General features: G+C 59.5%; 106 protein-coding genes, 2 pseudogenes and 1 riboswitch (2 of these 109 only partly in view). Of the genes and pseudogenes, 53 read left to right on the forward strand and 55 right to left on the reverse strand.

Annotation, left to right across the window (positions count from 1 at the left end):
- Positions 1-863 carry the 3' portion of an AraC family transcriptional regulator gene (locus ACYZT1_RS15255; protein ID WP_462015538.1) on the forward strand. Its footprint begins 37 nt before the window's first position, so only the last 863 of its 900 coding nucleotides appear in the window; the start codon falls outside the window, past its left edge; it ends in the stop codon at positions 861-863.
- Between the two features lie 117 nt (positions 864-980).
- Here the strand turns inward: ACYZT1_RS15255 and ACYZT1_RS15260 are convergent, their stop codons facing one another.
- A complete protein-coding gene (locus ACYZT1_RS15260) occupies positions 981-1,718 on the reverse strand; it encodes an SDR family oxidoreductase (protein WP_462015539.1) in 738 nt (245 codons plus the stop codon).
- 324 nt (positions 1,719-2,042) lie between these two features.
- Between ACYZT1_RS15260 and msrA the strand changes: the two genes are divergently transcribed.
- The gene (gene msrA / locus ACYZT1_RS15265; RefSeq protein ID WP_462015540.1) at positions 2,043-2,549 is read left to right on the forward strand and encodes a peptide-methionine (S)-S-oxide reductase MsrA; all 507 of its coding nucleotides are present in this window, start codon (positions 2,043-2,045) and stop codon (positions 2,547-2,549) included.
- Positions 2,550-2,632: 83 nt separating this feature from the next.
- On the opposite strand, the gene ACYZT1_RS15270 is transcribed toward msrA, so the two are convergent.
- The 4 genes from ACYZT1_RS15270 to ACYZT1_RS15285 form a co-directional block, all read right to left on the reverse strand.
- Positions 2,633-3,091 carry a metallophosphoesterase family protein gene (locus ACYZT1_RS15270; RefSeq protein WP_462015541.1) on the reverse strand — a complete coding sequence of 153 codons (459 nt, stop codon included), beginning with the start codon at positions 3,089-3,091 and terminating at the stop codon, positions 2,633-2,635.
- A gap of 49 nt (positions 3,092-3,140) precedes the next feature.
- On the reverse strand, positions 3,141-4,232 hold the full coding sequence (locus ACYZT1_RS15275; protein ID WP_462015542.1) for a DUF3616 domain-containing protein: 1,092 nt from the start codon (positions 4,230-4,232) through the stop codon (positions 3,141-3,143).
- A gap of 162 nt (positions 4,233-4,394) precedes the next feature.
- Complete coding sequence (locus ACYZT1_RS15280; RefSeq protein WP_462015543.1) at positions 4,395-4,955, reverse strand: lipid-binding SYLF domain-containing protein; 561 nt, start codon at positions 4,953-4,955, stop codon at positions 4,395-4,397.
- Between the two features lie 245 nt (positions 4,956-5,200).
- Positions 5,201-5,932: a haloacid dehalogenase type II gene (locus tag ACYZT1_RS15285; protein WP_462015544.1), complete on the reverse strand. Its 732-nt coding sequence runs from the start codon at positions 5,930-5,932 to the stop codon at positions 5,201-5,203.
- Between the two features lie 244 nt (positions 5,933-6,176).
- On the opposite strand from ACYZT1_RS15285, the gene ACYZT1_RS15290 reads away from it, so the two are divergent.
- The 8 genes from ACYZT1_RS15290 to ACYZT1_RS15325 all read left to right on the forward strand — a co-directional run bounded on the left by ACYZT1_RS15290 (position 6,177) and on the right by ACYZT1_RS15325 (position 13,018).
- Complete coding sequence (locus tag ACYZT1_RS15290) at positions 6,177-6,767, forward strand: amino acid synthesis family protein (RefSeq protein WP_462015545.1); 591 nt, start codon at positions 6,177-6,179, stop codon at positions 6,765-6,767.
- 42 nt (positions 6,768-6,809) lie between these two features.
- Positions 6,810-7,643 (forward strand): alpha/beta fold hydrolase, encoded by an 834-nt coding sequence (locus tag ACYZT1_RS15295; RefSeq protein ID WP_462015546.1) that lies wholly within the window; start codon positions 6,810-6,812, stop codon positions 7,641-7,643.
- Positions 7,640-9,121 carry an aldehyde dehydrogenase gene (locus tag ACYZT1_RS15300; RefSeq protein ID WP_462015547.1) on the forward strand — a complete coding sequence of 494 codons (1,482 nt, stop codon included), beginning with the start codon at positions 7,640-7,642 and terminating at the stop codon, positions 9,119-9,121. The genes ACYZT1_RS15295 and ACYZT1_RS15300 overlap by 4 nt, the downstream gene beginning before the upstream one ends.
- Positions 9,122-9,133: 12 nt before the next feature.
- Positions 9,134-9,619, forward strand: a complete 486-nt coding sequence (locus ACYZT1_RS15305; protein ID WP_462015548.1) for a flavin reductase family protein — start codon at positions 9,134-9,136, stop codon at positions 9,617-9,619.
- 132 nt (positions 9,620-9,751) lie between these two features.
- Complete coding sequence (locus ACYZT1_RS15310; RefSeq protein ID WP_462015549.1) at positions 9,752-11,227, forward strand: NAD-dependent succinate-semialdehyde dehydrogenase; 1,476 nt, start codon at positions 9,752-9,754, stop codon at positions 11,225-11,227.
- Positions 11,224-11,613 (forward strand): carboxymuconolactone decarboxylase family protein, encoded by a 390-nt coding sequence (locus ACYZT1_RS15315; protein ID WP_462015550.1) that lies wholly within the window; start codon positions 11,224-11,226, stop codon positions 11,611-11,613. Before ACYZT1_RS15310 ends, ACYZT1_RS15315 begins: the two co-directional genes overlap by 4 nt.
- Positions 11,614-11,699: 86 nt before the next feature.
- A complete protein-coding gene (locus ACYZT1_RS15320; protein ID WP_462015551.1) occupies positions 11,700-12,452 on the forward strand; it encodes a GntR family transcriptional regulator in 753 nt (250 codons plus the stop codon).
- Positions 12,453-12,454: 2 nt separating this feature from the next.
- Positions 12,455-13,018, forward strand: coding sequence for an NUDIX hydrolase (locus ACYZT1_RS15325; protein WP_462015552.1), 564 nt, complete (start codon positions 12,455-12,457; stop codon positions 13,016-13,018).
- Between the two features lie 114 nt (positions 13,019-13,132).
- On the opposite strand, the gene ACYZT1_RS15330 is transcribed toward ACYZT1_RS15325, so the two are convergent.
- Complete coding sequence (locus ACYZT1_RS15330; RefSeq protein ID WP_462015553.1) at positions 13,133-13,429, reverse strand: DUF1330 domain-containing protein; 297 nt, start codon at positions 13,427-13,429, stop codon at positions 13,133-13,135.
- 71 nt (positions 13,430-13,500) lie between these two features.
- On the opposite strand from ACYZT1_RS15330, the gene ribBA reads away from it, so the two are divergent.
- The 5 genes from ribBA (at position 13,501) to ACYZT1_RS15355 (ending at position 18,739) form a co-directional block, all read left to right on the forward strand.
- Positions 13,501-14,610: a bifunctional 3,4-dihydroxy-2-butanone-4-phosphate synthase/GTP cyclohydrolase II gene (gene ribBA / locus ACYZT1_RS15335; RefSeq protein ID WP_462015554.1), complete on the forward strand. Its 1,110-nt coding sequence runs from the start codon at positions 13,501-13,503 to the stop codon at positions 14,608-14,610.
- A 175-nt stretch (positions 14,611-14,785) separates the two neighbouring features.
- Positions 14,786-15,811, forward strand: coding sequence for an ABC transporter substrate-binding protein (locus tag ACYZT1_RS15340; RefSeq protein ID WP_462015555.1), 1,026 nt, complete (start codon positions 14,786-14,788; stop codon positions 15,809-15,811).
- Positions 15,808-16,752 carry an ABC transporter permease gene (locus tag ACYZT1_RS15345; protein WP_462019258.1) on the forward strand — a complete coding sequence of 315 codons (945 nt, stop codon included), beginning with the start codon at positions 15,808-15,810 and terminating at the stop codon, positions 16,750-16,752. Before ACYZT1_RS15340 ends, ACYZT1_RS15345 begins: the two co-directional genes overlap by 4 nt.
- 6 nt (positions 16,753-16,758) lie before the next feature.
- On the forward strand, positions 16,759-17,568 hold the full coding sequence (locus ACYZT1_RS15350; RefSeq protein ID WP_462015556.1) for an ABC transporter permease: 810 nt from the start codon (positions 16,759-16,761) through the stop codon (positions 17,566-17,568).
- Between the two features lie 16 nt (positions 17,569-17,584).
- The gene (locus ACYZT1_RS15355; RefSeq protein ID WP_462015557.1) at positions 17,585-18,739 is read left to right on the forward strand and encodes an ABC transporter ATP-binding protein; all 1,155 of its coding nucleotides are present in this window, start codon (positions 17,585-17,587) and stop codon (positions 18,737-18,739) included.
- Positions 18,740-19,039: 300 nt separating this feature from the next.
- Here ACYZT1_RS15355 and ACYZT1_RS15360 read toward each other — a convergent pair whose 3' ends face one another.
- Positions 19,040-20,446, reverse strand: coding sequence for a purine-cytosine permease family protein (locus ACYZT1_RS15360; RefSeq protein WP_462015558.1), 1,407 nt, complete (start codon positions 20,444-20,446; stop codon positions 19,040-19,042).
- A gap of 319 nt (positions 20,447-20,765) precedes the next feature.
- On the opposite strand from ACYZT1_RS15360, the gene ACYZT1_RS15365 reads away from it, so the two are divergent.
- From ACYZT1_RS15365 to ACYZT1_RS15390, 6 genes are all read left to right on the forward strand, one after another.
- A complete protein-coding gene (locus ACYZT1_RS15365; protein ID WP_462015559.1) occupies positions 20,766-21,251 on the forward strand; it encodes a flavin reductase family protein in 486 nt (161 codons plus the stop codon).
- Positions 21,252-21,355: 104 nt separating this feature from the next.
- The gene (locus ACYZT1_RS15370) at positions 21,356-22,399 is read left to right on the forward strand and encodes an LLM class flavin-dependent oxidoreductase (protein ID WP_462015560.1); all 1,044 of its coding nucleotides are present in this window, start codon (positions 21,356-21,358) and stop codon (positions 22,397-22,399) included.
- Between the two features lie 177 nt (positions 22,400-22,576).
- Complete coding sequence (locus ACYZT1_RS15375) at positions 22,577-22,861, forward strand: hypothetical protein (protein ID WP_462015561.1); 285 nt, start codon at positions 22,577-22,579, stop codon at positions 22,859-22,861.
- Between the two features lie 264 nt (positions 22,862-23,125).
- Positions 23,126-23,638 carry an RNA polymerase sigma factor gene (locus tag ACYZT1_RS15380; RefSeq protein WP_462015562.1) on the forward strand — a complete coding sequence of 171 codons (513 nt, stop codon included), beginning with the start codon at positions 23,126-23,128 and terminating at the stop codon, positions 23,636-23,638.
- Positions 23,635-24,558, forward strand: coding sequence for a FecR family protein (locus ACYZT1_RS15385; protein WP_462015563.1), 924 nt, complete (start codon positions 23,635-23,637; stop codon positions 24,556-24,558). Before ACYZT1_RS15380 ends, ACYZT1_RS15385 begins: the two co-directional genes overlap by 4 nt.
- A gap of 90 nt (positions 24,559-24,648) precedes the next feature.
- On the forward strand, positions 24,649-27,099 hold the full coding sequence (locus tag ACYZT1_RS15390) for a TonB-dependent siderophore receptor (protein WP_462015564.1): 2,451 nt from the start codon (positions 24,649-24,651) through the stop codon (positions 27,097-27,099).
- A gap of 174 nt (positions 27,100-27,273) precedes the next feature.
- On the opposite strand, the gene ACYZT1_RS15395 is transcribed toward ACYZT1_RS15390, so the two are convergent.
- Positions 27,274-28,575, reverse strand: a complete 1,302-nt coding sequence (locus ACYZT1_RS15395; RefSeq protein ID WP_462015565.1) for an Nramp family divalent metal transporter — start codon at positions 28,573-28,575, stop codon at positions 27,274-27,276.
- Between the two features lie 256 nt (positions 28,576-28,831).
- On the opposite strand from ACYZT1_RS15395, the gene ACYZT1_RS15400 reads away from it, so the two are divergent.
- Positions 28,832-30,175, forward strand: coding sequence for an MFS transporter (locus ACYZT1_RS15400; protein ID WP_462015566.1), 1,344 nt, complete (start codon positions 28,832-28,834; stop codon positions 30,173-30,175).
- Between the two features lie 55 nt (positions 30,176-30,230).
- On the opposite strand, the gene map is transcribed toward ACYZT1_RS15400, so the two are convergent.
- Both map and ACYZT1_RS15410 read right to left on the reverse strand, forming a co-directional pair.
- Complete coding sequence (gene map / locus ACYZT1_RS15405) at positions 30,231-31,037, reverse strand: type I methionyl aminopeptidase (protein WP_462015567.1); 807 nt, start codon at positions 31,035-31,037, stop codon at positions 30,231-30,233.
- On the reverse strand, positions 31,034-31,300 hold the full coding sequence (locus tag ACYZT1_RS15410; RefSeq protein ID WP_462015568.1) for a ParD-like family protein: 267 nt from the start codon (positions 31,298-31,300) through the stop codon (positions 31,034-31,036). The genes map and ACYZT1_RS15410 overlap by 4 nt, the downstream gene beginning before the upstream one ends.
- A 131-nt stretch (positions 31,301-31,431) precedes the next feature.
- On the opposite strand from ACYZT1_RS15410, the gene ACYZT1_RS15415 reads away from it, so the two are divergent.
- On the forward strand, positions 31,432-31,968 hold the full coding sequence (locus ACYZT1_RS15415; RefSeq protein WP_462015569.1) for a sterol desaturase family protein: 537 nt from the start codon (positions 31,432-31,434) through the stop codon (positions 31,966-31,968).
- On the opposite strand, the gene ACYZT1_RS15420 is transcribed toward ACYZT1_RS15415, so the two are convergent.
- From ACYZT1_RS15420 to fni, 5 genes are read right to left on the reverse strand one after another with little or no spacing between them, the layout of a single operon-like run.
- Positions 31,850-32,839: a phytoene/squalene synthase family protein gene (locus tag ACYZT1_RS15420; RefSeq protein WP_462015570.1), complete on the reverse strand. Its 990-nt coding sequence runs from the start codon at positions 32,837-32,839 to the stop codon at positions 31,850-31,852. The genes ACYZT1_RS15415 and ACYZT1_RS15420 overlap by 119 nt on opposite strands.
- A complete protein-coding gene (locus ACYZT1_RS15425; RefSeq protein ID WP_462015571.1) occupies positions 32,836-34,326 on the reverse strand; it encodes a phytoene desaturase in 1,491 nt (496 codons plus the stop codon). Before ACYZT1_RS15425 ends, ACYZT1_RS15420 begins: the two co-directional genes overlap by 4 nt.
- Complete coding sequence (gene crtY / locus ACYZT1_RS15430) at positions 34,323-35,501, reverse strand: lycopene beta-cyclase CrtY (RefSeq protein WP_462015572.1); 1,179 nt, start codon at positions 35,499-35,501, stop codon at positions 34,323-34,325. Before crtY ends, ACYZT1_RS15425 begins: the two co-directional genes overlap by 4 nt.
- Positions 35,498-36,772, reverse strand: coding sequence for a glycosyltransferase (locus ACYZT1_RS15435; RefSeq protein ID WP_462015573.1), 1,275 nt, complete (start codon positions 36,770-36,772; stop codon positions 35,498-35,500). The genes crtY and ACYZT1_RS15435 overlap by 4 nt, the downstream gene beginning before the upstream one ends.
- Positions 36,769-37,824: a type 2 isopentenyl-diphosphate Delta-isomerase gene (fni, locus tag ACYZT1_RS15440; protein ID WP_462015574.1), complete on the reverse strand. Its 1,056-nt coding sequence runs from the start codon at positions 37,822-37,824 to the stop codon at positions 36,769-36,771. Before fni ends, ACYZT1_RS15435 begins: the two co-directional genes overlap by 4 nt.
- A 206-nt stretch (positions 37,825-38,030) precedes the next feature.
- Between fni and ACYZT1_RS15445 the strand changes: the two genes are divergently transcribed.
- Positions 38,031-38,936 carry a polyprenyl synthetase family protein gene (locus tag ACYZT1_RS15445; RefSeq protein WP_462015575.1) on the forward strand — a complete coding sequence of 302 codons (906 nt, stop codon included), beginning with the start codon at positions 38,031-38,033 and terminating at the stop codon, positions 38,934-38,936.
- Positions 38,937-38,942: 6 nt separating this feature from the next.
- Here the strand turns inward: ACYZT1_RS15445 and ACYZT1_RS15450 are convergent, their stop codons facing one another.
- The 3 genes from ACYZT1_RS15450 to ACYZT1_RS15460 all read right to left on the reverse strand — a co-directional run bounded on the left by ACYZT1_RS15450 (position 38,943) and on the right by ACYZT1_RS15460 (position 40,426).
- The gene (locus tag ACYZT1_RS15450) at positions 38,943-39,404 is read right to left on the reverse strand and encodes a hypothetical protein (RefSeq protein ID WP_462015576.1); all 462 of its coding nucleotides are present in this window, start codon (positions 39,402-39,404) and stop codon (positions 38,943-38,945) included.
- Positions 39,405-39,476: 72 nt separating this feature from the next.
- Positions 39,477-39,956 carry a VOC family protein gene (locus ACYZT1_RS15455; protein ID WP_462015577.1) on the reverse strand — a complete coding sequence of 160 codons (480 nt, stop codon included), beginning with the start codon at positions 39,954-39,956 and terminating at the stop codon, positions 39,477-39,479.
- A gap of 77 nt (positions 39,957-40,033) precedes the next feature.
- Positions 40,034-40,426: a GFA family protein gene (locus ACYZT1_RS15460; protein ID WP_462015578.1), complete on the reverse strand. Its 393-nt coding sequence runs from the start codon at positions 40,424-40,426 to the stop codon at positions 40,034-40,036.
- A gap of 154 nt (positions 40,427-40,580) precedes the next feature.
- Between ACYZT1_RS15460 and ACYZT1_RS15465 the strand changes: the two genes are divergently transcribed.
- Positions 40,581-40,985: an antitoxin Xre-like helix-turn-helix domain-containing protein gene (locus ACYZT1_RS15465; RefSeq protein WP_462015579.1), complete on the forward strand. Its 405-nt coding sequence runs from the start codon at positions 40,581-40,583 to the stop codon at positions 40,983-40,985.
- Positions 40,979-41,671: an RES family NAD+ phosphorylase gene (locus tag ACYZT1_RS15470; protein ID WP_462015580.1), complete on the forward strand. Its 693-nt coding sequence runs from the start codon at positions 40,979-40,981 to the stop codon at positions 41,669-41,671. Before ACYZT1_RS15465 ends, ACYZT1_RS15470 begins: the two co-directional genes overlap by 7 nt.
- Before the next feature lie 13 nt (positions 41,672-41,684).
- Here the strand turns inward: ACYZT1_RS15470 and ACYZT1_RS15475 are convergent, their stop codons facing one another.
- Both ACYZT1_RS15475 and ACYZT1_RS15480 read right to left on the reverse strand, forming a co-directional pair.
- Positions 41,685-42,335 carry a DUF2931 family protein gene (locus tag ACYZT1_RS15475; protein WP_462015581.1) on the reverse strand — a complete coding sequence of 217 codons (651 nt, stop codon included), beginning with the start codon at positions 42,333-42,335 and terminating at the stop codon, positions 41,685-41,687.
- Positions 42,335-43,882: a DUF2235 domain-containing protein gene (locus ACYZT1_RS15480; RefSeq protein WP_462015582.1), complete on the reverse strand. Its 1,548-nt coding sequence runs from the start codon at positions 43,880-43,882 to the stop codon at positions 42,335-42,337. The genes ACYZT1_RS15475 and ACYZT1_RS15480 overlap by 1 nt, the downstream gene beginning before the upstream one ends.
- A gap of 211 nt (positions 43,883-44,093) precedes the next feature.
- Here ACYZT1_RS15480 and ACYZT1_RS15485 point away from each other — a divergent pair.
- Positions 44,094-44,369 (forward strand): annotated as a pseudogene (locus tag ACYZT1_RS15485) (hypothetical protein); the annotation flags it as partial.
- Positions 44,370-44,551: 182 nt separating this feature from the next.
- A complete protein-coding gene (locus ACYZT1_RS15490; protein WP_462015583.1) occupies positions 44,552-44,719 on the forward strand; it encodes a hypothetical protein in 168 nt (55 codons plus the stop codon).
- A 6-nt stretch (positions 44,720-44,725) separates the two neighbouring features.
- Here the strand turns inward: ACYZT1_RS15490 and ACYZT1_RS15495 are convergent, their stop codons facing one another.
- Genes ACYZT1_RS15495 through ACYZT1_RS15510 form a run of 4 tightly spaced genes read right to left on the reverse strand, consistent with a single transcriptional unit; the run spans position 44,726 to position 49,994 of the window.
- Positions 44,726-46,495, reverse strand: coding sequence for an ABC transporter ATP-binding protein (locus ACYZT1_RS15495; RefSeq protein WP_462015584.1), 1,770 nt, complete (start codon positions 46,493-46,495; stop codon positions 44,726-44,728).
- Positions 46,485-47,624 carry a glycoside hydrolase family 1 protein gene (locus tag ACYZT1_RS15500; RefSeq protein ID WP_462015585.1) on the reverse strand — a complete coding sequence of 380 codons (1,140 nt, stop codon included), beginning with the start codon at positions 47,622-47,624 and terminating at the stop codon, positions 46,485-46,487. Before ACYZT1_RS15500 ends, ACYZT1_RS15495 begins: the two co-directional genes overlap by 11 nt.
- 25 nt (positions 47,625-47,649) lie before the next feature.
- The gene (glf, locus tag ACYZT1_RS15505) at positions 47,650-48,831 is read right to left on the reverse strand and encodes a UDP-galactopyranose mutase (protein ID WP_462015586.1); all 1,182 of its coding nucleotides are present in this window, start codon (positions 48,829-48,831) and stop codon (positions 47,650-47,652) included.
- Entirely contained in the window at positions 48,819-49,994 is a 1,176-nt protein-coding gene (locus ACYZT1_RS15510) for a glycosyltransferase family 1 protein (protein WP_462015587.1), read from the reverse strand. The genes glf and ACYZT1_RS15510 overlap by 13 nt, the downstream gene beginning before the upstream one ends.
- A 284-nt stretch (positions 49,995-50,278) precedes the next feature.
- Between ACYZT1_RS15510 and galE the strand changes: the two genes are divergently transcribed.
- On the forward strand, positions 50,279-51,307 hold the full coding sequence (galE, locus tag ACYZT1_RS15515) for a UDP-glucose 4-epimerase GalE (protein ID WP_462015588.1): 1,029 nt from the start codon (positions 50,279-50,281) through the stop codon (positions 51,305-51,307).
- 151 nt (positions 51,308-51,458) lie between these two features.
- On the opposite strand, the gene ACYZT1_RS15520 is transcribed toward galE, so the two are convergent.
- The 4 genes from ACYZT1_RS15520 to ACYZT1_RS15535 all read right to left on the reverse strand — a co-directional run bounded on the left by ACYZT1_RS15520 (position 51,459) and on the right by ACYZT1_RS15535 (position 54,363).
- A complete protein-coding gene (locus tag ACYZT1_RS15520; protein WP_462015589.1) occupies positions 51,459-51,677 on the reverse strand; it encodes a KGG domain-containing protein in 219 nt (72 codons plus the stop codon).
- Positions 51,678-51,800: 123 nt separating this feature from the next.
- Positions 51,801-52,679, reverse strand: coding sequence for a ZIP family metal transporter (locus ACYZT1_RS15525; RefSeq protein ID WP_462019259.1), 879 nt, complete (start codon positions 52,677-52,679; stop codon positions 51,801-51,803).
- 290 nt (positions 52,680-52,969) lie between these two features.
- Positions 52,970-53,854 carry a manganese catalase family protein gene (locus ACYZT1_RS15530; protein ID WP_462015590.1) on the reverse strand — a complete coding sequence of 295 codons (885 nt, stop codon included), beginning with the start codon at positions 53,852-53,854 and terminating at the stop codon, positions 52,970-52,972.
- Positions 53,855-54,138: 284 nt separating this feature from the next.
- Positions 54,139-54,363, reverse strand: a complete 225-nt coding sequence (locus ACYZT1_RS15535) for a DUF2188 domain-containing protein (RefSeq protein WP_462015591.1) — start codon at positions 54,361-54,363, stop codon at positions 54,139-54,141.
- A 229-nt stretch (positions 54,364-54,592) separates the two neighbouring features.
- Between ACYZT1_RS15535 and ACYZT1_RS15540 the strand changes: the two genes are divergently transcribed.
- Positions 54,593-56,302, forward strand: coding sequence for an amidase (locus ACYZT1_RS15540; protein ID WP_462015592.1), 1,710 nt, complete (start codon positions 54,593-54,595; stop codon positions 56,300-56,302).
- A gap of 41 nt (positions 56,303-56,343) precedes the next feature.
- On the opposite strand, the gene ACYZT1_RS15545 is transcribed toward ACYZT1_RS15540, so the two are convergent.
- Positions 56,344-57,327, reverse strand: coding sequence for a GlxA family transcriptional regulator (locus ACYZT1_RS15545; RefSeq protein ID WP_462015593.1), 984 nt, complete (start codon positions 57,325-57,327; stop codon positions 56,344-56,346).
- Between the two features lie 138 nt (positions 57,328-57,465).
- Here ACYZT1_RS15545 and ACYZT1_RS15550 point away from each other — a divergent pair.
- The 4 genes and pseudogenes from ACYZT1_RS15550 to ACYZT1_RS15565 all read left to right on the forward strand — a co-directional run.
- Positions 57,466-57,585 (forward strand): annotated as a pseudogene (locus ACYZT1_RS15550) (chorismate mutase); the annotation flags it as partial.
- Between the two features lie 63 nt (positions 57,586-57,648).
- A riboswitch (cobalamin riboswitch) is annotated at positions 57,649-57,842 on the forward strand.
- A 119-nt stretch (positions 57,843-57,961) separates the two neighbouring features.
- Positions 57,962-58,978 (forward strand): ABC transporter substrate-binding protein, encoded by a 1,017-nt coding sequence (locus tag ACYZT1_RS15555; RefSeq protein WP_462015594.1) that lies wholly within the window; start codon positions 57,962-57,964, stop codon positions 58,976-58,978.
- A complete protein-coding gene (locus ACYZT1_RS15560) occupies positions 58,975-59,991 on the forward strand; it encodes a FecCD family ABC transporter permease (protein WP_462015595.1) in 1,017 nt (338 codons plus the stop codon). The genes ACYZT1_RS15555 and ACYZT1_RS15560 overlap by 4 nt, the downstream gene beginning before the upstream one ends.
- Positions 59,988-60,791, forward strand: coding sequence for an ABC transporter ATP-binding protein (locus ACYZT1_RS15565; RefSeq protein WP_462015596.1), 804 nt, complete (start codon positions 59,988-59,990; stop codon positions 60,789-60,791). Before ACYZT1_RS15560 ends, ACYZT1_RS15565 begins: the two co-directional genes overlap by 4 nt.
- A gap of 43 nt (positions 60,792-60,834) precedes the next feature.
- Here ACYZT1_RS15565 and ACYZT1_RS15570 read toward each other — a convergent pair whose 3' ends face one another.
- The 4 genes from ACYZT1_RS15570 to ACYZT1_RS15585 form a co-directional block, all read right to left on the reverse strand.
- A complete protein-coding gene (locus ACYZT1_RS15570; RefSeq protein ID WP_462015597.1) occupies positions 60,835-62,511 on the reverse strand; it encodes an MFS transporter in 1,677 nt (558 codons plus the stop codon).
- A gap of 313 nt (positions 62,512-62,824) precedes the next feature.
- Positions 62,825-64,057 (reverse strand): nucleoside permease, encoded by a 1,233-nt coding sequence (locus tag ACYZT1_RS15575; protein WP_462015598.1) that lies wholly within the window; start codon positions 64,055-64,057, stop codon positions 62,825-62,827.
- A gap of 55 nt (positions 64,058-64,112) precedes the next feature.
- Positions 64,113-65,132: a sugar phosphate isomerase/epimerase family protein gene (locus ACYZT1_RS15580; RefSeq protein WP_462019260.1), complete on the reverse strand. Its 1,020-nt coding sequence runs from the start codon at positions 65,130-65,132 to the stop codon at positions 64,113-64,115.
- A 53-nt stretch (positions 65,133-65,185) separates the two neighbouring features.
- Positions 65,186-66,373: a Gfo/Idh/MocA family protein gene (locus tag ACYZT1_RS15585; protein ID WP_462015599.1), complete on the reverse strand. Its 1,188-nt coding sequence runs from the start codon at positions 66,371-66,373 to the stop codon at positions 65,186-65,188.
- Positions 66,374-66,563: 190 nt separating this feature from the next.
- Between ACYZT1_RS15585 and ACYZT1_RS15590 the strand changes: the two genes are divergently transcribed.
- Positions 66,564-67,577 (forward strand): LacI family DNA-binding transcriptional regulator, encoded by a 1,014-nt coding sequence (locus tag ACYZT1_RS15590; protein ID WP_462015600.1) that lies wholly within the window; start codon positions 66,564-66,566, stop codon positions 67,575-67,577.
- Here ACYZT1_RS15590 and ACYZT1_RS15595 read toward each other — a convergent pair.
- Positions 67,555-68,481: a LysR family transcriptional regulator gene (locus ACYZT1_RS15595; RefSeq protein WP_462015601.1), complete on the reverse strand. Its 927-nt coding sequence runs from the start codon at positions 68,479-68,481 to the stop codon at positions 67,555-67,557. The two genes, ACYZT1_RS15590 and ACYZT1_RS15595, sit on opposite strands and share 23 nt — an antisense overlap.
- Positions 68,482-68,595: 114 nt before the next feature.
- Between ACYZT1_RS15595 and ACYZT1_RS15600 the strand changes: the two genes are divergently transcribed.
- Positions 68,596-68,994 (forward strand): RidA family protein, encoded by a 399-nt coding sequence (locus tag ACYZT1_RS15600; protein WP_462015602.1) that lies wholly within the window; start codon positions 68,596-68,598, stop codon positions 68,992-68,994.
- Positions 68,995-69,421: 427 nt separating this feature from the next.
- Here the strand turns inward: ACYZT1_RS15600 and ACYZT1_RS15605 are convergent, their stop codons facing one another.
- The gene (locus ACYZT1_RS15605) at positions 69,422-69,856 is read right to left on the reverse strand and encodes a c-type cytochrome (RefSeq protein ID WP_462015603.1); all 435 of its coding nucleotides are present in this window, start codon (positions 69,854-69,856) and stop codon (positions 69,422-69,424) included.
- A gap of 282 nt (positions 69,857-70,138) precedes the next feature.
- Between ACYZT1_RS15605 and ACYZT1_RS15610 the strand changes: the two genes are divergently transcribed.
- Entirely contained in the window at positions 70,139-71,833 is a 1,695-nt protein-coding gene (locus ACYZT1_RS15610) for a sensor domain-containing diguanylate cyclase (protein ID WP_462015604.1), read from the forward strand.
- A gap of 202 nt (positions 71,834-72,035) precedes the next feature.
- Complete coding sequence (locus tag ACYZT1_RS15615) at positions 72,036-72,992, forward strand: alpha/beta hydrolase (RefSeq protein WP_462015605.1); 957 nt, start codon at positions 72,036-72,038, stop codon at positions 72,990-72,992.
- Between the two features lie 26 nt (positions 72,993-73,018).
- Here the strand turns inward: ACYZT1_RS15615 and ACYZT1_RS15620 are convergent, their stop codons facing one another.
- From ACYZT1_RS15620 to ACYZT1_RS15635, 4 genes are all read right to left on the reverse strand, one after another.
- A complete protein-coding gene (locus ACYZT1_RS15620) occupies positions 73,019-73,750 on the reverse strand; it encodes a tRNA (adenine(22)-N(1))-methyltransferase (protein ID WP_462015606.1) in 732 nt (243 codons plus the stop codon).
- 48 nt (positions 73,751-73,798) lie between these two features.
- Positions 73,799-76,696: a bifunctional diguanylate cyclase/phosphodiesterase gene (locus tag ACYZT1_RS15625; RefSeq protein ID WP_462015607.1), complete on the reverse strand. Its 2,898-nt coding sequence runs from the start codon at positions 76,694-76,696 to the stop codon at positions 73,799-73,801.
- A 133-nt stretch (positions 76,697-76,829) separates the two neighbouring features.
- Positions 76,830-77,756: a Gfo/Idh/MocA family protein gene (locus tag ACYZT1_RS15630; RefSeq protein WP_462015608.1), complete on the reverse strand. Its 927-nt coding sequence runs from the start codon at positions 77,754-77,756 to the stop codon at positions 76,830-76,832.
- Between the two features lie 98 nt (positions 77,757-77,854).
- On the reverse strand, positions 77,855-78,091 hold the full coding sequence (locus tag ACYZT1_RS15635) for a hypothetical protein (protein ID WP_462015609.1): 237 nt from the start codon (positions 78,089-78,091) through the stop codon (positions 77,855-77,857).
- A gap of 254 nt (positions 78,092-78,345) precedes the next feature.
- Here ACYZT1_RS15635 and ACYZT1_RS15640 point away from each other — a divergent pair, with 254 nt between their 5' ends.
- From ACYZT1_RS15640 to ACYZT1_RS15650, 3 genes are all read left to right on the forward strand, one after another.
- Entirely contained in the window at positions 78,346-79,299 is a 954-nt protein-coding gene (locus tag ACYZT1_RS15640; protein WP_462015610.1) for a TAXI family TRAP transporter solute-binding subunit, read from the forward strand.
- 80 nt (positions 79,300-79,379) lie between these two features.
- Positions 79,380-81,407: a TRAP transporter permease gene (locus tag ACYZT1_RS15645; protein ID WP_462015611.1), complete on the forward strand. Its 2,028-nt coding sequence runs from the start codon at positions 79,380-79,382 to the stop codon at positions 81,405-81,407.
- Positions 81,404-81,799 (forward strand): DUF1850 domain-containing protein, encoded by a 396-nt coding sequence (locus ACYZT1_RS15650; protein ID WP_462015612.1) that lies wholly within the window; start codon positions 81,404-81,406, stop codon positions 81,797-81,799. The genes ACYZT1_RS15645 and ACYZT1_RS15650 overlap by 4 nt, the downstream gene beginning before the upstream one ends.
- A gap of 17 nt (positions 81,800-81,816) precedes the next feature.
- Here the strand turns inward: ACYZT1_RS15650 and tspO are convergent, their stop codons facing one another.
- Together tspO and ACYZT1_RS15660 are read right to left on the reverse strand one after the other, a co-directional pair.
- The gene (gene tspO / locus ACYZT1_RS15655; RefSeq protein WP_462015613.1) at positions 81,817-82,257 is read right to left on the reverse strand and encodes a tryptophan-rich sensory protein TspO; all 441 of its coding nucleotides are present in this window, start codon (positions 82,255-82,257) and stop codon (positions 81,817-81,819) included.
- Between the two features lie 163 nt (positions 82,258-82,420).
- Positions 82,421-82,861, reverse strand: a complete 441-nt coding sequence (locus tag ACYZT1_RS15660) for an Rrf2 family transcriptional regulator (RefSeq protein ID WP_462015614.1) — start codon at positions 82,859-82,861, stop codon at positions 82,421-82,423.
- A gap of 142 nt (positions 82,862-83,003) precedes the next feature.
- Between ACYZT1_RS15660 and ACYZT1_RS15665 the strand changes: the two genes are divergently transcribed.
- The 11 genes from ACYZT1_RS15665 to ACYZT1_RS15715 all read left to right on the forward strand — a co-directional run bounded on the left by ACYZT1_RS15665 (position 83,004) and on the right by ACYZT1_RS15715 (position 96,312).
- Positions 83,004-83,888, forward strand: coding sequence for an NAD(P)/FAD-dependent oxidoreductase (locus tag ACYZT1_RS15665; protein WP_462015615.1), 885 nt, complete (start codon positions 83,004-83,006; stop codon positions 83,886-83,888).
- Positions 83,889-83,965: 77 nt separating this feature from the next.
- Positions 83,966-85,027 (forward strand): SDR family oxidoreductase, encoded by a 1,062-nt coding sequence (locus ACYZT1_RS15670; RefSeq protein ID WP_462015616.1) that lies wholly within the window; start codon positions 83,966-83,968, stop codon positions 85,025-85,027.
- 321 nt (positions 85,028-85,348) lie between these two features.
- On the forward strand, positions 85,349-86,716 hold the full coding sequence (locus ACYZT1_RS15675; RefSeq protein WP_462015617.1) for an MFS transporter: 1,368 nt from the start codon (positions 85,349-85,351) through the stop codon (positions 86,714-86,716).
- A 42-nt stretch (positions 86,717-86,758) separates the two neighbouring features.
- A complete protein-coding gene (gudD, locus tag ACYZT1_RS15680) occupies positions 86,759-88,111 on the forward strand; it encodes a glucarate dehydratase (RefSeq protein ID WP_462015618.1) in 1,353 nt (450 codons plus the stop codon).
- A gap of 163 nt (positions 88,112-88,274) precedes the next feature.
- A complete protein-coding gene (locus ACYZT1_RS15685; protein WP_462015619.1) occupies positions 88,275-88,706 on the forward strand; it encodes a hypothetical protein in 432 nt (143 codons plus the stop codon).
- Positions 88,703-90,154 carry an ATPase domain-containing protein gene (locus ACYZT1_RS15690; RefSeq protein WP_462015620.1) on the forward strand — a complete coding sequence of 484 codons (1,452 nt, stop codon included), beginning with the start codon at positions 88,703-88,705 and terminating at the stop codon, positions 90,152-90,154. The genes ACYZT1_RS15685 and ACYZT1_RS15690 overlap by 4 nt, the downstream gene beginning before the upstream one ends.
- A 258-nt stretch (positions 90,155-90,412) precedes the next feature.
- Positions 90,413-92,590: a TonB-dependent siderophore receptor gene (locus ACYZT1_RS15695; RefSeq protein ID WP_462015621.1), complete on the forward strand. Its 2,178-nt coding sequence runs from the start codon at positions 90,413-90,415 to the stop codon at positions 92,588-92,590.
- Positions 92,591-92,697: 107 nt separating this feature from the next.
- A complete protein-coding gene (locus tag ACYZT1_RS15700) occupies positions 92,698-92,859 on the forward strand; it encodes a DUF2986 domain-containing protein (RefSeq protein WP_462015622.1) in 162 nt (53 codons plus the stop codon).
- A gap of 226 nt (positions 92,860-93,085) precedes the next feature.
- The gene (locus ACYZT1_RS15705; protein WP_462015623.1) at positions 93,086-93,967 is read left to right on the forward strand and encodes a manganese catalase family protein; all 882 of its coding nucleotides are present in this window, start codon (positions 93,086-93,088) and stop codon (positions 93,965-93,967) included.
- 493 nt (positions 93,968-94,460) lie between these two features.
- Positions 94,461-95,135, forward strand: a complete 675-nt coding sequence (locus ACYZT1_RS15710; RefSeq protein ID WP_462015624.1) for an HAD family hydrolase — start codon at positions 94,461-94,463, stop codon at positions 95,133-95,135.
- Between the two features lie 508 nt (positions 95,136-95,643).
- Positions 95,644-96,312, forward strand: a complete 669-nt coding sequence (locus ACYZT1_RS15715; RefSeq protein WP_462015625.1) for a polysaccharide lyase family 7 protein — start codon at positions 95,644-95,646, stop codon at positions 96,310-96,312.
- A 57-nt stretch (positions 96,313-96,369) separates the two neighbouring features.
- Here the strand turns inward: ACYZT1_RS15715 and ACYZT1_RS15720 are convergent, their stop codons facing one another.
- Both ACYZT1_RS15720 and ACYZT1_RS15725 read right to left on the reverse strand, forming a co-directional pair.
- Positions 96,370-98,058, reverse strand: coding sequence for a Na/Pi cotransporter family protein (locus tag ACYZT1_RS15720; RefSeq protein ID WP_462015626.1), 1,689 nt, complete (start codon positions 98,056-98,058; stop codon positions 96,370-96,372).
- A gap of 205 nt (positions 98,059-98,263) precedes the next feature.
- A complete protein-coding gene (locus ACYZT1_RS15725; RefSeq protein WP_462015627.1) occupies positions 98,264-100,387 on the reverse strand; it encodes a TonB-dependent siderophore receptor in 2,124 nt (707 codons plus the stop codon).
- A 257-nt stretch (positions 100,388-100,644) separates the two neighbouring features.
- Here ACYZT1_RS15725 and yghU point away from each other — a divergent pair, with 257 nt between their 5' ends.
- Positions 100,645-101,475, forward strand: coding sequence for a glutathione-dependent disulfide-bond oxidoreductase (gene yghU / locus ACYZT1_RS15730; RefSeq protein WP_462015628.1), 831 nt, complete (start codon positions 100,645-100,647; stop codon positions 101,473-101,475).
- Here yghU and ACYZT1_RS15735 read toward each other — a convergent pair.
- From ACYZT1_RS15735 to gspE, 12 genes are all read right to left on the reverse strand, one after another.
- On the reverse strand, positions 101,463-102,794 hold the full coding sequence (locus ACYZT1_RS15735) for an APC family permease (protein ID WP_462015629.1): 1,332 nt from the start codon (positions 102,792-102,794) through the stop codon (positions 101,463-101,465). The two genes, yghU and ACYZT1_RS15735, sit on opposite strands and share 13 nt — an antisense overlap.
- Positions 102,795-102,958: 164 nt before the next feature.
- Positions 102,959-105,235, reverse strand: a complete 2,277-nt coding sequence (gspD, locus tag ACYZT1_RS15740; protein WP_462015630.1) for a type II secretion system secretin GspD — start codon at positions 105,233-105,235, stop codon at positions 102,959-102,961.
- Positions 105,232-105,750, reverse strand: coding sequence for a hypothetical protein (locus ACYZT1_RS15745; protein WP_462015631.1), 519 nt, complete (start codon positions 105,748-105,750; stop codon positions 105,232-105,234). The genes gspD and ACYZT1_RS15745 overlap by 4 nt, the downstream gene beginning before the upstream one ends.
- Entirely contained in the window at positions 105,747-106,358 is a 612-nt protein-coding gene (gspM, locus tag ACYZT1_RS15750; protein WP_462015632.1) for a type II secretion system protein GspM, read from the reverse strand. Before gspM ends, ACYZT1_RS15745 begins: the two co-directional genes overlap by 4 nt.
- Entirely contained in the window at positions 106,348-107,379 is a 1,032-nt protein-coding gene (locus tag ACYZT1_RS15755) for a type II secretion system protein GspL (RefSeq protein WP_462019261.1), read from the reverse strand. Before ACYZT1_RS15755 ends, gspM begins: the two co-directional genes overlap by 11 nt.
- A gap of 8 nt (positions 107,380-107,387) precedes the next feature.
- Positions 107,388-108,110, reverse strand: coding sequence for a type II secretion system minor pseudopilin GspK (locus ACYZT1_RS15760; protein WP_462015633.1), 723 nt, complete (start codon positions 108,108-108,110; stop codon positions 107,388-107,390).
- Positions 108,107-108,715 (reverse strand): prepilin-type N-terminal cleavage/methylation domain-containing protein, encoded by a 609-nt coding sequence (locus tag ACYZT1_RS15765; protein WP_462015634.1) that lies wholly within the window; start codon positions 108,713-108,715, stop codon positions 108,107-108,109. Before ACYZT1_RS15765 ends, ACYZT1_RS15760 begins: the two co-directional genes overlap by 4 nt.
- Positions 108,712-109,080: a type II secretion system protein gene (locus tag ACYZT1_RS15770; protein WP_462015635.1), complete on the reverse strand. Its 369-nt coding sequence runs from the start codon at positions 109,078-109,080 to the stop codon at positions 108,712-108,714. Before ACYZT1_RS15770 ends, ACYZT1_RS15765 begins: the two co-directional genes overlap by 4 nt.
- Positions 109,077-109,514, reverse strand: coding sequence for a prepilin-type N-terminal cleavage/methylation domain-containing protein (locus ACYZT1_RS15775; RefSeq protein WP_462015636.1), 438 nt, complete (start codon positions 109,512-109,514; stop codon positions 109,077-109,079). Before ACYZT1_RS15775 ends, ACYZT1_RS15770 begins: the two co-directional genes overlap by 4 nt.
- 2 nt (positions 109,515-109,516) lie before the next feature.
- Complete coding sequence (gene gspG, locus ACYZT1_RS15780; RefSeq protein ID WP_462015637.1) at positions 109,517-109,939, reverse strand: type II secretion system major pseudopilin GspG; 423 nt, start codon at positions 109,937-109,939, stop codon at positions 109,517-109,519.
- Between the two features lie 10 nt (positions 109,940-109,949).
- Positions 109,950-111,152, reverse strand: a complete 1,203-nt coding sequence (gene gspF / locus ACYZT1_RS15785) for a type II secretion system inner membrane protein GspF (RefSeq protein ID WP_462015638.1) — start codon at positions 111,150-111,152, stop codon at positions 109,950-109,952.
- A gap of 2 nt (positions 111,153-111,154) precedes the next feature.
- A protein-coding gene (gspE, locus tag ACYZT1_RS15790) for a type II secretion system ATPase GspE (protein WP_462015639.1) crosses the window boundary here: on the reverse strand, positions 111,155-112,701 show its 3' portion. Its footprint extends 145 nt past the window's final position; 1,547 of the gene's 1,692 nt are visible here — the last part of the coding sequence; its start codon lies off the right edge, out of view — the gene reads right to left on this strand; its stop codon occupies positions 111,155-111,157.

The raw sequence follows: 112,701 nt of genomic DNA on the forward strand, positions 1-112,701 counted from the left end.
GTCACGTCCAGAATGACGGCATACACAGCACCGCGATTCCAGGAGTCAGCCTGATTCGCTCGGGCACGCCTACGATGCCTATGCCCGCGGTGTACGAACCAACGCTCTGCCTGGTCGCTCAGGGACGCAAACAAGCGATGCTGGGTACTACCGCCTATGTTTACGATCCAGCCAAGTACCTGATTGCATCTGTAGATCTTCCGGTGATGGGCTCGGTCATCGAGGCGAGTGAGGCCGTTCCTTATCTGTGCCTGGTGCTCGATCTCGATACGACTGAGTTGAGTGACCTTGTGCTGCGCCATCCCCTGCCGGAAGAGAACGGCAGTGAGCCTCCCGCGGGCATCGCGTTGAACGACACGACTCCAGAACTGCTGGATGCAGTGGTTCGGCTGGCCGGGCTGCTCGACAGGCCAAGTGATATCGAAGTGCTCGCTCCGCTCGTGATTCGCGAGATCCTTTATCGCCTCCTTACCGGGAACGGCAACAGCATTATCAGGCAGATGGCACAAGCAGACAGCCGCCTGAACCAGATTGCCAAGGCCATTACCTGGCTACGCAACCACTACCACGCAACATGCCGGATCGATGACCTCGTCGATATCGCCGGCATGAGCCGTTCCTCTTTCCATACGCATTTCAAGGCGGTCACGTCGATGAGCCCGCTGGAATTTCGTAACCAGTTGAGGCTACAGGAAGCTCGCCGGCTGATGGTCACAGAAGCGATTGATGCAGCAGATGCGGGATATCGAGTCGGCTACGAAAGTCCCTCGCAGTTCAGTCGAGACTATGCCCGTATGTTCGGTATGCCACCGGCGAAGGATGCCTGGCGGCTGCGCAGGGCAGTCGAGGTGTCGACCGGATGACGGGCCAGGGCCTCCTCACCGGAAGTCGGCCTGGATGACACGTCGCACCATTTGTCGCAACCCACATGATCAGCGGATTTTTTGACCGTCATTTTCTTTTCCTCCAGCCTCGCCAAATTAATATGGGCTGGCGGTTGGGCGGACAATCAGTTCACTGATATCCACGTCGTCAGGTTGCTCGACGGCATAAGCGATAGCACGGGCGATGGCCGAAGCGGGGATCGCGATCTTACGAAATTCACGCATCTCGGCCCGTCCGCCTTCGTCCGACATGCTCTCGGCCAATTCCGATTCAGTTACCCCAGGCGAAATAACCGTGACACGAATGTCCCCACCGACTTCCTGACGCAGTCCTTCTGAAATAGCCCGCACCGCATACTTCGTGGCGCAGTAAACAGAGGCTGTCGGGCTGACCGTGTATGCACCGATAGACGCAATATTGATGAACTGACCCGATTTCTGCTTCTGCATCAGAGGCAAACCTGCCGCAATACCATGCAGCACTCCGCGAATGTTGACATCGATCATCTGATCCCATTCAGACACCTTCAGCGCCTCAAGCTTCGACAGTGGCATCACCCCTGCGTTGTTGACGATCACATCGACCCGACCATGATGCCGGACCGCAAAATCCACAAACGCTTGCACATCGGGCCGGCTGGTGACATCAACCGCTTTGAATTGGGCACTTCCCCCAGAGGCATTTATCTCGTTGCAGAGGACTTCAAGGCGATCCGTGCGACGCGCACCCAGCACGACGTGTGCCCCCTCGCTAGCTAAAAGACGCGCGGTCGCCTCGCCGATACCGCTGCTGGCGCCAGTGATCACAACTATTTTCTTTGATACGTTCGACATGATCCTGATCCTTTACTGAATGCTTGATGACAAGAGAGGTGTCTCGCTACGAGTCCAGATTAGGGATAAAGGAATACAACGAGTGAGTCCGATCCTCCTGACAATTTGCCTGATCCTGTGGGAGGTGAAGCGTCGCGACTGATGCATTTGTGTCCCGCGTCCGCAACCTATCTGCGAAAGTCATTAGGCAAAGCGGTTTCCAATCTCTTATATGAACTGCAAGATTGAAGGAGCCGGCTCGAATCACGCGATCTGACTTGGAATCCACCAACCCGCCTCCATAACACTACCTCCACCCAACGTCCCCGAGAGGAAGCACTCACCATGACCAGTCAAACCGAAACTGCCATTCTCGCTGGTGGCTGCTTCTGGGGCATGCAGGACCTGCTGCGGCGCTATCCCGGTGTGCTGCATACGCGCGTCGGCTACACCGGCGACGATTTGCCGAACGCCACGTACCGCAATCATGGCAACCATGCCGAAGCCATCGAGATCGTCTTCGACCCGGCCGTGATCAGCTACCGACAGATTCTTGAGTTCTTCTTCCAGATACACGACCCCAGCACACCCAATCGTCAGGGCAACGACCGCGGCGCCAGCTATCGTTCGGCGATCTATTACCTGAGTGAACAGCAACGCGACATTGCCGAGGACACTGCCGCCGACGTCGACGCTTCAGGCCTGTGGCCCGGTCGAGTGGTGACAGAAATCGAACCGGCGGGAGCGTTCTGGGAAGCGGAGCCGGAGCACCAGGATTATCTGGAGCGTATTCCGAACGGCTACACTTGCCACTTCATTCGTCCGGACTGGAAATTGCCGAAGCGCGCCTGAGCACTGGCAGCTCGGGCAATTCACCGCCCTCTTTCCCAAAGCGCTCCAGATTCACGCTGATCGAGTTCTACAAATGTATTCATTCAATCCAGAAGGTAGACCAATCGCGGTTCAATAGAAGTTGTACTTACTTCAAGTATTGCCAACGTCACCGGAAGTTTGAAGCGCCGTCGGCCCGCGCTGCCAGGATTGAGATAAAGCATCTCACCGCGCCACTCCATGCGCGGCTTGTGGGAGTGACCGGTGATGACGAGCTTGATACCTGCGTCGAGTTCGCAGGGCACATCGGCAATGTCGTGCACCAGCAATGCCTGCCAACCATTAATGTCGACCTGGAGCACATCTGGCAGGTTTTCTGCCCAGGTACTCTGTTGGTCGTTGTTGCCGCGTACAACATGCAAAGGAGCAATGATCGCGAGTTGCTCAAGAATTGTCGGGCTACCAATGTCACCCGCGTGAACGAGCAACTCACAACCCTCTAACGCCGCGAGCGCTTCGGGGCGGAGCAGGCCGTGGGTATCGGATATCACGCCGACTTTCATGTCATCTCCGTAAGGTGGCCTCATCTCGTTGAATTGCCGAGGTGCGTGGCTAATCCAGCAAGAACATATCCCCTTCCACTTCCGTTTCGCCGTGTTTACGACTCTTCGCCGCGGAGTCGTAGAGGATCAGCAGAACCTCCCCAGGCTGCTCGGCCGACTTGAACAGACACATGGCTTCAGCGTGATCGTTGCCTTGTCCGAAAGGTACCTCCATTACTTTCTCCAATTGATCCGAAAAGACCACGCTGTCGGTGTCGGACGCGAAACCGCCTCGCCAGCGGAAAACGGTTACCGGACCATCCAGGTCCATGGACGGACCCGCCAGCATCAGCAGGTCGTCACCGCTGGTGCACAGGTCGCGCAAGCCCAGGCCATTGAGCGCGAAGAAATGCTTGCGGTAGCGGCGCCCATCCGGACCGATCTTCTTCAGCACCAGCGTGTCAGTCGAGTCGGCTTTCGGCTCCGGTTCAATCTCCAGCAGCACTGCCCAGCCGCGAAGCACCGGTCCACGCAGCCCCAGCAGAAGGCGCGAGCCGATCACCGCCAACCCTTCAATATCGAAGCCGTTGTCTTTACCCGGGATACGCAGAAAATCACGTAGCTGAGGGTCTTCAGCAATCGCCGCGGTCAGGTCGTTACCAACGTCGTTGCCGTGTAGCTGCGCCGCCGTACGCCCATCGACGTCCACTTTTCTGGCGAGTACATGGCTGTCGTTCTGATGCACCACGGGGATGCGGGCCAGCAGAAAGCGATTGCCGTCTGGCTCTACCGTCGACAGGCGCTTGATATTCTTCTGTACAGAATTGCCGGCCTCGGCCTTCTTTCGCTTCAGGCTGTGGGAGCCCACGAGCCAGAGATAACCACTTTCATGGACATAGGCCAACCCCTCGATATCGACCTCGGCGTCTTGCTTCGGCAGGGGCAGGTCCAGATACTCCAGAAGCTGAAACGATTGGTGCTCATCGCACCGGACGACGTCGCCAGGCGAAGCCTCCTGGATTTTCAGACGTTCCAGGCTCGTGGTTTCGTCGTTGGCCACCCAGAGTGTGTCGTCAATCTGCTGAGCGACCGAAAGGCCATCGCGCAACGACGCGAACGCCGGATCAAATCTCAACAGCGCAAAATTGCTTCGGTCGCTCATGAGCAGTCTCCTGTCTTTATGGCGCGGCGCGCGGGTATTGAGGTTCCCAGTGTGACTTGGGAGATGGAGAATGAGCGGCGGAAGGCCACCACGCGCTAACGCAAAAACGTGCCCCCGGGTGCGTGTCCGCTCCCTCTTGAAACCCCGCCGGTCAGTCAGCCGTTAACGCTTGATCAGTGAAATCTTCGTACCTTCAATGCTGACCCCAGCCATCAACCCTTGCTGGTCGACGATAAACGCGTACGCGTCATCTTTGAGCGTCGAGCTGGAGAGGTTCTTCGCGATGCCTTCATCGACTATCACAACCGTGGGGCCGACACCGATTTCCCAACCCCTGGTATCTTTTATATATTTCACGGCTTTGTCAGTCATTAGAAAAACCACATAGCCATACGACTGCGCACCCGCCTGAAGCCCCCACGAACCGCCGACAGAGTTGTAATAATCTTCGACCTTATTGCCCTTCATCAAAACACCTTCGCCATAGCTGCCGCCGAACACAAGCCCTGCCTTGATGATTTTCGGAAAGACAAGCACAGCTTTGGCTTGGTGCGAGATGGTTTCGGCGAATGGGGTAGCCTTATTCAGAATCTGCAAGGTTTGCCGGGAATCGGCATCGAGATCCTCGGCGGTCGCCGCAGCTGCCGGGTTGAGCAAGCCGGCCGATGCCAATGTTGCACCCGCAAGAAAAATCGATAGGAAGAACCGCAATGGTCGAGTCATTTTCCGTACTCCAAAAGAGGGAGCGTTGGATGAGAGCAGCGGTCAGCGCCTGCGTTGGCGGTACCGAGCTCACTGAACGTTATCCGGCGCACCCATAAGTGGGGAAATCCCAAGCTTCGCCCTTGAGCACTACAGACGGTCAATCGCGATGCCATCAATAGTTGTGACTACTGTGCAAAAGAACGGTTCGTCATCAACCGCCACTTTTCACTGATTTCTACATGCGCATGCGCAGGGAATCGGCTTCACCGTTCTTGACAACCCAGCGCCTCTGCCGCCTCGGTGAGGGAGTCGACGATCACGTCCCAATCCTGTTCAGCCTTCAGGTCAGATGTCTGGCCTGGACCGTGTTCGGCAGGACGCCGAACGAACACCGTCTTGAGTCCAATGGCACGGGCAGCGGCCAGATCGGAATTGTGGGCGGCGACCATCGCGACCAATTCCGGGACCAGCCCCACCGCCTTCGCAGACTTCAAGTAGGTTTGCGGCTGAGGTTTATAGGCACCGGCGATTTCCGCGCCGACGATCACGTCCCATGGTAGTGCGCCAAATTTTGCGAGATTGAGCATGCCGGCGATGTGCCCATTCGACAGAGCGCCGATCGAGAATTGGCGCTTCAGTCGCGTCAGCCCAGTGACGGAGTCGGGCCATGGATCCAGCCTCTCCCAAGCCTTGTTGAGCTCCACGAGTTCGGCATCAGTGATGCGGCCAAAATCAACGTCATGCCTGGACAGCACGGTTTCGAGATTCTCCCGGTTCAGCACATCGAGCGTAACGAACGGGCGCTCGCCTGAGCGCACGCGTTGCATGGAGGGTTGATAGAGCCCTCGCCATTGATCGGCAAAGTCGAGGGGATCAACCTTCAGCCCATGACGCTGCAGAAATGGAACCGCGGCACGGGCGACACCGTTTCGCCAATCCACGACGGTACCGAACACGTCGAATCCGAGAAAACCTACCTCGTTCAGCATGGCCATGCGGTGCTCCCACTTACGTTATGTGATTTTTGGGTCAATGCACCGGAAAAATCCTCGCCCAATCGGGCGTGCAATGCATCGAAACCGGAGTAAGCCACAACGACAACCGTTTTGTACTGACCTCGGGGTACGAGATCTCATTTCATCGGCCGCCCATTAGAAACTCATTTTAGGGACTTGTGCTTCACGTATTATGGTATACCATCATACGCACAGACACATTTCACCTGATACGGAGCAGCTCATGAGTTTCGAAATTCGCAAGATCGTCAGCTATGTCGAAGAAACCTTCATCGAAGGCGGCAAAGCCACCGATAAGCCGGTGACCATGGTCGGCCTCGCCGTTGTCATGAAAAACCCTTGGGTCGGCAACGGGTTCGTCGAAGACCTCAAGCCACAGATCAAGGCGAACTGTTCCGATCTCGGCGCGATGATGGTCGAGCGTCTGGTGAGCATCATTGGCGGCGCCGAAAAAATCGAAGCGTATGGCAAAGCCGCAGTTGTTGGCGCAGACGGCGAAATCGAACACGCCTCTGCCGTGATTCACACCTTGCGTTTCGGCAATCACTACCGTGAAGCGGTCAAGGCCAAGAGCTACCTGAGTTTCACCAACAAACGCGGTGGGCCGGGCAGCTCGATTCAGATTCCGATGATGCACAAGGACGACGAAGGTTTGCGTTCGCACTACATCACGCTGGAAATGAAGATCGAAGATGCGCCCCGCGCCGACGAAATTGTCGTGGTATTGGGTTGCGCCGATGGCGGTCGCCTGCATCCACGCATCGGTAACCGCTACATCGATCTGGAAGAACTGGCGGCTGAAAAAGCCCGGTAATTCCGCTGAGTACTACAACAAAAAGGCATGCAGGAGCGCTCCATGATTCGGCTCACCGCTGAACGCACCCCGGCTGGCACCAGTTACCTGGCGACCGGCCAAGGCCAGCCCGTGGTCTTGATCCACGGCGTGGGCCTGAACAAAGAAATGTGGGGCGGCCAAATCGTTGGCCTGGCTACCCAATACCATGTGATTGCTTACGACATGCTCGGCCACGGCGCCAGCCCGCGCCCGGAAAGCGGTACGCCGCTGCTGGGTTATGCCGACCAGTTGCTGGAGTTGCTCGACCACCTGCAATTGCCTCAAGCGACGGTGATCGGCTTCTCCATGGGCGGTTTGGTAGCGCGGGCGTTTGCGTTGCACTACCCGCAACGCCTGCAAGGCCTGGTGGTACTCAACAGCGTGTTCAACCGCAGTCCCGAACAGCGCGCCGGAGTCATTGCCCGCACCGCTCAAGCGGCCGAACATGGCCCGGATGCGAATGCGGAAGCGGCGCTCTCTCGCTGGTTCAGCCGCGAGTATCAGGCCGCCAACCCGGCGCAGATTGCCGCGTTGCGCCAGACGCTGGCAGACAACGACCCGCAAGGCTATCTGACCACCTACGAACTGTTCGCCACACAGGACATGTACCGCGCCGAGGATCTGGGCAGTATTCAGGCGCCCACCCTTGTCGCCACTGGCGAGCTGGACCCCGGCTCGACGCCGCAGATGGCCAGGCAACTGGCCGCGCAAATTCCGGGTGCCACCGTTGCCGTGCTCGCCGAGCAACGGCATATGATGCCCGTAGAATCGCCGCGCCTGGTTAACCAGCTGCTGCTGGAGTTTCTCGACACTGCGCACGCCCGACAAAACCAGATAAAGGGGATCGTTGCATGACGCTCGCACGCTTCCAGATGTGCATTGGCGGTGAATGGGTTGACGCCCTCTCCGGCAAGACTTTCGACAGCCTCAACCCGGCGCTGGCTGAACCGTGGGCGCAATTGCCCGATGCCGACGAAGCCGATGTCGAGCGCGCCGTACAGGCTGCGCAGACGGCTTTCGACAGCCCGGCCTGGCGCGGACTGACGGCCACCGCACGCGGCAAGCTGCTGCGCCGCCTCGGCGACCTGATTGCCGAAAACAAGGAACAACTGGCGCAGCTGGAAAGCCGCGACAACGGCAAGCTCATTCGCGAAACCCGCGGTCAGGTCAGCTATCTTCCGGAATTTTTCCATTACACCGCGGGGCTCGCCGACAAGCTCGAAGGCGGCACTCTGCCGTTGGACAAGCCGGATCTGTTCGCCTACACCGTGCACGAAGCCATGGGCGTGGTCGCTGCGATCATTCCCTGGAACAGTCCGCTGTACTTGACCGCAATCAAGTTGGCCCCGGCCCTGGCCGCTGGCAATACCATCGTGATCAAACCTTCTGAGCACGCTTCGGCAACGATTCTTGAGCTGGCGCGTCTGGCACTTGAAGCCGGCATTCCACCGGGCGTCGTCAACGTCGTCACGGGTTACGGGCCGAGCACTGGCGCCGCCCTCACCCGCCACCCGCTGGTGCGCAAAATCGCCTTCACCGGCGGCGCGGCAACCGCGCGACATGTCGTGCGCAGCAGCGCCGAAAACTTCGCCAGGCTGTCGCTGGAACTGGGTGGCAAGTCACCGAATATTATTTTCGCCGACGCCGACCTCGACAGTGCAATCAACGGAGCGATTGCCGGCATCTACGCCGCTTCCGGCCAGAGTTGTGTGTCGGGCTCACGCCTGCTGGTTCAAGATGAAATCTACGACGAGTTCGTCGAACGCCTGGTCGAACGAGCCAAACGCATCCGCATCGGTAACCCGCAGGAAGACAGCAGCGAAATGGGCCCCATGGCCACTGCGCAACAACTGGCAGTCGTTGAAGGTCTGGTCGCTGATGCCATCGCCGAAGGCGCGCGCTTGCGACTGGGCGGCAAGCGCCCGCAAGGTTTGGGCGAAGGCTGGTTCTACGAACCAACGCTGTTCGAATGCGACCGCAATTCGATGAAAATCATGCAGGAAGAAGTTTTTGGGCCGGTCGCCTCAGTCATCCGCTTCAAAGATGAAGCCCAAGCGCTGGCGATTGCCAACGACTCACAATTTGGCCTCGCTGCCGGCATCTGGACCCGCGACCTGGGTCGCGCTCACCGCCTCGCCCGGGATGTGCGCTCGGGAATCATCTGGGTTAACACTTACCGCGCGGTCTCGGCCATGGCACCGATCGGCGGCTTCAAGAACAGCGGCTATGGACGCGAGAGCGGCATCGATTCGGTGCTGGCCTACACCGAGCTGAAAACGGTGTGGATCAACCTTTCCCAGGCGCCAATGCCTGACCCGTTTGTGATGCGTTAGGAGAGTAGCGAAATGATCGAACCCGGCATTTACAAAGACGTCATGAGCTCCTTTCCGTCAGGGGTAACGGTAGTCACCACACTGGACCCGGAAGGCGGCATCGTCGGCATCACCGCCAGCGCCTTCAGTGCGCTGTCGATTGACCCGGCGCTGGTGTTGTTCTGCCCCAACTACGCCTCGGACACCTATCCGGTTTTGCGCGACAGCAAGCAATTTGCGATTCACCTGCTGTCCGCTGACCAGACAGCCGAAGCCTATGCCTTCGCCAGTAAAGGCAAGGACAAGGCAAAGGCCATCGAGTGGCACCTCAGCGCGTTAGGCAACCCGTTGCTGGCCAAGGCGACGGCGATCATCGAGTGCGAACTGTGGCGCGAATACGATGGCGGTGATCACGCGATCATTGTCGGCGCAGTGAAAAACCTGATCCTGCCCGAGCAGCCGATGACGCCGATGATCTATCACAAAGGCAAGCTGGGCGCCCTGCCCGTCCTGACCTGACCAACCCAAAAACTGTAGGAGCGAGCCTGCTCGCGATGCGGTGCACCCGTCATGATTGATGCTGAATGTACCCCAGCCATCGCGAGCAGGCTCGCTCCCACAGGTGATCTACCTATATTTCCAGGAGCCAGCATGAGTCCAGCAGCCTCACCACTATTCCGCCAACAGGCTTACATCGACGGCCAGTGGCTCGATGCGGCCGATGGCGCCTGTCAGGAAATCTTCAATCCGGCGAGCGGCGAAGTCATCGGACGGGTGCCTGACCTTGGCGCGAGCGAAGCAAGACAAGCCATCGCGGCCGCCGACAAAGCATGGCCGGCGTGGCGTGCGCTGACCGCCAGGGAGCGCAGTCAGATGCTCAAACGCTGGCATGCGCTGATGCTCGAGAATGCCGACGCGCTGGCAGAAATCCTCACCCTCGAACAAGGCAAGCCGCTGGCGGAAGCCAAGGGCGAAATTCTCTACGCCGCGAGCTTCATCGAGTGGTTCGCCGAAGAGGCGAAGCGCATCTACGGCGACACTATCCCGAGCCACAAGGGCGATGCGCGCATTGTGGTGAGTAAAGAGCCTATTGGCGTTGTCGCGGCCATTACACCGTGGAATTTCCCGGCGGCTATGATCACCCGCAAGGCCGGTCCGGCATTGGCCGCTGGCTGCCCCTGTATCGTCAAACCGGCTCCGGAAACGCCGTTTTCAGCGTTGGCCATGGCGGCTCTGGCCGAACAGGCCGGTATCCCGCCGGGTATTTTCAACGTCATCACCGGCGACGCTATCGCCATCGGCGCCGAGCTGACGTCAAGTGCGCAGGTGCGCAAGCTGTCGTTCACCGGCTCCACGGCCATCGGCAAATTGCTCATGGCGCAGTGCGCACCGACGCTGAAAAAAGTCTCACTGGAACTCGGCGGCAATGCACCGTTTATCGTCTTTGACGACGCCAATCTGGAGCGGGCCGTCGAAGGTGCGCTGATCGCCAAGTTTCGCAACGCCGGGCAGACCTGCGTATGCGTCAATCGCTTTCTGGTGCAGGCTGGCATCCATGACGCCTTTGTAGCGCGGCTGGCTGAACGTGTGGCCGAACTGAAGGTTGGCAGCGGCTTTGAGCAAGGCATCAATCAAGGCCCCTTGATCAACGAGCGCGCCGTGGCAAAAGTGGAAGATCACGTCCAGGACGCCCTGGCCCAGGGCGCGCAATTGCTCTGCGGCGGCGAGCGCCACGCGTTGGGCCACGGTTTCTTCCAGCCGACCGTCCTGGCCGGCGTGACCCTGGCGATGAAAGTCGCGCGGGACGAAACCTTCGGCCCGCTGGCCGCCGTGTTCCGCTTCGATTCCGAAGCCGAGGCAGTGCACATGGCCAACGACACCGAATTCGGACTCGCCGCCTACTGCTACACCCGCGATCTTGGTCGCGCCTGGCGCATGAGCGAGGCGCTCGAATACGGCATGGTTGGAATCAATGAAGGGTTGATTTCCACTGAAGTTGCACCGTTTGGCGGGATCAAATCTTCGGGTCTGGGCCGTGAAGGCTCCAAATACGGCATCGAAGATTACCTGGAACTGAAATACACCCTGATGGGTGGGCTCGACGACTTCGGGAGCACGCCGCTATGAGCAACGATAAATACGAAAAAGGCTTGCAGATCCGCACTCAGGTGCTGGGCGAAGCCTACGTGAAACGCTCCATCGAGAACGCCGACGACTTCACCCGCCCACTGCAGGAAATGGTCACCGAATACTGCTGGGGCCACGTCTGGGGCCGTGAGGGTTTGTCGCTTAAGGAGCGCAGCATGATAAACTTGGCCATGATTTCGGCCCTCAATCGGCCGCACGAACTCAAGCTGCATGTACGTGGTGCCTTGCGTAACGGGCTGAGTCGTGAACAAATACGCGAAATTCTGCTTCAGGTCGGTATTTATTGCGGCGTTCCCGCGGCCGTGGACAGTTTCCGGCTCGCCCGTGAAGCGTTCGCCGAAGCCGATGCCGAGGCCTCCAGTTAACCCTTGGCTGTTTCATTGACTGAGCACGATGATCCACGGATCGAAGTGCTCTTTTTGCATGGACAGCCACATTCAGAGCGGACCCCATGAAACGCCTGCCACTCGACGACAGCTTCAAGGTCAATCGCAACCCCGTCACCCTGCGCGAAATCGTGCTGGACAAGCTGCGTACCGCCATCATGAATTTCCAGCTTTTGCCGGGCGACCGTTTGGTCGAACGCGATCTGTGCGATCGTCTTGGCGTCAGTCGCACGTCGGTTCGCGAAGCCTTGCGCCATCTGGAATCCGAAGGCCTGGTGGAGTTCGCCGATGCCAAGGGCCCGCGCGTGGCGATCATCACCCTCGCCGATGCCGTCGACATTTACGAGCTGCGGTGCGTCCTTGAAGGATTGATCGTTCAGCTGTTCACCTTGCGTGCCAAGGCCAAAGACATCAAGGCCCTGGAAAAAGCCCTCGAAGAAAACCGCAAGGCACTCAAGGAAGGTGAACTGCAACAGGTGATCGATTCGGTACAGGGCTTTTACGACGTACTGCTCGAAGGCTCGGGCAACCATGTTGCGGCCACCCAATTGCGTCAGTTGCAGGCACGCATCAGCTATTTGCGTGCGACGTCGGTGTCCCAGGAAAATCGCCGCGGCGCCAGTAATCAGGAAATGGAACGCATGGTTGAAGCGATCAAGGGCGGTGATCCTCTGGCCGCGCACCAGGCGTGCGTCGATCACGTGCGGGCCGCCGCCGCCGTCGCTCTCGATTACCTCAAGCGCAAGCAGGAAGAGACCGGCGAACTCCCGCTGATCACCCTGCCCATCGCTCTCAAAGAACCACGCATAGGTCGCTAATCATGTTCAGCCCGAGCTTTTGTCCAAAGTGTGGCGGCGCTGACCTCAATCAGCAGCTGCCACCGGGCGATACGCACGAGCGACTGATGTGTCGAGGCTGTGGCTACATCCATTACATCAACCCGAAAATCATTGCCGGCTGCATCATCGAGCAGGACGGCAAGTACCTGCTCTGCCAACGCGCGATCCCACCGCGTCCCGGCACCTGGACGTTGCCGGCAGGCTTCATGGAAGGCGGTGAAACCACCGAGCAGGCGGCATTGCGCGAGGTCTGGGAAGAAAGCGGCGTGCGCGCGGAGATTGTTTCGCCCTACTCGATTTTCAGCGTGCCGAAGATCAGCGAGGTGTACATCATCTTTCGCGCAATCGCGCTGGATATCACCGGGCAGTACGGGCCCGAGACGCTCGACTACAAGTTTTTCGCGCCTGAAGATATTCCGTGGGAAAGCATTTACTACCCGGCGATTCGGCAGATTCTCGAGCGGTATATCGAGGAGCGTCAGGCCGGCGTCTACGGGATCTATATCGGCAACGACGATACCGGGAAGATTCACTTTATCCGCTGACAGCGACGCAATCTTCCCGCAGGAGCTGCCGCAGGCTGCGATCTTTTGCTCTTGAGCTCCAGCAGCCTTGAGTACGTCAAAGATCAAAAGATCGCAGCCTGCGGCAGCTCAGGGTTATGCCGGGGCAATTGCTTCGACAATGATCACCTCGGCCCGCGCTACACCCTCGCGATACCCCCGCGCCTCCTGATATTCCTCCGACTGGTAGCAGGCCAGCGCCTGTTCGTACGAGTCGAACTCGATGACCACGCTGCGTTGCGGCGTCGGCCGGCCTTCCAGCGCCTCGCTCCGCCCGCCCCGGGCCAACATCCGTCCGCCATACAACGCGAAGGCCGCCGGCGCCCGCTGGGTGTATTGGCTGTATTGATCGGCATCCGTGACATCGACATGAGCAATCCAGTACGCCTTCATAGTGACCTCTCAGCTATTTTTGTATTATGGTATACCATGAAATTATCCCGACAAACACTGAGAATCCTCACATGGCCTTCAACAGTATCGAAGAAATAATCGAAGATTATCGTCAAGGCAAAATGGTCCTGCTGGTCGACGATGAAGATCGCGAAAACGAGGGCGATCTGCTGCTGGCTGCCGACTGTTGCACGGCGCAAGCTATCAGTTTCATGGCCCGCGAGGCGCGCGGCCTGATCTGCCTGACCCTGACCGACGAACATTGCCAACGCCTGGGCCTGGAACAAATGGTGCCGAGCAATGGCAGCGTGTTCAGCACCGCGTTCACCGTGTCGATCGAAGCCGCCGTCGGGGTCACCACCGGCATTTCTGCAGCCGATCGTGCGCGCACGGTGGCGGCCGCTGTTGCCACCGGCGCCGGTCCTGCGGATATCGTGCAACCGGGCCACATCTTTCCTCTGCGGGCCAAGGAAGGGGGCGTGTTGACGCGCGCCGGGCACACCGAAGCCGGCTGTGATCTGGCACGACTGGCGGGCTTCACCCCCGCTTCGGTGATCGTCGAGGTGATGAATGACGATGGCACCATGGCCCGTCGCCCCGACCTGGAAATTTTCGCGCGCAAGCATGGCATCAAGATCGGCACCATTGCCGATCTGATCCACTATCGCCTGAGCACTGAACATACCGTGGCACGCATCGGCGAGCGCGAATTGCCCACGGTGCATGGCACGTTCCGTCTGGTGACCTTTGAAGATCGCATCGAAGGCGGCGTGCACATGGCAATGGTAATGGGTGAGCTGCGTCGCGATGACCCGACACTGGTGCGCGTGCATGTCATTGACCCGCTGCGCGATCTGGTGGGTGCCGAATACAGCGGGCCGTCGAACTGGACGCTGTGGGCCGCACTCCAGCGGGTAGCTGAAGAAGGCCGCGGCGTGGTGGTGGTCCTCGCCAATCATGAATCTTCCCAGGCGTTGCTGGAGCGGATACCACAACTGACCCAACCACCGCGTCATTTCAGTCGTTCGCAGTCAAGGATCTATTCTGAAGTGGGCACCGGTGCGCAAATCCTGCAGGACCTGGGCGTGGGCAAGCTGCGTCATCTGGGTCCTGCGCTGAAATACGCAGGCCTGACCGGTTACGACCTGGAAGTGGTGGAGAGCATTCCGTTCACTCAGTGAGGCAAGGAAACTCATTCGGCAGATAGCCGGTAAGGTGAAACGCTTGCACAAAGTTTGGAATACCATAATATGATATTCCATAGACCGGACGACCCTGAGGGTCAACCGGACCTACTGCTCCCGATAGGCGGGCACTCAAAGCCCCGCTCATAAACACAACAATGAGGGCGTAAAAATGGTGTTCAACAAACGTGCGACCGCAATTCTTTTCGCGGGACTGCTGAGCGTGACCAGCCAGGCGTTGATGGCGGCCGAAAGCGTGAACTTCGTCAGCTGGGGCGGCAGCACCCAGGATGCGCAGAAGCAGGCCTGGGCCGACCCGTTCAGCAAGGCCAGCGGCATCACTGTGGTTCAGGACGGCCCTACCGACTACGGCAAACTCAAAGCCATGGTCGAGAGCGGTAACGTGCAGTGGGACGTGGTCGATGTCGAAGCCGACTTCGCCTTGCGCGCCGCCGCTGAAGGCTTGCTTGAACCGCTCGATTTCTCGGTGATCCAGCGCGACAAGATCGACCCGCGATTTGTCACCGACCATGGCGTGGGCTCGTTCTTCTTCTCCTTCGTTCTGGGCTACAACGAGGGCAAGCTCGGCACCAAAAAACCTGAAGACTGGTCCGCGCTGTTCGATACCAAAACCTACCCCGGCAAACGCGCCCTGTACAAATGGCCAAGCCCCGGCGTGCTGGAACTGGCGCTGCTGGCCGATGGCGTGGCCGCCGACAAGCTCTATCCGCTGGATCTGGATCGCGCCTTCAAAAAACTCGACACCATCAAGAAAGACATTGTCTGGTGGGGCGGCGGCGCGCAGTCACAGCAGTTGCTTGCCTCGGGCGAAGTCAGCATGGGCCAGTTCTGGAACGGCCGGATTCACGCCCTGCAGGAAGACGGTGCACCCGTGGGCGTGAGCTGGAAACAGAACCTGGTCATGGCCGACATTCTGGTCATTCCCAAAGGCTCGAAAAACAAAGCGGCGGCGATGAAGTTTCTGGCCAACGCAAGCGGCGCCAAAGGACAAGCCGATTTCTCCAACCTGACCGCTTACGCCCCGGTCAACGTCGACAGTGTCGCCCGGCTCGATTCCGTGCTGGCGCCTAACCTGCCGACGGCTTACGTCAAGGATCAAATCACTCTCGACTTCGCGTACTGGGCCAAAAACGGTCCGACCATCGCGACACGGTGGAACGAATGGCTGGTCAAATGAAAGTGACGGCAACCACGCCCCGTCAATCAACACCGACCGGGAGCGCCGCGAGCGCTGCCGGGGCGGTTCCTGGTCTGGTGAAAGTCGCCTCGCAAGCGCCTTCTTTGACTCAGCGCTGGCGTGGTGCAAGTAACCTGATCCCCGCCCTGCTGTTCCTCGGCCTGTTCTTTCTCGCGCCGCTGATCGGCTTGTTGCTGCGTGGCGTACTCGAACCGGTGCCGGGGCTTGGCAACTACGAGCAACTGTTCGCCAACTCGGCGTACGCGCGGGTTCTGCTCAACACGTTTTCGGTGGCCGGACTGGTCACGCTGTTCAGTCTCTTGCTCGGCTTTCCGCTGGCCTGGGCGATCACATTGGTACCGCGCGGCTGGGGCCGCTGGATTCTCAGCATCGTGCTGTTGTCGATGTGGACCAGCCTCCTCGCCCGCACCTATTCCTGGCTGGTGCTGCTGCAAGCCTCCGGGGTCATCAACAAGGCCTTGATGGCGATGGGCATCATCGATCAACCGCTGGAGATGGTGCACAACCTGACCGGCGTGGTCATCGGCATGAGCTACATCATGATTCCGTTCATCGTGCTGCCCTTGCAGGCGACCATGCAGGCGATCGATCCGATGATCCTGCAGGCAGGCTCGATTTGCGGCGCCAGCCCCTGGACCAATTTCTTTCGGGTGTTTCTGCCGCTGTGCCGGCCAGGGCTGTTCTCCGGTGGATTGATGGTGTTCGTGATGTCGCTCGGTTACTACGTCACCCCAGCCCTGCTCGGTGGTGCGCAGAACATGATGCTGCCCGAGTTCATCATTCAGCAGGTGCAGTCGTTCCTCAACTGGGGCCTGGCGAGCGCCGGCGCTGCGTTGCTGATCGTCATCACGCTGGTGTTGTTCTACTTCTACCTGAAGCTTCAGCCGGAATCCCCGGTTGGCGCCAGCAACGCGAGGTAAGCCGTCATGCTTCTGACCCCTAATGCCATGAGCCGCCGGATGCGTTTCGGCCTGTATTTCACCACGGGTCTGATCGCACTGTTTCTGTTGTTGCCGATCGTCTTTATTGTGCTGCTCTCGTTCGGTTCCTCGCAGTGGCTGGTTTTTCCGCCACCGGGCTGGACGCTGAAATGGTATGGCCAGTTCTTTTCCAATCCGGACTGGATGAACGCTGCAATGGCCAGCCTCAAGGTTGCCGTGCTGACCACGTTCTTCGCTGTGGCACTGGGCCTGCCCACCGCGTTTGCCCTGGTACGCGGCCGCTTTCCCGGACGGGAAATGCTGTACGGCCTGTTCACCCTGCCGATGATTGTGCCGCTGGTGATTATCGCTGTGGCGGTGTACGCGCTGTTTCTGAAACTGGGCTACACCGGAACGATGTTCGCGTTTGTGGTCAGCCACGTGATTGTCGCGCTGCCGTTCACCATCATCTCGATCATCAACTCGCTGAAGCTGTTCGATCAGTCGATCGAGGATGCGGCGGTGATCTGCGGTGCCTCGCGCCTGCAGGCAGTGTTCAAGGTGACATTCCCGGCAATTCGCCCCGGCATGGTCGCCGGTGCGCTGTTTGCGTTTCTGGTTTCGTGGGACGAGGTAGTGCTGAGCGTGATGATGGCCAGCCCTACCCTGCAAACACTCCCCGTAAAAATGTGGACCACTCTGCGCCAGGACCTGACGCCCGTGATCGCCGTCGCTTCGACGCTGCTGATCGGTCTCTCGGTATTGGTCATGGTCATCGCCGCCGCCGTTCGCCGGCGCAACCCAATCAGCGCTTGAGCGCCAGGAGTACGACATGAGTGCCGTCATCAAAGATCCCGCGCAGCGAACCGACAAACCCCTGGTGAGCCTGCGCAACCTGAACAAGTACTACGGCGATTTCGCGGCCGTGGACGACATTTCGCTGGACATCAAGGACGGTGAATTCCTGACCTTCCTCGGCTCCAGCGGCTCGGGCAAAAGCACCACGCTGTCGATGCTCGCCGGGTTCGAAACCCCCAGCAGCGGCGAGATTCTGGTCAACGGCCAGTCGCTGGTCAACGTGCCGCCGCACAAGCGCGACATCGGCATGGTGTTCCAGCGCTACTCGCTGTTCCCGCACCTGTCGGTGCGCGACAACATCGCGTTCCCGCTGGCGATTCGCAAACTGGCCAGCGCCGAGCGCGAACGTCGGGTCGATGCGATGCTCAAGCTGGTGCAGCTCGAACAATTTGCCCATCGCCGCCCTTCGCAACTGTCCGGCGGGCAGCAACAGCGCGTCGCCATCGCGCGAGCGCTGGTTTACGAACCACGCATTCTGTTGATGGACGAACCGCTCGGCGCGCTGGATAAAAAGCTGCGTGAAGACTTGCAGGATGAACTCCGTCAGCTGCATCGACGTCTTGGTATCACCATTGTTTACGTAACCCACGATCAGGAAGAAGCCATGCGTTTGTCGCAACGCATCGCGATTTTCAGCCACGGCAAGATCGTCGGCCTGGGCAGTGGCTTTGACCTGTACCAGAATCCGCCGAATGCGTTTGTCGCGTCCTTCCTCGGCAACTCGAATTTCCTCAAGCTCAAGGCGCAAGCCAATGCCGTCGCGACCTTCGAGAACCAGTCGCTGTCGATTCGCCTCACCTGCGGGTTGCACACCGGTCAGGATGTTTTGCTGATGGTGCGCCCGGAAAAAGCCCTGGCGCTGAGTGTTGACCAGGCCGCCCAGGAGCCGCTGGCAGCCGGCTGGAACGAAGTCTCGGCCATCGTGGGTGAAGTGTTGTTCCTCGGTGAAAGCCAGACTTGCACCGTAATGACCTCGGGCGGCACCTCGATGACGGTGAAGGCGCTGTCCGCGGCCGGCATGCCGTTGAAGACCGGCGACCCGGTGCGCGTTCGCTGGGCCACGGCAGATGCGTGCGTGTACACCGAGTGGGCCGAGAGCGATCTGAACAAGGCGGCCGGGGCGCACTGATTTTATGCCATGAGGCTTGCTGCCTGAAGAGAGTCACCCTCTGGGTCTGCGCAACGTCGGGTTGCGCAGACCCTTTTTTTGCGAGCTCAAAAGGTGTGCGGCAGCTGCCCTTGCCGGCCCCACACGGTAGGAGCTGTCGAGTGAAACGAGGCTGCGATCTCTTGATCTTGCCCTGCTTCGGCGCTTGCGCTCGATCTGACTGCCCATTGCTCCATGCATAATCAGACCCCGAATCCCGCCTCCACTCCTCAAAAAAATGCCCGGCGAAAACCGGGCATTACGGGAGAATTTAAACCTCGCTCAATCGCTATACCCCAACCGTGCCGCCCTGCCCTCCAGCGTCTGTTCGCGCGTCGCCAGGCAGTAATACAACGGGCAGGTCACTACCAGTCCCACCAGCCATGACAAGTCTGCACCTTCAATCAAATTGGCATACGGCCCGACATACAACGAGGTATTGGCAAACGGCAATTGCACAATGATCCCGATGAAATAAGCCACAATCGCGTGCAGATTGAACCGTCCGTACATTCCGCCATCCGCACGGAAGATCGAAGCGATGTCGTAGCAACCGCGTTTGATCAGGTAGAAGTCGATCAGGTTGATCGACGCCCACGGCACCAGCACCAGCAACAGCGCGAGAATCAAACCGATGAATTGCGCTATGAAATCCGTCGACGCGCCCAGCGCGACCAGGCAGCAACCCGTCAGCACCACACTCGATAGCAGCACACGCACCTTGACGCTCGGTGTCCACTGACTGGCGAATGTCTGGATCGAAGTAATGATCGACAGCACTGCGCCATACAGATTCAAGGCGTTGTGGCTGATGATATTGAGCAGGAACAACACCATCAGAATCGGTCCCAGCCAGCCGGTAGACTGCTTCACCGCGTCCATTGCTTCGGTGCCTTCGGGCGTGGCCAATACGGCGACCGCACCGAAAGCAAAGGACAGGATCGTGCCCAGCGTCGCTCCCAGGTAGGTTGCCCAGAACGGCTTGGCAATGCCGATATCCGCTGGCAGGTAACGCGAATAGTCAGACACGTAAGGCGAAAAGCTGATCTGCCAGATGATCCCCAGAGACACGGTCGCGAGCCAGCCAGAAAGGTTGAATTCGCCACGCGTGAAAAAATCGGCCGGCAGTTCATGGACGAAAATATAGATGAAGCCCGCAAGCAATGCGCTGCCCATTACCCAGGTACCGATTCGGTTGAGCGTGTGAATGAAGCGGTAGCCGATAACCCCGATAGCAGTGGCGCTCAGCGCACCGATGATGATGCTCAACGGGACGGGCACCGACGGCGCAAGGCCGACAATCGATTGGCCTGCCAAAACAATATTGGAAATGAAGAAACCGACGTAGATCAACGCGGCGAAAAACACGATCAGCAGAGCACCGTAGCGACCGAACTGACCTCGACTCTGGACCATTTGCGGAATGCCCATTTGCGGCCCTTGAGCCGATGCCAGAGCAATGACCAGGCCGCCGATCATGTGTCCAAGTGCAATCGCCAACAGGCCCCAAAACAGATCCAGATGAAACACCTGAACCACCATGGCACCGGTCACGATGGGCAGTGGCGCGATGTTGGTGCTGAACCACAGGGTGAAAAGATCGCGGGCCTTCCCGTGGCGCTCAGCGAGTGGAACGTAATCGACCGTGTGATTCTCGATCAACGGATCTTGCCGGGTCATCTGGGACATATGCATGAACTCGAGTTTGTCTGATCTTATATTTGTATGAAGCCAAACCGGGGGAGCATCTCTGGCCGCCCCTCAGATGCACGCCATATTATGGTATTCCAATATTTTCACAAGGCTGACACGGTCTTTATGCGATCAATTGAACTGTGATGAGCCCCAGTAATCCTCATAATCCGTTATGAAAAACCCCGTAAATACTGGGTCAAAACCCGATAGCACCACGTTTATCGGCTAAAACAAGAAGCTCTTGCAAAAGACGTATTACGGTATACCATCAGACCTATAAATCCATAAAATACGCCATTCCGAGGACAGTCCAATGATCGATGCCGCCCTTTACAAACAAGTCATGGGCTCGTTCCCGTCAGGCGTGACCGTCATTACCACGCTGGATGACGACGGCCAGATCGTCGGACTCACTGCCAGCGCTTTCAGCTCTTTGTCTATCGATCCGGCACTGGTGCTGTTCTGCCCCAACTACAGCTCCGATTCCTACCCGGTGCTGATCAAAAACAAACGATTTGCCATCCACGTGTTGTCGGGCGGCCAGCAAAGTGAAGCCTATGCTTTTGCCCGCAAGGGTAAGGACAAGGCGCAAGGCATCGAATGGACGTTGAGCGAGTTGGGCAATCCGATTCTGGCTAACGCCACCGCCGTCATCGAATGCGAATTGTGGCGTGAATACGAAGGCGGCGATCACGCCATCATGGTGGGCGCGGTCAAGAACCTGATCGTGCCCCGGCAGGATGCAGGGCCTCTGGTGTACTGCCACGGCAAAATGGGCGCACTGCCAGTGTTGGCTTGAGAGATCGACACTTAAAGATTTTGCGCATTTCTCGTATTATGGTATACCAGTTTTCAACAGGCCTTCAGTCGATCGGCCGCCAACAAAAGTTCAGAGGTAGCGTCATGAAATTTTCCCTGTTCGTGCACATGGAACGCTGGGACGAAAGTATCAGCCATCGCCAGTTGTTCGAGGACTTGACCGAACTGACGTTGATGGCCGAGGCCGGCGGTTTCAGTACCGTGTGGATCGGCGAGCATCACGCCATGGAATACACCATTTCGCCGAGCCCAATGCCTTTGCTGGCCTACCTTGCTGCCAAAACCACCACCATTCACCTGGGCGCCGGCACTATCATCGCGCCGTTCTGGCATCCGCTGCGCGTGGCCGGCGAATGCGCGCTGCTGGACGTCATCAGCAATGGCCGGATGGAAGTCGGACTGGCACGCGGCGCCTATCAGGTTGAATTCGACCGTATGGCCGGCGGGATGCCTGCCTCTTCCGGCGGTCAGGCGCTGCGGGAAATGGTTCCGGTGGTACGGGCACTGTGGAAAGGCGATTACGCCCACGACGGCGACATCTGGAAATTCCCGACCTCCACCAGCGTACCCAAGCCGATCCAGCAACCCAATCCGCCGATGTGGATCGCCGCACGCGACCCCGATTCACACAACTTTGCGGTGGCCAACGGCTGCAATGTGATGGTCACGCCGCTGATGAAAGGCGATGAAGAAGTGCTGGATCTGAAAAACAAGTTTCAAGCAGCTCTGGACAACAATCCGGACGTGCCGCGTCCGCAGCTGATGGTGCTGCGTCACACCCACGTGCACAGCGTGGACGATTCTGAAGGCTGGAAAGTCGGCGCCAAGGCAATCTCAAGGTTCTATCGCACTTTTGATGCCTGGTTCGGCAACAAAACCACGCCGGTCAACGGTTTTCTGGAGCCAAGCCCCGAAGAGAAATTCGCCGGGCGTGCGGAGTTCACCCTCGACAGCCTGCACAAGACCGCCATGATCGGCACCCCGGAAGAAATCATTCCGCGCATCAAGTACTACCAGGAACTGGGCGTCGACGAATTCAGCTTCTGGTGTGATAACAGTCTGCCCCATGCGGAAAAGAAAAAATCCCTGGAGCTGTTCATCAAGCACGTAGTCCCGGCGTTCCGTTAAGTACGCCCACCAGCCCTCCGAGCGCCAGGCCGGGGGGCTGGGTTACTCCGGCAGACGTTCTCATCCCTTCACATCGCTGACGTTGATAATCACCATCAAGCCAATGCAGTTCTCAAAAAAACCGAGCGACGTAACACTAGGCCCATACCCACTTACAACGCTTCGGAGTACACCAACATGAAAAGCCAACTCCTGCTCAGCATTGCTTTATCGGTATTGGCCGCCAACGCTTCCGCCGCTGCCTCCCCAAGCGCTATCGCCGAAGGCGGTGCTGATCGACTGATCGAGAGCCGCATTGCCGCTGACGGTGCCGACCGCCTGAAAGCCAACCAGATCGCAGAAGGTGGTTCCGATCGTCTGCAACAGAATCGTGTTGCACTGAGCCCGGCGAATGCAGAGATCGACGGTGCGCTGGTCGCGGATGTCCGTGCAGAGTTCGGTTCGAAGTATCAACGTTACTGATCAGCCGCAGCGAATCGGCCCCCCTCAAAAGCCCGGCTCACCCGGGCTTTTTGCCGTCTGCCTGTTTACGACCGACTTTCGCGGACGTGGCCACTCTCGCGGGTAATGTCGGGCGACCATCGCGAATAATAACTCTTCCCATTTGCACTAACTACGCAAAGCTTTTATCCTTGCGACCCAGCGGCGCGGTCCTCCGACAACTGCGTCGCAGGCTGACACCTGTTGCCGACAGGTCAGCGGCGGCTGGCGGCAGGACTGAAAAAGATGAACTGGAACGGTATCAATCTCAGGTGGGCCTACACGGATCTGCTGCTCAGCCTGAGCCGGCAAACCCGTTGCGTGCACGTTGCCTACGATGTCCTTCACGATGCGTTCATCCGCTACATGCTGGCCAGCCAACGGATCACCATTGATCAACCGAACGCTTATCTGCGCCGCGTCGCGCACTCGGTGTTGATCGACCATTACCGCCACGCCGCGCGTTACGTCGCCTTGACTGATGAGGCCGGCGCAAGCCTTCAACAAGACCACCGGAGCGACGACTTCGCCCCTTCTGCCGAACATCTGGCCGACCTGCAGCAGCGCCTTGAAGCGTTGCAGCGCATTCTCGATTGCCTGCCTGCGCGTTGCCGCGAAGTGTTCTGGCTGGCGCGAATTGAAGGGCATCGGCAGGCTCATATCGCGACCATGCTGGGGATCAGCCTCAGCATGGTCGAGCGGCATTTGATGCGCGCGCTGCTGGATTTGCGCGAGGCCCGCGAAGCGCTCTGCCCGTGAACTCACCGCGCGAAGAGGCCGCCGCCTGGTTCATCCGCTTGCTGGATGTCGACGACGATCATGAGGACCATGCCCGGTTCAACCTCTGGTTACGCGCCGACCCGCGGCATCAGGCCGAGTACCAGGCGTTTTCCGAGCTGTGGGGAGACTTCGCGTCCACCCGCAAAACCGAAGCGCTGGCGCAGCAGATGGAAATAGCCAACGGACGGCGGCGTTTCCTGCGCAATGGCATGTTGGGGATGGCCGGGCTGCTGGTCGGCGGCTTGTCATGGCGTCATTGGACGACAAGCGGCGTTTACGATGAGTATTTTCAGACAGCCAAAGGTCAACGCCAGCGTCATCGTTTACCGGATGGCTCGCACCTTTCTCTGGGGGCAGACACGCGCATGCTGGTGCGATTCAACGGCCAGCAACGTCTGCTCTTGTTATTGCAGGGCGAAGTGATTTTCGATGTTGCCCGCGACGTCGAGCGACCTTTTGTGATCGACGCCGGACTGGCGCGAGTGACGGCGCTGGGCACGCGCTTCGTGGTCAATCGCTTGCACGACAGGCTTCGGATCAGCCTCGAACGTGGCCAGGTGCAAGTCGACAGCGACGCCACCCGCTTGCAAATGAACCCGGGCGATGTGGCGCAGGTCATTCGCGGTGAGCCTCTGAAGCGTTTGCCTTTGCCGGCAGACAACGCCTTCGCCTTCGAACGCGGGCGACTGGTCTTTGCCCAGGCCGATCTCGCAGAAATTGCAGACAGCCTCTCGCGCTATCGAGAACGCCCGGTGATCACATTGCCGGGGAAGAAGTCGCCGTTGATTACCGCCGTCGTGCAGCTCGCCGACATCGACAGCTTCCTGGCCGCGTTGCCGGCCGTGGCGCCGGTTGAGGTCACACAGCTTGATGGCAGCACTCAGTTGCGGGCGCGTTGATCGCGCCACTGAAAATTATTCACGCGACGACATCAGGGTTTTGCGAGCTACCGCGTCATCAGGTATCGCCTTCCTGAAACGAGAAATCCCATGCATCGTCACTCCTTGAAATCACTGGTGGTCGCCCTGTCACTGACGCTGAACGGGCACGTATTGGCGGCACCGATTGCTTTTGATTTACCCTCGCAGTCGTTGGCGACTTCGCTGCGACAACTGGGTGAACGCGCCGGGCTGACGATTGCAGTGGATGACGGCATCGTTGCGCAGCGCAGCGCGCCCGCCCTCAAAGGCACGCTTGAACCCCTTGACGCGCTGCAACGCTTGCTCGACGGCAGCGGCCTGAGCTACCAGCAGCAAGGCTCGACGCTGGTGATTTCGCAACGCAGCGACGCGGTCATCGAGCTCGGCAGCACGCGTATCGAGGGCCAGGGCATGGGCCAGGCGACGGAAAACTCGGGGTCCTATACCACCGGCCTGACCAGTGTCGGCTCGAAGACGCCGGCCAGTCTGCGTCAGACGCCACAGTCGATTTCCATCGTCAGCGAGCAGTTGATGGACGATCAGCAAATGACCGACATCAACGACGCAATGCGTGCGACACCGGGCATCTCCGTGCAGAACAACACCTACCGCACCTTCGACATTCTGTCGCGCGGCTTCACCATTCAGAATTTCCAGCTCGATGGCGCGGCGCCGATGGCCCAGGGCAGTTCGCTGGGCAGTTTCTATTCGTCCAACGTCTACGACCTGGCGGAATTCGACCACATCGAAGTGCTGCGCGGCACCGCTGCGTTGTTCGGTGGCACGGGCGATCCGGGCGGTCTGGTGAACATGGTGCGCAAGCGGCCGATGGACACGTTTCAGCTGAAATTCAGCGCCTCGGCCGGCAGCTGGGACAACTATCGTCAGGAACTGGACGTCACCGGGCCGATTGCCTTCGACGGCAAACTGCGCGGTCGAATGGTGGTGGCCAACACTGATCGCCAGTATTTCGTTGATAACCGCAGCACGGAAAAGCCGTTCGTGTATGGCGTGCTGGAAGCCGACATCACTGACGATACGATGCTCACCGCAGGCATCCGCTACAACAAATCCCATGAAAACGGTACCCAGAGTTCCGTGCCGCGTTACCTCGACGGCTCCGACATCGGTCTGCCACGGCGCACCGGCATGAGTGAAAACTGGGCTTACACGGATGCGACCGGCCGCGAATTGTTTGCCAAGATCGACCATCAGCTGTCCGAAGACTGGAAGCTCAACGTGTCGTACACCGACCTCTGGGATGTCGGCTATTTCAAAACCACCACGGCCAATGGCGTGGGCATCAACCCGGCCACCGGCACCGGTCTGACCTGGTTCGGCAGTTCGAGCAAGCAGGAAAACCAGCAGCGCATGCTCGACACCAACCTGTCCGGCACCTTCCAGATGTTTGGCCTGCAACACGATCTGGTGGTGGGGGCCGACTATCAGGAAATCAGCAGCCGCTGGCTGGGTACTGGCCGCTATCCATCCGCGGGTGGCCCGTTGAACCCGTTCGATCCGGACAGCACGCCGTTCCCTGAGCCGGCCAACGATCGCAATTACACCCGCGACTACAATCCCAACGACCAGAAGCAATACGGTCTGTACGGCAGTTTACGTCTGCAACTGGCGGAACCGTTGCACTTGATCATGGGTGCGCGGGTGCAGCGCTACGCATTCGAACAGACTTACCAGACCCGCGTGGGCACCACCTGGACGACGCAATCGAACATCGACATGCGTGAGCCGACCAAAGTCACGCCCTATGGCGGCCTTGTTTATGATCTGAACGATGAATGGTCGGTCTACGGCAGTTACTCGGAAATCTACAAGCCCCAGGTCAATCTGTTGCAAGGCCCCCTGCCCGGCTCGTCGATGGACGCGATGGAAGGCAATACCTATGAAACCGGTTTGAAAGGCGAGCTGTTTGGCGGCGCGGTCAACACCAATATCGCGCTCTACTACACCAAGCGCGAGAACCAGGGCGTGCGCGATCCAGGCTACCCGACCAACGACTTTGCCTTCTCCGGCAGCTGTTGCTGGCTGGATCAGGGCGAAGTGGTGAGCAAGGGCGTGGACATGGAAATTTCCGGCGAAGTCAGGCCCGACTGGATGCTGATGGCCGGCTACACGTACAACAACAATCGCAACCGCAACGCCAAGGCACCCATCAGCACACAAACCCCCAAACACCTGTTCAAGATGTTCTCGACGTATCGCCTGCCGGGCATGCTCTCTGACTTCAAGGTGGGCGGCGGCGTCAACCTGCAAAGCTCCAACTACTTCAGCGGGACCGTCACGGCCAACGGCGCCACCAACGCCTACGACTTCAGCCAGGCGGGTTACGCGGTGTGGAATGCGTTGGCGGAGTATCGAGTGGACGAACACTGGACCGTCACCTACAACGCCAACAACATTTTCGATAAAACCTACTACGCCACGGTGGGCTCAACGTCTGCCACCAACTGGTATGGCGAACCCCGCAACCACATGCTGACGTTGCGCGGCACATTCTGGTGATCGTCGGAAAACAGACCTGACATCGATCACATTATTTTCACATGCGCCGGCGTACGGTGTACCCAGCTCCTTTGTGATTACCAGCCCGCACTCCCCATCGCGGGCTTTTTTTTGCCTGCGATAAAGTCGGTTGAAAATCTGCACGGCCCCTCATCCCTGAGGAGCCATCCCCTGTCAGCTAAACAGATCGACACCCAATTGAAACGCCACCCACAGCGCAAGGCCGGTGGCGAACAGCAGTGCGATGTTTTCGAAGAGGTTGTTGCGATACTGCTTGTCCAGCAACGACTTCTGGTTGGACATGATCAGCAGGCCCAGGGAAATCACCGGCAAGCCAATGATGTTCAGCGCGCTGACGCCGATGGTCAGCGTGACGAAATCGGGCATGCCCGGCATCGACCAGATCAGCGGCGTGGCCAGGATGAACAGCATGAACCACTTGTGCATCGGATCATGGTGGAACTCTTTGCCGTACTTATCGCGACGCTTGGGGCGCACGTGCTGGAAGGCATCGGTGATGAGCATCGGGAACGCTGTGGTCTTGCCGGAAATACTGGCGAACAGCGTGGCGAACACGCCGATGAAGAACACGTACCAACCGATCGGGCCGAAGAACAATTCGAGTGCCTTGCCCAGGTCGCTCAAGGTTTTGACTTCGATGCCATTAGGTCGCAGGATTTCTGCGCCGACGATCCAGATGGCCAGGTTGATAACGATCCCGACGAACACGGCGAAGAGCAAATCGTTACGCTGAATGCGTTTGTGCTCGGGCCCGACCCAACCTTTTTGACGCATCACGTAGGGGTGAACGAAGTTGGCAATCGAGCCAGCCACCGCACCAATCACCGATACCGCCACCAGCAAGGCGCCGTGCACACCTTCATCGGGCGGAATGCTGAAGCCGATGGTGCCTTTGACGATGCCGACCACATCCGGACCGGACATCACCGCCAAGGCAATGAACGCCAGCGTCATGATCGCCAGCAGCACCTTCATGACGCCTTCGATCATCGAATAGATGTTGCGCCCGACCAGCAGCCACACCGCGATGACCACCGCGACGGAGCACAACAACGGATGGTCGATTTTCAGCAACATCGCCAGGGATTCACCGGCGCCCTTGATCATGTAGGCGTTCATCAGGTGGCCCATCAACAGGGCGTACACGAGCATGAACCAGGCGAAGAAGGGATTCAGTTGGGCATAGCCCTGGAGGATGGTCATGCCCTGGTTATTGCATAACTGGAAGCGGGCAATGATGTTGACGATCAGGTAGCGCAGCAGCAGAGACACGGCCAGTACCCACATCATCGCGTAGCCGTAGTTGGCCCCGGCGACGGAAGATGTAATCAGGTCACCCGCCCCCAGCCAGGACAGCACGGCGATGATTCCGGGGCCTAGAAGCTTCAATATCCGTGAGAAGCGATTTTGGGTGGGCGCAAGGACTTGGCCTTCGACCGAAGGAATGCTCGGCATAGAGAGTATCTCCATTATTTTTTTTGTGAGAACGGGGGCAGTCGAACATAGACGTCTGTCATCGTACAACTATTCTTGTCCGGAGAGTATTAGTAAATGTTTCCGTGCTGATGTGGTGCTGCGTAAGGGTACCCACGGCTTCAATTCAGGCCTTTCAGCGTCGGTCCTGACTATGCAGGCGACACTTTTGAGCTGAGACGATTCAGCGGCTTCCTTGATACTCGCAAGATCATTGATGAAAACGTCGAGGTTGAGCATGACAAGCGCGGCCACCGGGCAAGTCAGCCCTGAAACGCTGAGAAAAGTGATTGTCGCCGCGGCCATCGGCAACTTCGTCGAATGGTTCGATTTTGCCGTTTATGGCTTCCTCGCTACGACCATTGCCCAGCAGTTTTTCCCCAGTGGCGATGACAGCGTCGCCCTGCTGAAAACCTTTGCGGTATTTGCCGTGGCCTTTGCCTTTCGGCCGCTCGGGGGGATTTTCTTCGGCATGCTCGGGGACCGCATCGGTCGCAAGCGCACGCTGGCGATGACCATTCTGCTGATGGCGGGTGCGACGACCTTCATCGGTTTGCTGCCGACTTACGCCGCCATCGGCGTGATCGCGCCGATCCTTCTTACCTTGATCCGCTGCGCTCAGGGCTTTTCTGCCGGGGGCGAATACGCGGGTGCGTGCGCTTACCTGATGGAACATGCGCCGAATGATAAACGCGCCTGGTATGGCAGCTTCATTCCGGTGTCGACCTTTTCCGCGTTCGCGGCCGCCGCCGTGGTGGCCTATGCACTTGAAGCGTCCTTGTCGGCGGAAGCCATGGGCAGCTGGGGCTGGCGCCTGCCGTTTCTGATCGCCGCGCCGCTGGGTCTGGTGGGCCTTTATTTGCGCTGGGAGCTCGATGAAACCCCGGCATTTCAGGCCGTCACTGCGGAACACGCGGTGGCGCATTCGCCGCTCAATGACACTCTGCGCAACCATGGCGCGGCCATTTGCTGCCTGGGCGCTTTTGTCTCGCTGACCGCCCTGTCCTTCTACATGTTCACCACTTACTTCGCGACCTACCTGCAAGTGGCCGGCGGTTTGAGCCGTGCCGTGGCGCTGCTGGTGTCGCTGATCGCGCTGATTTTCGCGGCGGCCATCTGCCCGTTCGCCGGGTGGTATTCGGACCGGGTCGGGCGGCGGATGACGGTAGTGACCGCGTGCGCGCTGCTGATCGTCGCGGTGTACCCGTCGTTCCTGATGGCCAGTTCCGGCTCGTTCGCAGCCTCCATTGCCGGCGTCATGTTGCTGGCGATTGGCGCGGTGTTGTGTGGTGTGGTCACCGCCGCGCTGCTCTCGGAAACCTTTCCCACGCGCACGCGCTACACCGCTTCGGCAATCACCTACAACATGGCGTATACCCTGTTCGGCGGCACCGCTCCGCTGGTCGCAACCTGGCTGATCAGCGCCACCGGCAGCAATCTCTCACCGGCGTTCTATCTGATTGCCGTGGCGTTACTGGCGCTGGCCGGTGGACTGGCGCTGCCGGAAACATCGAGAATATCTCTGCACGATGTGCCCGCAGGCGGGCCACTGCAGCGAAACCTGCCGTGGTCTGAGGGTTAAAAAAAAGATCCCGCATCCGCGGGATTTTTTCGAGTTTCGAGACGCCGGCACTCGGTCAAGGCAATGCCGATTCGATGGCAGGTTGCTCATGCACAGCCACTTCAGGCCACTGCGTCAGCACGTCGAAGCCATCATCCGTCACCGCGATCATGTGCTCCCACTGCGCCGAGAGGGATTGATCCTTGGTCACCACCGTCCAGCGATCGCCCAAGGTTTTCACATGGCGCTTGCCGGCGTTCAGCATCGGCTCGATGGTGAAGATCATGCCCTTCTTCAACTTCAGGCCCTGCCCCGGATAGCCGTAATGAAGAATCTGCGGTTCATCGTGATACACCTTGCCAATGCCGTGGCCGCAATATTCGCGCACGACACTGAAGCCGGCGTTTTCGGCGACTCGTGCAATGGCGTGGCCGATATCACCCAACGTGGCGCCGGGACGGACGACGCGGATACCCGCCCACATCGCGTCATAAGTGGTGTCGATCAGCCGCTGCGCCTCCGCGCTTATTTCGCCCACCCGGTACATCCGGCTCGTGTCGCCATACCAGCCATCCTTGAGGACGGCGATGTCGATATTGAGAATGTCGCCCTCCTTCAACGGCTCGCTTGATGGAATGCCATGGCACACGACTTCGTTGACCGAGGCACAAATGGTTTTCGGATAACCGTGATAACCGATGTTGCCCGGAATCGCTTTCTGCACATCGACGATGTACTGGCGGCACAACGCATCCAGTTCATTGGTGCTGATGCCCGGTTTGACGTGAGGCGTGATCATCGCCAGCACTTCAGCGGCCAGCGTGGCGGCGGCGCGGGACTTGGCGATTTCTGCGGCGCCGTGGATGACGACGTTCGCCTTCATGCCCCTGCCCCCGTTGTTGCGCGCGCCGAGTCGTTTGCCGGGAGCGCGCTTGCATCGCACAACTGCGCAATATCCAGCCCACCGGCCAGCTCGGAGCGAACCAGCAAGCGACTGATCTCGTTGTGATTAAGCTCCGGATGCAGCTCCGCCAGCATGCCGATACGCATCCAGTGCTCGGCTTGAGCATTGATCGAACGGCTTAGCGCGTTGCCGGCGACGCGCAGGTTGTCGTGCAGTGCTTCAGAGATTTTGACGATGCCCATCACTCATACCTATACGAAACGACTATAAAACGTATATTAGACGGGCAACCTCAGGATCGCAACGGGCATTTGCTCAGAACGCTCGCGCATCCTGTAGAGTCCAAGCGAGAGACTTCGATCGAGTGGCCGCAATGATGTTCAACGCACTGGTTTTCTTCACCACGCTGATCGGCATGGAAGTGTTCGCGTTTTTTGCCCATAAATACGTGATGCATGGTTTCGGCTGGGGCTGGCACCGTTCCCACCACGAACCCAGAACCGGCTGGTTCGAGAAAAACGATCTGTACGCGGCGGTTTTTGCAGCGTTCGCCATTGTCTTGATTGCGCTGGGCACCCAAGGTCTGCATCCGCTCGAGTGGATCGGCGCGGGCATGACAGCCTATGGTTTTCTGTATTTTCTTGTCCACGACGGTCTGGTGCACAAGCGCTGGCCGTTGAAATTCGTACCGCGCTCTGGCTACCTCAAACGCCTCTATCAGGCTCACCTGATGCATCACGCAGTCTCGGGCAAAGACCGCTGCGTGTCCTTCGGTTTTCTCTTCGCGCCGTCTACCGCCCGCCTTCGTGCACAGCTGCGCAAGTTGCACGCGGGGCCGCTTCATAAAGGGGACGAGGACGTTGCCACAACGTCGTCGAACGCGGCGGCCACTGCTTCGCGCGGCAAGTAAACGCGCGCCAGGCACCCAGACTGATCAAGCGTAATTTATCCAGCCTGGAGGTTGAAACCCGTACGTCCCACGCCCGTGCGCCAGCGGCGTCGACCTTGACGCCGATCTCGCGATAAACCCCGCCCGCCGTGGCGACCGCCCACGCCGAACGTCCGCGGAGCGAGGCCATCCCCGCCTCGGCGCTGACGTAAAACGGCTCGGCCAATGCCACCAGACGTTGCGCCAGCACGGCCACGCTCTGACGATATTGCGGCTCAGCCAGACGTCCGCGCGGTATCGCCAGTTCTGCCAGCCACTCGGCCGGCAAATAACAGCGCCCCACGCCAGCATCTTCAATAATATCGCGGGCGATATTGGTCAGCTGGAATGCCATGCCCATGTCGCAGGCGCGGTCCAGCGTCGGCTCGTCACTGACGCCCATCACCTGCGCCATCATCAAGCCGACCACGCCGGCCACGTGGTAGCAATAGTCCAGCGTGTCGTCGACGGTCAGGTATTCGCGCTGATGCACATCCATCGCGAAACCTGCCAGATGATCCATCGCGTAGGCCTGGCGAATGCCGTGGCGCTCCACCACTTCTTTAAACGCAGCAAAGGCCGGCGCCGCAACCGGGCGACCGGCATACACATCCCGGGTCTGCGCGAGCAGATCGTCCAGGCGCTGCTGCGCTAGCCCGGTATCGAGCTCCGTCGCCGAGTGGCCGGCCACCTGACCATCGATCACGTCATCACAATGTCGGCACCACGCGTACAGCATCACTGCACTGCGCCGGGTGGCGGGATCAAACAGGCGTGACGCCGCCGCAAAACTCTTCGAGCCGACGGTGATGCTGTGAGTGGCGTGATCCAGAAGCGTCTGCTGGTCGGTCATCGCTGCAAGTCTCCGAGCATCAGGCCGGCGGTTGCCTTGGCGGAGCCGATCACACCCGGCACACCGGCGCCGGGATGAGTGCCCGCGCCCACCAGGTAGACGTTGCCCAGGCGCGCGTCGCGGTTGTGCGGACGGAACCAGGCGCTTTGCCGCAGGATCGGTTCCAGCGAAAACGCCGAACCCAGATGCGCGTTCAGCTCGTCGCGGAAATCGTTGGGCGTGAAGATGCGGCTGGTGACCAGATCTTCACGCAGGCCGGGGATGTAATGCTTTTCCAGGTAGTCGAAAATCCGCTCGCGGTAACGCGGCCCTTCCACTTCCCAGTCGATCGGCGCGTTGCCCAGATGCGGCACCGGTGACAGCACGTAATGACTGGAGCAGCCCGGCGGCGCAAGACTCGGGTCGGTGATGCACGGCGCATGCAGATAGAGCGAAAAATCCTCGGCCAGTGCCTCGCCCTGGAAAATGTCGTTGATCAGCGCACGATAGCGCGGGCCGAAACAGACAGTGTGGTGTTGCAACTGTGGTTGTGGCCGTTTAAGACCGAAATGAATGACGAACAGCGAGTTGCTGAAGCGTTTTCCCTTGAGCCGCGCACCTTCCTGTTGACCGCGCGGATGCTCAGCCAGCAAGGTCGCGTAGGTGTGGATGACATCGGCATTGGAGGCGACGCTGTCCGCCTGAAACTGCCGGCCATCCTGTAAACGCACACCGGTGGCGCGTTCGCCGCTGACCTCGATTTGAGCCACATCGGCGTTCAGTTCGAACCGCCCACCGATGTCCTCGAACAGTTTGACCAGCGACTGTACGAGCGCGCCCGTGCCACCTTTGGGAAACCATACCCCCCATTCGCGCTCCAGCGCATGGATGAGGGTGTAGATCGACGACGTCGAAAACGGATTGCCGCCTACCAAGAGCGAGTGAAAGGAAAACGCCTGACGCAATTTGTCGTTCTTGATGAACTGCGACACCATCGAATACACGCTGCGCCACGCCTGCAGCCTGGCCAGTTGCGGCCCGGCCTGGACCATGTCGCGAAAGGACAGGAACGGCACGGCGCCCAGCTTCAAATAACCTTCCTGAAACACCGCTTTCGAATACGCCAGAAAACGTTGATAGCCCGCGACATCGTCAGAATTCATCGCCTGAATCTGGCGGTCCAGCGACGCCTGGTCATTGCCGTAATCGAATGACGTGCCGTCCTCCCAGCACAGTCGATAAAACGGTGAAACGGGCAGCAGTTCGACGTAATCCTTGATGGACTTGCCCGCCGCGCTGAACAGTTCCTCGATCGCGCTCGGATCGGTAATCACCGTAGGCCCGGCGTCGAAGGTGAATCCCTGATCGTGATAAACGTAAGCACGGCCGCCCGGCTTGTCGCGTTTCTCCAGCAGCGTGGTCTGCACGCCGGCAGCCTGCAGACGGATCGCCAGCGCCAGGCCACCGAAACCCGCACCCATCACGATTGCAGTTTTTTGCTCAGTCATCGCAAGTTCTCATAGTGCCGAGGTCGTAGCCGAAAGGCGGCGTGCAGTGCTTCTCCCACCGGGACCGGCGGTTTACCGGTGAGCACCCGGAGTTTGTCGGGCAGTGAGCTGTCGCCCGCATAAAACCGCTCGATCAGGCCCTCGGACAAACCGTAAAAACGCTGCATGACTTGCCAGCGATCCTGTGGACGCCCGGCCAGAAACAGCATGCGGTTGAGCAAGCGATAGAAGCCTTGGCGATGCCATTGCTGCCGGGCGCATTCACGCATGCTACTGGCGAGAGAATTGGCGTCGAACGATTGCTGCGTGGCGATCCAGTCCGCCAGTCGCACCGCGTGCGGCAACGAGTAGCCGGTGGTGCAATGGAATAATCCGGCGCGCAAACCCGAGCGCGGCTGCCCCTGTGCCTCGTCCCAGAACGCCTCGAAATCGCCCGCCAACGTGATCGGCAACACGCCCTGCTCTTCGCGCAAACAGGCGGCCACGGACCAGCCCTGCTGGCGCACGTAGTCGGCGATGTGCTGGCGCAGTTGCTCATGGGACAGTGATTGGTGGTCGATATAATGCGTGTCTTCGACAAGAACGGTGTCGGCTGAGAATGGCAATACGTAGACGAACCGATAACCGTCGCCTTGCGCGACACGTGCATCCATGATGATCGGCGATGTCAAACCATGGGGCGCGTGCAGGCGCAGCATTTGTCCGAGAAAGGCTTGTTTGCCCAGCACCATCTGCGCGCTCGCCTGGACGCCGCGACCGTCAATGACGGCAGCGGCCTGGAATGTCTCACCGTTTTCCAGGACAACGCTGCGCGGGCTGATTCTGGCGATGCGCTGCCCGGTCCGCAGGTCCGCGCCCAACGCCGGTTCGATGACCGAGGCGAATCGATCGGACGTGATGCTCGCGTAACCGCTGTTCATGCGCCTTGAACGGGCCGGGAAATGCACGTCATAGCCTGGCCAGGATTTGACGATCAACGGCCTGAGCCATTGATGCTGATCGGCGCCGATGTCGCCATGATGGAATGACCAGGTGTGGTTGCCGCCCAGTTTCGGCTGTTCTTCGATGCACAAAATGCGCAGTTCTGGCCGCGTCTGTTTGAGGCGCCAGGCGATCAGCCCATTGGCCAGACCGCCCCCGGCGAGAATCAGGTCGTGGCTCACGTCGTGGCTCATATCACTTCCCCGGTCCACACGGGCTGCCCACTGCGGATCGCCGCCTCAACGATGTTGGCCGCGCGCGTCACGCCACCGGCATTTCGAATATCGGCTGCCAGCCAGTTGAGCGACTCCGGTGGATGGGCCAGCAGACCTTGCAAATGACGGCTTATGGTCGAAGCACCCGCTCGCCGATGCAAACGAACACCGGCACCGCTGTAACTGACCCGCGCCGCGACGCCGGGCTGGTCGAAAGCGATGGGCATCACCAGCATCGGCGTGCGCGCCACGATGGCGTCCATGACCGTGTTCAAACCGCCATGGGTCACGACCGCATCCGCTTGTTGCAGCGCCCACTGCTGGGGTGCGAAATCGGTGACCCAGGTCGCGCCAATACGTTTCAGCCGATGTTCCTGCACGCTGTCGAGCGCGCCGCAATGGGCGATCAACAGCTGGGCGTCGAGCTGTCGGCAGGCCTTGGCAATGTGTTTGAACATGCTCAGGCGTGCGCCTTGCAGCGTGCCTAGACTGGCGAAAACAAATGGCCGGGCTGCGTCGATGGGCCAGTCGCCACGGGTCATGGGGTGCGCCGCCCGTAACGGTCCAACGGCATGAAAATGTGCCGGCCGGTGCTGGCGCGGGAAATCGAAGCTGTCAGTGGTCTGGCTGATCTGCGCCAGTGGCGACAGATAATGATGCAAGCCGTCGCGGGGCGGAATCGACAGCTCTTTCGACGCCCGATGCAGGACGTCGCGCAACGGCCGCATCAGCCAGTCATGCACCTGGCGGCTACCGTCGTACAGGCGCTGGCTGCGCTCGTCGGTGGCATAGGCAAACGGCATCACCGGCAACGGCAGCTGTGGTTCGCGGTCGACCGGCAACGCACAGGCCACCGACACAAAGGGCAGCCCCAGCGCCTCGGCGACCAGACCGCCGGCCGCCTCCATCTGATCGCAGAGCACAGCGTCGATGCCCTCGCCTGCCAGCGCCGCAGGCAGTTCGGCACACAGCATCGCCGTGCTCTCGCACACGTCGCGGATCACCCGGCGCAAACCCAGCGGCCCGCCCGGACTCGCTGCGCGGCGCAGCTGGCGTTCGAGACTGCCGGGGGGATGACTGGCGGCGCCGAGCGCGCGAAACCCCATACGCGGGTCGGTCAACCAGTGACGGGTGTCAGCCTGCTGAAAAAAAGTGACGCGGTGCCCTCGGTCCACCAACACCGCGCTCAGTGCCTGAAGCGCCTGGAAGTGGCTGTAAAAACCGGGAGCGACCACCGCAAAATGGCTCATCGCTGCAGATCGCTCAGGCTCAGAGGCGCCAGCAGTCGGGCCTGCCGTAATGCCTTGAGGTCGGCCGAGCCGGTGCAGAAACAGGCAATCCGCAGCTGACGGATGACAATGTCGAAATGCGCGATGACCGCAGCGGTGGACATTGTCGCGTCGTGCAGCACACCGGCCGCCTGCCCCACCAGATCAGCGCCCAGCCGAATGGCTTTTGCCGCATCCACGCCATTACGAATGCCGCCCGAAGCGATCAACGTCACTTGCGGCAATACTTTTCGGACCAGCGCCAGACTGGTCGCCGTCGGGATGCCCCAATCGGCGAAGGCCATGGCCACTTCCCGATCCGCGGGAAGTGCCGCACGTTGCGCCTCGACCGCCGCCCAACTCGTGCCTCCGCAACCGGCCACGTCTATCACGCTCACTCCGGCCTCCACCAATGCCATCGCAACCTGTGCAGACAGCCCGGCCCCGACTTCCTTGACAACTACCGGCACGCCGACGCTTTCGACGGTACGGCGGATGGCCTCCAGCACCCCGCACCAATCCTTGTCGCCTTCGGCCTGGACAGCTTCCTGCAACGGGTTCAGATGAATAATCAGCGCATCGGCCTGCAAGTTCTCGACCGCACGACGAGCCAGATCCAGTCCGTCTTTTTCCAGCAATTGCGCGGCGCCGATGTTGCTCAACAGCGCGATGTCCGGCGCCAGCCGACGCAATTCCCGGGTCAGGCCCTGATCGTTGCCACTGCGCAGTCCGACCCGTTGTGAGCCTACGCCCATGGCGATCCCCAGCGCTTGCGCGGCTTCAGCCAAGTGGCGATTGATTGCTGTGGCGCGCTCGGCGCCGCCGGTCATGGAGCTGATCAGTAAGGGCGCACGCAAACTGATCCCGAGCAGCTCACTGCGCAGATCGACCGCTGCCAGGTCCAGCTCCGGCAATGCGCAGTGCTCGAACCGGATCGCCTCGAGGCCGTTGCCCACCCCATGGGCGCCGCCCTGTCCGCCCAACACGATGTCCAGATGATCATCCTTGCGCCGGCTCAGGTCGCTTTTAGTCATGGCTGCTCCATTTACTCGGATCAATTGGGTCCGGACGCGGTCTGCTGCTTGAGTAGTGTTGTACAAAGATCCTGCTAATGTACAGGTTATGTATAAGGTCGCTTGATTCTTGAGGCATCCTCGGACGCCACTCGTTCCGTCGTAATCAGTAACATCAGTAGTGAAGCAGGTGTACTTTTCAGCGAACCCAGCAAGGTAAAGCGGTGATGACAATGAATTCAGGCTCGGGCATCGATAACGGCTTCGTCGAGCACCTGGCCGCATTGCGTGCAGCAATCGACTGTCGCTTGCAGCAATTGCTCCCCGAGGGTGGCAACGACAGCAATCTGATCACGCAGGCCATGCGCGAAAGCACCTTGGCACCGGGCAAGCGCATGCGGCCGATACTTCTGCTGCTGGCCGCTGAAGGCCTGGGACACCAGGGTAATCAAGCGCTGGACCTGGGTTGCGCTGTGGAAATGGTGCATGCCGCCTCGCTGGTGCTCGATGACATGCCCTGCATGGATGACGCCCGATTGCGCCGCGGTCGTCCAACCATACACCTGCAATTTGGTCAGGACGTGGCGATCCTTACCGCTGTGGCGTTATTGAGCCGGGCGTTTGGCATCGTTGCCGCCATTCAAGGCCTGGCACCGGACATCCGCACACAACTGGTCGAGGTCATGGCCAATGCTGTCGGCACCCAAGGCCTGGTGCTGGGCCAGTTCCAGGACCTGCGCGATGGCCAGAAAAGTCGCGGCGCCGAAGAAATTGCGCTGACCAACAGCCTGAAAACCGGCGTGCTGTTTGGCGCCATCATGGACATGGCGTGGCTGGTGGGCAGCGCCGACCCGCAGATGAGACCGGGGCTGCAACACTTTGCCATGGAACTGGGCCAGGCGTTTCAGCTGTATGACGATCTGCAAGACAAGTGCGTGGATAACCACAAGGATCAAGGCAAGGACAAAGGTAAATCCACCTTCGTTTCGCTGTACGGTGAGCGACGCGTTACCGAGCGTTTGCGCGCTCATCTGGCGAACGCCGAGCAGCATTTGCATCAGGTTTATGGCAGTTCGCCGACGATCGGCAGCTACATGAAGATGATTTTCCGGAACGTCACCGTCAACCGGTGATGGCGGTCAGTGCTCCAGGTTTTCAACGTTCTGACGCAGGCTCGAAGCGTCGGTAAAACGCTGCTCGCGCATCACTCGACCATTGTTCAGCACCAGCCACTGGACGCTTTCGCGATCACCGTCGTAGCGTGACGCTACCCGGCCATCCTGATCGAGCATGATCCGGTACCTGGCGGAACGCATCGCGGGCACTGCCACCAGTTTCACCAGCGACGGCATTTTCTCGATGTCGGCGACGTACACCACGTGCCGCGTTTCCAGATAGCCGGCCGGTTGATCTTTCAACGCCGCATCCAGCAACTTTGCTGCCGCCATGCTACGGGCGATCAATAGCACCTGCGCGTCGTCGTTGAGGGTGTACGCCTGTTCATGCTGGTCGAGCAGCGTCCATTTGACCACCGGTTTTACGCCTTCATCGGCCACGGCAGAAAAGGCCAACAAACTGAGCGCAAGTGCTGCAAACCGCATACACAGATCCTTTTCAAGTAAAGATAGTTTTAGCGGGTATCCATTGTCGCATTGATGCCCGCATTCTCAAGGCTAGCCCTTCACCGCCGCTTCAATGGCAGCGACATCAATCTTGCCCATTTGCATCATCGCTTCGAACGCGCGCTTGGCCACCGCTGGATCGGCGTCGTTGATTGCAGCCGTGAGCGCGCGCGGTGTGATCTGCCACGATAGACCCCACCTGTCCCGGCACCAGCCGCAGGCACTTTCCTGACCACCGTTGCTGACAATCGCGTCCCATAAACGGTCGGTTTCGGCCTGGTCGTCGGTCGCCACCTGAAACGAAAACGCTTCGTTATGGGTAAACGCCGGGCCGCCGTTGAGGCCCAGACAAGGAATGCCCATCACCGTGAATTCCACCGTCAACACATCGCCCTGCTTGCCCGCAGGGTAATCGCCGGGCGCGCGCATCACCCTGCCGACGGCACTGTCCGCAAAGGTCTGCGCGTAGAAATTCGCAGCGTCCAGGGCGTCGCCGTTGTACCACAGACAAATGGTATTTTTGCTGATCATCGTGGTTCTCCAGGAGGGAACGTGCCGCGTTCATTCTAGTGGCGTATCCGGCATGGGTTGTTACGCCGTTCAGCGGTCTACTCCTCAAGGCGCCCGCTGCCCTCCCGATCGCCCTTGTAGCTGCGGGTGACCGGAAAGGCTGGCAGCCAGGACTCGCGACGGACGGTCCAGCTTTCGTATGTCGGTGTCAGTTGGTTCGGGGCATCCAGGCAACCCAGGTTGATTTCGATTTCATCGTCGCTGCGGTTGAATACCGAGGAGCCGCAGCGTGGACAGAAATGCCTTCCGGCGTAATCGCGGGTTTCCCCAATGATTGTCACGGCGATATCGGCAAATATCGCTGATGCATGAAACAGCGCTCCGTGGAATTTTCGGCAGTCAAGGCAGTGGCAAAGTCCTACGCGATAGGGACGACCGGACGCTTCAATGCGGACCTCGCCGCAGAGGCAGCCCCCCGTGATGGATTGCATGCGGTTTCCTCCGATCGAATTCATATTTCCAGTAAAAATAGACCGTCGACTAGCTCGAATCATTGAACAGAACTGGCCACTGGTCGAATCGATTTGCGCTATAGACTCAACTCAACTAATTTTGAGTCTGTAGATTCTGGTGCGAGATTTTAATATGGCTGTTGCCTTGCAGGAAAAAGCCTTCTCCAAAAGTCAGTGCGTGGCTGGCCTGCGCGCCGCCGTGGGCATTCTGGAAAAGTGGAGCGCTTCCAGTGATCAGGCCTGCCGCATCCTGCGTATATCCCGCAGCACTTACACCCGCGCCCGACAGCGCGACCCGGATTGGGAAGTTGCCCTCGACGCCGATCAGATGCAGCGCATCAGTTTTGTCCTCAACATCCATGCCGCCCTTCGCCTGGTGTTTGATAACCCGGACAACGTCTACGGCTTCCCTGGCATGGCCAACAACAACGAGTTTTTCAATGGCCGCAGTCCGCTGGAGATCATGGCGCAGGGCGATATGGTCTCCCTTTACGAAACCTTTCGGCGCATCGACGTGTTGCGTGGCGCGCAGTGGTAGCGGCGAATGAACTGGCAGAGTTTGCCGGCAAGCGAATACAGGCGTATCGACTGGTCAATTCGAAGTTTCCGCCAATCGCGCTATTTGATGACGTCGCGGACGCGGACGAATTCGAGGTGTTGTATCAGATTCAGGAGCTGACCAATCCCAGATTAAAAAATGAACTGGGTCGCCTGGAGCTTATTCCCCGACGCGAGATTCCGTTCGGTATTCCTGGCTGCTCCTACGCAATAGCGCCCTTCACTCACGTCAACCCCGCAGGCTCGCGGTTCAGCGACGGCAGCTTCGGCGTGTTGTACCTCGCCGATACCATGGAAACGGCCCTCGCCGAAGTTCGTCATCATCAAAGTCTCTATTGGTCGAACGTTCCGAGCCTCAACTACGAGCGCTTCGTTTTCCGTGGGTTGTCGTGCTCTTTCGTGGATAAAGCGATGAAGGATGCCACATCCCTCGCAATCACCCACCCGGTCTACGATCCCGACGATTACAGCCATTCCCGTTTGCTGGGCATGTCGATCAAAAAGGCCGGATGCCCGGGCATTCGCTATCACTCGGTACGAATGCCCGGCAGCTATTGCTGGGCGCTGATGACGCCGAAAGTGGTTTTATCGGTCATTCAAACGGCCCATTACGAAATGATCTGGAACGGCCAGGTGACGAGCGTGAGCGAGATCAGTGAGGCGTGAAGGTTCAGGGCAGCTACCAACTGCCGTAGGGGATGCCGTATTTTTCGACATAACGCTTTGAGTTTTCGGATTGCGGATAGTAATTGCCGCCAGATTCACCAAGGTGTGGTCCCAGTGGTTCGATTTCCGCCTGAGCACGCGCTACTTTTACAGCATTCATGCATTTATCCGAGACCCAAACCTGAGCAATTCCCCCGGGCGCAAGACCAACATAAACCAACGCGATTGTCCCAGGAGGTTCGTCCGGTGTTTTAGGGCATCGGTCATTAAACGTTGACCGCATAATGCGCCGAGCCTCTTCGGGAATATCTATCCAGACCCGGTACGTCGTCCGCTCGACCACCGATTGCCAGCGCACATGGATACGCTTAGGCAAGTCGGCACCAACGACCTCCCGAATTCCTCCAGTGATCTGACCCCAGCCTTTTGCGGACTCGGTGCCGTCTTCAGGCTCATTTCCCGCCGCCGTCCCGCCACCCGTACGACGAAATAGTTTTCCGTTTATGTCTTCGACCTGACTGTCCTCAACCCACACCTTCATGTAATTCGGCTGATTGAAGCTTAGGCTCCACCATTTTCCAGTGAGTTCGTTTTTTGAAAGCGTATCTGAAGCTTGACATCCTGTTATAAAAAACACGGCGATAGTTAGAATCCACGCACGCATCAAAAAACTCTCCAAGTTGAGTCCGGAACATGAGGATGGCGTACGCGGACACCACTCTGCGCAGGCGCGTTAATGTACCGGACGTTCAGACCTCGCTCTGGACTTGCGCCTATTGGATTACTCCAGTTGGCCGATGTATGGATGTATTTAACCTTCAACAGTCTTCTTTCTTGAGCAGTGGGTTCGTAGTTGCCGGAAAGAACGCTGTCGCAGAAGGAACGTAGCTCGGAAGGCACCGCGTAGGCGGGGTCGGCTTCATCGATCACATCAAACAACACACCTCTCTCCTTAGCCAGTTTGTGCATCAAGCGCAGATAAACCACCGACAGCTTGCCGCTGACGGAGCGTTTGAGTTGAAGTCCTGCATAAGCCCGAACTTGCCTTGACCCTGCTATTTCACCCTTGGTCACAAGCGGAGTCGGAGTCGGTGTTACGATTTCCAGCATGGACTCCGGCCAGCCGTCGGCAATCCAGTTCGTTTTCTTTAACTGGGCATCACGGTATATCGAAGTAGTACGAATGTCGGTACCGGCCTGCACCGTCAGCGCCTGCATCGGGCTGACCAGAACGCACTCCACCACTTCATCCCGATACCCGCCACCGATATCCGAATGAACTCCAGGAACAGATATTTCAGTGTGCGCGGGGATCACGGTGCTTAGCGCGAAGTTAGCCCGATGCTCATCACGCGCGGTGATTTGGACGACATTAGTGAAAAACTGACGGTCAAGGTAGAGCTTGATACCTGGCGCCACTGGACTTTGAATATTCCCCAGGTTGGTGACACCTGCCACCGACGGCACGGTGTCGAACAAACCGATGAACCCCATGATGATTTCACTGTTGAATTGACCATCAAAAACCGGACTAAACCCTGATGAATTGCTGCGAATGACATCTCCCAAAGGTCCGAGTTTGCAGCGCACCACTTCGTTCGCAAAATGCCGGGCAGCGGCTGCACCCCTGCTAAATCCGAAGGTGTCAAATGTAAGCGAAGTGATTTCACTGCCGGGATTACGACTTATTGCTTCCTTAACCAGTGTCTTGAGAGCGACAAAAGCCTTTTGAACCTTGCCCGTCACGCCAGCATCACCACGGCCAGTGGCAGCAGCGCCCATGCTGTCTTGCTGGCCAGCATCCGTACCGATCCCGTCGATATACAGGCTGCGCGATACGAGTTTGGCTGAGGTCTCATCGCCAGCCAATTCCGAGGTTGGATAAAGCTCGTAAAGCTTGGAAACATTACTCATATCATTCCCATAACTCCCCTCAGGATCCGCCATGTACGGCTTGCAGCTCGCATCGACATCTTCGGGGCGGATGGGGTGATGGGCGCCGCACAGCAGGCCGGAGGCCGAGTTGTTGGCGTTGTTCAGCGTGCCGTCGAAAAAAACGCCGATGCGCAATGCAACGCGAATTTTCGCTTTCGCAGCGGCGGGCGCCTTGCCGTGTTTCTCGTATTCGGCCCAGCGCTCGGCGTGGATGTCGACGGGTTTGGCTTCGTCGTATCGAAAGTTTTTCGGGGGGTTGGGGACGTATCCGCTCATTCCTTGATCACCTGCTCCTTGGTGTAACGGGCGCTGAGAGTGTCATTGCTCGGGCGATCAGGCAACGCCTGGCTACACGCCATCATTGATGGACAGGGTTTTCCAGCCATTGCTGGCGTTGATAGTCACCATCATCCCAATGAAGTTCTCTTAAAAATTGCGCGGCGTAACATCGCATCCATACCAACCAATAACCCCGGAGCACACCATCATGAAACGCCAACTCTTTCTCAGCATCGCTTTCTCGGTTTTCGCAGCCAACGCTTTCGCTGCGACTTCTGCTCACCCCGTTGTCGCTGAAGGCGGTTCCGATCGTCTGATCGAGCACCGGGTTGCCGAAGGCGGTTCCGACCGTCTGATCGACCGCCGGGTTGCCGAAAGTGGCTCCGACCGTCTGATCGACCGCCGGGTTGCCGAAAGTGGCTCCGACCGTCTGATCGACCGCCGGGTTGCCGAAGGTGGTTCCGACCGTCTGATCGAACGCCGCAATGTATGAGTAAACACCCGCGCAGCAATACCGAACAAAGCCCGGCTGACCCGTCGGGCTTTTTTTGTGGACAACAACAGTAAATGCTCGCTGGACGACCGGTCAGGAAATCGTTCGAACGTCATCGTAACCGCGCCTTCAAAGAAGTAAGCACAGCACCCGCGCTGCGCACAGGAGCGATCATGAACAACGACAATTACCTGCAAGGCGGTTCGGGCAGTGAAGAACCGGTCCCCGTTTCGAATCCGGAAAATCCGGGGCATAACGATGAAGCTACCAATATCGACGACCACGTACCGCTTGCCCCGGATGACGACAGCCCGGTCGAAGACGAACTGGCAGGTCGCTGAACCCGTTCAAGGCTCAAGCGTCGTCATCGCTTGAGCCTGCCACAGTGCCTTGAACGGCCCATCGCGTTTGAGCAAATCTTCCGGCATACCGTCTTCCACAATTTCTCCCTCGTGCAGAACGATCACCCGGTCGAAATTGGCGATAGTCGATAACCGGTGGGCAATCGCCAACACCGTTCGCCCGCGCATCAGTGCCGTGAGTGCCGTACGAATGACCGACTCGGTCTGCGAATCCAGTGCAGAGGTCGCTTCGTCCAGCACCAGAATCGGCGCGTTCTTGAGAAAAGCGCGGGCCAGCCCAAGGCGCTGGCGCTGGCCGCCGGAAAGCATCGCCCCGCGCTCACCGATCAAAGTTGAGTAACCATGCGGCAAGGCGCGGATGAACACGTCGCAATAAGCCTGTTTGGCGGCGTCCATCACTTGCTCTTCTGTGGGTTTCGGCTGACCGTAGGCGATGTTCTCGAAAATGCTGCGATTGAACAACGCAGCCTCCTGCGGAACCACGGCAATCTGCCGGCGCAGGCTGTCCTGGCTGACGGTGCGAATGTCGCGGTCGTCGATCAGGATGATGCCGCTGCGCACATCATCCAGGCGTTGCAGCAAGTTGATGAGGGTGGATTTCCCCGCGCCGGAGGTACCCACCACGCCCACGGTTTGCCCGGCCGGGATGTCGAGAAACAGGTGTTTGAACACCTCGCGTCCATCCGGATAGCTGTAGCTGACATCGATGAATTTTATGCTGCCGCGCGATGCCTGCATTTCTTCAGGCGCGTCGAACAAGGCATGCGGTTGAACGATGATGCGCAAGGTTTCGGAGATGTCGCCGAGCTGCTGCGAAGTGTCGACCAGCGCCAGGGCAAGATCTCGCGAGCCGTGCAGGATGCGGAAGGTCAGCGCGCTGATCATCACCACGTCGCCCGCCGTGATACCGGACTCGCGCCACAGGCTGATCGCCCAGATGAGCATGCCGCCCGCCATTACCGACAGAAAAATATCGTGCAGCACGCGGGCCTTTTCCAGGTAAATCCAGCTGCGTCGCTGCGCCTTCGCTTCGATGCCGATGGCGCGTTCCAGCCGCTGGCGTTCGCGGTTGCGCGCGGAGAACGCCTTGATGGTCCAGACATTGGAAACGAGATCGACGATCTCGCCCCCGACCCGCGCCGATTTCGAGGCAAAATCGATGTGCCGTTTACGCCCTCGAATGCCGAAAAAGGTGATCAGCAAACCGACAACAAACACGCAGCCGATCAAGGCGCCGGCCATACCGAGGCTCACCGTGGAGAGCACGATCACTGCGCCGAGAAAATCCACACAGGGCGGAATGATCTTCCACGCCAGCCCCCCGTAAATGGAACCCGCCGCCGCACCGGCCGAAGAGATTCTGTTGGCCAACGCACCTGCGAAATGCTGGGAAAAATAGCGCATGGGGTGGCCGGTCAGATGACTGAAAAGGTCAACCCGCAAGTCCGCGCAACTGGCGACCACGGTGCGACAGCCAAGCCACCCGCCCAGGCGCCAGAAAATGTTTTCCAGCACGATCAGACCAATGAACAGCGAGAACGGAAACCAGATGTGCGCACTGGCCCGGTCCCCCAATGTCATGACGTCCACCAGCAGTTTCATGCCGTATTGCACGGCGACTGCGCAACTGGCGGCGCCGACCACCAGAAACAGCATCCCGCCAAAATGCCACGGACGCCGACATACATAGCGCCACAAAAACGCTATCGGCTGATCGGGTAAGGTCTGTCCTTCATTTTCCTCTTCACGGTCCATGGTCTTGCGCACCGGGGGGAGTGAAACGTTGCGTCAATTGTTGCATTGCCAGCCCAAGCGGATGGTACGGCGAGCGCTGCCCTTCACCATCGGCATAACCGAACAGGCCCGCCGGGCAATAGCGGTCGTTGTCCCAACCGGGGTAATCCAGAATCGGGTACCAGCAGATGCCCTCAATCGGCACACCGCGACGTATCGCCAGTTCTACCTGCTCGCTGACGTACGCCAGCCAAGGGGCGCGCTCCTCGCCTTCGGCACCGGTCTCGGAAATGAACATCGGTCGCCCGTAACGTTGATGCACTTCGCTGAGCATGCCGGCCAGGGGACGATATTTGGGCGCACCGCGAGGGATTTTCGGACCGTTGAGAAACCATTGGTTATGCGGGTAATAGTTGACGCCGATGATGTCCAGATAGGACTCCTGCCCGCCCAGACCCGGCCATTGCCGGCCGGTGAGCAATTCCCAGGCGTCGAACTGCGACTGGCGATAATCCTCGGCAGCGGTTACCTGATCGACACGGTGCGAACCGGCAATCACATTGATCAACGGCTCGCACTGCACGAACCGAGCGGCCGGCGCCTGCTCGCGAATCGCTTCGATAGCGGCAATGCTCGCGCGCACCAGTTGATGTTTGAGTTCCAGCCCGCGACCGTGTGCCGATGGGTTGAAATACGCGACGGCGCCACCCGCCCAGCTCCAGAACGAAATTTCGTTGAGGGGCGAGTAGAACGGCACATCAATGCCCTCCTCCCTGACCAACCGCGCGACTGCCGCGCAGAATTTCGCAAAACGCTCGACGAACGCGGGTCGCCAAATGTCCAGGTCGTCGGGATAACCGTAGTGACACAGGTCCCAGAGTACTTGGAGATTGCACGCCTTCGCGGCGCGCAACATCGGTAGAAAACTGCTCCAGTCGTAATGCCCCGGACGCGTCTCGATCAGGTGCCAGCGCAGGCCATCGCGGACGGTGCGAATGCCGACGGTCGCCACTTGTCGATAATCATTCTGCACCCAGCGCGCATGACCGGTAGACGCAGACAGATCAAGGCGCCGCCCGTCATTGCGGCGATGGGAAGAGCATTCGTAACCGGCCAACAGAAAACTGTCGAACGTGCCGGGCGCGGTCATGATGCCCGCGCCGGTCCGCCGGCGCTCATGACTCCACTCCATACGCCGGGACATTCGCGTCGGCGGCAGCTTGGGCAATGCGTTGATAAAGTGCCAACGCCTGGCCTACGACCTGATCCATGTTGTAGTACTTGTAGGTACCCAGCCGACCTAGAAAAGTGACGTTCGGCGTGCTGTCCGCGAGCGTTTTGTAACGCTTGTACAGCTCCGCGTTTTCCGGGCGCGGCACCGGGTAATACGGATCGCCGTCGGCGCACGGAAATTCGTAGCTGATGCTGGTCAGCGGGTGGGTTTGGCCGGTCAGGTGTTTGTACTCGGTAATGCGCGTATACGGCACGGCTTCATCGGGGTAATTGACGACCGACACCGGTTGGAACTGCACTTGATTGAGCGTTTCGTGCTGAAATTTCAGCGAGCGATACGGCAGCCTGCCGAAGCAATAATCGTAATACTCGTCGACCGGCCCGCTGTAGACGAGGTGGTCGTAGCAGACCTGATCGCGCACCTCTTTGAAGTCAGTACTCAGCAGGATGTCGATGTTCGGGTGCTCGAGCATGCGTTCGAACAGGCGGGTGTAGCCCTCGAGCGGCATCATTTGATAGGTGTCGCCAAAATAGCGATCGTCGCTGTTGGTGCGCGTGGGCACGCGCGAAGTCACTGACTTGTCGAGGTCTGACGGATCAAGCCCCCACTGCTTGCGCGTATAGCCACGGAAAAACATCTCGTAGAGCTCACGACCGATCTGGTTGATCACCACATCTTCCGAGGTGCGAATGGTCTCCACCGGTTGCGCGCGGCTGGCCAGAAATTCGGCCGCTTGGGGCTCGGTCATGCTCAACCCGTACAGCGTGTTGAGCGTTGTCAGGTTGATCGGGATCGGCACCCGATGCTCCGCCACTTGCGCCAGCACGCGGTGCTCATAGGGGCGCCACTCGGTGAACTTCGACAGGTACTGCACAATGCGCTCGGCATTGGTGTGGAAGATGTGCGGACCGTATCGATGAACCATCACACCGGCTTCATCAAAATGATCGTAGGCATTGCCGCCGATGTGCTCACGTCGGTCAATCAGCAGGACTCGCTTGCCCAACCCGCTGGTGAGGCGTTCGGCGAGGACGCTGCCGGCGAACCCGGCACCGACGATCAGGTAGTCGTAGCGATCGGCAACGGAGCGATCGATGGCAGTTTTCAGGGTTATCTCAGGCATTCGATTTGCTCCTTCATCACTGCGCAGGTCTTGTCCCACGACATGCCATCGAGCACGCCATCGATGCGTTGGGTAAACGCTGCAACGTCACTCTCGTCGGTGAGAATGCTGTCGATGGCCTCGATGAATTCCTCGACCGACGCGGCAATTTTCACCACGCCGCTGTTGCCGTAAGTGCGCACCACATCGGCGATTGGCGTGGACACCACGGCGCAACCTCCCGCGAGGTATTCAGGGGTTTTGGTCGGGCTGATGAAGCGTGTCGATTCGTTCAGCGCGAACGGCATCAGCGCGACGTCCCATCCGGCGAGGTAGGCCGGCAATTGTGAATAACCCTTGCTGCCCAAATAATGAATGTTGGGGTAGCGCGGCAGCATCGCCGGGTCGATCTTGACCACCGGGCCGATCAATACGATCTGCCATTGCGGCCGCTGACGGGCCAGTTCGTCGATCAGGGCGATGTCGAAACGCTCATCGATGACGCCAAAAAAACCGAGGCGTGGATGAGCTATTTCCGCTTGATCGGAAGGTTCCGCAAGCGCCTGGCGTGCGGCACCGAAATGGTTGAGATCGACACTGCTGGGCACGGCATGCGCATTTGCGTGATGTTTGCGCTTGGCTTCCCAGAGACTATAACCGCCGGTAAATACCACGTCGGCCCGGTTCATCAACAAACGCTCTTTTTCCACCAGTTCCCTGGGCGCGCCTTTGAATGCAGACAGCTCATCCATGCAGTCAAAGATGGTCACCTGACCTGTGAGGTGCGAGGTGAAGTCCAGGCTCATCGGCGTCAGATACCACAGCAACAACTGCGACGGCGCCTGGATCGCCAGATAGTCGTCGAGCAATTGCCGCTGGGCGGCGTTGACCTGTTCATGGTCAAGATCGCCGCGAACGTGGGGCACGAGGACAGTCACCCCTTGCGCCGGTTGCGACTGTTCCAGCCAGTCGGTGGCATTGGCGTCGTGAATCGGCTCTTCGAAAAACAGCACGTCGTAGTCTTTGGCCAGGCGCGACATTACATGCTGAGGACGTTGATAAACAAAGCCCCAGCGCAAGTGCGACAGGCACAAAAGAACAGGACGCAAGGACAGCGCGAGGTGCGGATCGGTTGTCAGGGAAGTGGGCGTTAATTGCGAGTCAGGTTGCTGAAGAAGATTCATAAAAATTTCCTTTCGGTCATTGCAAAACAAAATTCGAAGCAGAGTGACAACCTGGCTTCGACCCTAACTCATACGGCTGAAGAGCAAAGCCCGTGACTGGACATCACGTTCTGCGCGCTTCTAAACGTTTTGAGGCACAGCTTGTCGCCAGCGTTCAAAAGCCTTTTGTTTAAAGCGGATGAAGGGTATGTGCCGGTCATGCCAATACTCTGAACTAGTCAGCAGCCCTGACCCCATAACTACAAGCGACGCAACTTTGCTCGCCTCGGGATGAGGGTGGGATCATGATTTTGGTGACCGGAGGTGCTGGCTATATCGGGGCCCACGTTTGCGTGGAATTGCTGCGCAAAGGCAACGATGTTTTGATACTGGATAACTTGTGCAACAGCTCGCGAGTTGCCATTGAACGAGTCGCCGCGATAGCGGGCTCGCGACCGGGCTTCATAAAAGGTGATGTGCGCAATCGCGCGTTGCTTGAACGGATTTTCGACGATTACCCCATTGACGCAGTGGTCCACTGCGCCGGACTCAAAGCCGTGGGCGAGAGTGTGCGCGAACCGTTGCGCTATTTTGAAACCAACGTCAGCGGCAGCGTCACGCTGTGTCAGGCCATGGCGAGTGCCGGCGTGCACACGTTGTTGTTCAGTTCCTCGGCGACCGTGTACGGCGACTGCGCGCACATGCCGATCGATGAAAGTTGTGTGCCGGGTCAGCCGGCCAACCCTTACGGTCACTCCAAACTCATGGCTGAGAATGTCATGACCAGTATTGCCCGGTCGGATGAGCGCTGGTCTGTCGGTCTGTTGCGTTACTTCAATCCGATTGGCGCACATCGCAGTGGCAGTCTGGGAGAAGCGCCGACCAACACGCCGAATAATCTGCTGCCTTACTTGTTGCAAGTGGCCACCGGGGAACGCGAGGCACTGAATGTTTTTGGAGATGACTACGCCACACCCGACGGCACCGGTGTGCGCGATTACATCCATGTGATGGACCTGGCGCAGGGGCACCTCAAGGCGCTGGATTACCTGCAACGAAAAACCGGGGTGCATGTGTGGAACCTCGGCACCGGCTGCGGATATTCAGTGCTTGAAGTGGTGCGCGCGTTTGAGCGAATTTCCGGGGTGGATATCGCGTTGAATATCGGCCCGCGTCGCAGCGGCGACATCGCCCAGTGCTGGGCCGACCCGGGCAAGGCCGAGCGTCAGTTGGGTTGGCGCGCGACTCGGGATCTGGACGAAATGTTGAAGGACGCATGGCGCTGGCAGTGCCAGAACCCTCGTGGGTACGAAGCGGCAGCGTGGGTGAGTTAAACCCGTAGCAGCTGGCGCAGCCTGCGCCAGCTGCTACAGCGCGTGGGCGTGAGGCGTGCATGGACGCAGATTTCTACGAAGTGAAAAAATTGGCATTTACGCAAACGAATCAAGCCCCGCACTGGCGGGGCTTGACAGGTGTCACGCGGCATCAAGACTTACGCGCGCCACCGCCGGAGCTTTGACCTCCTTTTTTGCCTGCATCCGAGGCTTTCTGTTTGTCGTCGGCGAAATTGCCGCCGCGACCGCTGCCTTGTCCGCCGCTGCCCGAAGTGCCACCCGAAGCCTGACCGCCTTTCTTGCCGGCTTCAGAAGCTTTCTGCTTGTCATCGGCGAAATTTCCGGTGTTTTTATTTCCGGTATTAGCCATTTTCGTTCACCTCTTCGTTGCTGGAATCGAGCACGGGGCTCGTTTAATTCCGAGGGCTCGACCGCTCGAAAGTTTGATCCGATTCCAGCTCTCAGACGAGCGGACATGGGTCGCGATTCAACCTCAGCCCAGCGACGTATCAAGGAACATCATCACGCCGAAACCAAGCATCAATCCCAGCGTCGCAGGTGTTTCATGACCGTTACGGTGAGTCTCGGGAATCACCTCGTGGGAGACCACAAAAATCATCGCACCCGCTGCCAGACCCATCGCCACGGGGTAGCCCAACGCAAAGCCCGACGAAATGCCCAGGCCGATGATTGCACCCAACGGTTCCATCAAGCCCGAACCAATAGCGACCAGTGCCGCACGAATCGCGGAAATGCCAGTGACCCGCAATGCCAGCGCAATGGCCAGGCCTTCCGGAATGTCCTGAATGGCAATCGCAGTCGTCAGTGGCAGCCCGACTTTCATGTCACCGCCAGCGAAACTCACACCAATCGCCATGCCTTCCGGCAGGTTATGCAAGGTGATCGCCAGCACAAACAGCCAGACCCGGTTGAGCCGCTGAACATCGGGCCCGCGGCGTCCGCTCTTGTGGTGTTCATGGGGCACAAAGCGATCCAGCCCGACCATCAACGCCACACCCAGCGCCATGCCGAACACCACCACGGCGGCTGCCACCATCTTGTTGCCGGTGATGGTTTCTGCGGCAGCAACGCCTGGAAGAATCAAGGAAAAAGAGCTCGCCGCCAGCATCATCCCGGCAGCAAAGCCGAGCATGGTGTCCTGGGTGCGCACCGCCACATCACGCAGCACCAACGCCAACACGGCGCCCAATGCCGTCGCACCAAACCCTGCCGTGCCACCGAGGATTGCATAGCGCAGCACCTGCGGATTGGACTCAGTCAATGCGCTGTAGCCACTGAACAACAACAGCAGTGTGACAACCGTCAAGGTCAACCAGAACAGAACGCCCGGCCAGCTGCCGCTCCTGGCCATTTCGAGCCATGAACGTGATGGGTCTGCACCCGACGAAGCTGGGTCTGACATAAAAAAACCTCCTACCGGCCGTTGTCCCGCTTGTTGCCTGTTCGTGAGCTGCCTGGCTGCATTTGCCGGGTGATGCGCTGAGCCTCTTGCTCGAAAGACCTGGCGGTCGCGCCGAACAAACCCGACAAATCAATTGAATTGACGGACAAACCTTTGGACTTTGCAATCATTGCCTTGCACCTCTATCAACTGTAGCAACATAAAGGCACCGCACGCCTTGGCGGCGTGCGGTAAACGCTTTACACATCGGTTTTGAGCTGCAGCCCCGAGCCAATATCGGCACCGGTCATTGGATCGCTGTCGGGGTCGGACATGGTGCGGGCTTTCATGTCCATCAACAGTTCTTCTTCGTCGGCACTCAGCTCGACGCTGGCCGAGCCATCGCCGCCATCAACGGCCGGCATTGGATCTTCGACAAACTCCCAATCGTCGCCCTGGTTCCACGGTCCGCGAGTGCTGCCCTCGCCTTGGGACAGGTTGTAGTAAACGTTGGTGAACTCCGGGTTGCCCGGCAACTTGCCTTGCGGGAAGTTCGGCTGGATCGAGTGCAGTGCTTTTTCGAAAGACAGTTGATGCGCGATCTCACGCGTCATGAGAAAGCCCAGCGCTTCTTTCACGCCAGGATCATCAGTGACATTCATCAGACGTTCGTAGACGATCTTGGCGCGGGCCTCGGCGGCGATGTTGGAACGCATGTCCGCAGTAGGCTCGCCAATGGTGTCGACGTAAGCTGCCGACCAGGGCACGCCTGCCGAGTTGGTGAGCGGCGCACCGGCGCCGTACAGGATCTGGGTGATATGCGAATCGTTACCCGCCCCGTTAATGGAACGGTACAGTTCGCCCTCTTCGTCCACGCCTTCGGCCAAACGGCCTTTGGCACCTTTGTTGAGCATGACGATGATCGAACCAACGATCTCAAGGTGACTGAGCTCTTCGGTCGCGATGTCCATCAGCAGATCTTTTCTGCCTGGGTCATCTTCCGCCAACGCCTGGGTGAAATATCGGGAGGCGGCTGCCAGTTCGCCTTGTGCCCCGCCAAACTGCTCGAGCAGCAAGTTGGCCAACCCCGGATTGGGTCGCGCCACTCGCACGGTGTATTGAAGTCGTTTGTTATGAATAAACATGACTGGATCTCCTCAGGCCAAAAGGCACCGACACTCATTCGGGGAATGCCCGAATGCGGTGCCCACAGTCATCTGAAGCACTTGCCCGTTTGAAAATTTTAAAAAGATTGCCGGCTAGCGACGAGTGGCAGGAATCCCGGATTTAATGCCCGGTCGTCGGCGCGTTGCTGTTTGCGTTCAAACTTCTGCAAGCGCCGACTCCTCTATATGACGCGAGTGGCGTATCTGCTCTCTGTAGCAGCCGGCGCAGCCCGCGTCCGCGTTATCGCTGATAGCGGCGGCCATCAGCCTTTGCTTTTGCTCGGATCTGCAGAACGCGGGAAGGTGCGTTCTTCTTCAATGGTGCCGTCTTCGCGATGAATCTTCAGTGACGCGGTTTTGCCGTCGAAGAAGTCGCGAGCCAGTTTGATGATCTCTGCCTTGGTCGACGCCGTCTTCGAGGCCCGTTCCGCGCCTGCCTTCTTCAAGGACCAACCATTGTCGGTTTTAGTGATGTGGTAGCTGTCCATTCGATCTCCTCGCGCATCGAGCGCATTACCGATGTGGTGAGCTGTTGACCGCGGCCTTCGCCATGAGTTTAAAAAGTGGTCGGGCGTTGACCCTGCCTTGGTGTTAAATAGAACGCCTCAGGCTACAGCCCACTCCCTGTCGTGTATTTCAGTGCAACGAGAACCGATATGAACACCTGTTCCAACTACAGCAATGCCCCTTCCGTCAACAAAACACAGGGGTCGACGCATGATTGAGGTTACCGAAGTTTCCATTGCCGAGCTGCGGGCGGCGCTCGAAACCGGCCGCACCACGGCGGTAGAGCTGGTCCAGGCCTATCTCGATCGGATCAATGCCTACGACGGGCCGACCACTGCCACTGCGCTGAACGCAGTCGTGGTCCAAAACCCTCAGGCGCTGGAAGAGGCGCGCGCATCCGACGCACGCAGGGCCAAGGGCGAAACACTCGGCCCGCTCGATGGTATTCCTTACACGGCCAAGGACAGCTACCTGGTGAAAGGGCTGACCGCTGCGTCGGGCAGCCCGGCCTTCGTCAAGCTGGTTGCACATCGCGACGCGTTTACCATCGAACGGCTGCGCGGCGCCGGGGCAATCTGCCTGGGCAAGACCAACATGCCGCCAATGGCTAACGGCGGCATGCAACGTGGCGTCTATGGCCGGGCGGAGAGCCCGTATAACGGTGACTACCTCACCGCGCCCTTTGCGTCGGGGTCCTCCAATGGTGCAGGCACGGCGACAGCGGCCAGTTTCGCTGCATTTGGCCTGGCCGAAGAAACCTGGTCGAGCGGTCGCGGGCCGGCGTCGAACAATGGCTTGTGCGCCTATACGCCGTCACGCGGGGTGATCTCGGTGCGCGGCAACTGGCCGTTGACGCCAACGATGGACGTGGTTGTACCGTTCGCCAGAACCATGGCCGACCTGCTGGAGGTGCTCGACGTGGTGGTGGCGGAAGACCCCGACACCCGCGGCGATTTGTGGCGCTTGCAACCCTGGGTGCCGATTCCGAGCGTCGCCTCGGTGCGCCCCGCTGCTTATCCGCAGCTGGCGGCCGATTGCGCCGCATTGGCCGGAAAACGTTTCGGCATTCCCCGGATGTACATCAACGCAGACCCCGAAGCAGGCACCGCGCAGGCCCCGGGTATCGGCGGGCCTACGGGCCAGCGCATCAACACCCGGCCTTCGGTGATCGCACTCTGGCAAGAGGCCCGACAGGCACTCGAAGCCGCCGGCGCGGAAGTAATCGACGTCGACTTCCCGCTGGTCTCCAATTGCGAAGGCGATCGTCCGGGCGCACCGACGGTGTTCACCCGGGGCCTTGTGTCCAAGGAATTTCTGCACCATGAGTTGTGGGACCTGACTGCCTGGGCCTTCGACGATTTCCTGCAAGCCAACGGTGATCCCCAGCTTAACCGCCTGGTGGACGTCGACGGCCCGCTGATTTTCCCCCACGATCCCGGCACCCTGCCCAACCGGGAAGGCGACCTGGTCGCCGGCATGGACGAATACGTGCGCATGGCCGAACGCGGCATCACGCCGTGGAATGAAATCAGCACGGTGGCGGACGGCTTGCGCGGGCTCGAGCAAACCCGTCGCATCGACCTTGAAGACTGGATGGACAAACTGGATCTGGATGCGGTGCTGTTCCCGACAGTGGCGGACGTGGCACCGGCGAACGCCGATATCGAGCCGGCGTCGGCCGACATCGCCTGGAGTAACGGTGTATGGGTCGCCAACGGCAACCTCGCCATCCGTCATCTCGGCGTGCCGACAGTGACGGTGCCAATGGGGGTGATGGCGGACATCGGCATGCCGGTCGGGCTGACATTCGCCGGGCGCGCCTACGACGACTCCAACCTGTTGCGCTTCGCCTCGGCGTTTGAATCGACAGGCACCAAACGCCTGATCCCGCCGCGCACCCCGCCGCTGTCAGACCGTTGAAAAAAATCGGGACTGGAGTCTTCAGTCCCGATTGCGCAGGGCTACTTGACCAGGCGTTTTTCCCTGGACGGTCGATAACCAAAATAGGCGCTGTAGCATTTGCTGAAGTGGCTGGGCGACACAAAGCCGCAGGCCACCAGCACGTCCACCTGGGACAGGTCCGTGTGCTGCAGCAAACGTCGCGCCTCGGTGATGCGCAGCTCCATGTAATAGCGCTGCGGCGTGGTGCCCAGTTGTTCCTTGAACAAGCGCTCCAGCTGGCGACGTGAACGGCCGGCGTACACCGCAAGTTGCTCCAGCTCCAGCGGCTCTTCAAGGTTGGCGTCCATCAGCTTCACCACTTCACGCAGCGGTGCACTGACGCACACATTTTCCGTCGGTTTGATGCGCCGATAACGCGATTCCTCAAACGCGAGAATATCCTCGATTCCTTCGACCAGCGCCTTGTCGTGCAAGCCTTTGATCCAGTCGAGCGCCATGTGGAAAGCCCCCGAAGGGCTGGATGCGGTTAACCGGTCCCGGTCGATCACATAAGGTTCGCTGGTCACGTGCGTGGATCTGGAAATTTCCGCCAGTGCCGGACGATGCTCGGGATGAATCGCACAGCGATAGCCATCGAGTACACCCGCGCTGCCGAGAAACCACGCGCCGTTCCACAGGCCCGCCAGGATCACGCCCTGTTCGGCGGCCGCACGTATCAACTGATTGAGCTCGTCGCTCGCGTTCAGTTCGGTTCGGTAGCCGCCGCAGATCACCAGCAGATCCAATGCATGGATCGCAGCCGTATCGACGCGCCCGTCGGGGCGGATCACCAGACCGAGGTCGCTGATGACCTCCCGGTCATGCAGGCCGAAGGTGCGTGATGAGAACAGCCCCGGGCGCAGCAGATTGGCCGTGACAATGGTGTCCAGCGCCTGAGTGAATGCGGGCAGCGAGAAATGCTCCAGCAGCAGGAACCCGGTCCGGGTCATGCGGCCCGGCTCGGCAGAATGTTCATTCAGATAGCGGAGGTTTTTGCCCTTCATGCCACCGCTAAATTGACGTCTTTCAATCAAGGTGCGACTCACTCGGCTACATTGACGGACCTGGCTTCAGGCACGCGGCTGAAACGCCATGCTAACCGTAGATCTCCGACAAATATATCAATCCTGGTTCATGACGCCCGCAATGACCCGGATTGTCCGCACTGGCTGGGCAAGACCCGGGCGGCGCTGATCAAGGATCAGTTGCACGGTCAGGCACTGATCCGTGCGTCCGGCGAGCTGTGCACCATCGGCCGCTGACGCCATGCCTTCGATATCGTGCCACCACCAGAAAATTCCGGACCATTGCGGCGCTTGATCGACTACCATGCCTGCTGCCGGTTCCCCAACGGGATTAATAGGGAATCCGAGGTGCCTTGCCAGGCATCAAACGGAACTGCCCCCGCAACTGTAGATGCCGAGCCTGCTCCTGAACTGCCACTGGGATGATTCCCGGGAAGGCTGGAGCCAGGCGACGACGCATCAGTCAGGAAACCTGCCGGCCAAGCAAATCACTAACCGGCGGGGTGTCCGGGAAGGACATCCTTGCGCCCGGTGTTTGAGCTACAACGGCAGCGATCAACGATGTGTTTCCAGTCCGTACCCTGCTCCCTGTACGGTCACCGGAGATTGCGTCATGCGGCTGTCGCGCCTTGCCACCCTCGTCACTGCCTTGGGATTTTCCACCCTCGCCCATGCAGCCCCGACTCAGTATCCCCTGACGGTTGAAAACTGCGGCAGCACGCTGACCTTTACCCAGGCGCCAAGCCGCGCCGTGACCATCGGCCAGGCCGGCACCGAAATGCTCTACGCCCTGGGCCTGAGTGACAAGGTGGTCGGTACGTCGCTGTGGTTCAACAATGTGTTGGCCCGATATCAACCCGTCAACGAGGGCATCGAACGTCTGGCCGATAACGAGCCGAGCTTCGAGGCAGTGATCGGCAAGCGACCGCAACTGGTTGCCGTGGAGCTGGAATGGATGGTCGGGCCACAAGGCGCGGTCGGCACCCGTGAGCAGTTTCATGAGATGAACATTGCGACCTACCTGATGCCTTCCGATTGCGAAGCCAAGGACAATCTGGTCGGCGCCGACGGCACGCGGCTCGAAGCGTTCCGGGTCGACAGCCTCTACAAAAGCATCAACCAGCTGGCTCAGGTGTTTGACGTGCAGGCGCGCGGTCAGCAACTGGTCGCCGGGCTCAAGGCCAGCTTGGCAAAGTCGGTGGCGACCGCCGCGCAGAACAAGGATTTGCGCCACACCAGCGCCCTGTTCTGGTTCTCCAGCGCCAGCCTCGACATCGACCCTTACGTCGCCGGCCACAAGGGCATTCCCGAGTTCATGCTCAACACCCTGGGTGTGCGCAACGTGGTGACGTCCGACGAAGAATGGCCGACGGTGGGCTGGGAAACCATTGCCAAGGCTAACCCGACCTTTCTGGTGATCGCGCGGATGGACCGCCGTCGCTTCCCTGCCGACGACCACCTGAAAAAACTCGAATTCCTGCGCAGCGATCCAGTGACCCGCAACATGGACGCGGTGAAAAACAACCGCATCATCATTCTCGATGCGATGGCCATGCAGGCCAGCGTGCGCCTGTTCGACGGTCTGGAAACCCTGGCGACGGCCATCCACGGCTACAACCTGGGGCAATGACCGCTATGCTGATTCGCACAGCCCTCGCGGCGCTGACCTTACTGACGGCCGTTATTGCCGGCGTGGCCATTGGTGAAACCGTCATTGAACCGGGCGTGGTGTTTCAGGTGCTCGCGAACAAACTGTGGGCCGCCGGCTACGTGCTCGACCCGATCGATGAAGGCATCGTCTGGAACTACCGCCTGACCCGCGCCCTGGTCGCCGCTGCCTGCGGCGCCGGGCTGGCAACCTGCGGGGTGATTTTGCAATCGTTGCTGCGCAACCCCTTGGCCGATCCATACCTGCTCGGTATTTCCGCCGGCGCCTCGACGGGGGCGGTGTTGGTGGCGCTGTCCGGTTTGGGTGCCGGGCTGGTTTCGCTGTCGGTTGGCGCGTTTGCCGGCGCGGTGGCGGCATTCGCGGTGGTGGTGTTGCTGGCGCGGGCCAGTGGTGCGCCGGGACGGACCGGGCAGATTATTTTGGCGGGTATCGCCGGCTCGCAATTGTTCAATGCACTGACCGCTTTTCTGATCACCAAATCGGCCAGTTCCGAACAGGCCCGCGGCATCATGTTCTGGTTATTGGGCAATCTCAGCGGCGTGCGTTGGCCATCGGTGTGGCTGGCGGTGCCGGTGGCGCTGATCGGTTTTCTGATTTGCCTGTGGCACCGCCGTGCACTGGACGCGTTCACCTTCGGCGCCGACTCGGCGGCTTCGCTGGGCATTGCGGTGCGCCCGGTGCAGTTTCTGTTGATCAGTTGCGCGGCGCTGGTGACGGCGGTGATGGTCTCGATTGTCGGTTCCATCGGGTTCGTCGGGCTGGTCATTCCCCACGCAGCGCGGCTGTTGCTGGGCACCCGGCACGCCCGTCTGCTGCCGGCCAGTGCGCTGGGCGGTGCGGTGTTTCTGATTGCCGCCGACATCCTGTCGCGCACGCTGATCAAAGGTCAGGTCATCCCGGTTGGCGTTATCACGGCGCTGGTCGGCGCACCGGTGTTTGCCGTGATCCTGGTCGGCCGGAGAAATGCCCGATGAACGCCGTCCAGCCTGTTGTCGACACAGTGCTGCGGTGCGAAGGCCTGGGCTTTAATGTGCGCGATGCCCGCTTGCTGCAAGACATCCACCTGGATGTGCGGCGTGGCGAAACCCTGGGAATCGTCGGGCCCAATGGCTCGGGAAAATCCACACTGCTGAAATTGCTGGCCGGTGTGCGCGCACCCGGACGGGGCGCCATCTACCTCAATGGCCAGGCCTTGAAAACAGTGGCGCGGCGAGCGATTGCGCAAACCCTCGCAGTCGTCGAGCAACAGGCGGATACGCTGGACGCCATCAGCGTATTCGACGCCGTCGCCCTCGGTCGAACACCCTGGTTATCAGCCTTGCGCCCGTGGTCGAGCGAGGATGACGCCATCGTTCGGCAGGCGCTGCGCGATGTCGATGCGGCTCACCTCGAAAGACGCACCTGGCATAGCTTGTCCGGTGGCGAGCGTCAACGCGTGCACATCGCCCGCGCGCTGGCCCAGCGTCCGCAGATTCTGCTGCTCGACGAGCCGACCAATCACCTGGATATCCAGCATCAACTGGCAATTCTGCACGTCGTGCAGTCGTTACCGGTGACCACGCTGATTGCCTTGCATGACCTGAATCAGGCGTTGAGTTGCGATCGTCTGGCGGTGCTGGAACGCGGGCGTCTGGTCGCCCTGGGCCAGCCACTGGACGTGCTGACGCCGCAGCGTTTGCGCGAAACCTTTGGCGTGCAGGCGCACTACCTGCTCGACCCGTTCGACGGCGCGCGGATTCTGCGGATGGCCGGCCTGAAGCCGGTGTTGAAGTGAACAGCGCTGCCCTCCCCCTCGCGGGAGAAGGCAGGCACTCATCTCAGGAGTGATTGATGTCCCGGTCCTTGGTTTCCGGCAGGAAGAAGATCCCGAGCACCGCCGTCATCAACGCGATCACAATCGGGTACCACAAGCCGTAGTAGATATCACCCGTGGCGGCGACCATTGCGAACGCCACCGTCGGCAGGAATCCGCCGAACCAGCCGTTGCCAATGTGGTACGGCAGCGACATCGAGGTGTAGCGAATACGCGCCGGGAACAGCTCCACGAGCCAGGCCGCGATCGGCCCGTAGACCATGGTCACGTAGATCACGAGGATGGTCAGCAGCAACAGCACCATCGGGTAGTTGGTCTTCGCCGGGTCGGCTTTCTCCGGGTACCCGGCCTCTTTGAGCGCGCCACCGAGAGTAGCGACAAAGGCGTCGTTGCGGGCTTTGAAGTCGGCGCCCGGCATGTCGGTGCCTTCGAAGCTGGAGACCACCTTGTCGCCAATCCGCACTTGCGCGACCGTGCCCGCCGGCGCTTCCTCGTTCTTGTAAGGGATGGCCTTCCTGGCCAGTTGCGTTTTGGCGAGGTCGCAGGAGCTGGTGAATTTGGCCTTGCCCACCGGGTCAAACTGGAACGAACACTGGTTGGGGTCGGCGATCACCGTCACCGGGTTCTTCGCCTGCGCAGCGAACACGTCAGGGTTACCGTACTGGGTCAGCGCATGGAAGATCGGGAAGTAAGTCAGCGCCGCCAGGATGCAGCCGGCCATGATGATGCCTTTGCGCCCGATACGGTCTGACAGGCTGCCGAAAATCACGAAGAACGGCGTACCGATCAGCAACGAGCCGGCGATCAGCAGGTTGGCCGTTTGCGCGTCTATCTTCAGGGTTTGCAGGAGGAAGAACAGCGCGTAAAACTGCCCGGTGTACCACACGACTGCCTGGCCAGCGGTGCCGCCGAGCAACGCCATGATGACGATTTTCAGGTTGTCCCAGCGGGCGAACGATTCCGTCAGCGGTGCCTTGGACGACTTGCCTTCGGCCTTCATTTTCAGAAACACCGGCGACTCGCTCAGTTGCAGACGGATATAGACCGAGATGATCAGCAACAGGATCGACAGCAGGAACGGTATCCGCCAGCCCCACGCCTCGAAGGCTTCAGTGCCCAGAATGGTGCGGCAGGCGAGGATCACCAGCAGCGACATGAACAGACCCAGGGTCGCGGTGGTCTGAATCCACGAGGTGAAAAAGCCGCGTCGGCCCTTGGGTGCATGCTCGGCCACATACGTCGCCGCGCCGCCATATTCTCCACCGAGCGCCAGGCCCTGCAGCAAGCGCAGGGTGATCAGGATGATCGGTGCCGCCACACCTATCGTTGCGTACCCCGGTAGAAAACCGACGATGGCGGTGGAGACGCCCATGATCACAATAGTGATGAGGAAGGTGTGCTTGCGCCCGATCATGTCGCCCAGCCGGCCGAACACAATGGCGCCAAAAGGACGCACCGCAAAGCCTGCGGCGAACGCGAGCAGCGCAAAGATGAACGCGGTTGTCTCGTTGACGCCGGCAAAGAAGTGTTTGGCGATGATCGCCGCGAGGGAACCGTAGAGGTAAAAGTCGTACCACTCGAACACCGTGCCCAAAGACGAGGCAAAGATGACCTTGCGCTCCTCTTTGGTGATCGTGTGTTTGGGCGTGCTGCCCGCGGAAGTGTTGTCGATTGCGGCCATGGGTCATCTCCGTCTTTCTTGTTGTAGGCCGGAGTACCTCACTACCATTTGCCGCACCCAGGCCCCAGGGCTGATGTCATCGGATTACGGTGTGCACGAAGCATGGAAACAGGCAAAAGGCCTTGCATCGCTGCAAGACCTTTGAAGCAAGCATAATCATGTTCTGCCAGATATCCACTCGCCATCAGGGGCAAATTGGGGCCATCGTCTGGAAATCGGGCAATTTTCCTGACGATTGCGCTGTCAGCCCCGGTTTTGCGTCGCGTTTGCGCGGATTCCACTCACGGCGGGCGACGCTTACTTTACCGACGACTCAAACGCTCGACTGCACCGCCCTCGCCTCGCGCCCCTTGAAAGCCAGGCCGAAACAGAAAAAGATAGCCAGGGCAAAGCCTGCCGGAAACAGCCAGATGCTTTTCCAGTCATGGCCCTCGGTCATCGCGTAATGGTCAGTCACCTGCCCGGCTACCCAGAAACCGATCAGCATGCCCAGGCCGTATGTCGCCAGGGTAATCAGCCCTTGAGCAGAACTTCTGAAGCGCTCCGAGGCTTTGGCGTCGGTGTAAATCTGCCCCGAAACGAAGAAGAAGTCGTAGCAGATGCCATGCAGCGCAATGCCAGTGAACAGCATGAACGCCAGGTCCCCGTTGTTGCCGAAGGCGAACAGCACATAGCGCAGCGCCCACGCCAGCATGCCCACCAGCAACGCAAGCTTGATCCCGAAACGATGGATGAACAGTGGCAGCAACAGCATGAACAGCACTTCGGAGACTTGCCCGATGGCCATCTTCGCCGTTGGGTTAGTCACACCGATTTCCGCCAGAAACGGGTTGGCGTTCTGGTAATAGAACGCCAGCGGAATGCAGATCAGAATCGAAGCAATGAAAAACACCAGGTAGCTGCGGTCCTTGAGCAGACCCAAGGCGTCCAGGCCGAGCATCTGCTTGAGGCCGCCGCTGCCGGTCCCGGGCTGCAACGGCGCCGTGCGCGGCAAAGTGAAGCTGTAGAGGCCCAACATCAGCGAGGCAATCGCCGACATCAAAAAGGTGTTGCGCAACCCGCCCGAGGAAATCGCCGCTTGCGAATCCCAGGCGAAGACAAAACTGATCACCACGCCAGCCACGATCCAGCCGATGGTGCCCCACACACGAATGCGCGAAAACTGCGCCGCCGGGTCGCTCATCTGGCGGAACGCGACCGAGTTCACCAGCGCCAGAGTCGGCATGTAAACCATCATGTAAGCCAGCACGAACGGATAAAAGGTGCTGAAGTCCGGTGATTTGTACAGTTGATACAGCAGCACCGCGCCCACCAGATGCAGCACGGCGAGGATTCGCTCGGCATTGAAAAAACGGTCCGCGATCAGGCCGATCACGAACGGCGCGATGATCGCGCCCCACGACTGGGTCGAAAACGCCATGCCGATCTGCCCGCCAGTGGCGCCCAGATTGCTGGCGAGGAAGGTCCCCAGGGTGACAAACCAGCCGCCCCAGATGAAGAACTGCAGAAACATCATGACGCTCAGTCGCGCGGTCATTGTGGTCATAACGGGTCACCGTCTTTTTGTTTTTGTTGTGGGGGAATATTGATTGCTGCGCCCGTCAGGCGTCAGGCAATCCCAGCAAGCGTCGATTGAAACCTTCGTCGGACTGCACGCTGACAAAGTCGTCGAAGGCTTTTTGCGTCTTGTTGATCATGTGCTGCTCGATGAACGCGGCTCCTTGCACAGCGCCCTGCGCGGAATCCTTCAGGCAGCACTCCCATTCCAGCACCGCCCAACCGGCGAAGTCGTATTGGGTGAGTTTGCTGAAGATGGATTTGAAGTCGATCTGGCCATCGCCCAGCGAGCGGAATCGACCCGGCCGATCGACCCACCCCTGATAACCGCCATACACACCGGAACGCGCGTCGGGGCGGAACTCGGCATCCTTGACGTGGAACATGCGGATCCGCTCGTGGTAGCGATCAATAAAGCCCAGGTAGTCCATTTGCTGCAGCAGCAGATGGCTCGGGTCGTACAGGATCGCGGCGCGTGGGTGGTGATTGACCGCCTCTAGAAAACGCTCGAACGAGGCACCGTCATGCAAGTCTTCGCCGGGGTGAATTTCATAGCACAGGTCAACGCCCGCCTCTTCGAAGCAGTCGAGAATCGGCAGCCAGCGCTTGGCCAGTTCTGCAAAACCTTGTTCGACCAGACCGCTCGGCCGCTGTGGCCACGGGTACAGGTAAGGCCAGAGCAGCGCCCCGGAAAACGTTGCGTGGGCGTGCAATCCCAGGCGTTGACTGGCACGCGCCGCCAGTTTCAACTGGTCGATCGCCCATTCGGTACGCGCTTGAGGCTGACCGTGCAAATGCGCCGGGGCGAAGTCGTCGAACAGCGCATCAAACGCCGGATGCACCGCGACCAGTTGGCCCTGCAGGTGCGTCGACAATTCGCTGATCTCGACCCCGGCCTGCGCGCACACGGCTTTCAGTTCATCGCAGTATTCCTGGCTGTCTGCAGCCCGCGCAAGGTCGATAAATTGCGTGCCCAGTGTCGGCAGCTGAATCGCCTTGTAGCCTTGCGACGCCGCCCAGTGCGCAATATTGCTCAGGGTGTCGAACGGCGCTTCAGCGCCCATGAACTGCGCAAGAAAAATTCCGGGGCCGCGCAGGCCTGGTTGAGAAGGTGCGTTCACGGTTGAGTGCTCCGGGTGCGTGGTGGGCAGACCAGCTCGGTCCACTTGGCGTCGCCATGGTGATTGGCGATCGCCGCTTCGATGAAGGCCATGCCGCGCAATCCGACGTCGATGCCGGGTACCCCCGGCGCCTCATTACCGGTGACGTGGCTGCGAATGGCCGTGGCGAAATCGCCGTAGAGATTGGCCATGGCCTCCAGATACCCTTCGGGATGCCCGGCGGGCAGGCGCATGCGCTGCGTTGCGGCGTCGCACAGCCAGGGTTGGCCGACACCGGAACGCAGGACGCGCATTGGTTGATCGAGGGAACGATGGATCAGGCTCGACGGCTGCTCCTGACGCCATTCCAGGCCGCCCTTGTCGCCATAGACGCGGATCTTCAACGGGTTTTCTTCGCCGGCGCACACTTGGCTGGCAATCAGTACACCGCTTGCGCCTTCAGCCATTTTCAAGAGCATTGCCGCGTCATCGTCCAGTTGGCGGGTGGCCAGGTGGGTATTGAGCATCGCGCACAACTGCGTCACGGGTTGGTCCGCGACGAACTCGGCCAGGGAAAAAGCGTGGGTGCCGATGTCGCCAATGCAACCGCCCAATCCGGACTGCTCTGGAAGATCGCGCCAGCCCGCCTGCTTGTTGCCCTGCCCCGCGACATCCTCGCTCAGCCAACCCTGCGGGTACTCGACGATAACTTTACGCAGCGTGCCGATCACACCGTCGCGAACCATCTGCCGTGCCTGCCAGACCATCGGATAACCCAGGTACGTATGGGCCAGGCCATAAAGACGATCGCCGCAGTGCACCACTGCTTTCAGCGCTTGCACCTCGGCCAGGTTCAGCGCTGCAGGCTTTTCGCTGAACACGTGAAACCCCGCTTTCAGTGCCTGGGTGGCAATCGGTGCATGCAGATGGTTAGGCGTGACGATGATCAGCAGTTCCATGCGCTGCTCGGCCGGCAGCGCTGATTCGCCATCGAGCATCTGCTGCCAGTCGCTGTAACAGCGTGAAGCTGCAAGCCCGAGCGCCGCAGCGGTATTTTGGTTGTTGCGCGTGTCGCGGCTGAACGCCCCGCACACCAGTTCGAAACGGCCGTCGAGACCGGCAGCCTGACGGTGAGCCTGGCCGATGAAAGCGCCTTCGCCACCGCCGACAAAACCCATTCGTATTTTTGCCACTGGAACATTCATCGCGCCGCTTCTCTGTTTTTTGGGCCCTTTCAGGCTTAAGATTCTGCAGTGATGTAACCGGTTACATCGTGGACGAAATTTAGGCTCGGATTTGCCTGGTGTCAAACACCGGAATTACACACCCGCCACATTTCGACTTCAGTGTTGCTGCGTTAAACTCGCCAGCCGCACTGCGTCCAACGAGGTGATTTTGTCCAATATCCGTGAAGTGGCCCGACTCGCCGGCGTCTCGGTGGCGACGGTTTCGCGAACCCTGAAATCGCCTGAACGAGTGCTGCCGGAAACTCGCGACAAGGTCAACGCCGCCGTGGAGCAGGCCGGCTACCGGCCCAATCTGATGGCGGTGCAATTTCGCTCGCGGCGCACCGGCAATCTGGTGATTCTGGTGCCGGCCATCGCCAACACCTTTTTCGCCCGGGTGATCAGCGGCGCGCAGCAGGCAGCCCAGCATGCCGGTTTTCGATTACTGCTGTGCGACACCCAGGGCCGCGAGGAAATCGAACGGGAATTTGCCGAGCTGGTATACGCCCATCAGGCCGACGGTGTGATTCAGTTGCGCGCCTACGATCCGTTCGAAGCGCCCTTCCCCAGCGCCGAAACTCCACCCATCGTCAATGCCTGCGAAGTGATTCAGGGTGGCCGCCACCCCACCATCAGCCTGGATAACCGTGCCGCTGCCAAAACGATGACCGAGCATTTGATCGGGCTTGGGCACCGCCGCATCGGCCTGATCAAAGGCCCAAAAAGCAGCCCGCTGACCCGCGACCGCGTTGCCGGTTATCAGGATGCGTTGCGCGCGGCAGGGATCGTCGAGGATACCGCGCTGATCTGCCACGGCGATTTCTCCTTGCAGGCCGGCCAGGATGGCGCCGCCGAAATGCTTGCCCTTTGCGACCGCCCCACGGCGCTGTTTTGTGAAAACGATGAAATGGCCATCGGCGCGTTGAAGCGCATCAAGCAATTGGGTCTGCGCGTGCCCGAGGACATTTCGCTGGTAGGGTTCGACGACATTCCTTTCGCCCAATACTGCGATCCGCCGCTGACGACCATCGCGCAACCGGCCGAGCGCTTCGGGCACAAAGCTGTCGAAATGCTGATCGCGCTGATCGAGAAAAAGCCGCTTGCGCAACGGCATGTGGTGCTGCCCTTTGAGCTGACTTTGCGTAACAGCACGGCGGCGGTCAAAGCTCGCGACGATGAATAACCGGCGCGTGTTGCTCCATCAACTCGACGACCCAGTCGATGAACACCCGCAGCTTAAGACTGATGTGCCGGTTCGGCGGGAAGGCCACGTACATGGGCATCGGATCGAGTCGCCAGTCTTCGAACAGCGGCACCAGTTCGCCCTGCGCGACGTGCGGTTTGGACATATAGGCAGGCAACCACAACACCCCCATCCCGGCGAGACCCGCCGCGAGGTAAGCGTTGCCATCGTCGACTGCCAACACGTAGCGGCCGTGAACGTGGACGCTCTCGTCGCCCCGGCGCATGGCATAGGGCAAGGCTTTACCGGTTCTCGCCCACAGGTAGCCGACAATGCGGTGCGCCGAATTCTCCAGCGCTTGCGGATGCGTGGGCGTGCCCAGGCGTTGCAGATAACCGGGCGCCGCGAACACGCCCAACTGCAGGTCACCAATGCGCCGCGCCATCAGCGATTGATCGGTCAGCTCACCCCCGCGCACCACGCAATCGACGTTCTCGCCAATCAGATCGACAATCCGGTCGCTGACGCCCATGTCGATCTGTATATCGGGGTAGCGCGCGTGAAAGTCGGGCAGCGCCGGCATCAGAATCATCCGTGCAAACGGGCTGGGAACATCCACCCGTAATCGACCGCGCGGCAATGCTGCTGCGGCAGACAACCCCGTCTCGGCATCGTCCAGATCAGCCAGCACTTTCACCACACGCTCGTAGAACGCCGCGCCGTCGGCCGTGACATTGACTTTGCGCGTGGTGCGGTTGAGCAGTTTCACCCGCAGTCGTGCTTCCAGCTGCTGGACCAATTGCGTCACGCTGGTCTTGCTCATGTGCAAGGTGTCCGCTGCCTTGGTGAAACTGCCCGTCTCGACCACCCGGGCAAACGCTTGCATCGCATCGAAACGGTCCATTTCCACACTCGGGATTGTTTGGGTTTTACAAACAGTGATAGCTAGAGTTGCTGGTTTATCCGGCGGGTACAAGGCCCTTAAAGTCTTTTCACCGTTAATCGAGGAGACAACAACATGACTATTACCCGCGATGTAGTTTTCCCACCGGGCCGCCAGGCGCTTTACGAGCTTCATCGTTACTCGCCGGCGATTCGTTCCGATGGCTTTCTGTTTGTTTCGGGACAGGTCGGCAGTCGTGAGGACGGTTCGCCCGAGCCGGTTCTGGAAGAGCAGGTGCGCCTGGCGTTTCGCAACCTCAATGCCATTCTGGAGTCGGCGGGTTGTACGTTTGATGATGTGGTTGATGTCACCGTGTTTATCGTCGACCCGGATTCGAAGTTTGAACGGATCTGGAGCATCGTGCCGGAATTTTGGGGCAACGCCCCGCATCCGACCGTGACGTGCGTTGGGGTGACGTGGCTTTATGGGTTTGATTTCGAGATCAAGGTGATTGCGCGGTTGCCGCGGGGGTAATGCTGGCGTCCTGGATGTGGACCTGAATACGTAAAGCCCGTAGGAGCCGAGCTTGCTCGCGATGGCTTTGTCTTGGGCGACTTCTGTTTTGAGGGTGTACATATCCGTTGCTGCGTTGGGGCTGCAATTGGTTTCGCCATTACGGCGAGTCACTTTGGAAAAGAGCCCCAAAGTAACCAAAAGGCTCTTGCCCGTCCATTCGGTGCCTCGCTGTGGCTCGGCATGCCCTCACTCCGGCATTGCTCCGGGGGCCGTCGCCATCGGCCATCCATGGCCGGGGGCGACTACCGCGGCATCCTTGCCGCGGTGCCCCCTGCGCAACGCCTGCGTTCGGCCTCTGGGAAAGGGGCCGGTGGATCAAGTTCAAGATCTGAAGCAAAGCAAAGCAAAGCGCTTCGCCTGCCGCGCAGGATTCCAACTCGACACATTACCTGCAGCTGGCGCAGCCCACGCCCGGTCGGCTATCAGGCCGCCTCGGCGGCTGGAACGTTTCAAGATACGCCAACACATCATCGATCTTCTGCGCATCGCTCATGCCCCAGAAAATCATGCGAGTGCCGGGCACGACAGCTTTGGGATCTTCAAGATAGGCGGTCAGGGTTTCACGGGTCCAGACGATACCGGCGCCTTTCATTGCATCGGAGTAAACATAATCGCTGGTGCTGCCGGATGCCCGCCCGAAAATACTGTTGAGCTGCGGTCCGAAGGACGCCCGCGCCGACTCACCCACCTGATGACAACCGCTGCAGATCCGCTTGAACAATTTGCCCCCGGCTTCGGCATCCCCGGCCGCGTTGGCCGGCAGGCCGAACAGTGCGGTGATGAGCGCCAGGGCGGAGATGATGGGTGCGGCTTTGTTCATGCAGGCGTCCAGGTCGGTTTATCGTGTAAGCGGAAGACGTTGCGTAGAGCCCCGACGCCGGTGCAGCCTGTCAAGATCAGACTTAGGACGCTGACGGCAAGCACTTTGCTGAGGTAATTCACTGAGTAACTCCATGAGAAAACGCCCGGCATCCATCTCTCGAGCGGCGCACACCTTAGCGCAAAAAAAGGAACCTGGTATTGCGCCAAGGCAATGTTACGCACTGGCAGCGGCCTTTCATTACGCATACCATGCCGCCATTCCTGCCGTCAGATAGCGCTCATGATCAAAGCCAGTTTGCGTAGCCTCCTCACTCTATGGTTTGCCGGTTTGTCATTGCTCACCTTGCTGAGCGTGGGCTTCTACGTCGGTCATATCGCGACCGGGCAGATGAAACAGGCCAGTGGCAATGCATTGTTGAGCACCGCGCGTTCGGCCGCCGAACTGTTGGGCGCGCAGTTGCACGAACGTCAACTGGAAGTATCGTTGCTCAGCCGCGCACCGCTGCTCAGGCGCGGCAACCTGGACGATCCGGACATCCTGACGTCGATGCAATTGCGCTCACAGTCGCGGGCCGAATACGCCTGGATGGGCGTGGCCGATGCCGAGGGGCGTGTTCGGCAGGCGGTGAATGGCTTGCTGATCAACCAATCGGTGCAAGCGCGACCATGGTTTCAGGCCGGCTTGCGCGGCGCCTACACCGGTGACCCGCACGAGGCAGTTTTGCTCGCCAAATTGTTACCGGGTAATTCCACAGGCGAACCGTTGCGTTTCATCGATTTCGCCGCGCCGATTCTCGATAACCGCGGCCAGGTGATCGGAGTGCTCGGCGCCCATGCGCATTGGAGCTGGGTCACCCGGATCGTCGATTCGGCGGTGCGCAAAGGCACGATGCCCGACGTCGAAGCACTGATTGTCGACCAAGGCGGTAAAGTGCTCTATCCGGAAAATCTCATGGGCGAACGACTGTCCAACCTGCCGACAACGTCGGGCGACAACGGCAAAACCCCGGGCTGGTCGTTGGGTAACGGTTTCCTCACCAGCATCGTTGCAGTGCCTACGCCAGCGGGTACTGGCCTGACCTGGTACATCGCCGTCCGGCAACCGCTGGACATTGCGCTGCAGCCCGCGCGCGTGTTGTTTTACAAACTGTTGATGCTCGGCGTGGCGGCGGCGATTGTCTTTGCCCTGGTGGCTTACTACCTGGCCCTGTCGCTGAGCCGTCCCATCGAGCAATTGGCCAGGTCGGCCAAGCGCGTACAGAACCAGCAACCCGGGGCGACTTTTTCGCTCAATCACCCGGTACGGGAAATCGCCCAATTGGGCCAGTCGATCCATGGCATGACGCAGTCCTTGCTCGGCAAGGAGCGCGAACTGCAGGAAGCCAACGCCTCACTCGAAGCCACGGTCGCGCAACGCACCGCCGACCTCACCCAGGCCAATGCCGATCTGTTGAAACTGGCGATCCACGACGGCCTGACCGGCGTGTTCAATCGCCGGCGTTTCGATGAAAAAATGGCCGAGTACAGCCTGCTGTTTCAGCGCACCGGGCGCACGTTCGCATTGCTGGTGATCGACGCCGACCACTTCAAAAAGATCAACGACACTTACGGCCATGACGTTGGCGATGACGTACTGCGGCAATTGGCCCAACTGATTCAGAACAGCACCCGCGTCACCGATTTCGTCGCCCGTTACGGCGGTGAGGAATTCGCAGTGCTGCTGCCGGATATCGAAGCGCCGGAAAGCCCGGAAGTCGTTGCCGAGAAAATTCGCGCCGCGATTGCCGTGGCGACTTTCGATACCGTGGGAAAAGTCACCGTCAGCATTGGCGTCGGTCTGGCAAGGCTGTCGGACGGTACCTCGACGGCACTGATCAAAAGAGCCGATCAGCAGTTGTACGAAGCGAAGCGTGCGGGGCGAAACACGGTGTCGTTCAATGCGGGTGAGAACAGCGACAATCCTGTTATTTCCTGAAGCCCTTTGCAGGTTATCAAGTTGCTGCTTTCAAAGCGCTCAACCAGTGCGCGTAAGGCGTATTGGCTACCTGATGCCGATTGAAATCGGGACTGCCGTCGTGCGACCAGACCGGGCCCCGCTCACCCAGTCCTTCCTTGGCCGTTTTGAAATACGATCATTCGTGGACAAGGTATCAGATCAATTGGATAGTAAAACCTTTATGACATTTGATGAGCACGAGTTGGCGCAGGTGCGGCGGTTCAACAAAACGCTTGCCTGGTTGCCACGTTTCCGTATCCGCAATCGCATGACTCCCCGGTTGATTCAGGGGCTCTTGCGCCTGGGCCAGACCGGCGGCGCAGGCAAATTGACCCGGCACGGTCTTCAAGCAGAAATACGGGTGATCCGCGTCGATGGCGCAGACGTTCCCTTGCGGATCATTCGACCGATAGGAGCGGTGAAAGGCGTCGTGCTGGACTTCCACGGAGGCGGCTGGGTGATCGGCAATGCACAGATGAACGACGTTTTTAACGTGCCCATGGTCAACGCCTGTAATGTCGCGACCGTCTCGGTTGATTATCGGCTGGCGGTGACGGCACCGATCGAAGACCTGATGAGTGATTGCCTGGGCGCCGCCCGCTGGCTGCTGGGTGACGACTGCGAAGAATTTGCCGGTCTTCCCGTTATCGTCGTCGGTGAATCTGCCGGCGGGCATCTGGCCGCCGCCACCCTGCTGGGGCTCAAGGCATGGCCGGACTTGCTGCGCCGAGTGAAGGGTGCGGTGCTTTACTACGGCGTCTATGACTTGGCGGGAACCCCAAGCGTGCGCGCCGCAGGTCCCGAGACCCTCGTACTGGATGGCCCCGGGATGGTCGAGGCCTTGCGCATGCTCACCCCGGACTCAAGCGACGAACAACGTCGGCAACCGCCGCTGTCGCCGCTGTATGGCGACTTCGACGGTCTCCCTCCGGCGCTGCTGTTTGTCGGCGAACTGGACCCGCTGCGCGACGACACGCTCGATATTGCCGAGCGATGGCAGCCGTCTGCGCCGGTTGACGTTCACCTGGTGCCGGCGTGCCCGCACGGGTTTATCCATTTCCCCACGGCGGTGGCAAACAAGGTGCTGACGCATGGTCGGGAGTGGATCAGCCAGCGAATCCATGCGCAAACTCCCTAAAAAAACCCGCAACCCAATCGGGGGCTCTAGCGCTTTGCGTGCTGCACGGCGCTGTCGTTCGCGCAGCCTGGCAGCTCGGTGATCCACCGCACTTCCTGGCAGAGTGCTTGGACTTTCTCTTCTGGCACAGCCAGCCGCGCGCGGCCCAAGTGCAACAAGGTCTTCTGCTTCTCGCGCAAGCGGCGTTGCCACTTGGCGAGGAACACCGCGCTGCGTGCCTGCATCAGAAATGGCCCGAAGTACAACTGCTCGGCGCTATAGGCCACGGGCCCGCTGCGCTCGGCAACGATGATTTCATAGTCGAAGCGGTTTTCCCGCAACAGCTCTTCGCAGACGATGCGGTACCCGTTTTCCATCAGCCAACGGCGCAATGGCGGCTCGCCACCGTTCGGTTGCAGGATCAAGCGTTCGCGGCCGCTAAGGCGTGCCTTGCCATTGTCCAGAAGGTCGCGGATGGTTTCGCCACCCATGCCGCAAACGGTGATTGCGTTAATCCCGTCACCCGGCTCGATCGCCGCCAGGCCATCGGCCAGACGCACACTGATTTGCGGGTGAAGCTCGTTATCACGCACCGTACGTTCGGCCGCGCGGAATGGCGTCAACGCCACCTCCCCCGCCACCGCCGCGGTGATGATTCCCCGGCGCATTAACGCCACCGGCAGATAGCCGTGATCCGAGCCGATATCGGCCAGACGCGCGCCGCCAGGCACATGCGCCGCCACCCGCTCCAGGCGCATGGACAATGTGTGTTGGTTCAACGGTATTTCCTTTTTTTGTGGTGCGCTGGGCAACGGCCCAGGGTTGCGTTAACGACCGAGCAGCGACGTTGCCAACAGCGCCTGCAACCCCATTGGCTTGGCGAAATAATAACCCTGGGCCTGTCCGGCGCCCATTTCGCGCAGCAATACCAGCGTCGCTTCGTCCTCGACGCCCTCGGCCACCACGCTGAGGTCGAGCGATTCGGCCATGCGCACAATGGCCCGCACGATCGCGCGGCTGCGGGCGCTGGTGGTCAGTTCGAAAATGAATGACTTGTCGATCTTCAAGCCGCTGAAGCGGTATTGGTGCACATAGCTGAGGGATGAGAATCCTGCGCCGAAGTCATCGAGCACCACCGACATGCCATTATCGGCCAATTGCTGCATGGTCAGACGGGCAATTGCCGGTTCGGCGACCAGCGCGCCTTCGGTCAACTCCAGGCAGATCCGCGATGGCGCGACATCGTGCCGGGCCAACAGGGCGAGCACATCACTGGCGAAATCCGATCGCGTCATGCTGTAACTGGAGCAATTGACATGCACCGGCGGCCAGTTGGCGTGCTCGGAACGGGCGAGGATTTCGGCGATGCTGTTGAGCATGTACAGATCCAGTCGGCCGATCAGCCGCAGCCCCTCGACATCCGGCAAAAATTCACCCGGCGCGATCACTCGTCCCCCCGGCTGATGCCAGCGGATCAGCGCCTCCAGGGCGACCAGTTCACCGCTGTCGACACTGACAATCGGCTGGAAATACGGCAACAGCTCGTCGGTGCGTTTCAGCGCGTTGCGCAACGCCCCTTCCCGCTCGACCTGGTCCGAGACCTCGCGACGCACCTCCTGATTGAACACCGCGTAACTGTCACGGCCGGCATTCTTGACCCGATACATCGCTGCATCGGCGTCGCGCAGCAGGTCGGCCGGCTCGTCATGGAACTGACTGTCGGCGCCGACAATGCCAATGCTGCAGGACGAAAACACTTCATGGCCGTTGATAAAAAACGGCAGATCGAAGGCGACCAGAATCCGCTCGGCAATGTCGGTTACCGCCTGTAGCGGCGCCTCGGGGGCAAGTACGGCAAACTCGTCGCCGCCCAGACGGGCAAGCATGTCGGTGTCGCGCAGGCAACCGCGCAAACGATGCGCGGCCTGCCTCAACAGCAGGTCGCCAAAATGATGGCCGAGGCTGTCGTTGACCATCTTGAAACGGTCAAGGTCGATAAACATCACCGCCAGGTGCCCGCCGTCCCTGCCAAACTGCGTCCAGGCCAGATCAAGGCGCTGTTGCAGATAAGCGCGATTGGGCAACCCGGTCAGCGCATCGTGGAAGTTTTCGTGCTGCAACCGGGCATTGACGTGATCGAGCTCGCGGGTGCGGCTCTGCACCCGCGCTTCCAGTTTGAGGTTGGCGGCGTGAATCGCGTCGGCGGCCGTGCGCCGCGACAACGCGGTGTCGATGTGTCGCGACACAAACGTCAGCAACTCCTGGTCGCGCAATGTATAGCGCACCTGCGAGGTGTAGCTTTGTACCGCCAGCACGCCCCGCACCGCATCGTCTTCGAACAGCGGGATCCCCAGCCATGAGTAGGACCGGACGTGCTCGTCGGCCAGTTCGATTTCACCCAGCGCGGACAACCGCTCGGCCTCGCCGACGTCAATCAGGCAAGGACGACGCTGACGAATAACGTATTCGGTCAAGCCTCGACGCCCACGCCGCGCGGCCGGGCAAGTGGTCAGGCGCTCATCGACGTAATAAGGAAAAGTCACTTCAGCGGTCGCTTCTTCGAACAGCGCGATGTAGAAGTTCTGCGCGAACAGCAGCTCCGCGACGATGCCGTGCAAGGTCTGAAACAGCTCGGTCATGTCCCCCGGCTGGCTCGACAGCTCGGCAATCTGGAACAGCGTGCTCTGCAAATGTTCGGCGCGCTGTCGGTCGGCGACTTCCTGGCGCAAAGCGTCGTTGAGCGCCGACAGTTCGAGCGTGCGGCGCAGTACGGTAGCTTCCAGGTCGGCACGGTGCAGAATCCGGTCCAGCGCCATGGCCACGTGGCGCGCCACCACCAGAAACAGCGCGCGATCTTCGGCGCTATAGGTGCGCGAAACCTCGTAAACCTGCATCGCCAGCATGCCGAAGACGTCGTCCGAGGCGTTCTTCAACGGCGCGCCCATCCAGAACTCGGGACGGTCCCCCACGCAGTAAAAGCGGCCCTCGTCCTGCGCCGCGCAAATCCCGGCCGCGTCGATCAGTAATGGCTGGCCGGTGGTCAACACTTGGGCGGTCAATGACAGATAGGCCGGGTCAAGGTATTCGTAGTGTTCGGACTCCACGGCATTAACGTCGATGATGTCGACGTAATAGGGGTAGTCGATCTTGCCGGTGTGCGGGTCATACAGCGCGAGGTAGAAATTTTCGGCATCGATCAGGCTGGCCAGCAGTTGGTGCACGCCCACCAGAAACACCGAGCGGTCGCGGGTCGAACTGGCCAGGTAGGTGATTTCATAAAGCACACGCTGGGTGATTTGCGCGCGGGCCAGGGTGTTGGTCTGCACCTTGATCCCCAGGTGCCGGGCAAACTCGGCGAGCGCCGGCTCCGTAGCATCATCAAGGGGCGCAAGCAGCCAACCCAGCACGGTTTCGCCACTGCCAGTCGGCCAGCGGTGCAGACATCGCGTCTGGCAAAAGTCTTCAAAGGCTTCATTGGCGATGCTGGACGGCCACTGCATACGCGGGTCACCCTGGCCGAGCAGGTGCATTTGTTCCCCGGCGCGATACACCACCCACGTGGTGGTGTGGGCCCAGTTACGCGCTGAGTCCAGCAGGTGTTCAATCGTGTCTTCGCTGCCAGCGCAAGCCATGCCGACCCTACCCGTATTCCCTTTCGGTTCACATGCAACAGCATCGCAATCGTTTGATTGCCGCAGGGAGTCCGTCAATGGACCAACACTCATCAGCGCTCCCGGTGCCAGAGACTGGCGAGACTTTTTTATAATTGCCAGCAGTGTGCCAGTGAACATCCCGTTTAAAGCTTATGGAAGTTTTTTTCAATGGATTTTTCTGTTTTCGCGGCAACGGCAGCAGCGATCAATCAAAGAACGGCGCAACCAACTCCCGACTCCCCACAAAAAAACTGTCCGCCACCAACCGCAATGGCTGCAAATCCAGGTCGCTGACCCTATCCGCAATCAGCTGCTGAAAATGCCGATACACCGCCGCGTACTCGCCCTCTTCCGAGACAAGCTGACGAACCCCATCGATGCTCAACAGCGCGCCACCGTTATCCAGCCGCAAAACGCCTTCGCTGCAGCGAATCTCAATGCTCCATAGCTCGTCATGCCCATGATCAAAGTCAAACTCGGCGCAGACATCCAGACGCTGCGCGTCAGACATCCTGATCGAAGCAGCAATCGGCGACTGGCAATTCTGGGGAACACGCAACTCGGCCGACTCGACAAACAACGGCAACGCCAACAGGTGAGTCACAATCGACAGGGCATTGATGCCCGGATCAAATACCCCCAGGCCACCCGGTTGCCAGATCCACGCCTGACCGGGGTGCCACTTGCGCACGTCCTCCTTCCAGTCGATTTGAACACTGTCCAGCGTGCGGCCCGCCAGCCAGTCCCGGGCAGCAGCGATGCCCGGCGCATAGCGTGAATGCCAGGCGAAAAAACCACTGACGCCCTGCTCCGCCACCTGATTCACCAACGCCATCGCCTCACCGAGCGTGGCGCACGGCGGTTTCTCAACCAGGACGTGCTTGCCCGCCGCCAACGCCTGTTGCACCAAGGCAAAACGCCCTTGCGGCGGCGTACAGAACGCAATCGCGTCCACATGCGGACCTTTTTCCAGCAGCTCGCTCAGCGACTGAAAATTTTCAACGCCAGGGCACGGCTGCCCTTGCGTCGCGACAGCCACCAAATCAAACGCGGGGTTGGCCATGATCGCGGGAACATGCTGATCCTGGGCAATCTTGCCGTAACCCACCAGACCGAGACGGATCGGTTGCATCAATGACTCCTGTTGTTTTTCTTGTCTTGAGAACTAATGCGAGAGATTACGATTGTATGAACAGGAAGTCATTGATGATGTGGTCATAATTTGAATCGTCAAATCGCTTGATCAGCAACCTCAACCTGCGTCAGCCCGACCCATTCGGCCTGCTGCAGAATCTCTTCCGGCGTCGCGTCTGCGGTGGGCATGATCAGGCTGTTCTCGCTGTCGCCAAAATGCAGTTGCAGCAGATGCATCGCAGCCTCATGAACAGGCAGCGCAGGGTCCTGGAGCTCGAAGGTGTGTTCGCGAGGCTCGCCGTTGAAAAGGTATCGCACAGTGTAATCAGGCATGTCGGGTTCCTCGAAATGGGATGAATGCAGCTGTTTATCCTGACTTGATGGTCAATTTTTAGTTCAACTGCATGGGCACGAGCGACGTTTTCTCACAGGGCCTTAACCCGATCGCGCAGCAAGTACTGCTGGATCGTGCCGGGCGAGGTTTTCGGCAACTTTGGTCCGGGCACCCCGCCGCGACGCGCATTGCGCCTGCATCGACTACAGTGGAATGACTCTGCATAAAGCCAATAAAAGACGGAGCCTTTCCCATGCGAATCATCAACCGCTTCACCCTTCTGGCCGCCGCCGCTGCGTTGGCCGTCACCAGTGCAGCACAGGCGGCGCCGGTGTTCATCAACATACTCACCGGCGGCACCAGCGGGGTTTATTACCCCATCGGGGTCGGCCTGTCGCAGATCTACGGCGACGGTATTCCCGGGGTCAAGACGTCAGTGCAGGCTACCAAAGCCTCGGTGGAAAACCTCAATCTGTTGCAAGCCGGTCGCGGTGAGTTGGCGCTGGCGCTGGCCGACTCGGTGGCGGATGCAAAAAACGGTGTGGAGGACGCTGGCTTCAAGGCGCCGCTGACCAAACTGCGCGCCATCGGTGGCGCGTATCCCAACTACATCCAGATCGTTGCCAGCCAGGAGTCAGGAATCAAGACCCTGGCGGATCTCAAGGGCAAGACGATCTCGGTGGGGGCGCCGAAGTCCGGCACCGAACTCAATGCGCGGGCGATCTTCAAAGCGGCGGGCCTGACCTATGAAGACATGGGCAAGGTGCAATATTTGCCCTTCGCCGAATCGGTCGAATTGATCAAAAACCGACAACTGGACGCCACCTTGCAGTCGTCCGGCCTGGGCATGGCGGCTATCCGTGACCTGTCCTCGGTCATGCCGTTGAATTACGTTTCCGTCCCTGCCGACGTCGTCAGCAAAATCGGCAACGCGGCGTACCAGAGCGCGATGATCCCAGCCAACACTTACGACGGTCAGCCCGAGGCGGTGCCGACGGTGGCGATCACCAATATCCTGGTGACCCGCGCCGACGTGCCGGATGACGTAGCGTACGAGATGACCAGACTGATGTTCGAAAACCTCACGCGGCTGGGCAATGCTCACTCCGCGGCGAAAGACATCAGGCTGGACACCGCGAGCAAAAACCTGCCAATTGCGCTGCATCCCGGAGCCGAACGGTACTACAAGGAAAAAGGTGCGCTGTGATGAAACGCGGCGCAGCGGCACGCCCTGCCGTTGCGCCCGCATCACCCTTCTTTGAATTGTGATCATGAGGCACGCAGGCAATGAGTGAAGTTCAGCACGGAATTCCGGCGAACCCGCGGGACTGGCCGAAAACCCTGTTTTACGTGGCGCTGGCGTTTTCGGTCTTTCAGATCGTGACCGCGGCGTTTTCGCCGGTGTCCAGCCAGGTGCTGCGCGCCGTGCACGTCGGCTTCCTGCTGTGGGTGGTGTTCTTGAGCTACCCGGCCTATGGCAGAAGTCGGCCGTGGCAACCGCTGGCCTGGGTGCTGAGTCTGGCCGCCATCGGCACCGCGCTTTATCAATGGGTGTTCGAGGCGGACTTGATCCAGCGCTCGGGCGACCTGACGTCTGGCGACCTGGTGGTGGGACTTGTCCTGGTCGTACTGGTATTCGAAGCTGCACGCCGGGTAATGGGCATCGCGTTGCCGATCATTTGCGGGCTGTTCCTTGCCTACGGTTTGCTGGGTAAATACCTGCCAGGCGATCTGGCGCATCGAGGTTACGGCTTCGACCAGATCATCAACCAATTATCGTTCGGTACCGAAGGTTTGTACGGGACGCCGACCTACGTGTCTGCCACCTACATTTTTCTGTTCATCCTGTTCGGTTCGTTTCTCGAACAGGCCGGGATGATCAAACTGTTCACCGATTTTGCCATGGGCATATTCGGCCACAAACTCGGCGGCCCGGCGAAAGTTGCGGTGGTCTCTTCAGCCTTGATGGGCACCATTACCGGTTCGGGGATTGCCAACGTCGTCACCACAGGGCAGTTCACCATTCCGTTGATGAAGCGCTTCGGTTATCGCGCTGCATTCGCCGGCGGCGTCGAGGCGACGTCGAGCATGGGCAGCCAGATCATGCCGCCGGTGATGGGCGCGGTGGCCTTCATCATGGCCGAGACCATCAACGTGCCGTATGTCGAGGTCGCCAAAGCTGCACTGATCCCGGCCGTTCTCTATTTCGGCTCGGTGTTCTGGATGGTTCATCTCGAAGCCAAGCGTTCAAATCTCCAAGGATTGCCCAAGGACCAATGCCCGAGCGCTTTGGGGGCCATCAAGGAAAACTGGTACTTGCTGATCCCTTTGCTGGTCCTGGTTTACCTGCTGTTTTCCGGGCGCACGCCATTGTTCTCGGGCATGGTCGGGTTGGCGCTCACATCCATCGTGATCCTCGGTTCGGCGATCATTCTGAGGGTCTCCAGCTTCGCGTTGCGCTGTGCATTCTGGGTAGCGCTCGGCGTGCTCTGTGTCGGTTTCTTCCAGCTTGGCATTGGCGTGATTTTCGCAGTCATCGCAGCGCTGGTCCTGGTCTGCTGGTTCATCAAGGGTGGTCGCGAAACGCTGGGAATATGCCTGTTCGCGCTGGTCGACGGCGCCCGTCACGCGGTGCCTGTCGGGATTGCCTGCGTGCTGGTCGGGACCATTATCGGCGTGGTGTCGCTGACGGGCGTGGCATCGACGTTCGCCGGTTATATTCTGGCGATCGGGCGGGACAACCTGCTGCTGTCGCTGATCCTCACGATGATCACCTGCCTGGTGCTGGGGATGGGCATTCCAACCATTCCCAACTACATCATCACCAGCTCCATCGCAGCCCCGGCACTGCTGGAACTGGGCGTGCCGCTGATCGTTTCGCACATGTTCGTGTTTTATTTCGGCATCCTCGCCGACCTCACGCCGCCGGTCGCGCTGGCTTGCTTTGCTGCCGCGCCCATCGCCAGGGAATCAGGTTTCAAGATCAGTCTGTGGGCGGTGCGGATTGCCTTGGCCGGGTTCGTCATCCCGTTCATGGCCGTCTACAACCCGGCACTGATGATGCAAGGCGACAGCCTGTGGATGACCGCTTATATGTTCATCAAGACTGTCTTGGCAGTTGGCTTGTGGGGCATGGCTTCCACCGGTTTTCTGCAGCAAAAGATGCCGCTGTGGGAACGCCTGGCGAGCTTCGCAGCGGGAGCCTTGCTGGTGGTCGCCCTGCCGTTGACCGACGAAATCGGTTTCGTGCTCGGCGCGCTGATCATCGTTCAGCACCTCTGGCGCTGGCGTCACACTCGACTGGCGCAAGCATGATCGGCCTGTGCCTCGGCCTGGCGGGTGCGGTCTGGGCGCAGCTTCCCGTGACCAGTTTCACCCTGGCGTGGGATCACACCGTGGAAAAAATCCGCTGGGAGGAAGATTACCGCGTCACTGGGCAAGGCCTGGTGCTGGGCGAAGCCCGGGTGCGGGGAAATGGCGCGGGCATGGAAATCCCACAGGATGCACGCTTGGAAAATGGCAGCTGGCACTACCGCAGGGAGCACCGGCCCATGCACGCCCTGAATCTTGGTCGAACACCTGAAGCCGGTGATTATCAACTGTGTTTCGAAGGTAACTGCTACCCGTTGAGCAAATGGATAGGCGCACCGGACAGCAACCAGCCGTCCGTGCAGCTGTGGGGTTGCGAGATTGTCGCTCTGCACTGAACAGAGCGACAGACGACTTACCGATTATTGCGCAGGATCGAAAAATTCAGCGCGGCAGCGACCGACAACCATGCCAGGTAAGGGAAAAGGATCAGCCCGGTCACCAGATCGAAACGCAACGCCAGCACTACCATGACCGCCACAACCAACCAGAGCAGAACAAGGATCAGCAGGCCGGCGAAGATTTGGTGCGCGCCGAAAAACACCGGCGTCCATAGCGTGTTGAGGGCGATCTGTGCTGCCCATAACGCAAGCAACGTCTGGCTCCCGGGCATCAGCGTCAAGCGATACCCTACCCACGCGAGCAGCAGATAAATGATCGTCCAGGCAACGGGGAACAGCCAGTCGGGCGGCGTGAAACCGGACTTTTTCAGCTCGTTGTACCACTGGCCGGGTTTGAACAGGATGCCGGTGCTCGCCGCGGCACCGCAGGCTATTAAAAAAATGAAGAAGGTCATCGTCCATCCTTAGCTGAGGCCAGCTGTTCAGGTTTATAGAGCCACGTTGGCAGTCTCAAGGTTGGACGTCAGGCGAAGCAAAAAGTCGCTTGCGCAGGGAGTTTTCTGCGTTTGCCATGAATGCCCCACCGTAGCGTGCACGCCTGAAGATACCAGCAGCACCTCAGGTAGGCTTCTCCAGACGTCGATAACGCTCCTCAAAATCACCCGCCAACTGCTCGAGTGTGACACGGCCCAAGCGCGCAATCAGCAGCGCCTGGGCCGCGTCGAATGCGTCGGTCAGCGCGGCATTTACCGCTTGCTCCACCAGGCACTCGGGATGGTCGGTAGACAGCCCGATGGCGAACAGCGAAGACGAACCCAACGCCTGGTGAATATCCAGCAGGGTTATTTGTGCCAACGGTTTGGCCAGCGACCAGCCTCCGCGATGGCCCTTCTCGGAGCGCACGTACCCTTCCTCCTTGAGCAACGCCATGGTCCGGCGTACCACCACCGGGTTGGTACCGAGCATCTGCGCGATGGTGTCGGAGGTAGCGGGCTGGTCATGACGCGCGATGTGGATCAGCACGTGGAGCATCCGGGACAGGCGGGTGTCGGTTCTCATGAACGATGAATCCGGGTAAAAAGATGCGCTGAGTATGAATCGCCACATCGAAAGTTACGAGACGATTGACAGCCCGCTTTCACGTAACTTACGGTGTATCGAGAATTCATCGAGCGCTTTTCAAGAGTACGGAGTTGCAATCATGGTCTACGACATCATCATCGTTGGCGGCAGCTATGCCGGCATTTCCGCAGGGCTGCAGGTGGCACGCGCACGCCGCAAAGTGCTGGTGATTGATGGCGGCCAGCGGCGAAATCGCTTTGCCCGCCAATCCCATGGTTTGCTGGGTCAGGACGGAAGCGATCCCGCATTGATCGCCACTGAAGCCCGTGCGCAGCTTCTGCTGTATCCCAACGTCGAATGGCTCTCGCAGCTGGCCACCCATGCGGCCAGGCACGGCGATGAATTCGAGGTCACCACCGCTGATGGCCGATCATTCGCTGGATCCCGGCTGATTCTGGCAACCGGCGTGACGGACCAACTCCCGCCGATTCCGGGTTTAGCCGAACGGTGGGGACAATCGGTTTTTCACTGCCCTTATTGCCATGGTTATGAATTGAACGAAGGTCCGATCGGCGTCCTCGCCACCGGCCCGCTCGCCATTCACCACGCCTTGATGCTGCCCGACTGGGGGCCGACTACCCTGCTGCTGAACGAAGCGTTCGAGCCTGATGCCGAGCAGTTGGCTCACCTGAAACGGCGCGGCGTCACCGTTGAGCGCGAACCGGTGGAGTCGCTGGACGGCCACGCCGATGTCAGGTTGCACAGCGGCCGGATCATTCAACTGGCGGGCGTGTTCACGCTGCCGCGTTGCCACATGACTTCGCCACTGGCCGAGCAACTGGGTTGCGAATTCGAACCCGGGCCCATGGGTGATTTCATCAAGGTCGACGCCATGCGTGAAACCAGCGTGCCGGGCGTGTTTGCCTGCGGCGATGCCGCTGTAGCGGCGGGTAATGTCGCCATAGCAGTGGGTGACGGTGCGCGCACCGGCGGCGCTGCCCATCAATCGTTGATTTTTCGCTGATCAGGGGCTGCCGGAGCAGATCCGGTTGAACCTCCGCAAGTCGCGTGGGCTCAGAAAACTACAGACCGGAGAACCTTATGACCCAGACAGCATTGATCGTGGGCGCCAGCGGCATCGTTGGCAGCGCCACCACCCAATTACTGCTCGACCACCAGTGGCAGGTTGCAGCACTTTCGCGACACCCGGCGCCAACACCGGGCGTCATTGCGGTCGCTGCGGATTTGCAGGATCCGGCGTCGTTGCAACAAGCGCTGGCGAATTTGAAGCCGACCCACGTGTTCATCACCACCTGGTCGCGGCAGGCCACGGAAGCGGAAAACATTCGCGTGAACGGCGCCATGGTGCGCAACATCCTTGACGCAGTTCGCCCTGCCCACAGTGTTCAGCATGTCGCACTCGTCACGGGCTTGAAGCACTACCTGGGGCCTTTCGAAGCCTACGGCATGGGTAGCCTGCCGCAGACACCTTTCCGCGAAGAACAGGGGCGTCTGGACATCGAAAACTTCTATTACGCCCAGGAAGACGAAGTGTTCGCTGCCGCTGAAAAGGACGGCTTCACCTGGAGCGTGCACCGGCCCCACACCGTCACCGGTGTCGCCGTGGGTAACGCCATGAACATGGCAACCACCCTCGCCGTCTACGCCAGTGTCTGCAAACACACCGGGCGCCCTTTTGTGTTTCCTGGCTCGCGTGTGCAATGGGAAAGCCTCACCGACATGACCGACGCCCGGCAACTGGCGGCACAACAGCTCTGGGCCGCCACCACACCTGCAGCGGCCAACCAGGCCTTCAACGTCACCAACGGCGATGTGTTCCGCTGGAAATGGATGTGGGGCCGGATCGCCGATTACTTCGCCCTGCACCCCGCCGCATATCCGGCTGCCGTCTCGCCACTGGAGACACAAATGGCGGGTGACCAGACTGTGTGGCAACAGATGGTCGCCGAACACGGCCTGAAAGAAGCGGATATCAACCGACTGACTTCGCCATGGCACACTGACGCAGATCTGGGGCGACCGATCGAGGTCGTCACCGATATGTCGAAAAGCAGGACCATGGGGTTCACGGGCTACCAGGCGAGTGATCGAGCGTTTTTTGACGTGTTCGACACACTGCGCGAGGCTCGATTGATTCCTTGACTATCGATACGGCGATCCTGAGTGCTCCCGGGTGCCGCAGCGGGAGCACGTCCGGGAACGATCGATAAAACCTGATGTTGTATGACAACATAACAATTTTTCATTTTCATGTGAGCTACTATCCCCCACAATCCCCTCGACATCCTGCTGAGCCCTCCGGAAAAACCTCCCAAACATTGGCCAAAATAACCATTACTGCCGGAATTAGCGGTGCGTTATGCACATAAACACCAATAATGGCGTTGCGAGCGCGAAAACCTAGTTGTATGATGACTGACACCATAAACCCGCATAAAAACAAATCAGTGGGAGTTTTGAATTGTGAACAATTCAAGCAATGCGTCTGTCGTTCCACCAGAAGATTCAGTCCTGGATCGCGCCGTCAGTAAAGTGAAGAGGCACGTACTCCCGCTTTTCGTCATCATGTTCATCCTCAACTACATCGACCGGGTCAATATCGGTTTTGTGCGTACGCACATGGAACACGACCTGGGTATCGGCGCGGCAGCCTACGGCTTGGGTGCCGGCCTGTTCTTCATCGGTTACGCCCTGTTCGAAGTCCCGTCCAACATGCTGCTGCAAAAAGTCGGCGCGCGAATCTGGCTGACCCGCATCATGTTCACCTGGGGCATCGTCGCGACGATGATGGCGTTCATCCAGAACGAAACCCATTTCTACATTCTGCGCTTCCTGCTGGGCGTCGCTGAAGCGGGCTTCTTCCCCGGCGTAATCTACTACTTCACCCGTTGGTTGCCCGGTGTAGAGCGTGGCAAAGCCATCGCTATTTTCCTCAGCGGCTCGGCCATTGCTTCGCTGATTTCCGGGCCGCTGTCGGGTGCTCTGTTGCAGATCGATGGTTTTGGCTTCAAAGGCTGGCAATGGATGTTCGCCATCGAAGGCCTGGCCTCGGTGTTTCTGGGCTTCTTCGTGTGGTTCTGGCTCGACTCCAAACCCCATGACGCCAAGTGGCTGAGTCGCGAAGAGCAGGATGCGCTGGTCGACGCCATCGACCAGGAACAGCGCGAGCGTGAAGCGCTGACCACGGTCAAACCCACGATCGGCAAATTGCTCAGGGATCGGCAGATTGTGCTGTTCTGCGCGTTGTACTTCTGCATTCAGCTGACGATTTATGCAGCGACGTTCTGGCTGCCGAGCATCATCAAAAAGATGGGTGACCTGAGCGACATCCAGGTCGGCCTGTTCAACTCGATTCCCTGGCTGATTTCCATCATCGCGATGTACAGCTTCGCGGCATTGTCCGGCAAGTTCAAATTCCAGCAGGCCTGGGTGGCCACCGCCTTGTTGATTGCCGCTGCCGGCATGTTCCTCTCGACCACCGGCGGGCCAATCTTTGCCTTTGTCGCCATCTGCTTTGCCGCCATCGGCTTCAAATCGGCATCGTCGCTGTTCTGGCCGATTCCTCAAGGCTACCTGGACGCACGGATCGCCGCGGCCGTGATCGCGTTGATCAACTCGATCGGCAACCTCGGCGGCTTCGTGGCACCGACGACCTTCGGTTTTCTCGAGCAGAGCACCGGCTCCATTCAGGGCGGCCTCTACGGCTTGGCCGGCACGTCGATATTCGCTGCGATCCTGGTGTTCTTCGCCAAAACATCGCCGAAACAATCGTCCCTGCTGAGCCCGCCGATCGCCCCGGCACCCGCGGTGGCCGTCAGCAAATCCCACTGACCCTTATCGATCGCTGAATCAACTCATTCGCAGGAATTCGCCATGAATGCTGAACACGCTGCCAACACCACCCGGTCACCTGTCGTCACCAGTTTTCAAGTCGTACCCGTCGCCGGTCACGACAGCATGCTGCTGAACCTGAGCGGCGCCCATGGGCCGTTCTTCACCCGCAACATCGTCATTCTCAAAGACAGTGCCGGCAATACCGGCGTGGGCGAAGTACCGGGTGGCGAGCGTATTCGCGAAACACTGGAAGATGCGCGCGAGCTGGTGATGGGCCAGCCGATCGGTCAGTACCAACGCATCCTTAACCAGATGCGAACCACCTTCGCCTCGCGGGACGCTGCTGGTCGGGGCCTGCAAACCTTCGATCTGCGCATCACCATTCATGCCGTGACCGCGATGGAAGCCGCCCTGCTCGACTTGCTGGGGCAGTTCCTTGAAGTGCCGGTGGCGGCATTGCTGGGCGAAGGGCAGCAACGCGATGCGGTAAAAATGCTCGGCTACCTGTTCTACATTGGCGACCGCAACGTCACCGATCTGGCCTACCGCAACGAGTCGGATGCGAGTGACGACTGGTTTCGCCTGCGTCACGAGAAAGCCATGACGGCCGAAGCAGTCGTGCGCCTTGCCGAAGCAGCGCAAGCAAAATATGGCTTCAACGATTTCAAGCTCAAGGGTGGCGTGTTGAGCGGCGATGCAGAAATCGAAGCCGTCACCGCACTGGCCGAACGCTTTCCCGATGCGCGCATTACGCTTGACCCCAATGGTGCCTGGTCCCTCAAAGAAGCCATCCGTTTGTGCCGTGACCAGCATCACGTCCTCGCCTACGCCGAAGATCCGTGTGGTGCCGAAAATGGTTATTCGGGTCGCGAAGTCATGGCTGAGTTTCGCCGCGCTACCGGGCTGAAAACCGCGACTAACATGATCGCCACCGACTGGCGCGAAATGGGTCATGCCATCCAGCTGCAGTCGGTTGATATCCCGCTGGCCGACCCGCATTTCTGGACCATGCAGGGCTCGGTTCGTGTCGCCCAGATGTGTCATGAATGGGGCCTGACCTGGGGCTCCCACTCCAACAACCACTTCGATATTTCCCTGGCCATGTTCACTCAGGTTGCCGCCGCTGCACCGGGTGAAATCACCGCAATCGACACCCACTGGATCTGGCAGGACGGACAACGCCTGACCAGGGAGCCGCTGAAAATTGAAGGCGGTTTTGTCAAGGTTCCTGCCCGTCACGGTTTGGGCGTAGACATTGACATGGACGCCGTGGCGCAGGCGCACGAGTTGTACAAAGGCATGGGCCTGGGCGCCCGCGACGACAGCGTTGCGATGCAGTTTTTGATTCCAGGCTGGAGCTTCAACAACAAGCAACCTTGCCTGGTGCGCTGATCACACCTGCGGTGTCTCAGCGCACCTGAAATGTGCTTATCGCATGGCTTATAGCTGACTAAAGTGCGCCGGTCATGGCCAACCGGCGCCCATTCAAGCGATATCCCTCAGAAAGTTCGCTGACGGTGTACCATCGTCGAACACCATCAGAAGTCCTTACGCCATGCCAACGGAAAGCGAAGAGGGTCGTCAGATTGCAGCTGCCCTGACGCACCGGATCGGCGACACCTCTGACATTGCAAAGATCGCAAACGCCATCATTGCGACGCTGCATGACATGCACGCAGCCCTTGCGCCGATTATTGGCGAGCAAGGCGTTATGGCACTTTTTCGTCGCAGCTTCATTCTCTGCAGTAAAAATCCGCGCCTGGCGAGTATGTATCACTCCGTTCTGCCGAGTGTAGACTTGACAGCACTTAAAATAATGCTCTTGAAGCAAAGTGCAGCCGAGGCGCTTTATTTGGGCGAGCACCTGCTTACATCCCTTTACCAACTGCTAATCACCCTGATCGGGCCTTCGCTTACGGCAAAATTGCTCCGTAGTGTGTTGCGACCTTCTTTGAGCGACACCCCTTCGCAGGATACTTCGTCATGACCACCAAAGTGACAATCAACCGCCTGGCCACCGGCGTCCCTGGGCTGGACGACGTGTTGGGTGGCGGATTACCTGAGTTTTCGTTCAATCTCATCGCAGGGCCACCAGGTTGTGGCAAAACCACTCTGGCGCATCAGATGATGTTCTCCCTGGCGACCCCTGAACGGCCAGCATTGTTCTTCACCGTGTTGGGTGAACCGCCACTGAAGATGCTGCGCTATCAGCAGCAATTCGACTTTTTTGATGATGAGGCCATCAATAAATCGATTCGCTACATCAATCTGGTCGACGATACCCTCGCCGGTAATCTGGACGAAGTATTGCGGCGCATCGTCAGTGAAGTGGAAGCCCATTCCCCGTCGCTGGTATTTGTGGACTCATTCCGCTCCGTGGTCCTGGCCAGCCAGACCCAGACTAATCCTAATAACAACTTGCCTCAGTTTGTTCAGCAACTGGGCATGTTGATGACCACGTGGCAGGCCACGACATTCCTGATCGGCGAATACTTCACCGAAACCGATACCAACCCGATCTTCACCGTGGCCGACGGGTTGATCTGGCTGAGACAAAGTGTGTACCGCAACTCGATGGTACGCAAAATGGAAATCATGAAGATGCGCGGCCAGCCTACGGTGCCCGGGCTCCATACTTTCCGGATTCAGACTTCGGGAATCAAAGTGTTCTCGCCGGCAGTCATGCCGGGTGAAAACTCCATTGAACCGCAAACCACAGAGGCCTCTGTGCGGTTGAAGATGGGTGTCCCCCGTCTCGATGACATGCTCGGGGGTGGGCTGCCCCGGGGTTATTCGCTGCTGGTTGCAGGGCCTTCCGGCTCGGGGAAAAGCATGCTTGCCGCGTCCTTTCTCGAAGAAGGCGCGCGAAACGGAGAAACGGGTGTGGTCGCCGTTTTTGAGCAGCGTCCCGATCACTTGCGCAATGCCACGTTCAAAAAGTTGATAAAAGAGGGCCATGTAGCGCTGATAGACAGTCATGCACCGGACCTGTCGATCGCCGAAATAGTCCATATGCTGTTGAAAGAGATCAAACGACTCAAAGCGACACGAGTCGTCATTGATTCGCTCTCCGGATTCGAGCTGGCACTTGCGCCAACTTTCCAGGAAGACTTCCGTCAGTCGTTGTCCTGGATGGTCAATACCCTGACCAGCGCAGGTGCCACTGTGCTGATGACCTCGGAACTGGAAGACCGGTATAACGATCTTCGATTCAGTCCTTATGGCACCGCTTTCCTGACCGATGCCATCATCGTTCAACGCTATATCGAGGTGGAAAGTCGGCTGCTTCGCATCATGGCGGTCGTGAAGGTTCGCGCCAGTGCTCATTCCAATGAGCTGCGGGTTTACCACATCGACAGCAACGGATTGCAGATTGGCGAAAGGCTTCCTGAACAAGAGGGTCTGCTGGGTGGTCGACCCACCAGACAACGGTGATGTCGTCGTCGCGGGCATGCCGATCATGACCGCAGAAACCCTGCCTGAATGCGCCCCCTCGGTGGGGCGATCCGATACGCCTGAATCCAATCCTGAACAGTTACAGGGCAAACGACGCCCCCTGCGCACGTGAAAAATTTGTTAACTAACTGACTCGTCTACCTTTCTCCACAAGTAACAATCTGAGACACTAATGCGAATTATTATTAGATGCGCTTGCATTCGATTCGTTTTGGTATCGCTTGGGGACTCAGATAGATGTCGTTTCATATCGCAAACCGTCGCTGCAACCTGTCACCTAATTGGCTGGCACTGGCCATCTGTATGGCGAGCATCCCGCTGGCCTCGGCCGACGAGGCACCGCCTGTAACGGCGGCGAAAGACGCTCCGCCGAGCACCCTGGAACTGGGCGCCACCGAAATCAGCGCCACCGGTTTGGGCAGCACCACTGAAGATTCCGGCTCTTACACCACCGGTCCGATGCAGACTGCCACCAAACTGCCGCTGACCATGCGCGAAACGCCTCAAGCGGTCACCGTGATTACCCGTCAGCGCATGGACGACCAGGCGATGACCAGCATCAACGATGTGGTGAGGGGCACGCCAGGGCTGTTTCTCAGCCAGTCGGGGGGCCCGGGTCGACAGACTTACAGCTCACGCGGTTTCGACATCGACAACATCATGTATGACGGGCTGCCCAGTTCGTACCAGCCTTACTCGATGGCCGTGCAGCCGAACCTGGCGATGTTCGACCGCGTCGAAATCATTCGCGGCGCTACCGGCCTGGTCACTGGCGCGGGCAACCCATCGGCAGCCATCAACATGGTGCGCAAGCGCCCCACGGCCGACCAGCAGGTGACGCTCACGGGGGCCGCCGGCAGCTGGGATGATTATCGAGGTGTGTTCGACGCCTCCGGTCCACTGAACGAAAGCGGCACGTTGCGCGGTCGTGTGGTGGGTTCCTATCAGGGCGCCGACAGTTTTCGCGACGAGGAGGAAAACGATCACGGTCTGTTCTACGCCATCGGTGAAGCCGACCTGAGCGACAGCACCACAGCAACGCTGGGTTTCTCCCGACAGAACGAGCAAACCAACTATTTCTGGGGCGGCTTGCCGATCGGCACCGACGGCCACCACCTTGACCTGCCCCGCTCCACTTATCCGGGCACCGACTGGGAAAACAAGAAGCTGCAGATCGATACCGTGTTCGGTGAAGTGGAGCATCGCTTCAATAACGACTGGAAACTGCACGCCGCCGCCTCGGCTTCGACACTGGACGGCGAGTTCTCCGGCACTTACCAGTCACGTTACGCCGGCCCGCTGGAAACCACGGCTTATCAATCCCATCACACCGACAAGCAAAACGCACTCGACGTGTATGCCAGCGGTCCGGTTGAAGCCTTCGGCCGCACGCACGAAGTGGTCGTCGGCGCCAGCAGTCGCGCCTACGATGCCACCACCCAAGAGTACAGCCCGTACACCACGGCGTGGCCGATCGGCGCGCCGAAGCCGGACTTCGTCCGTAGCGGCAAAACCCACAACGTCACCACTCAGGATGCCGTTTACCTCACTACCCGCTTGAGCCTGGCCGATCCGCTGACACTGATTCTCGGCAGCCGTCTGGACTGGTATGACTACGACGACCGCTCCGGCGACGGCGATTACAAAGTCACCCGCAACCTGACGCGTTACGCCGGCCTGATCTACAAACTCGACGACCACCACTCTGTTTACGCCAGCTATACCGACATCTTCACCCCACAAACTTCGCAGGACACTTCCGGCAAACTGCTGGACCCGATCGTGGGTGAAAACTATGAAGTCGGCATCAAGGGCGAGTACTTTGACGGCGCGCTCAACGCCAGCCTCGCCGTGTTCCAGATCGACCAGAAAAACCGTGCATCGCTGGCGGACAGTCAGCTCGGCTGCCCCGTCATGACCTGCTACGAAACGTCCGGCAAAGTCCGCAGTCAGGGCCTGGATCTTGAACTGCAAGGCGCCCTCACCGAGAACTGGCAAGTCGGCGCCGGCTACACCTACACCCGCGCCCATTACATCAAGGACGAAAACCCGGAAAACGAGAATCAGCGTTTCGACACCGATACGCCGGAGCACCTGTTCAAAGTCTCGACGATGTATCGCCTTCAAGGTCCGCTGGAGAAATTTCGGGTGGGCGGCAACGTGTACTGGCAGAGCCGGATGTACAACGATGTGCCGCTCACCGTGGGCAGCTATCGCCTCCAGCAAGGCAGCTATGCTGTCACGGACTTGATGGCCGGTTACGAGGTCAACAAACACCTGGACCTGCAAGTGAACGCGAACAACGTTTTCGACCGCGTCTACTATTCCTCGATCGGCTACAACACCACTTGGGGTTCTACTGACAACTATGGCACGCCGCGTAGTTACATGCTGACGGCCAAATACAGGTTTTGAGTCGGTGACACAGCCGGCGGTTGCTGGAGACGTCATGCGCTTCTTCAACGCCGGCGCGATATTTTATGCTGATATCATGCAAGCGCTTTCACACTGGGTAGAGAAGTATGAATCGTCGTAAAAAAATACAGCAGTTGCTCAAGGCGCATGCCAAAAAGGCCAGCGCCAAACTGGCACCCGCCAGCAAGTCCAGATACATCAGCAAGGCTGACCGATTGAAGCTGGCTGAAGAACCCGGTCAAACGCCGACCATTTCAGCTGAGGACTGAGTCGGCATACCTGTCCATCATCCATCGCTGGCGTCAAGATTGGCGGGTCAGTCGGCGCTGCGCAGCCACCCTTCCCCCGGAAATTTCTTGAACTATTCAACTGCTACCGTCTGTCTCGACGGGCAGTATTAAACGAAATTTCCGCAGTTTTCGTCTCTCACAACTCATGTACGCGCTAACGCCCACAGTGGTGGATGTGCTCTTGGCTGGCATGAGGAATTACCCGATGTTCTTACATAACAAGCGACTTCAGTACACCGTACGGGTTGCACAACCCAATCCTGGTCTGGCCAATCTGCTGCTGGAACAGTTTGGCGGTGCCAATGGTGAACTGGCCGCAGCGGCACGGTATTTCACCCAGGCACTGGCGGAAGAGGATCCTGGTCGCAAAGACCTGTTGATGGACATTGCGACCGAGGAACTGAGCCACCTTGAAATCGTCGGTTCGATCATTGTCATGCTCAACCGAGGCGCCAAAGGACAGTTGGCAGAAGGTGTGCAGGAGGAAGGTGAACTTTACCGAGCCATTAACGGTGCCGGTAACGACTCGCATATAACCAGTCTTCTGTATGGTGCAGGCGCACCACTGGTCAACTCCGCGGGCGTCCCCTGGACCGCAGCTTACGTCGACTCGATTACTGAGCCTACTGCCGACTTTCGTTCAAACATCGCCGCAGAAGCGCGCGCTAAAATCCTCTATGAGCGTTTGATCAACGTGACCGATGATCCCGGAGTGAAAGAAGCACTCGGCTTTTTGATGACTCGGGAAATCGCGCACCAGAAGTCCTTTGAAAAAGCACTGCACTCCATTCAGCCGAACTTCCCCCAAGGCAAGCTGCCTGGCGTTCCGGAGTTCACCAACAAGTACTTCAACATGTCAGGCGAACCCAATGTTCGCGGCCCCTGGAACGAGGGTGCCGGCTGGGAATATGTTGAAAGTCCCGGGCCTGCAGTTGACGGCGGTGACGGCACCGCTTCTGTGAGTCTTTCCCGAGACGATGAAACTGTTTTGCAAGCCATGAAGACCCGAACTGCATCCGACCCGCTTAGCGAGCCTGTTACAGGTGCTGATCTGGGATCAGGCTTCGTGCAAGGCAAAGGCGCTTGATAGATGTTTAGCGACCTCTCTTCGAGGTCGCTTGGTTTTCAGGAGTAATGAGATTGAAAGCAAATACCGGGACACACTTGGTTCAGGACCCCTTCGACAAGGTGATGGACGAGGCTCGCGCTGGCTTTGAGCAATATTGTAGACAGGCGTGCAGAGGACTGAAGGTCTACATTGCGGTGAATGTATTTGGGGTAGGTAGAATTCTCCCAAACGACCTGTCAGACCGTGAGAGATGGTCTGCTCCAGACATGATCCTGCGCAACTCTGACACGACAGAGCCACCTTCAAAAAACGATGAAACGAATGAAGCACTGACTCAAGAGGACACCTCAGAGGTGGGCCTCACCGATGACGAACGCGTGAGTCGTGAGGAATCCGAGGGCGAGGGAGCGCGGGTGGAACCTGGCCCGGCTGACCTGGACAGGGCTCCCATTGCGTAACCTGTCTGTAGTTGAATTGCCCAAGGATGATCTTTTGGATACTGGAGTTCTACATGCGACCGCAAACCTCTTTCATATTTGATCTCGATGGCACACTGACTGACAGCGTCTATCAAAACGTCGCGGCCTGGAAAGAAGCCCTCGATTCGGAAAATATCCCGCTCGCCATGTGGCGCATACATCGCAAAATCGGCATGAGTGGAGGCTTGATGCTCAAAACGCTATCGCGTGAGACCGGGCTGACGATCAGTCCGGAACAGGCGAAGCGGCTGAGCGAGAAACATGCGCGGGCCTACGAGGCTTTACAGGGGCAGATCATTGCGCTGCCCGGTGCGATGGAGCTGCTGACGTCGCTTACAGAAGAAGGGGTTAAGTGGTGCATCGCGACCAGCGGAGGACTTGATACCGCAAGCATCAACCTCAAGGCCCTGAAGCTGGATGGCAAAGACATCAATCTTGTTAATCGCGATGACGTCAAGTACGGCAAGCCTGACCCCGACCTCTTCCTCGCAGCCGCACGGAAAATGGATGTAGCGATTGAAGAATGCCTGGTCATCGGCGATGCAGTCTGGGACATGCTCGCCGCCAGACGATGTAAAGCGACGGGAATCGGGTTGCTTTCCGGTGGCTATGACACAGGCGAGCTGGAGCGAGCGGGTGCGCTGAGGGTTTATGAGGATCCGCTGGACCTGTTGCATCATCTGGACGAGGTGGCTTCGCGTCCGTAATGGGCTGAACCGCATCACCGAGGATGCGGGGCAGCATCACTCGATCATCATCAAGCACTAGCGCTGAGGCAGAAACTGGCTTTACCCTTTTTCGCCCCCCACGAAAACCATCTCGCCAATACGAGTGCCTGCAACAGGCACCTGCAGAATGCGGCTCCATCACTGAGCACTTTATGCACGCCTTGCCAAATTTCCGATAGCTCACAAATAACGTCTTGGGTGATAACCCAGGCCCATTTTGCGCGCTTGAACGTTTACTGCAGCTAGGCTATGCAGCGCCGGCGCTGTTTGATTCTGTTCGTTGACGCAGGTTCAATTCAGCTCCATGCAACCGACCAACGGTCACCCTTCTAGGCATAAAGGCTGCAATAGCCTCCATTGACGATCATTTGACGTCAATCAACCGCCACGCGAACTTCACCGTTCAGCAATCCCACCCGACACCGCGCATGAGTACGGTTCGAGCGTGACGGCGGCCGCAACATCCTCTGCCTGAAGGATCCTCGCCATGATCGACCTCGCAAACTGGAATTTAAGCATCCCTGTAGGCAGCCCACCGGCCACCATAGAAACGCCTCGTCTGGCGCAAGGGTTCAAGGACGAGTATTTCAGCTCTGACGCTAAAGTCCTGTCGTTCTGGGCACCTGTAACCGGTTCCAAAACCGCCAACGCCAGTTACCCACGCAGTGAGTTGCGGGAAACCAACAGTGACGGGACGCTGCGCAACTGGACGTACTCGGCGGCCGACAACATTCTGCGGGCGAACCTTTCGATCAATCAGGTACCCAGCACCGGCAAAATCGTGATTGGCCAGATTCATAACAAGGACAGCAACAGTCCCATGGTGAAGCTGGAATACCAGTACAAGGAGAAGTCGTTAACGGGGAACATTGTCGCCAAGGTGCGCCTGCATCCCGACGATGAAGAGGGCCAGGTCATCACTCTGGTGAAGGGTGTTGCGCTCAACCAGAACTTTTCCTACCAGATCCACCTGAGCCCGGGGGGCGCACTGGGTATCAGCGCGGCGGGGTACAACTGGAGATCCAAAGTCGACCCGAGCTGGAAGACCAAACCCCTGTATTTCAAAGCGGGAGCGTATGTACAGGACAACACCGGCTATCCCACCGAGGGCGGAAAAGTGACCTTCAGGATGCTGGAAATCCACCACAAAATTTGATGCTTTCACCCCGCGATGCATTGTGAATGCACGTGGCCAGGCGCGCATGACCAAGCCTTACACAGGCTTGGGAAATGCTCCGCCCGGTGCAGGGTCAGCGGCTTGCATCGCTTCGTCATGATCCAGTTCTCGAGAAACTGAAAGGCGCTCTTCATTGATGCGCTGTACCAGATTCAGCGCGCGCTCTGCACTGCCCAGGAGCGCCAGGATGGCACCACGTTCATCCCAGCCCAGCTTTTGCTCGGCTTTCAAACAACGCTCACGCAACTCCAACAGTTGTTTGCTGTAGGCCTGTGGCAGAAAAACACCCTGCGGGCCGTTCTTCACTGCAGGCTCCACGATATCGAGAACAGCCGCGACGATGGCCTGGCCGTTGGCGCAGAACACCTGGCGCTCGATACGGCGGGTGATTTGCGACAGGGTCTCGGTCAGGCTCGCGCTGAAATCCTGTTCCTCGATCAGGCTCGCCAGCAGATTGGTCTGGCGTTCGCTCAAGTCATTGTTGAACATTTGTGCGGTGTAGGCGCGGATCTCCTGACTGAGGGTGTCCAGTGCCCGCTCGTGTTCGGTGGAGTCCTTCACTGTGTTGTGATCGCCACGGGCAGCGGCCAACAGCAGGCCAGTGCCTTGGGTATGGCGCGCCAGTTCTTTGCTCACGGCCGCCACACCGGTGCTCACGTTGCCAAGCGCCGCACGGTCCAGGTAACGCGGCAGTGCGTAGTCCTCGACATCGCTGCGGCCGGCACCGATACGCGACAAGACGCGGTCGAAGACGCCTATGAACGGGAACATCAACGCTGTATTGAACAGGTTGAAACCGATGGAGTACAACCCTACGGCCACCGGCACCAGCGGGAAGCTTTCCTTGCCATCGACCATGACCGATTTGGTCACGTCCATGCCAAAGAGGCTCATCATCCACTGCAACAAATCCATCGACATGAAGAACAGCGGAAACATCGCGGCCACGCCGATCACATTGAATGAGATGTGTGCGTAGGCCGCGCGCTTGGCGTTCTTCGATAAATTGAGTGAGGCCAGCCAGGAAGTGACGGTGGTCCCCAGGTCTGCGCCCAGGGAAAAAGCCACGGCGGTCTGCCAGTCCAGAACGCCCGCCGCACCCAGCCCCATCACGATGCCGATGGTGGCCGAGGACGAGTGGATCATTGCGGTGATACCTGCGGCCGTCAGCACGCAGATGGCCAGGCCACCGAAGCTGTCGGCCTGCAGGCTGGAAATGACCGACATCACTTCGGGGAGATCGCGCAACGGCTTGAGGCCACCGGTCAACAGGTTCAGCCCATAGAAGATCAGCGAAAAACCGATCACGGCGAGCGCGATGTTTCTGGTCTTCTCGCTTTTGCTGAAGACATAAACCAGGGCGAACAGCCCGGCGAAGATCAACCCCAATGGCCCCAGAGGCATGGCGATCAAGCCATTGCCCAGCGTCGTTCCGATGTTGGCCCCCATGATGACGCTGATCGCAGGTCGCAGCCCCACGACGCCGGCATTGACCAGGCCGACCACCATGACGGTCATCGCGGTGCTTGACTGCAACACGCCGGTAATCATCGTACCGGCCGCCAGCCCCTTCGCCGGAGTGCCTGCCAATTTCGCCAGCCAGGCGCGCATGCGATTGGCCGCCAGATTGTTTATCCCGTCGGACATGAACTCAAGTCCGAGCATGAAGATGCCCAGACCACCGATAACGGGCACCAGCAATTCTCTGAAAATGTCGATTTCCAAGATAGCTCTCCAATCAGCGGACGATGGCCGGCGCGGATCTGGGTCTACCGGAAAGCATTCTCGGCAGGTACGCGGGGGCGATGCCTGAACGCTAGACACGCAATGTGACGCGTTGGTGACGGGCGCGTTAGCGTTCGACGCGGGTCGATAGTCGGTCTTGGTGACGTGCCTTCACACAAAGCAGATCGTGAGCGCTTGTCGTGGGCTACAACGTATAAGAAATACCCACCTGAACCGTCCTCGGCTCACCCGGGTAGGCGTACACATTGCCAAACGCACCCTCTTGATAATCGCGGTCAAACAGGTTCTTCACATCAAGATTGAGCCTGACGTTGTCGTTAATCTTGTAGAAGCCAAGCAGGTCCATAACGGTGTAACTGCCCATCGAAAACGCCGTATTGGCGGTCTGGCCCGCACGCTCATCGACGTACTTGCCGCCCACCCCCAGGCCCAGCCCTTTCAGATAGCCATCCTGAAACTCATAGACGTTTAGCAGGCTGAAGCTGTTCTTTGGAATGTTCATCAACCGGGTGCCCGACTGCAGGACGCTGTCTTTGGTGACTTCGGCGTCGACATAGGCGTAACCGCCGATCACCCGCCATTCCGGGGTCAGATTACCTGCCACGTTCAGATCAAAGCCACGGCTGCGCACTTCTCCCGCTGCCACGCTGAACGTCGAGTCAACGGGATCGGTGGTGAGGACGTTGCGTTTTTCAATTTGATAGACCGCTGCATCCACGCTCAACTGACGATCCAGCGCCTGCCACTTGATACCCATTTCGTAGGATTTGCCCTTCTCCGGCGCAAAGCCGCCACCCTGTCGACTGGCCCCGGTGTTGGGTTTGAACGAGCGCGCGGTGTCGGCGTACACCGCCACGGTATCGGTGAGGTCATACAGCACGCCAATACGCGGCGTCACCGCATTGTCGCTCGCCTGCCAGCTTCTGCCGCCCGGCACGAAGGTTTCATAATCATGCTCGAACCGTTCGAAACGGGCGCCCGCCAGGACCTTCAGGCGCTCGGTCAATGCGACCTGATCCTGAACGAAGGCCGCATAAGTCTTGAGGTTCTCCTTATCGTGGGTTGGCGTGCGGGTCAAGGCTGGCCGTGGCTGGCCATAAACCGGATTGAAAATATCGATCGGGTAAGCGCCGACTGCACCACTGGAACGCTGGATGATGGACGTGTAGTCGTAGTCCTCGTACTCGACGCCGGTCAACAAGGTGTGATCGAAACCACCGGTGGAGAAACGCCCGGTGAGATTCAGTTGGGTGTCCTTGTCGGTCCATTCCAGTTTGCGGTAGTTGAAGTTGCGTCCCAGCGTGCGTCCGTCCGCAGCCATGCCGTTGGCTTCAATGGCGTTACCTTGCAAGGTGCCATCCAGCCACTGAAAACCACCGCCCAAGGTCCAGTTGTCGCTCAGGAAATGTTCGAAGCGCAATTGAGCCATGTTGTTGTCGTTGTGTAATTTACCGACGTCTTTTTCACCGAAGAACGTGTCACGGGACGCGGTGCCAATCTGATTCGGATAACGCGTCACGCCGCGATCCAGCGGGTGATTGTTGCGCATGAAGTCGCCTTCGAAGATCACTTTGGTGTTATCGCTGGCCTGCCAGGCAATCACCGGTGTCACGCCATAGCGTTCGGTTTCGACATGATCGCGAAAGGTGTCGCCGCCCTCTCCCACCACGTTCAGGCGATAGGCCAGACGGCCCTCCTCGTCGAGCGGCCCGGAGGCATCCAGCGTGCCACGCTGCATGCCCTGGTCATCGAGCTGGCTGCCCAGCGTTACGGTGCGCTCAGCCAAAGGCTGTTTGGAGACAACGTTGAACGTGCCGCCAGGATCACCGCGCCCGTACAGAGTGGTCGCAGGGCCCCGCAACACTTCCAGGCGCTCGATGGTGTTCGCGTCTGGCATGTTCGGGTAGCCGCGGTTAATCGGAAAACCGTTGCGATAGAACTCGCTCGTGGTGAATCCGCGCACGGTGAAAGTGGTCAGCCCCTGGCCGCCGAAGTTGTTTGCCCGCCCCACTCCGCCGGCATAATCCAGCGCGTCTTGCAGGCGAGTGGCGCCGATATCCTCTACGGCATCTTTGGTCACGACACTGATTGACTGTGGCGTTTCATGGATCGATGTGTCGGTTCGCGTTGCGCTGGCAGAGCGGGTGGCACGATAGCCCTTCACCGGTCCTTGCGCCGTTTCATAATCAGACGTGCCGACGATGTCGGTCGCTTGCAACTCCAGGCTGGTGGCGGTTTTCGCCTGCTCTGCCAGAGCTGAAGCGGAAAGAGCCTGAAGCACGCAGATAGAAACCAGAGTACGACGCATCGAGAAAACCTTGAGATAAAAGCCAGATAAGACGGCATACGTGCCAGTAAACGCGGCGCATGGTACCGCATCACGTTAGCATTTGATACGTATTCGCATTCGTGAAGTGGCGAAAGACTAAAATGCGCACATTCGAGCCTGACCGGTTTACGCTGATGTGTGGCGCTTGCCTGCTGACCCGATGTTGAAAATCTCTCTCTTCAGGGCGATGTTCAAAAGATCATCCCCTCCCATTCCAGTTTAATGAGGTTCGTCCCGTGACTGATTCACCCTATGTCCCTCCAAAAATCTGGTCGAACGATGCGCCATCCGGTGGCCAGTTTGCCAACATCAATCGCCCCACTGCCGGGCCGACTCACGACAAAACGCTCCCCGTAGGCAAGCACCCCTTGCAGCTCTATTCACTGGCTACACCCAACGGCGTGAAGGTGACCATTATGCTGGAGGAGCTACTGGCGCTGGGGCATGCCGGGGCCGAATACGATGCCTGGCTGATCCGCATCAACGAGGGCGATCAGTTCTCCAGTGGCTTTGTCGAGATCAATCCGAACTCGAAAATTCCGGCATTGCTGGACCACAGTGTGCAGCCGCCGATTCGGGTGTTCGAGTCGGGTGCCATCCTGCTGTACCTGGCTGAGAAATTCGGCGAGTTGCTGCCGACCGATCTTGCAGGACGCACCGAAACCCTCAATTGGCTGTTCTGGCAGATGGGCGCAGCACCGTACCTGGGCGGCGGTTTCGGTCATTTCTATGCGTATGCACCGGAAAAGTTCGAATACCCGATCAATCGGTTCACCATGGAAGCCAAGCGTCAGCTGGACGTGCTGGATCGGCGGCTGAGCGAAAGTCCGTACCTCGCCGGCCGAAGCTATTCCATTGCCGACGTTGCAGTCTGGCCGTGGTACGGCGAACTGGTGCGCAACAATGTTTATTCGGCCGCTGAATTTCTGTCGGCCGGCGACTACGTCCATTTGCAGCGCTGGGCAGAAGACATTGCCAAACGGCCAGCGGTTGCCCGGGGCCAGCGGGTCAACCGGACGTGGGGCGATGAAGCGAGCCAGGTTGCCGAACGGCATCAGGCGTTCTGATCGGGCTTAACGGCTGCTGGCATGGCCACACGTGAAAAGGCGAAAAGCAGCATGCCGACCACGATCAGTCCGCCGCCACGCAGCCATGTTTCCACGCCTTGCTGGCTGAGCAACAACAGGCAGGAAACGATCGCCAGAACCGGCACCCAGGTCGGCACGCGAAAATGCGTTTCCTCAACCTTGTCGCGACGCAACACCAGCACCGCCACATTCGTGCTCAGGAAAACAAAAAGCAAAAGCAGTACGACGGTCTCGGCCAGGGTCGCAAGCGTTCCTGTCAGGGTCAATGCGATCGCCACCAGGGTTGTCACGATGATCGCGACCCATGGCGTGCGCCGCTTTGGCAGCACCCGGGCCAAGGGACCTGGCAGCAGTCCCAGACCGGCCATCCCATAGGTCAGCCGGCTCGCCATGATCATGGTCAGCAGCGCGCCATTGGCGACGGCTACCAGGGCGATGAATGCAAACAGTCGTGGCGGGATATTCAGCCCCGACGCACGAACGACCTCGAGCAAAGGCGCTGAGGTCTGCACCAGTTTATCCATCGGCAGGACGGCGGACGCGGCAACGCCAACCGCCATGTACACGACACCAGCGGTCAGCAGAGCGGCGAACAACGCGCGCGGATAGACCCGGCGCACGTCAACGATTTCCTCGGCGAGATTGGCTGAAGTTTCGAAGCCCACGAAGGAATAAAAGGCCAGCAGAGCGGCACCCAGCACCGCCACTGCGGGGCTGACCCCTGGCTTGAATTCCAGGCTACGCCCCAGGTCCGCTTCGCCCGTCTGGAAGTACCAGGCAGCGGCGACGATCACCAGAATCAGCCCTGACAATTCGACCACGGTCATGACCAGATTCGCGCCAAGCGACTCTTTGATTCCCCTGGCATTCAGCAGCGCTATAACCACCAGGAAAGCCAGTGCGGCCAGCTGAGGTGGAACGTGAATGAATGCCGCAAGGTAGTCACCGGCGAATGCCAACGACAGGCCCGCAGCGCTGGTGACAGCTGCCGCGAGCATGCAAAAGCCGACCAGAAAAGAAATCAGTGGCGACTTGAAGGCTTTCTCGGCGAAGACCGAAGCGGCACCGGCGTGCGGATACTTCGTCACCAGTTCGGCATAGGAACCTGCCGTGAGCATCGCGAAGAACAAGGCGATCAGCAACGGTATCCAGATGGCGCCGCCCACCTCACCGGCAATGGTGCCGGCCAGTGCGTAAACGCCGGCGCCCAGCACATCCCCAAGAATGAAAAGAAACAGCATCGACCCGGTGACGGCTCGACGCAGTGGGGCCCTGGGTGTTGCGCAAGTTACTTTCATGCTCAGGCTCTCGGCGCGGGTCTAACGAGCAAACCAGTGGTGGTCGCTGCTTGAAGGGGTCAGCAGTGAGAAAATGACCGGGGCATGAAAGTTCAGTTATTGCACGCGCGAGTGAGCAGTTGCACCCGGCGTGCGATGGCCAATGCGGTTACACCCGATTCTTTTCAGGGTTTCAGCAGCTGCATCTGCTGGCGGTAATCGTCGGTAACCTGACGCGCCTGACTGGCGCTCGTGACCACCCGAGGAGTGATCAGGACAATGAGCTCGGTGCGGTCACGGGATTTTGATGTGTTGCCAAACAACCACTTCAGCCCGGGGATTTTCGACAGGCCCGGCACACTGGAGGTGGATTCGGCATTGTCCTGCTTGATCAACCCGCCGAGCAGTACGGTCTGACCGCTTTGTACCGCGATCTGGGTGGAAACCGAGCGAGTCGAAATGCGCGGGTTGGGCTGCGTAGCGGTCACATTGGTTGTATCGGCGTCGCTCACCTGCTGCTGGATTTCCATGTAGACCAATCCTCCCGGGTTGATCCGTGGGATCACATCCAGGATAACGCCGGTTTGTACGTACTCCACGCTACTCAAGGTCGTGTCAGAGTTAGTTGTATTGACGGTCGTCTGGCTGATGGGAATGTTGTCGCCCACCTGAATCTGCGCTTGCTGATTGTTCATCACCACCAGCGACGGTGCTGACAGCACTTGTGTGCGTCCGTTGGTCTCGAGTGCGTGCAGCGCCACTTGCAGGTTGCTGCTGACGAACGAGTAGAACAACGAGTCGGCCGCGCCCAACCCGGCTCCTCCTCTGCCCAGCGCGCCCTGGCTGCCGCTGGCGTTGGCGACGGTGGTACTCGCCGAATTCGCCGCGAGATTGCCCAGGTACCATTGCACGCCCAGGTCCAGCTCGCCGGTGAGTTTGACTTCGAGGATTCGCGTCTCGATCTGCACCTGCAGCGGCAGATTATCCAGGCGCTTGATGGCGGACTCGATCTCCTTCCACTGCGCGGGACGGGTACGTACCAGGAGCTGGTTGGTGCTTTTCTGCGCAGTGATGCGCACGCTTTCTTCCAGACTCTGCTGACCCGTCTGGCCGCTGGAGTCGGTAGCGTCGCTGATACCGGTATCGGACATCCCGTCGCTGGAAGTACCCGTCTCGCCCTCTTCTTCCTCTGCACTCAACTGAGCGTTTTCGTCCTCGGCCGCCAACCCGGAAGAGGCTTGCGCAGATGCACCGGATAAACCATTACCGCTGCCATTGAGTGACGACAGCGCGGTGGTGCGCAAACCCGGCGCAACTTTCGCCTCCGTGTCTTCCTTGATCGCCCCGGTGCCGTAAATCTGCCGCAGGTATTTGGCGAGGTCGGACGCTTTCATGTTGCGCACGTCATAGACATACATTTGCGGTTCGTTGCCACCCCCCTCGTCAATCGTCGCGATCCATTCACCGACTTCCTGCAGATACGCCGGCTGCGACGAGATGGCGACGATGGAATTGGTCCGTTCATTGGGCATGAACTTCACCATGCTCGCCAACGGCATGCCGCTGTCGGGACCGAACAATTTTTGCAGCTGCGGCATCAATTCGCCGACCGACGCCCGCTGCAGGCCGTACACCCCGATCGACATGCCCTTGAGCCAGTCGACATCAAAGGTATCGATAGTGTCCTGATAGTTCGCCAGTTCATCCGGAGTGCCCGCCAGACTCAGCACATTGCGTGCGGGATCGACCAGCAGAAACGCGTTTTCCCGAGCGAAGGGTTTAAGCAGCTTCTGCATTTCCGTCGCGGAGATGTAGCGCAGCGGGAACAGCCGTGCAGTCAAACCGGTGGAGGGCCGAGCGACGGGCATTTGCGGTACCAGCTTGCCGGCCACCGCCTGATTGGACGGCAGAATCACGTAACGATTGCCTTGGCGGATCATGGCGTTGTCGGTCCAGGACAACAAAGTTTCCAGAATCGACAAGGCTTGCTGTTTGTTCACCGGTTGCGAGGTCGAGAAGCTGACGTTGCCTTTGACGCCTTGGGCGATGCTGTAGTTTTCGTGGAGCAAATCGCCCATCACGCTGTTGATGACCGCTTCGATCGGCTGATCGGTGAAGTTGAAGACGATGTCACCCTCGGCCTCGGCTCCGGCTCCGGCTGCGGCTTTGGCGCTGGCCCCAGGGGCTGCGGACGCCGGCGCGCGGACGAAGCTCTGGCTGCCGCGAAAGATCTGGCGTCGGGCGGGCGACAGGACTTCGGGTGCTGGATTGGTGAGCCCGACGCTCGGCGCATCCACCACTGGCGCACGTTGCGAACCGGTACCGTTGAGTGCTTCCTGCATCAGGGCCGGGTCGTTTTCGGTGGACTCCGGGGAAGACGCACAGCCGGCCAGCGCGACCGCAGTCACCAGGCATAAAAAGGGACTGCGCAATCGGGAAATCTCAGGAAGGCAATTGTTCATGGTCTCGGTACGTTTGGGAGAGTGATGACAGGGGCCGCCGATGGCGGCGGAAGGCGAAGCACGGCGAGGCTCAACTGGCGAGTCTGGCCTTGCTTGGTAAATGTGGCTTGCGAGGGGATGAGGCCGGAAAGTGTCCAGCCGTTGTCCAGTGCGCTGCCGACGGCAAGCTTGAGCCTGCGGTTATTGGCCAGACGCAACAGCGCCCACTGAGCCTGGCGGTTTATGATCACGCCGGTGAGCACGACGCCCTGCAGTGCGGCGGCTTCGCCTTGGGTGGTGACGATGTCGGGTTGACGATTCTGGCTGAAGATCGATTGTTTCCAGCTCACAGCCAGCGCCTGGGTGCTCAGCATCGGCATTGCCCGTGGCGCCACCGCCGTGGGCAGATCGCGCGGCGCGTCGGCAGGCAGCCAGTCAACCGTCTGCCCGAAATCCGTGAGCAGCAACGCCGACAGGAAGGCTGCCAACACCGCTGCAACCGCCAGCAGGATTGAAGCACTACGACCCAGTGTCATGCTGGCGGCCCCCCGGTGGCAACCGGTTGCAGATAACCACGCAGCAAAAGCTGCACCTGCAAACGCCCGGCGCCTCCAGCGGCTGGAGCCGACGCCGGGCGACGGATACTCAGGTTATCGACAAACAAAAATGGCTGGCCGTATTCCAGGTCGCGCAACAGGTCGACCAAGGGTTGCATCGCACATTCCAGCGTGAGGCTGACTTTGACCTGACGATACGGCTCGGCGCTATTGTGCTCCGGGGTGATGGGCATGCGCTGGATCACCTGGCATCCGGGGCCTTGCTCGGCGTGAGCCTTAACCAGATCGAGACTGCGCTGCATCAGGTCGGCGGCCACGCCGCTGGGGTCGTCACCCGGGAGCAGACTGGTGCGGCTGGCGGGGTCGCGTCGGGCCTCGCTTAATTGCTGCTGCAAGGCGTCGCGCTGTTGCAGAATTGCGGCATAACGTTGTTGCTGTTCACGCAAAGTATCGGCCTGCCCTTCGATGTCGATCAGCGGGCCAAGGAACCAGCTCTGCACCAACAACCACCACGCCGCCACCAACACCAAAGCGAGCACGATCAGGGCGGCGCCACGACGCTCGCGCGGGGTAAAATCACGACGCATCGGTGGCCTCTTTGCGCAAGTGCGCACGCAGCGAAAAGCGTTCTTTGCCGGTGTGTTCGTCGGGCTGAATGATCCCCTGGAACTGCACATCGCTCAGGGTTCGGCATGCCTTGGCGCGACTGATCAGGGCACTGGCCTTGGCGCTTTGACCGGTGATCGACACGCCCCCGCCGTCACTGATGTCAAGTTGTTCGACCCAGGTATCGGCACCCAGGCAACCCGTGAGGTCCAGCAGCACGCTGGACAAGGTCGGCTGGGCCGCTTTTTGTTGCGCCAGGTACCGGGCAGCGCCTTGCGTGTTGCTCAATTCACGGCGCAGTTGTTGTATTTGCTGCACCTGCTGGCGTTGTGCTTCGACGGTTGCTTGCATTGTTTCGACCATCGCGGAGCGCGTGTGCAGCCACATCAGCATGCAGGCCAGCAGCAGACCGAGGCAGGCAACCGCCAGCTGTCGTGGCACGCTGTCATGGCGAATACCAGGCTGCTTTTGGTCAGGAGGCAGCAAATCAATGCCCAGTGGCTGACCGTCGGCGTTGCGGCAATCCACGGCGTGCAGGTGCAGGCCGCGCTCGCGGCAACTGTCGAGGACGCTCTGCAAACGCTCGCGCACAATCGCAACCAGCAACACGCGGGCGGTGGTTTTTCCGCGACTTTGAACGCAGGCCACGTAGTGCATTTGCTCACGCGGGAAAGGCGTGTACTTGTCCAGCTCGAAACCGATCACGCGGCTCAGTTCGCGGGTGGCGGCCAGGGGCAATAGCAGCGGTTGCACCAACACCATCGCATGCGGCAACAGCAACACCCGGCGTGCGCCATCAGCCTCGGGGAGCGGGTCCGACAGCGGCCACTCCAGCACCTGTTCACGGGGCGGCGACAACACGCCTGCTCGCAGACGGGCCGGCAGCGCGTTGCGCAGTTCCTGCAACCACGTCTGCCATAAACCTTGCGCAAGGCTGCCGCGCCAGTGGCTGGCACCGCGCTCGGCAAACCGCGCCAGCCGCACAGCCAACGCCGGTGAGATCAATTGCTTCATTCTTGCCAGCGCAGGACCCGATAAGGTCGTGCACCCTCCTTCGATGGGTTCAGTAACAAGGTGACGCGCAGCGTCGTGGCGTAACCACCGGGCAACGTTGCCCGGCTCTGTAGCGTGATAATCGACCCGGCTGATGTTCCGGTGGGGTTCATTCGCGGCAGGTTCAATGCCTGCTGCAACCAGGGCGCGGCCAGACGCGGATCCGGTTCGGGCAAGCCGCTCCAAAGCGTCACGTAGGGCGCGGCGCACTGGTACAACGCCTGAGTCATGCCGGGTATTTCGCGTAACTCTTCGATCATCCGCAGCGGCGCCTGGTGAACGCCGCGCCGATGATCGACGGCCTGCGCCAGTTGCCGGGCATTCTCCGGGGTCGCGCCACAGGCCTGCATCAACCGGTCGATCTGCCCTGCTGGCGCAGCATTGAGGTCCAGCTGACCCTGCTCGCTGCGCAAGCTGACGGCCAATTCGGCTTGATCAAAACGCAACGCATGGACCTGGCCGTCCGCCAACCAATGGCGCTCCGGTTGCCGGTCCAGTTGCGCCAGCACAGCCATGCCGATTCCCGCCTCGGCGGCGAGCAATGCCTGCAAATGCTCGCGTTGCCAGAGCGCCTGACGGTTTTGCAAATGCACCCACCCGACCAGACCGGCGAGCAAGCTGGCGAGCAAGGCCAGCACCCACAGCACCAGCAATAGCGCGACACCGCGCTGACGCTTCATGGCGCGTTGTGCTCGCCGGACAAGTCCAGGCGCAGGATGATGCTTTGACGGGGCCACGCAATAGCACCGGCCAACTGCGCCTCGATGCGCACCGCTTGCGGCAAACGACCCGGCCACGGCCAATGGTCCATCCACGCGCTGACCTGTCCTTTGGGCGACACACCGCGGTAGCTCAGTTGCACGGCGTCGACCTGATGGAGCAACACCTGCGGATCGCTCGACGGCTGCAAGGCCTGGCCCTGCAACCGCTGAACGCTGACCTGCAAGCGTCCGTGCTTCAGACTCACGTGGTGCCGGTTGATCCCGCCGCCCAGCGTCGCCGGCAACGGCGCATAAAAACTCAGGCTGTGCGCGTCGCCCTCGAACAGCGAGGACCGCGCTTCAGCGGGTTTGCCTGCGGCCAGGGGTAGCGCCTGGCCGATGGCTGCACGCAGAAAATTCTGCGTGGAGCGCACTTCATCCAGCCGCGTGCTGTAACGCTCGGCCTTGGCCATCGCGCGGTTTGCACCGGAAATGGCCGCCCCGATCAGCGTCAGCAATACGCCCAGCAGACTCATCACCACCAGCACTTCCAACAGGGTAAAACCTCTGACGCCATGCCTCATGGCGCTGCTCCCGAGCCCGCACTGCGCACCTGCAACGTGCTGTAACGGGCTTGCCGCGTGCCGTCGCTGACGCGCAGGTCGAGGCGATACGCATTGGCCGGGCCTGCCGCACTCGTTATCTGGCTGACGTCCAACTGCCAGTGCACCCCGCTCCATTCGCCCCGGCTTTGTCCAGTTGACAATGGCCCGTCGCTGGCGTCCTCGATCAACGAACGTGCGACCAGGCTCATGCGGTCGCTGCGTTGTGCTTGCTGCAACGCTCGCGCGCTGTGCCCGAAAGCGGCCACCAGGACACTGCTGCAGATCGCCAGCACCACCAGCGCCGCAAGCATTTCCAGCAACGTGAAACCACGCTGGCGGCTCAATTGAGCGAGCGCAGCTGAACGCTGCCGGTCAGCCAGTTGATGTCGATGCGCCAATGTTTGTCGTTGCGTGACAGCAGCAAGTGCCCACCGCTGGCGCCGCCGTCAGGATAAAACTCGAACGCCGAGCCAAGCCCTTCGGCGGTCATCAGTTGCACGTGCATGTCGGCTGGCAGGTTGTACGTCTTCTGACCTGGCCCCTGAAAACGTCCTGCTATCAGATCGAAACGGGTTTGTGCCGGTTGACCGCTGACGATCGCCTTCACGCGGGCCGCGCGCAGCGACTGCACCACTTGGCTCAACGCCTGACGCTCCGTGGCAGCCTGCAAACCCTTGCCGACGCCGAAGCTGACCAGACTGATGCTGATGCCGATCAAAACGACCACCACCAACAGTTCGATCAAGGTGAAGCCGCGCGAGCGCTGCAAGGCTTGCACGGTTATTCCCAGTTTCCGATGTCTGCCCTGTAGCCGTCGCCGCCGGGCTGGCCGTCCTGACCGAAGAAAATCAGGTCGAAGCTGCCGTGCTCGCCGGGATAGCGATAGCCGAAAGCGTGGCCGAACGGGTCTTTGAGGTCTGAGGGTTTGGCGTAGGGGCCGGACCAACCGGCGGCATTGGCTGGTTTGTTGACCAGCTGCTGCAAGTTGGCGGGCGGGCTGCCGACGTCCAGGCCGAAGCTTTCAACCTTCATGCCCAGGCTCGACAGTTGGGCCTTGCCGGCACCGTATTTGCCCTTGTCGACGTTGCCGCCCACTTGCCGCACGACAATGGTGGCGACGATGCCCAACAAGACGATGACGGCCAGCATTTCCAACAGGGTGAAACCTCGCTGGCGACGGCCAGCGACGTTGAATCGGGACATGATTGTTTCCTCAAATATTACTGGTAAGGCTCATCAGCGGCAGCATGATCGCGAGCATGATCACCGCCACCATTACGGCCATCACCACGGTCAGGCTCGGCACCAGGGCAGCGAGCAGGCGATCGATGCCGCGTTTGGCTTCGACGTCGAACACGTCGGCGACCTTGAGCAACATGACGTCGAGGTTGCCGGCCTGCTCGCCGACCTCGATCATCTGCAGGGCCAGTTCAGGCAGCAGCGGCGCTTCCCCGAAAGCCAGCGCTAGCGTCCCGCCACCCTTGACCCGCTGCGTGGCCTGCTCAACCTGGGCGCGCAAGGCATGGTTGCCGCATACCTCGCGGACGATGAGCATGGCTTGCAGCAGGGCCACGCCATTGCTGAGCAACGTGCCCAGCGTGCGCGCCAGACGTGCGGCTTCAATGCGTTGCAGCAACGGGCCGATGACTTTGATCAGCAGCAGGCGGCGGTCATGCCGTTGGCGTCGTAGCGGGTTACGGCGCGCCGCGACCACCCCCCACGCCAGCAACATCAGTGTCGCCAGGACGAGCAGACCCCAGGCGCTGAGAAACTCACCGAGACCAAGAATCGCTTGAGTAATCAGCGGAATTGGCACGCCCAGATCGCGGAAAATCGGCACGAATTGCGGCACCACGTACGCCAGCAACAGCGCCAGCGATCCGAGCACACCAACCACCAGGAAAACCGGGTAGATCAACGCGTTGATCACCTCACCGCGCAGCGTCTCGGTGCGTTCCAGGTAGTCGGATAGCTGGCGCAACGTGTTTTCCAGCGACCCGCCCGCTTCACCGGCGCGCACCATGCTGATGTACAGACTGGAGAACTGACCGTGTTCTTCTTCAAGGGCCTGGCTCAACGGCTTGCCGGCCTTGACCTGCTCGCGCACCCGTTCCAGCAGGGCACGCTGCCGGGGTTCGCTGGCATGCTTGAGGAGAATGTTCAGCGAACGCTCCAAAGGCTGCCCGGCACCCAGCAATGTAGCGAGTTGCTGGGTGAAACTGACCAGTGCAGCGCCCTTCATGGCGCCAGGACGCAAAGCCGAACGCAAACCGCGATCGACGCTCGCATCGAGGCTCAACAGCAGCAAGCCGCGTTTTTGCACAACGGCGATGGCGCTGGCCTCATCGGCGGCTTCGAAGCTGCCGTTTTGGCTCACGCCCTCGGCGTCCAGTGCGCGGTATCTGAATTGAGCCATGGTCAGTCACCGCGCGTCACGCGCAGCACCTCTTCGAGTGAAGTGATGCCCGCCACGGCCTGCCGCAAACCTTCTTCATACAAGGTGCGCAGACCGCCGCGCCTGGCGGCCTGTTCGAGGGTCGCGGCATCGGCCTGGCGCATCAGCAATGAGCGCAGTTCTTCGTTCATGACCAGCAATTCGGTGATGGCGCTGCGGCCGTGGTAGCCGCCACCGGGCAAGGTGATTGCCGGCCGATACAGCACAATCGGACGCTGCTCGGTAAAGCGCTCCAACCCATGCTCGGCCACCAGTTGTGGCGACGCTTCGAAAGCAATCCGGGTGAGCGGGTCAAGTCGACGCACCAGGCGCTGAGCCAGAATGCCTTTGACGGTGGAAGCAATCAGGTAGCTTTCAACGCCCATGTCCAACAGGCGCGTGATACTCGCCGCGGCGCTGTTGGTGTGCAGGGTCGAGAGCACGAGATGGCCGGTCAGTGAACTCTGAATGGCGATGCGACAGGTTTCCAGATCTCGCATTTCGCCGATCATGATCACGTCCGGGTCTTGCCGCACAATGGAGCGCAGAGCGTTGGCAAAGTCCAGGCCGATGGCCGGTTTCACCTGGATCTGGTTGATGCCTTCTAGCTGATACTCGACCGGGTCTTCGACCGTGATGATCTTGCGCTCGGCGGTGTTCAACCGCGACAGCGCGGTGTATAGCGTGGTGGTTTTGCCCGAACCGGTGGGGCCCGTCACCAATAGAATGCCGTGCGGATTTTCCAGAACTTCGAGGAAGGTCTGCAAACGTTGGCCGTCCATGCCCAGGCTGGGAAAGTCGAAGCTTACGGTGCGTCGATCCAGCAGGCGCATGACCACGGATTCACCAAAACTGGTGGGCACTGTCGAGACCCGCAAGTCCAGTTCCTTGCCCTGAATGCGCAGCATGATGCGCCCGTCTTGCGGCAGTCGGCGCTCGGCGATGTCCAGGCGCGCCATGATCTTCAGTCGCGAGATGATCGCAGCCGATGAGCTGGACGGCGGCGACTCGGCTTCATGCAGCACGCCATCGATGCGGTAGCGCACCTTGAGCTGGCTTTCGAAGGGTTCGATATGAATATCGGACGCCCGCTGCTCAACTGCGCATTGCAGGATCAGGTTGACCAGACGGATCACCGGTGCCTCGGACGCGAGGTCCTTGAGGTGCTCGATGTCTTCCTCGGCGCCGCTGCTGTCGTCCAGCGATTCGATCAATGCATCCATGGCGCTGCGGCCCTGACCGTACAGCCGCTCGATCAGTGTGTTGATGTCGGCGGCGGTCGCCACTTGCAACGACACCGCCTTGCCTGCGCAGTAGGCCATGGCGTCGAGCGCGTATTGCGTCAGGGGCGGGCTGGCGGCCACGGTCACCGTTGCTGCATCGGTGGCGATGGCGACGACCCCGTATTCACGCAGAAAGCGTTCGCTGCCCATCATGAGCGGCTCAACCACAGACGCATCGTCAAGCCGCAGGCAAGGTACGTCGAGCAGTGTCGTGTACGCCTCGACAGCCTGTTCATCCCGCACGGCAC

It is taken from the genome of Pseudomonas sp. PB3P13 (genome assembly GCF_054897735.1).

Bases quoted from the DNA above. Each gene is read 5' to 3' on its own strand.
- ACYZT1_RS15285 (WP_462015544.1), bottom strand. From the start codon at position 5,932: ATGGCCATGCTGAACGAGGTAGGTTTTCTCGGATTCGACGTGTTCGGT.
- ACYZT1_RS15520 (WP_462015589.1), bottom strand. From the start codon at position 51,677: ATGGCTAATACCGGAAATAAAAACACCGGAAATTTCGCCGATGACAAG.
- ACYZT1_RS15330 (WP_462015553.1), bottom strand. From the start codon at position 13,429: ATGAAGGCGTACTGGATTGCTCATGTCGATGTCACGGATGCCGATCAA.
- tspO (WP_462015613.1), bottom strand. From the start codon at position 82,257: ATGACCTTCTTCATTTTTTTAATAGCCTGCGGTGCCGCGGCGAGCACC.
- ACYZT1_RS15380 (WP_462015562.1), top strand. From the start codon at position 23,126: ATGAACTGGAACGGTATCAATCTCAGGTGGGCCTACACGGATCTGCTG.
- ACYZT1_RS15565 (WP_462015596.1), top strand. From the start codon at position 59,988: ATGAACGCCGTCCAGCCTGTTGTCGACACAGTGCTGCGGTGCGAAGGC.
- galE (WP_462015588.1), top strand. From the start codon at position 50,279: ATGATTTTGGTGACCGGAGGTGCTGGCTATATCGGGGCCCACGTTTGC.
- ACYZT1_RS15535 (WP_462015591.1), bottom strand. From the start codon at position 54,363: ATGGACAGCTACCACATCACTAAAACCGACAATGGTTGGTCCTTGAAG.
- ACYZT1_RS15605 (WP_462015603.1), bottom strand. From the start codon at position 69,856: ATGAACAAAGCCGCACCCATCATCTCCGCCCTGGCGCTCATCACCGCA.
- ACYZT1_RS15690 (WP_462015620.1), top strand. From the start codon at position 88,703: ATGACCACCAAAGTGACAATCAACCGCCTGGCCACCGGCGTCCCTGGG.
- ACYZT1_RS15400 (WP_462015566.1), top strand. From the start codon at position 28,832: ATGACAAGCGCGGCCACCGGGCAAGTCAGCCCTGAAACGCTGAGAAAA.
- gudD (WP_462015618.1), top strand. From the start codon at position 86,759: ATGAATGCTGAACACGCTGCCAACACCACCCGGTCACCTGTCGTCACC.
- ACYZT1_RS15390 (WP_462015564.1), top strand. From the start codon at position 24,649: ATGCATCGTCACTCCTTGAAATCACTGGTGGTCGCCCTGTCACTGACG.
- ACYZT1_RS15700 (WP_462015622.1), top strand. From the start codon at position 92,698: ATGAATCGTCGTAAAAAAATACAGCAGTTGCTCAAGGCGCATGCCAAA.
- ACYZT1_RS15580 (WP_462019260.1), bottom strand. From the start codon at position 65,132: ATGGGCGCTGAAGCGCCGTTCGACACCCTGAGCAATATTGCGCACTGG.
- ACYZT1_RS15705 (WP_462015623.1), top strand. From the start codon at position 93,086: ATGTTCTTACATAACAAGCGACTTCAGTACACCGTACGGGTTGCACAA.
- ACYZT1_RS15685 (WP_462015619.1), top strand. From the start codon at position 88,275: ATGCCAACGGAAAGCGAAGAGGGTCGTCAGATTGCAGCTGCCCTGACG.
- ACYZT1_RS15525 (WP_462019259.1), bottom strand. From the start codon at position 52,679: ATGGCCAGGAGCGGCAGCTGGCCGGGCGTTCTGTTCTGGTTGACCTTG.
- ACYZT1_RS15645 (WP_462015611.1), top strand. From the start codon at position 79,380: ATGAGTGAAGTTCAGCACGGAATTCCGGCGAACCCGCGGGACTGGCCG.
- ACYZT1_RS15640 (WP_462015610.1), top strand. From the start codon at position 78,346: ATGCGAATCATCAACCGCTTCACCCTTCTGGCCGCCGCCGCTGCGTTG.
- ACYZT1_RS15275 (WP_462015542.1), bottom strand. From the start codon at position 4,232: ATGAGCGACCGAAGCAATTTTGCGCTGTTGAGATTTGATCCGGCGTTC.
- ACYZT1_RS15615 (WP_462015605.1), top strand. From the start codon at position 72,036: ATGACATTTGATGAGCACGAGTTGGCGCAGGTGCGGCGGTTCAACAAA.
- msrA (WP_462015540.1), top strand. From the start codon at position 2,043: ATGACCAGTCAAACCGAAACTGCCATTCTCGCTGGTGGCTGCTTCTGG.
- ACYZT1_RS15465 (WP_462015579.1), top strand. From the start codon at position 40,581: ATGGCTGTTGCCTTGCAGGAAAAAGCCTTCTCCAAAAGTCAGTGCGTG.
- ACYZT1_RS15395 (WP_462015565.1), bottom strand. From the start codon at position 28,575: ATGCCGAGCATTCCTTCGGTCGAAGGCCAAGTCCTTGCGCCCACCCAA.
- ACYZT1_RS15490 (WP_462015583.1), top strand. From the start codon at position 44,552: ATGAACAACGACAATTACCTGCAAGGCGGTTCGGGCAGTGAAGAACCG.
- ACYZT1_RS15445 (WP_462015575.1), top strand. From the start codon at position 38,031: ATGACAATGAATTCAGGCTCGGGCATCGATAACGGCTTCGTCGAGCAC.
- ACYZT1_RS15410 (WP_462015568.1), bottom strand. From the start codon at position 31,300: ATGGGCATCGTCAAAATCTCTGAAGCACTGCACGACAACCTGCGCGTC.
- ACYZT1_RS15715 (WP_462015625.1), top strand. From the start codon at position 95,644: ATGATCGACCTCGCAAACTGGAATTTAAGCATCCCTGTAGGCAGCCCA.
- ACYZT1_RS15475 (WP_462015581.1), bottom strand. From the start codon at position 42,335: ATGCGTGCGTGGATTCTAACTATCGCCGTGTTTTTTATAACAGGATGT.
- ACYZT1_RS15500 (WP_462015585.1), bottom strand. From the start codon at position 47,624: ATGACCGCGCCCGGCACGTTCGACAGTTTTCTGTTGGCCGGTTACGAA.
- ACYZT1_RS15540 (WP_462015592.1), top strand. From the start codon at position 54,593: ATGATTGAGGTTACCGAAGTTTCCATTGCCGAGCTGCGGGCGGCGCTC.
- gspD (WP_462015630.1), bottom strand. From the start codon at position 105,235: ATGAACAATTGCCTTCCTGAGATTTCCCGATTGCGCAGTCCCTTTTTA.
- ACYZT1_RS15425 (WP_462015571.1), bottom strand. From the start codon at position 34,326: ATGACTGAGCAAAAAACTGCAATCGTGATGGGTGCGGGTTTCGGTGGC.
- ACYZT1_RS15710 (WP_462015624.1), top strand. From the start codon at position 94,461: ATGCGACCGCAAACCTCTTTCATATTTGATCTCGATGGCACACTGACT.
- ACYZT1_RS15360 (WP_462015558.1), bottom strand. From the start codon at position 20,446: ATGTCCCAGATGACCCGGCAAGATCCGTTGATCGAGAATCACACGGTC.
- ACYZT1_RS15530 (WP_462015590.1), bottom strand. From the start codon at position 53,854: ATGTTTATTCATAACAAACGACTTCAATACACCGTGCGAGTGGCGCGA.
- ACYZT1_RS15665 (WP_462015615.1), top strand. From the start codon at position 83,004: ATGGTCTACGACATCATCATCGTTGGCGGCAGCTATGCCGGCATTTCC.
- gspM (WP_462015632.1), bottom strand. From the start codon at position 106,358: ATGCGTCGTGATTTTACCCCGCGCGAGCGTCGTGGCGCCGCCCTGATC.
- gspG (WP_462015637.1), bottom strand. From the start codon at position 109,939: ATGTCCCGATTCAACGTCGCTGGCCGTCGCCAGCGAGGTTTCACCCTG.
- ACYZT1_RS15510 (WP_462015587.1), bottom strand. From the start codon at position 49,994: ATGAATCTTCTTCAGCAACCTGACTCGCAATTAACGCCCACTTCCCTG.
- ACYZT1_RS15735 (WP_462015629.1), bottom strand. From the start codon at position 102,794: ATGAAAGTAACTTGCGCAACACCCAGGGCCCCACTGCGTCGAGCCGTC.
- ACYZT1_RS15595 (WP_462015601.1), bottom strand. From the start codon at position 68,481: ATGGACCGTTTCGATGCGATGCAAGCGTTTGCCCGGGTGGTCGAGACG.
- map (WP_462015567.1), bottom strand. From the start codon at position 31,037: ATGAAGGCGAACGTCGTCATCCACGGCGCCGCAGAAATCGCCAAGTCC.
- ACYZT1_RS15375 (WP_462015561.1), top strand. From the start codon at position 22,577: ATGAAAAGCCAACTCCTGCTCAGCATTGCTTTATCGGTATTGGCCGCC.
- ACYZT1_RS15570 (WP_462015597.1), bottom strand. From the start codon at position 62,511: ATGGCCGCAATCGACAACACTTCCGCGGGCAGCACGCCCAAACACACG.
- ACYZT1_RS15660 (WP_462015614.1), bottom strand. From the start codon at position 82,861: ATGAGAACCGACACCCGCCTGTCCCGGATGCTCCACGTGCTGATCCAC.
- ACYZT1_RS15455 (WP_462015577.1), bottom strand. From the start codon at position 39,956: ATGATCAGCAAAAATACCATTTGTCTGTGGTACAACGGCGACGCCCTG.
- ACYZT1_RS15345 (WP_462019258.1), top strand. From the start codon at position 15,808: ATGAAAGTGACGGCAACCACGCCCCGTCAATCAACACCGACCGGGAGC.
- ACYZT1_RS15585 (WP_462015599.1), bottom strand. From the start codon at position 66,373: ATGAATGTTCCAGTGGCAAAAATACGAATGGGTTTTGTCGGCGGTGGC.
- ACYZT1_RS15460 (WP_462015578.1), bottom strand. From the start codon at position 40,426: ATGCAATCCATCACGGGGGGCTGCCTCTGCGGCGAGGTCCGCATTGAA.
- ACYZT1_RS15555 (WP_462015594.1), top strand. From the start codon at position 57,962: ATGCGGCTGTCGCGCCTTGCCACCCTCGTCACTGCCTTGGGATTTTCC.
- ACYZT1_RS15315 (WP_462015550.1), top strand. From the start codon at position 11,224: ATGAGCAACGATAAATACGAAAAAGGCTTGCAGATCCGCACTCAGGTG.
- ACYZT1_RS15450 (WP_462015576.1), bottom strand. From the start codon at position 39,404: ATGCGGTTTGCAGCACTTGCGCTCAGTTTGTTGGCCTTTTCTGCCGTG.
- ribBA (WP_462015554.1), top strand. From the start codon at position 13,501: ATGGCCTTCAACAGTATCGAAGAAATAATCGAAGATTATCGTCAAGGC.
- glf (WP_462015586.1), bottom strand. From the start codon at position 48,831: ATGCCTGAGATAACCCTGAAAACTGCCATCGATCGCTCCGTTGCCGAT.
- ACYZT1_RS15745 (WP_462015631.1), bottom strand. From the start codon at position 105,750: ATGACACTGGGTCGTAGTGCTTCAATCCTGCTGGCGGTTGCAGCGGTG.
- ACYZT1_RS15635 (WP_462015609.1), bottom strand. From the start codon at position 78,091: ATGCCTGATTACACTGTGCGATACCTTTTCAACGGCGAGCCTCGCGAA.
- ACYZT1_RS15310 (WP_462015549.1), top strand. From the start codon at position 9,752: ATGAGTCCAGCAGCCTCACCACTATTCCGCCAACAGGCTTACATCGAC.
- ACYZT1_RS15340 (WP_462015555.1), top strand. From the start codon at position 14,786: ATGGTGTTCAACAAACGTGCGACCGCAATTCTTTTCGCGGGACTGCTG.
- fni (WP_462015574.1), bottom strand. From the start codon at position 37,824: ATGACTAAAAGCGACCTGAGCCGGCGCAAGGATGATCATCTGGACATC.
- ACYZT1_RS15610 (WP_462015604.1), top strand. From the start codon at position 70,139: ATGATCAAAGCCAGTTTGCGTAGCCTCCTCACTCTATGGTTTGCCGGT.
- ACYZT1_RS15435 (WP_462015573.1), bottom strand. From the start codon at position 36,772: ATGAGCCATTTTGCGGTGGTCGCTCCCGGTTTTTACAGCCACTTCCAG.
- ACYZT1_RS15495 (WP_462015584.1), bottom strand. From the start codon at position 46,495: ATGGACCGTGAAGAGGAAAATGAAGGACAGACCTTACCCGATCAGCCG.
- ACYZT1_RS15560 (WP_462015595.1), top strand. From the start codon at position 58,975: ATGACCGCTATGCTGATTCGCACAGCCCTCGCGGCGCTGACCTTACTG.
- ACYZT1_RS15270 (WP_462015541.1), bottom strand. From the start codon at position 3,091: ATGAAAGTCGGCGTGATATCCGATACCCACGGCCTGCTCCGCCCCGAA.
- ACYZT1_RS15625 (WP_462015607.1), bottom strand. From the start codon at position 76,696: ATGAGTGTTGGTCCATTGACGGACTCCCTGCGGCAATCAAACGATTGC.
- ACYZT1_RS15295 (WP_462015546.1), top strand. From the start codon at position 6,810: ATGATTCGGCTCACCGCTGAACGCACCCCGGCTGGCACCAGTTACCTG.
- ACYZT1_RS15575 (WP_462015598.1), bottom strand. From the start codon at position 64,057: ATGACCACAATGACCGCGCGACTGAGCGTCATGATGTTTCTGCAGTTC.
- ACYZT1_RS15765 (WP_462015634.1), bottom strand. From the start codon at position 108,715: ATGAGGCATGGCGTCAGAGGTTTTACCCTGTTGGAAGTGCTGGTGGTG.
- ACYZT1_RS15725 (WP_462015627.1), bottom strand. From the start codon at position 100,387: ATGCGTCGTACTCTGGTTTCTATCTGCGTGCTTCAGGCTCTTTCCGCT.
- ACYZT1_RS15760 (WP_462015633.1), bottom strand. From the start codon at position 108,110: ATGAAGCGTCAGCGCGGTGTCGCGCTATTGCTGGTGCTGTGGGTGCTG.
- ACYZT1_RS15545 (WP_462015593.1), bottom strand. From the start codon at position 57,327: ATGAAGGGCAAAAACCTCCGCTATCTGAATGAACATTCTGCCGAGCCG.
- ACYZT1_RS15280 (WP_462015543.1), bottom strand. From the start codon at position 4,955: ATGACTCGACCATTGCGGTTCTTCCTATCGATTTTTCTTGCGGGTGCA.
- ACYZT1_RS15670 (WP_462015616.1), top strand. From the start codon at position 83,966: ATGACCCAGACAGCATTGATCGTGGGCGCCAGCGGCATCGTTGGCAGC.
- ACYZT1_RS15415 (WP_462015569.1), top strand. From the start codon at position 31,432: ATGATGTTCAACGCACTGGTTTTCTTCACCACGCTGATCGGCATGGAA.
- gspF (WP_462015638.1), bottom strand. From the start codon at position 111,152: ATGGCTCAATTCAGATACCGCGCACTGGACGCCGAGGGCGTGAGCCAA.
- crtY (WP_462015572.1), bottom strand. From the start codon at position 35,501: ATGAGCCACGACGTGAGCCACGACCTGATTCTCGCCGGGGGCGGTCTG.
- ACYZT1_RS15300 (WP_462015547.1), top strand. From the start codon at position 7,640: ATGACGCTCGCACGCTTCCAGATGTGCATTGGCGGTGAATGGGTTGAC.
- ACYZT1_RS15350 (WP_462015556.1), top strand. From the start codon at position 16,759: ATGCTTCTGACCCCTAATGCCATGAGCCGCCGGATGCGTTTCGGCCTG.
- ACYZT1_RS15290 (WP_462015545.1), top strand. From the start codon at position 6,177: ATGAGTTTCGAAATTCGCAAGATCGTCAGCTATGTCGAAGAAACCTTC.
- ACYZT1_RS15650 (WP_462015612.1), top strand. From the start codon at position 81,404: ATGATCGGCCTGTGCCTCGGCCTGGCGGGTGCGGTCTGGGCGCAGCTT.
- ACYZT1_RS15695 (WP_462015621.1), top strand. From the start codon at position 90,413: ATGTCGTTTCATATCGCAAACCGTCGCTGCAACCTGTCACCTAATTGG.
- ACYZT1_RS15630 (WP_462015608.1), bottom strand. From the start codon at position 77,756: ATGCAACCGATCCGTCTCGGTCTGGTGGGTTACGGCAAGATTGCCCAG.
- ACYZT1_RS15325 (WP_462015552.1), top strand. From the start codon at position 12,455: ATGTTCAGCCCGAGCTTTTGTCCAAAGTGTGGCGGCGCTGACCTCAAT.
- ACYZT1_RS15370 (WP_462015560.1), top strand. From the start codon at position 21,356: ATGAAATTTTCCCTGTTCGTGCACATGGAACGCTGGGACGAAAGTATC.
- ACYZT1_RS15305 (WP_462015548.1), top strand. From the start codon at position 9,134: ATGATCGAACCCGGCATTTACAAAGACGTCATGAGCTCCTTTCCGTCA.
- ACYZT1_RS15420 (WP_462015570.1), bottom strand. From the start codon at position 32,839: ATGACCGACCAGCAGACGCTTCTGGATCACGCCACTCACAGCATCACC.
- ACYZT1_RS15600 (WP_462015602.1), top strand. From the start codon at position 68,596: ATGACTATTACCCGCGATGTAGTTTTCCCACCGGGCCGCCAGGCGCTT.
- ACYZT1_RS15320 (WP_462015551.1), top strand. From the start codon at position 11,700: ATGAAACGCCTGCCACTCGACGACAGCTTCAAGGTCAATCGCAACCCC.
- ACYZT1_RS15260 (WP_462015539.1), bottom strand. From the start codon at position 1,718: ATGTCGAACGTATCAAAGAAAATAGTTGTGATCACTGGCGCCAGCAGC.
- ACYZT1_RS15365 (WP_462015559.1), top strand. From the start codon at position 20,766: ATGATCGATGCCGCCCTTTACAAACAAGTCATGGGCTCGTTCCCGTCA.
- ACYZT1_RS15355 (WP_462015557.1), top strand. From the start codon at position 17,585: ATGAGTGCCGTCATCAAAGATCCCGCGCAGCGAACCGACAAACCCCTG.
- ACYZT1_RS15480 (WP_462015582.1), bottom strand. From the start codon at position 43,882: ATGAGCGGATACGTCCCCAACCCCCCGAAAAACTTTCGATACGACGAA.